This is a genomic window from Rhodococcus sp. WS3 (assembly GCF_003797085.1).
Lineage (GTDB): Bacteria > Actinomycetota > Actinomycetes > Mycobacteriales > Mycobacteriaceae > Rhodococcus_F > Rhodococcus_F globerula.
In genome coordinates this window covers 1440355-1535683 of the sequence record NZ_RKMA01000002.1, presented here as the reverse complement: position 1 = coordinate 1535683, position 95329 = coordinate 1440355, and the positions used below count along the sequence as shown (strand labels likewise).

The window sequence follows — 95329 nt, the reverse complement described above, 5'->3', positions numbered from 1 at the left end:
CGGCGGCATCGGCGCGGCCGCACTGTGCGGCGGCGGCGGGCAGGGCGACGCACTGATCGTCCGCGTACCCAAGGCCTGAGAGTCTAAATACACCTGAACACCTCAGTTCGCTCTACGACGCCTCGTGGTATTCCTCACACCACTACGGGGCGTCGTAGTTGTTCGGGCACAATGGGGTTCATGGCGAACGTCTTCGATCTCAGTACCACCGCAAAGCGGTTCCGTTTCATTGCCGTCCTCGAGGCCTTCACATGGCTCGGACTGTTGGTCGGAATGGCCTTCAAGTACATCCCCGAAGAGGGAATGGTGGCAGGCGTCAAGATCTTCGGTCCCTTCCACGGTGCTGTGTTCGTCATCTACATCCTGGTTGCGCTCTGGACTGCAAAGCAGTTGAAGTGGAACCTGGTCACCACGTTCTGGGCACTGTTTGCCAGCATCCCGCCGTTCGGCACGATTGTTTTCGAGGCGTGGGCCGCGCGCACAGGCAAGTTGGCGGAACTGTCCAAGGTGAACACAGCCGCTGCAGACCCCGCGCTCGCTTAAGTGAAGTAGGCCTCTTCGAAGGTTCCGGCAACTCGTGACAAACTGGGACTTGTGACTCGACCAGGATCCAGGCCCCCAGCGCGTTCGTCAGCAGTTGCAGCCGCTATGAGCGGCGCAGTCGACTTGTCCGCTCTCAAAGAGCGGGCCACGGCCCCACCTCCGCGTAATCCCAGCGGCGATGGGGCCGTTTCTGCTGCCAATGGTTTTGTCATCGAGGTGACGGAAGCGAACTTCGAGGCCGAAGTTCTGGTCAAGTCGAGCCAGGTGCCCGTGATCGTCAACCTCGGTGGGCGCGCGTACGAGCCGTCTGTCGTCTTCACCGAGGTGCTGGAGCGCTTGGCCGCGCAGGCAGGTGGTCAGTGGATTCTTGCGAACGTCGACGTCGATGTCAGCCCCCAGATCGCGCAGGCCTTCGGAATCCAGTCGGTGCCGACGGTTGTTGCCGTTGCCGCCGGTCAGCCGTTGGCAGATTTCCAGGGTGCACAGCCCGAAGAGCAGTTGACTCAGTGGTTTGCCGCCGTTCTGCAAGCTACCGCCGGAAAGCTCAGCGGTCCCGTTCCGACTGCTGAGCGCGACGAACCAGAAGTGGAAGATCCACGATTCGTTGCTGCCGAAACCGCCCTCGACGCCGGTGATCTCGACGGTGCCATTGCGGCATACCAGGTGATTCTCGACGCCGAGCCGACCAACGCCGAGGCCCTCAACGCTGTTCGCCAGGTCAAGTTCATGGCGCGTGCCCAGAACACCGAACCCGACGCCGTGGCGGCGGCCGACGCAGATCCGTCGAATGCCGAACTGCAGTTCGCGGCAGCGGACCTGGAGATGGCCGGCCAGCAACCGGAAGCAGCTTTTGCTCGCCTCATCGGCGTCGTGTCACGGAGTGCAGGAGACGACAAGGCCGCGGCGCGGACGCGTCTGCTCGAACTCTTCGAATTGTTCGATCCCGCCGAGCCCATGGTGATGGCCGCCCGCCGCAAACTGGCGGCAGCGCTCTACTAGGTCTCTCGAGACAGCCGCTACTCCGTATAGCGGCTGTCGCAGGACACCTGCCCACCCAACACACCGGTACGGAAGGCGTCGACCCGGGCGAAGCCGCTCGGGACGGTGTCGCCGTTGACGTCACTGGCAGCCAACCCGTCCGTCAACAAGCCGGAGACGGCCTCGTCGAGGTCGCCGGGCGACAGGGTGACCTGTGCTCCGGACTCGGCTGCATTGGAGGGGCTCAGTGCGGCTGTGATCACTCCGGCCAAGCACGCCGCCCGCAGCGCGGTCTGTGGTGTGTCGAGTGCCTGACCACGTTGCTGCTGCATCGCGAGGGTGTACCGCGACGCGAGCAGTACGTATGCGTTGTAGTCGCCGGTGATGTCGGTCTGCATCAATTCGCGTCGACCGACCCGTCCCGGTGTTCCGCGTTCCGCCAACTCGTCGACATTGATGCCGATGGTGTTGGTCGAGGGGCAGAACGAGACCGGTTCGGTAGCGACGGCGTCGGCGCATCCGGTGTCCGCGCCGGTGAATGTGACTGTCGGCGGATTCTCCAATTCGAAGACCGACTGGAATGTCGTGAGGAACTCCTGCAGCGTTTCCTCGGTGACGGGAAGTTCTCCTGAATCGCCTTCGGAGTCGAATTGCTGGGGCAGTTCAGCCCGCCGGGATTCGATTTCTTCCTGGTCGATACGCGTGCAGGCGGACGCGCCGTCGGTGAACCCGATCTGTGTTGCGGTGACGCGTTCGAACGCGGAACCGTGGTGTGAGTCGGGATCGTTGGGATCGTCGTCACGGATAGCGACCGCAGAGGCGAGCACCTTGTTCAGGCCGTCGGATGTGTTCATGGTGAAGTGTGCTGCCTTGTCCTCGGCAACGTGCCGCAGGAACGCGCCACCGAAGCAGTCGGCCTGCTGTTCACGCACCAGGGCCGATTCGGACCCACCTTTGACGATTCCGGCTTTGCGCTGGACGGCATGGCCGTACTCGTGCGCGAAGATGAACGCGACGGCGACGTCCCCGAACTTTTCCTGCACCTCGGGAAGGAGAAGTTCGCGATCCCACCCGATGGTGTGGTCGAGGCTGCAGTAGCCGGCGTTGATGAGGTCTTCTGTGGTCTCCTCGCAGAAGTCCGGGCCGTTCGATTCGGTGGGATCCCACGAGATCAGCGTGTCGACGGGTTGGAACGGTTCGTTGAACAGTGTCGGATACTGCGTGTTCCAAAAGGTTTCGATGTCGGTGATCGCGTTGGCGGCGAGTGCGTCGATGGAACCGCCGTCGGTGCCGACGATGTCGCGTTCGGCGTCGGGCGCACCGGGTCGCAGGCCACTAGGACCGGACGACGCGTCGAGGCCGGCAACGCGGAAGGGGTCGTGGTAGATCGAGACGGCCTGGCCACTGGAGGTCTGCGAACAGCCGGACAACACGGCAGCAGTTGCCAACAACGACGAAGTGACTAGTGCTGCTCGCCGGCCCACCATCAACGCTCCAGACTGATCCATATCGCACCGTTGGCGGGAAGTGCGACCTGAGCTGACGCCGGCCGACCGTGCCACGACTGCGACGTCGCTGTGACCGCACCGAGGTTGCCCACCCCCGAGCCGCCGTACGCCTGCGCATCGGTGTTGAGGATTTCGACCCATCGGCCGGGCTCCGGTAGCCCGACGCGGTAGCTCGAGTGTTCGCTGCCCGAGAAGTTGAAGAGGCAGGCGACAATCGAGCCGTCAGTACCGTAACGCAGAAAACTCAGGACGTTGTTCTCGGTGTCGTTGGCGTCGATCCACGAATACCCGCCAGGCGAGGTGTCCAGGGTCCACATTGCCGGATGCCGGCGGTATGCAGAGTTGAGATCGCTGACCAGCTGCATCGCGCCGCGGTGGAGATTGCCGGTGTTCGGGTCGTCGAGTTGCCACCAGTCGAGGCCTCGTTCTTCGGACCACTCGGCCGTCTGGCCGAACTCCTGGCCCATGAACAGAAGCTGCTTACCCGGGTGCGCCCACATGTAGGCGAGGAGAGCGCGAAGGCCCGCGGCTTTCGCGAAATCGTTGCCGGGCATACGTGTCCACAAGGTTCCCTTGCCGTGGACGACCTCGTCGTGGCTGATGGGCAGTAGGTAGTTCTCGCTCCACGCGTACATCAGCGAGAAGGTGATCTCGTGATGGTGGTACGTGCGGTGGACGGGGTCGCGGCCCAGGAATCCCAGGGTGTCGTGCATCCACCCCATGTTCCATTTCATGTTGAATCCGAGGCCGCCCACATTGGTCGCGCGGGTGACTCCAGGCCACGCGGTTGATTCCTCGGCAATGGTGACAACGCCGCGGTGTTTCTTGTGGACGGTGGCATTCATCTCCTGAAGGAACGCAACTGCTTCCAGGTTCTCGCGGCCGCCGTGAATGTTGGGGGTCCAGCCACCTTCCGGGCGGGAGTAATCCAGGTAGAGCATCGATGCGACAGCATCGACGCGTAGGCCGTCGATGTGGAATTCGTCGAGCCAGAACAGCGCGTTGGCGACGAGGAAGTTGCGGACCTCGCGTCGACCGAAGTCGAATACGTATGTACCCCAGTCCAACTGCTCGCCGCGCTGCGGATCGGCATGTTCGTAGAGCGGTGTGCCGTCGAAGCGGGCCAGTGCCCACTCGTCCTTGGGGAAGTGAGCGGGAACCCAGTCGACGAGGACACCGATGCCGGCGGCATGGAGGTGATCGACAAACCAGCGGAAATCGTCGGGTGTCCCGAATCGTGCCGTCGGAGCGTAGTACGACGTGACCTGATATCCCCAGGATCCGCCGAACGGGTGCTCGGCGACTGGGAGCAATTCGACGTGTGTGAACCCGGTTTCGGTGACGTACTGCGCGAGTTGCTCGGCCATCTGCCGGTAGTCGAGGCCAGGGCGCCAGGATCCGAGATGCACTTCGTACACACTCATCGGTGACTGCGCTGGGTCGACGTGCGCGCGGGCCTCGAGCCAGTCGGCGTCGTGCCAGATGTGGGAACTGGTACTCACGCGTGACGCCGTCGCCGGCGGTACCTCGGTGGCGAAGGCCATCGGGTCGGCCTTGTCCGCTACCGAACCGTCTCGCCCGTGGACGCGGAACTTGTACAGTTCACCTGCTGTGATTCCGGGCAGGAACAGTTCCCAGACTCCTGTCGAACCGAGGACGCGCATGGGCGCGAATTGCCCACCCCAGCCGTCGAAGTCGCCGATGACGGTGACTCCCCGGGCGGCGGGCGCCCACACCGCAAACGAGGTTCCCTCGACTACTCCGTCCGGCGTTTCGTAGCTGCGCGGGTGGGCGCCGAGAATATCCCACAGGCGTTCGTGCCGACCCTCACCGAAGAGATGGAGATCAAGTTCGCCGAGTGTGGGGAGGAATCGGTACGGATCGGCGACGACGACGGTATGCCCACCCGGGTAGGTGACCGAGTACCGGTAGTCCATGAGTTCCGGGTAGGGGACCAGTGCGGCGAAGACCCCACCCGAAATGTGGTGGAGGGGAAAGGCCTTTCCGCCGATGACGGCGTCGACCGACTCGGCGTGTGGCCGAAGGGTACGCAGCACTGTTCCGTCGGGGTGTGCGTGCGCGCCGAGGACGCTGTGCGGATCGTGGTGTTCGCCGCGGGCAAGCAATTCCAGATCGTGGGGTGCCGGAGCAACCCCGGCAGGCAGTTCGGCGACCATCATTTACCTCCGCGGTATGCCAGGGAAGTTCTGGCGGGGTAGGGAACTGGCGGTAGCGCAAGAATGTGGGCGACGGACCGCCATGGCTCTAGGCGAACGAAATTTGCTTGGCCCCACTGATATTGCTCGCCGCTCACTTCGTCGAGCACGCTCATGTGGTCGTGCCATTCGCGCCCGAGTGCCGGCATGTCCAGCCAGATCGTTCCCTCTTCCGCGGCAAACGGATTGAGGTTGATGACGGTGAGTACGGCGTCGCCGGTGATCGGATCGAACTTCGAGTAGGCGATGATCGCGTCATTGTCGATGTGGTGGAAATGCAGGTTGCGGAGTTGTTGCAGAGCGGGGTGCGCGCGGCGGATGCGGTTCAGCGTGGTGATCCAGGGTTCGAGGGATTCGCCGCGCGCAGCGGCTTCCGCGAACCGGCGCGGACGTAGTTCGTACTTCTCCGAGTCCAGATACTCTTCGCTACCGGGACGCACCGCCTGGTGCTCGTAGAGTTCGTACCCCGAGTAGACGCCCCACGTCGGTGCGAGTGTTGCGGCGAGAGCTGCCCGCAGCGCGAACATTCCGGGTCCGCCGTGCTGTAGCGACTCGTGCAGGATGTCCGGGGTGTTCACGAAGAGATTGGGGCGCGCCTCGTCGGCTTTGGCTGCGAGTTCGTTGCCGAATTCCGTCAGTTCCCACTTTGCGACGCGCCACGTGAAGTACGTGTACGACTGTGTGAAGCCGCGTCGGGCCAGGCCGTACATGCGGGCAGGCCGGGTGAACGCCTCGGCCAGGAAGAGAACGTCCGGATCGGATTTCTTGACTTCGGAGATCAGCTTTTCCCAGAAGTTGGGCGGCTTGGTGTGGGGGTTGTCGACGCGAAAGATCTTGACCCCCGCGTTGATCCAGTGGCGAACGACGCGCAGGATTTCCTTGTCCAACCCGTCCGGGTCGATGTCGAAGTTGATCGGATAGATGTCCTGGTACTTCTTCGGCGGGTTCTCCGCGTAGGCGATGGTGCCGTCGGGCAGAACAGTGAACCACTCGGGATGCTTTGCTGCCCAAGGATGATCGGGTGCACATTGCAGTGCGAGGTCGAGTGCCACTTCGAGGTCGAGTTTGCGTGCCCGCGACACGAACGCCTTGAAATCCTTGAGCGTTCCGAGTTCCGGATGGACTGCGTCGTGCCCACCTTCGGCGGAGCCGATGGCCCATGGCGATCCGACATCCCCGGGTTCGGGAGTGAGCGTGTTGTTGCGGCCCTTGCGATTGATCTCACCGATCGGGTGAATCGGCGGCAGGTAGACAACATCGAAACCCATTGCGGCAATGCGTGGTAGATCCTCGGACGCGGTCTTGAACGTGCCGTGCTTCGGCACCCCGTTCTCGTCCCAGCCACCGGTGGAGCGGGGGAAGAACTCGTACCACGAACCGAACAGTGCTCGGTTGCGGTCGACCAGCACGTTGTGCGGTTCGCCCTTGGTGACCAACTCGCGCAGGGGATGCGCGCGGAGCAACTCGGCGACGTCCGACGCAAATGCCGGGGCGACCCGGGCTGTCACCGGCGCGGTGCTGCGCAGCGACGCCGTCACCGCCTCCAACTTCGAGCGGTTGGCGCGGGGCTGTTCCTGGGCGGCGCGCTCGAAGAGTCGCGCGCCGATCTCGAGGTCGTTGGCTAGCTCTGCCGGGCCTTGCCCGACGGACAGTTTGGCTTCGACGGCGTGCTTCCAGGTTGCGACGGGATCACTCCACGCTTCGATCCGGAACGTCCAGAGTCCCTCGGTGGACGGAACGAATACAGCGTCGACGGTGTCCGGTTCGCTGCCCGGGTCCATCTGGATGCGTATCGGTTTGGTTCCGCGGGGTCCGCGCACGGTGAGGGTGGCTGCAACTGCGTCGTGGCCCTCTCGCCATACCGTGGCGTGTACGGGAAACACTTCACCCACTACGGCCTTGGCTGGATAGTTACCCGAGATCGCGGGTACCACGTCGTCGATACCGAGGCGTCCTGTCACGGGAAGCTCCATTTCTGATGGTGGAGTGTTACTGGTGTGGCCGAGTTCAACCGTAGTGGGTACAGCGCCTTGTCGTCGCTCCAGCGGACACGGTGGTTCAACTCGACTAGGGTTCGCGGGGTGAAAGCCTTGCGTCGGTTCACTGTCCGAGCCCACCTTCCGGAGCGCCTTGCAGCGCTCGGCCCCTTGTCCACCAACTTGCGTTGGTCCTGGCATCCCGAGACTCAGGATCTGTTCTCGCGCCTGGACCCTGAACTCTGGCAAGCAGTTCAGTTCGATCCGGTTCGAATGCTCGGAGAGGTCGATCCCGCCCGACTCGACGAGCTCAGCAGCGACGACGACTTCCTCGCTGACCTCGACACCGCAGCCGCCGATCTCGACAGCTACCTGAGCACTCCGCGCTGGTACCAGTCGCAGCAGGCAAAGGGGGTGTCGCTGGCTGGGGGAATTGCGTACTTCTCCATGGAATTCGGCGTCAGCGAAGTCCTGCCGAACTACTCGGGTGGCCTGGGAATTCTGGCCGGCGATCATCTCAAGGCCGCATCGGATCTGGGACTTCCGCTGATCGGTGTCGGACTGCTCTATCGATCCGGCTACTTCCGCCAGTCCCTGACAGCCGACGGGTGGCAGGCCGAGCACTACCCACCCCACGATCCGCAGGGGTTGCCCCTGCGTTTGCTGACGGATGCCGGCCCGTCGTCCGACGACGGATCGCCGGTAGTGATCCACGTTGCGATGCCCGGTGGGCGAGTTCTCCGGTCGCGGGTGTGGATCGCGCAGGTCGGCCGGGTGCCCCTGCTTCTCCTCGATTCGGACATCGCTGAGAACGATCCCGATCTCCGGGGCGTGACCGACCGTCTGTACGGCGGCGATCAGGATCACCGCATCAAGCAGGAAATCCTTGCGGGTATCGGTGGCGTACGTGCAGTTCGGGCGTACACCGCGGCATACGGATTGCCCGATCCCGAGGTGTTCCACATGAACGAGGGCCACGCCGGTTTCCTCGGTATCGAACGAATTCGTGAACTTGTCACCACCAGCGGGCTGGATTTCGATTCGGCGTTGGCGGCTGTACGCGCCGGTACCGTTTTCACGACCCACACTCCGGTGCCCGCCGGAATCGACCGCTTCCCGGCAGATCTGGTTCGCCACTACTTCGGCGGTTCCAACGGCGAGAACGAATCGACGCTTCTTCCCGGCCTGACGGTCGATCGCATCGTCGGGATGGGCCGCGAATCGGATCCGTCGATCTTCAACATGGCGCACATGGGCCTTCGACTCGGCCAGCGTGCCAACGGTGTGTCGAAGCTGCACGGCATCGTCAGTCGCGACATGTTCAACGGTCTCTGGCCGGGATTCGATGCTGACGAGGTTCCGATCGGCTCGGTGACCAACGGTGTCCATGCGCCCACCTGGGCGGCGCCGGAATGGATGAACGTCGCCCGCCGGATCGTCGGACAGGAGCAGCTCGAGGAATCGCGCGGCTGGGAGCGCTTGCACGAGCTGTCCGCCACCGAACTCTGGGAAACGCGCAACGACTTGCGCGGCAAACTCGTCAACGAAGTGCGTCGACGTGTGAAGGCGTCGTGGCTCGAGCGCGGCGCCACCGAAGCCGAACTGGGTTGGACCAGTGGAGTTTTCGACCCGAATGTGTTGACTGTCGGGTTTGCCAGGCGCGTGCCGACGTACAAGCGACTCACCCTGATGCTGCGCGACCCCGATCGACTGCGCGCGATGCTCCTCGACGAAAAGCGGCCAGTGCAGTTGGTGGTGGCCGGAAAGTCGCATCCCGCCGACGACGGTGGCAAGGCGCTCATTCAGCAGGTGGTGCGGTTCGCCGACGAGGCGGATGTCCGTCATCGCATCGTCTTCCTGCCGGATTACGACATGTCGATGGCCCGCTACCTGTACTGGGGTTGCGATGTGTGGCTGAACAATCCGCTGCGCCCGCTCGAGGCGTGTGGAACTTCCGGTATGAAGTCTGCACTGAACGGTGGACTCAACCTCTCCATCCGTGACGGATGGTGGGACGAGATGTACGACGGTGAGAACGGCTGGGCAATCCCGACCGCCGACGGCGTCCTCGACGACGTTCGCCGTGACGATCTCGAAGCGAGCGCGCTCTACGAATTGCTCGAACACGCGGTGCTGCCCACGTTCTACGACCGTGACGCTGCCGACCTGCCGACGCGGTGGGTCGAGAAGGTTCGCCACACACTCGAGAATCTGGGCCCGAAGGTGTTGGCGTCACGCATGGTTCGTGACTACGCAGTGCAGTACTACGCGCCGTCGGCAGAATCTGCTCGGGCTGTGGTGGCGGACAACTACGCCGGAGCGCGTGAGGTTGCCGAGTTCCGTCGGCGGATCGAATCGCAGTGGCCGTCCGTGAGCGTTGTGCAGGTTGACGGTTCCGGGTTGCCGGATACCCCGGAAATCGGTGCGACCCTCTCGCTGAAGGCGCAGGTTCGTCTCGGTGATTTGTCGGTGACAGACGTCGAGGTGCAGGCCGTCATCGGACGCGTCACTCCGGGTGAGGAACTGACCGATGTGGTCACCTTCCCGATGACACATTTCGGTTCGGAGGACGGCATCGAGATCTTCGAAGCCGAAGTAGCGCTTCCGGTTTCGGGATCGGTCGGCTACACGGTTCGGGTTCTTCCGCATCACCGTCTGCTGGTGAACGCATCAGAGCTGGGATTGGTCACGACCCCGGCTGTGTAAACCCACTTTCTGCCCCGGACCTTGTCGACAAGGTCCGGGGCAGAAGTGCGTCAGGGCCGCGAATCGCGGATCCGGGTCAGCGCTTTGCGGACGACCTCGGGCTTGGTCGTCTCCCAGAACGGTGGCAATGACGCCCGCAGGTATCCGGCATACCGGGCCGTTGCAAGACGCGGATCCAGTACGGCCACAACACCTTTGTCGTCGACGCTACGCAACAGTCTGCCCACTCCCTGGGCGAGGAGCAGCGCTGCATGGTTGGCCGAGACGCTGAGGAAGCCGTTTCCGCCGTGTGCCTCGATGGCCTGTTGACGAGCCATCAGCAGCGGATCGTCCGGCCGCGGAAATGGAATGCGGTCCAAGATCACCAGGGACAGCGACGGGCCGGGAACGTCGACGCCTTGCCATAGGGACAGTGTCCCGAACAGTGATGTGGGTTCATCTTTGGCGAAGGCCTTGACGAGGGTGCCGGTGGCGTCGTCGCCCTGGCACAGGATCGGTGTGTCGAGGCGATCACGCATGGCTTCGGATGCGGCTTTGGCGGCGCGCATCGACGAGAACAGTCCGAGGGTGCGCCCACCCGCAGCCTCGACGAGTTCGGCGATTTCGTCGAGGTAGACCGGGGACAAGCCGTCCCGGCCGGGTGTGGGCAGGTGGCGGGCAATGTAGATGATTCCGGCTTTCGCATGGTCGAACGGCGATCCGACGTCGACCGAGTTCCAACGAAATGCGTTGGCATCGGAAGGAGCTTCGCTTCCGATCGCAGTTCCGGAATCGGGGCGAACCGACGACTGCGCGGGTAGTCCCCAGTTGATCGCAAGACCGTCGAAGGAACCTCCGACGGTGAGTGTTGCGGACGTCAACACCACAGTGGATTCCGCGAACAGGCGTGAGCGCAGCAAACCGCCGACGGACAGTGGGGCCATCCGGACGGAGCGGCGGACCGATCCGCGGAACTCGTCGGACGAGAGCCAGACCACATCTTTGCGCTGGGCGGGATCTGGTTCGTCGAAAGCAGTGAGGACTCGTACGGCGCTGTCGTGAATGTCTTCCACCGAGGAGAGTGCCGCATTGCGGGCGGCCGCGGCTTCGGGATCGGCTGCCATCATGCCGGGCTTGGCCGGGCCGATGGCTGTGCGCAGGGCCCACGCGGCATCGCGGATGGCTGCGAGCGCGGGAGCAGCGCCGTCGGGAAGCCCGTCCCAGCGTCCGGGGCGAAGTTCTTCGAGGAGTCCGGCCCAGCCTTCGCCGGCGGCCTCGAGACGATCGGCGTCCTGTTCTTCGACGATCTTGCCGCAGCGACGAGCGGCTGCGCTGATGGCGGCCGCGGTGAGCTCGTCCGTCGCGACCCCGGTCACGCGGTCGACCAATTCGTGGGCTTCGTCGATGACAACGACGTCGTGCTCGGGCAGAATCTGGATGCCTGTAATGGCGTCGATCGCGAGTAGGGCGTGGTTGGTCACGACGACGTCCGCTTTCGACGCCTCGACGCGGGCGCGTTCGGCAAAGCAGTCCTCGCCGACCGGGCACTGGTTCTTTCCGATGCACTCGCGGGACGTCACGCTGACCTGCCGCCACGCCTGATCGGACACGCCTGGCACCAGTTCGTCGCGGTCGCCCGTGTCGGTGTCCGAGGACCACTCGGTCAAGCGCACCACTTCACGGCCCAGCCGGGAGACTGTGAACGGATCGAACAGTTCGTCCTCCGGTGGCTGCTCGGAGGCGCCGGTGTGGATCTTGTTCATGCACAGGTAGTTGTTGCGGCCCTTGAGGATTGCGAATTCCGCGCGACGCCCGAGAGGCTTCTTCAGTGCATCGGCCAGGCGGGGGAGATCACGATCGACCAGCTGCCGCTGCAGGGCGATGGTGGCCGTCGACACGACGACGGTGCGACCGGACTCGACGGCATGACGCAGGCTCGGCACCAGATAGGCCAGCGACTTACCCGTACCGGTGCCGGCCTGGACGGCAAGATGCTCACCGGTATCGATCGAATGCGCTACCGCCGACGCCATCGTGAGCTGGCTGGTCCGCTCGGCACCGCCCAGCGCCTGCACCGCCGTGCGAAGCAGTTCGGGGACATTCGGAAGTTCATCGGCCACTGAAGCAGGTTAGTGGATACCTACGTCAGAAATATCGACGCCACTCGAAGGCGCATGTTCGTCACGGCCGCTGAGCTGCACTCCGTGCTCGCGCATCTGCGTCAAAGCCGCTTCGATCGTGGCGGTTGCCACACCTGCAGTGAGTGGCAGGAGGACTGTGGTGGCAAAGCCGGCGCGGACCGCGTCGAGTGCCGTGGCCCTCACGCAGTGATCGGTGGCAATGCCGATGACGTCGACGTCGGTGATGTCGTGTGCCCGCAACCACTCCTCGAGGGTCGTGCCGTCCTCGGAAAACCCTTCGAACCCGGAGTACGCGGCGCTGTACGCACCCTTGGAGAACACGGCAGATCCGGCGATCGATGCATCGAAAGCCGGGTGGAAGTCGGCGCCTGAAGTTCCGACCACACAGTGCACCGGCCACGTGTCGACGTAATCGGGGTTTTCCGAGAAGTGAGCACCGGGATCGATGTGGAAATCGCGGGTCGCTGCGACGGCGTCGTACTCGTGAGAGTCGACGAAGGTGTTGATCGCCGCAGCTACGGCAGCGCCGCCGTCGACGGCTAGGGCGCCGCCCTCACAGAAGTCGTTCTGGACGTCCACCACGATCAATGCACGTGCAGTCATCAGTGACCTCCACCGACAAATCGGACCGGTACCGCGGAATCTCCGCGTGAGAGCTTGAGGCCCTCCCACGGGAGGCTGAGCAGCCCGGCTTTCACGACTGCTCGGCTCTCTTCCAATGTGGGGACGCCGTCGACGGTCTTGCCGCCGCGTACCAACGGAATCATCAGCTCGGTCGCGCCGTCCGCGGCGGCGATCGGCGAGGGCGCGTCGGCGGGATAGATCACTTCCTCGACCAGTGTTCCGGTCTGGCGAGCGATGCGCAGTGCTTTCTTCGCTCCGCCGCGCGACGCTTTGTTGGTACTGCGCTTCTCGACGGGAATTCCGTCCACCTCGACAAGTTTGTAGACCATGCCGGCCGTCGGAGCGCCGGAGCCGATGACGAGGGACGTGCCGACGCCGTAGGTGTCGACGGGTTCGGCGCGCAGCGCTGCGATGGCATATTCGTCGAGGTCGCCGGAGACCACGATGCGGGTCTTGGTGGCGCCGAGGTCGTCGAGTTGTCGACGCACCTGGCGGGTGACCACCCCGAGCTCTCCGGAGTCGATACGCACCCCGCCAAGCTCGGTTCCGGCTACGGCGATAGCGGTTTTCACGCCTTCGGTGATGTCGTAGGTGTCGACCAGCAATGTGGTCGAGACACCGAGTACGTCGACCTGCGCGCGGAAGGCCGCGGCCTCGTCGGTTCCGTTGTCGGTGGTGTGCAGGAGGGTGAAGGCGTGGGCGCTGGTACCCGCGCCGGGAACGTCGTGGCGGCGGACAGCTTCGAGATTGGACGTGGCGTCGAATCCGGCGAGGTACGCGGCGCGGGACGACGCGACTGCGGCTTGCTCATGGGTCCGGCGTGAGCCCATTTCGATGAGCCTTCGACCGTCTGCGGCACTGACCATGCGGGCCGCAGCCGACGCAATCGCGCTGTCGTGGTTGAGGATCGAGAGGGCCAGTGTCTCGAGCAACACGCATTCGGCAAACGATCCGCGGACGGAGAGGATCGGCGAGCCGGGAAAGTAGAAGTCGCCTTCGCGGTAACCGTCGATGTCGCCGGAGAACCGGTAATTGCGCAGCCACTCGACGGTGGTGTCGTCCAGGAACTTCGAGACGATCGCCAGTTCGGGTTCCCCGAAACGGAAGTGCTCGAGAGCGTCGAGCAATCGCTCCGTGCCGGCGACGATTCCGTAACGCCTCCCCTCGGGAAGTCTGCGCGCGAATACTTCGAAACTGCAGGTACGGAAAGCAGATCCGTCGGCAAGCGCGGCAGAGAGCATGGTGAGCTCGTACTGGTCGGTGAGCAGAGCGGTACTCGCGGCGGCGTCACGGGTGTCGGAGATTTGCGTAGGCACGCACATAACTCTAGGCGGGAGACCACGAGGGTGGGTGTTGTCACCTCGGATCGCGCCGTACCCTGGAGACATGGTTTTCGGCTCTGCGACTGTTTCCACAACTGCCTCTGCGCCGCGCGCGGTCCCGGAGCAGTCGGAGGCTGTTGCAATCATCGAAGCTGTTGACAGGCCTTGGGTGACGATCGTCTGGGACGATCCGGTCAATCTGATGCACTACGTGACCTACGTGTTCCAGAAACTGTTCGGGTACAGCAAGGCCAAGGCCACCGATTTGATGATGAAGGTGCATTCGGAGGGCAAGGCCGTCGTGTCCAGTGGTTCGCGCGACAAGATGGAAGCCGATGTTCGGCGTCTGCACGCGGCGGGACTGTGGGCCACGATGCAGCGCGACGACACCTAGGGCTCGCTCACCTTCGACAAGTTCGATCCGATCACAAGAGGGGAGTCCGACGCGTGCGGACGTGGATCAAGAAGAACTCGCTTTCCGGAGTGAAGTTCAAATCCGAGATGGACGCTCATGAGGTGACCGTCCTGAGTTCGCTCGTAGAGTCGGTGATCGGACTGCTGGAAGATCGTGAGTCCGGCGCACCGCAGGACGAGTTGGCGGCGCTCACCGGTCTTCGAACCGGTAATTCGGAATCGCCCGACAATCCGGTTCTGGCGCGGTTGCTCCCAGATTTTCAGCGAACCGACCCCAGTAAAGCGTCCCCGGATTCCGATGATCTCGACGACGCCGGCGCCAATGTCAACGGAGCGCTGCGGAGTTTGCACGAACCCGAGATCATCGACGCGAAGAAGGCTGCCGGCAGGGTTTTGCTGGCCTCGCTTCCCGCGGACGGCGGCAAGATCCTCCTGACCCAGGAGCAGGCCGACGCGTGGCTGTCCGCGCTCAACGACGTTCGTCTGGCTCTCGGCACCAATCTCGGTATCGACGCAGACACTCCGGAAAGTTTGGATCCGGATGATCCGCGAGCACCGCATCTTGATGTCTATCACTGGTTGACGTGGATGCAGGATTCGCTCGTTCAGGCGCTCATGCCGTGATCACCACGGCGCCCGGCCCCACGGATTCGTTGACCGACATCGCCGGTTTGACTGTCGGTCATCATCATCGGCTCGACGACGACGCTGCTCTGGGGGCGGGGGCCGCGACGGGATGCACCGTTGTGCTGGCCCCGGCGGGAGTGGTTGCGGGAGTTGATGTTCGGGGCGGCGGGCCGGGTACTCGCGAAACCGATCTCCTCGACCCGAGCCATTCGGTTCAGCAGGTCAATGCCGTGCTCCTGACCGGTGGAAGTGCGTACGGCCTCGCTGCCGCCGACGGTGTCATGCGCTGGCTCGAGGAACACGGCCACGGAATCGCGATGGGCCTGCCTGGCCAGGTGGTGCCGATCGTGCCGGGCGCCGTCATCTTCGATCTTCCGGTCGGGGACTGGAAGATTCGACCTGACGCCGATTTCGGATATCTGGCAGCAGAATCCGCGTCGCGTGAATGTGCGACCGGAACAGTGGGCGCCGGTGTCGGTGCCCGCGCCGGTGGGATCAAAGGCGGCGTCGGAACTGCCAGCGTCGTGATCACAGACGGACCGGCCAAGGGGACAACTGTGTCGGCCCTGATCGTGGCAAACCCGGTCGGCTCGGTCTTCGATCCGCGTACCGGTCTGCCGTGGGGCGTCGGGTCCGAGGGGGAGGCGTCCTTCGGGATCGGCATGCCGATCCCGTGCGAGCTCGACGCAGCCAACGCAATCGGCGCCAAAGGGACAGTGCTCAACACCACCATCGGCGTCGTCGCTACCGACGCGGCCCTGACCAAAGCCGGGTGCCGACGCGTTGCAGTTGCCGGTCACGACGGTTTGGCCCGGGCAATCCGTCCGGCCCATTCGCCGTTGGACGGCGACACGATCTTTGCGCTCGCTACCGGAACGCACACGCCGGAATCGGCGATCGACGTACCTGCAGCGTTCCCGGCGGATCTGCCGATCCTCGACGCTGTCTGTGCGGCTGCCGCCCAGGTCGTGGAACGCGCGATCGTCAAGGCGATTCTCGACGCGACATCGGTGGCGGGGATCCCGAGTTACCGAGACCTGTTCCCGTCGGCTTTCGTCTAGCCCGGCGAGCGCCGGTAACCTCGAAGTAGACACATCTACTGTGAGGACGCACGCGATGACGATGGATTTCAACAGTCCTGATTTCGGTTCACGGGCACCGGTTCCCGCGCCGAAACCGCCGTCGGTGTGGAAGCAGTCCGCGGTGCTGGTCGGCGGATTTGTACTAGCGCTGTACGTCATCGAGATCATCGACGTCATTTCCGGTCAGAACGTCCAGAACGCCGGAGTCTCACCGCGAACGCTCGACGGTTTGTGGGGAATCCTGTTTGCGCCCGTGTTGCACGACGACTGGGCACACTTGATCGCGAACACCATCCCCGTACTGATACTCGGCTATCTCGTTCTGGTGTCTGGCATATCGAGAGGGTTGGCTGCGACCGGAATCATCTGGGTGATCGGCGGGGTCGGAACGTGGCTCGTTGCCGGAGCGAATACCAATCACGTCGGGGCGTCGGTGCTGATCTTCGGGTGGGTGACCTACCTGTTGACGCGTGGATTCTTCACCCGGAGTTTCGGCCAGATTCTGATCGGCGTTGTTGTCTTCGTGATCTACGGCGGAGTCCTGTGGGGCGTGGTGCCCAGCACGCCGGGTGTCTCGTGGCAGGGGCATTTGTTCGGTGCGGTCGGCGGCGTCGTAGCGGCGTGGGCACTCTCCTCCGGCGATCGAGCGAACCGCGCCGGCGCTACAACACCAGCCCGACCAGCAACTTTCTGATCGGACGTGGGTCACACCCCACCGGCGGTGTGACTTCGACTCGCCAAAACGACCGGGAGCTTTTTTGTTAATGGGTCGACGTGGCAGCATGACCTTATGCGCATGACCGTCCTGGGGTGTTCCGGCAGCGTCTCGGGGCCGGATTCACCGGCTTCGGGTTACCTGCTCACAGCGCCGGGTACCCCGCCGCTCGTCATAGATTTCGGTCCCGGAGTGCTCGGGGCTCTGCAGCGGTACGCGGACCCAGGGGACGCGACGATTCTGCTCTCGCATCTGCACGCCGATCACTGCCTCGACATGCCGAGCCTGCTCGTGTGGCGTCGCTATCATCCGAACCGCCCCGAGGGGCGAGCGTTGGTGTACGGCCCGACAGACACGGCGTGCAGGATCGGAACGTCGTCCGCCGAGTGCGCGGGGGAGATGGACGATATTTCCGACACCATCGATCTGAAGTTGTGGGCGGAGAACGAACCCGTCACCTTCGGTGAACTGACCGTCGTGGCAAGCCGCATGAATCATCCGCCCGAGGCGTACGGATTCCGGATCACGGACGCCGACGGACGGATTCTCGTGTACACCGGCGATACCGGAATGTGTGACAACGTCGTCGAGCTTGCTCGTGGAGCCGACATCCTCCTTTCCGAGGCGTCGTGGACGGACAGTCCTGATCGGCCGGAAGGTATTCACTTGTCCGGCAAGGAAGCCGGCCGGATCGCGACGTTGGCCGGAGTGAAGGAACTACTCCTCACCCACATCCCGCCGTGGACGTCCAGGGAGGACGTCATCGCCGAAGCGAAATCCGAGTTCGCAGGGCCGGTTCACGCTGTGTCCGCGGGAAGCGTCTACGACATCTGACGTGTTGCCTGGGGTGGGACGCTAGGCTCACGAAGGTGACTACACGAGAAGACGGCAGGGCGGACGACGAACTTCGCCCGATCAAGATCACCCGCGGGTTCACCAGCCATCCGGCCGGCTCGGTTCTGGTCGAGTTCGGAAACACCCGAGTGATGTGCACGGCCAGCGTCGAAGAGGGTGTTCCGCGGTGGCGCAAGGGTTCCGGGCTCGGTTGGCTCACCGCCGAATATGCGATGCTGCCCGCAGCTACGCATACCCGCAGTGGACGTGAATCCGTCAAGGGCAAGGTCGGTGGCCGCACCCAGGAGATCAGCCGGCTCATCGGTCGATCCCTTCGGGCCTGCATCGACCTCGCGGCCATCGGCGAGAACACCATTGCTCTGGACTGCGATGTCCTGCAGGCAGATGGTGGCACCCGTACCGCCGCCGTGACGGGGGCGTACGTAGCTCTCGTCGACGCGGTGACGTATCTTCGCGCTGCCAATCTGCTGAGCGACCCTCAGCCCATCTCGTGTGGCATCGCGGCCGTCAGCGTCGGCGTCGTCGACGGACGAGTGCGCCTCGATCTGCCGTACGAAGAGGATTCGCGTGCCGAGGTCGACATGAACGTCGTCGCCACCGATACCGGCACCTTGGTGGAAATCCAGGGCACCGGCGAAGGTGCCACGTTCCCGCGCTCGACCCTGGACAAGCTTCTCGACTCCGCGCTGGCGGGCTGTGAGCAGCTGTTCGAGATCCAGCGTCAGGCATTGGCGGAGCCGTATCCGGGTGTGTTGCCCGAACCCAAGAACCCGGAACCCAAGAAGAAGTTCGGTGCCTGAGCTGTGAGCGTACGAGTACTGGTAGCAAGTAGAAATGCCAAGAAGCTGAAGGAACTCCATCGCGTTCTCGACGCGGCCGGTGTGAGCGGAATCGAACTGGTCGGGCTCGATGAGGTGCCGCCGTTTCCGGAAGCGCCCGAGACCGGTGCGACATTCGAAGAAAATGCGCTCGCGAAGGCTCGTGACGGAGCCGCTGCTACCGGAATGCCTTGTATCGCAGACGATTCCGGTGTCGAGATCGATGCGCTGAACGGGATGCCCGGCGTGTTGTCTGCCCGCTGGTCCGGTACCCACGGAAACGACGGCGCCAACACTGCGCTGGTGCTCGCTCAGTTGGGTGACGTGCCCGACGAACGGCGCGGCGCGGCCTTTGTCTCGGCCTGCGCGCTGGTGATCCCCGGCGGCGACGAGACCGTGGTCCGCGGTGAATGGCGCGGCGTCATCGGCCGGGAACCGGCAGGCGACGGCGGATTCGGTTACGACCCGATCTTCCGCCCAGACGGTGACACCCGCTCGGCGGCGGAACTGACTCCGGCCGAGAAGGACGCGGCCTCGCATCGCGGGAGAGCGCTGGTGCAGCTGGTGCCCGCACTGGCGGCACTGGCGGCACTGGCCGACTGATCGCACACACGAGAAAAGGCCCTGAACGTGAATGACGTTCAGGGCCTTTGCTTTACGGAGAATCAGAGGTTGTAGTCGCTCTTGACCTGGATGGTCCGCTTGTGTTCGAACACAAACGACAGGAACGGAATGGTGCCGGCCAGTGCCGTGGCAACCGTCGTGCCTGCCTTCCAGCGGGCCTTGATAGCCAGGTCGACTGTGAACACCAGGTACAGCATGTAGAACAGCCCGTGAATCTGGCCGATGTAGAACAGCCACGACGGAGCATCCGCGGAGTTTTCCAGGATGAGGTACTTGTAGACCATCTCACCGGTCAGGAACAGCAGCCACAGGCCGGTGATCCACGCCAGAACGCGGTAGCGAACAAGCGCAGAAGCAACCTTCTTCTGCTTCTCGGCCTGCGCCTTGGTGGCCTTGTCTGAGGGGGTAGCGGTGCTCGCTTCCGGGCCGGTACTCACGTAGTGCTCCTATCGGGCTCGCGAGCGGCGAGCTGCGCAAGGTAGTCGTTGTATTCGAGCATTTGGCGTGCTTCGGGGTCATCGGCATCGAGTTCCGCGTCGCCGAACTGTGCCCGGGGGCGTTGCGGCAGCAGATCGGCCGGAATCTCACGCGGCTCCGCTGCGGCTTCCTCGGCTTCGACCTCGTCCGGATCGGCATCCTCGAGCTGAACGAACTTGCGATATGCGTACACCACAAACGCGGCGAACAGTGGCCACTGCAACGCATAGCCGAGGTTCTGCCCGCTGCCGCCCACAGCTTCGAAGCGCTCCCACTGCCACCAGCCGAGCGACAAGCAGACCGCTGCTGACACAAGAACCAGCAGGATCAGCGCAGGTCGGCTTTTTGTAGGCTTCTTCGACACACTACGACGGTACCGCAGAGCTATAGTGCCGCGCCCTGCGATCTCCGACACGGTGTCGTAGATGCCGTGCCACGGCGTGTCGTAGATGCCGTGCCACGGCGTGTCGTAGATGCCGTGCCACGGCGTGTCGTAGATGCCAAAAAGCGCCAAAAAGCAGAGCCCCACCGAAACGATCTCGATGGGGCTCTGCGTTGTGCGCGAGGGGGGACTTGAACCCCCACGTCCTGAGACACTGGAACCTAAATCCAGCGCGTCTGCCAATTCCGCCACTCGCGCGCGGAATTCACAGGATACGCGATTGCCGACCCGACGGCGGACACGGCCCTCACATGCAGCGGACACGGCCCTCACATGGCTGGAACCGGGTCCGATTTTGCCGGTCGCCGTGGTTGTTCGGCGGTGCGTTGGTACCGCCACGCTGCGTGCGTGAGAGTTGTTGCGGGGACATCCAATTCTGCAGCCACTGCAGCGAGCAGTGACGTTGCCTCCACGCCGCCCAGCGGTTCGGCGCTACCGGCTGCCTCGGTGGCAAAACGAGTCAGTAGTTCCACCGAATCGGGTGTGAGTGTGCCGGACAGGAACAGCAGCATGTCGAATGTGCGCGCTCCGAACCCTGGAACCGACATGATTGCCGCTCGATGCGCGTCGGTGTTGCCGATATCTGCACTTCCGGTGCATCCGACGGCAACCAGTGATGCGGCGCCCAGTGCGGCAGCCTCCGCTTTGGTGGAGTAGTTGCCCGGCACCCGCTGACGGTTACCGAGAATGACGGCCAGTTCGTCGCCGCGCTCCGCAAAGGCTGCCAGAGCGGAGAGGTTGTCCAGTGGTGCGTCTGACTGGCGGTGGTGACGCCACCGCGTGATGACGGCCCGCACGCCCGTCGTGGGTGTTCCGTACGCGGCGCGGGCCGAGAAGGCCGCGTCGAGGATGGCTGCTTCGGCCTCGTGTGCCCACCCATCGGTCCAGTGCGGCCACGCGGACTGTGGCAGCTCGCGTGCGATGAAGTCGATGACGATTTTTGTGGTGTCGGTACCCATGATTTCTCCCCCCGAGAAAGTTGTCCGATCGGACGCGCTGAACCTAGCGCGGGAGTCCGACAGGTTTTGGGGTGAAAGGCACGCGATGGGCCAACCGTCAAGAGGGTAACGATTTGGTAACGATAAATATGAGGAGTTCCTCAGGTTTGTGGAAATCCGAGTAACAGTCCCTGGCAGCACGTTTGCGACCTACTCGCGAGTCACTTTCTCGACATCCCGTGAGGAAGATCACCGCGTGGAAAGTCCCGTATTTCGAGCCGTCAGCAAACGTGAGGAAATCCTCATGATCCTGTGTCAGCCTTAACGTGCACGGCAGGCGCAGACATGCCGATTCTTTCGGTCGAGTTGCAGAACGTGCGCCCCGGGCAGACCCACAATTCCCACCTCGCCGCAGAGGTGACCAGGAGAGGACGTACGCGTGACGATCGATGACACGACACCTACAGGAAACGGACGCGACTCGAAGGATGGACGCCGCGTCGGCGTCGACGGGGGAGCCTCCCGCACGAACAGTAAAGGTGCCCTCGTCGATTCACTGAACAACGGATTGCCGTACGCCCTTGCCTTCGGTGGACAGGGCGCCCCGTGGCTCAGCACGCTCGAAGAACTCAGCCGCGACAACGGCCTCGAGCCGATTCTCACCGACTTGGTCAACGACGCAGCAGCGCGCCTCGCTCCGCTCGCGCAGGATCTTGTGGTGGTGCGCCCGATCGGATTCGATCCGGTCGCGTGGATTCTCGAAGCCGAGATCGTTGACGAAGAAGAAGGTGAGAAGCCGGCAGGTCCCTCTGCTGCAGCACTCACCGCAGCACCCGTTTCGCTCCCCGGCGTCTTCCTCACGCAACTTGCGGCGTTGCGTGCGCTGACTGCGCAGGGTCTCGATATTGCAGCGCATCCGCCCGTGTCCGTCATCGGACATTCGCAGGGCGTGCTCGCGACTGCTGCAGTTGCAGCTGGTGGCAACGACGACGGCGAGCTTCTTGCTGTTGCTCAGCTCGTCGGCGCCGCAGCCAGCCTGGTCGGCCGTCGTCGCGGCATCATCGCGAGCGCGTCGGGCAAGCCGATGGTCGCCGTGTCCAACGTCGATCCCGAGCGCCTCGCCGCGATTGTCGCCGAACTTGCCGAGACCACGACGGACAATCGTGCAGCAGTCCTCGCTATTCGTAACGGACGCCGCCGTGTTGTCCTCGCCGGACCGCCCGCTCAGTTGGCCCGCGTGCAGGAACATTGCGAGCAGATCGAGGCGAACGAAGCCCGCGAGCGCGATGGAAAGAAGCGTGGCGGTTCGGTCTTCGCTCCCACCTTCGACGCCCTCGACACCGAAATCGGTTTCCACCACCCGGCGCTCGCCGACGCAGTCGACCTGGTCGGCAGCTGGGCAGCGCGCTGCGGCCTCGACGCAGATCGCGCCAGCGCACTTGCGCAGGCAATTCTGGTCGCCCCGGTCAACTGGGTGCAGGCCGTGAATGGCGCCATTGACGCCGGCGCGCAATGGATTCTCGATCTCGGACCCAGCGACCAGCTGACCCGTATGACGTCGTCCTCGCTGCGTGGGCAGGGTGTTGGCATCATCGCCGCGTCCACCCGCGGTGGACATCGCAACTTGCTCACCCCCGGTGCTGCGCCTGAGGTCTCACCTTCGTGGTCCGAATTCGCGCCCAAGCCTGTAGCGCTTCCCGGCGGCCGCATCGGCGTCGAGACGGCCTTCACGAAGCTCACGGGTCGCTCACCGATCCTGTTGGCCGGCATGACTCCGACCACCGTCGACGCCAAGATCGTCGCCGCCGCAGCCAATGCCGGTCACTGGGCCGAGCTTGCCGGTGGCGGACAGGTCACCGAAGAGATCTTCGAAGACCGTGTCGCAGAACTGAAGATGCTCCTCGAGCCGGGCCGCGCGGTCCAGTTCAACTCGCTGTTCCTCGATCCGTACCTGTGGAAGCTGCAGCTCGGTGGCAAGCGCCTCGTGCAGCGCGCTCGTACTGCCGGTGCACCCATCGACGGCGTCATCGTCACCGCCGGTATCCCGGAACTCGAAGAGGCCGTTGCGCTTATCGAAGAGCTGTCCGAGATCGGCATCACCAACATCGCATTCAAGCCGGGCACCGTGGCGCAGATCCGTTCGGTGATCCGCATCGCCAACGAGGTTCCGAACTTCCCCGTCATCGTTCACATCGAAGGTGGCCGCGCCGGCGGACACCACTCGTGGGAAGACCTCGACGACCTGCTCCTCGACACGTACGCCGAGCTGCGTACGCGTTCGAACCTGATCATCTGCGTCGGCGGCGGCATCGGAACACCCGAGCGCGCAGCCGATTACCTGACCGGCCGCTGGTCTGTCGGAGCCGGCTTCCCGGCAATGCCCGTCGACGGCATCCTCGTCGGCACGGCAGCCATGGCGACGCTGGAGGCCACCACGTCTCCCGAGGTCAAGCAGCTCCTCGTCGACACACCGGGTACTCCGGACTGGGTCGGTGCGGGCACTGCCGAAGGTGGAATGGCTTCGGGCCGTAGCCAGCTCGGTGCCGACATCCACGAGATCGACAACGCCGCATCGCGCACCGGACGCCTCCTCGACGAGGTTGCCGGCGACGCCGACGCCGTTGCCGAGCGCCGCGACGAGATCATCGCAGCACTCGACGTCACCGCCAAGCCGTACTTCGGTGACATCGAGACCATGACGTACGCGCAGTGGCTGCGTCGTTACCTCGAGCTGACCGTCGGTATCGACGCGGCCAAGGAATTCGACTGTGGCGCAGACCTTCAGGACGCTATCGCCGAGGCAACGACGAGCCCGTGGCTCGACATCACCTGGCGTGCTCGCTTCGGCGAGATGCTCCAGCGCACCGAGGCTCGTCTGCACCCCGTCGACCGCGGCCCCATCCCGACCCTGTTCGGCGATGCCGAGACCCTCGAGCGTCCCGAAGCTGCGATTTGCGCACTGCAGGCGTCGTACCCGGACTACACGAGCACGGTTCTGCATCCCGCAGACGTCTCGTTCTTCATCTCGCTGTGCAAGACGCCGGGCAAGCCGGTCAACTTCGTTCCCGTCGTCGACGGTGACGTGCGCCGCTGGTGGCGCAGTGACTCCCTGTGGCAGGCACACGATCCGCGGTACACCGCAGATCAGGTGTGCGTCATCCCCGGCACCGTTGCCGTTGCCGGCATCACGCGTGTCGACGAGCCCGTCGGTGACCTGCTCGATCGTTTCGAGAAGGCCACGTACGACGAATTGGTTGCTGCCGGAACCACTCCGGTTGTCCTCGCGAGCCGTCGCCACCAGGATTCCGCTCCCGGTCTGCTCGACGCCGTTCTGTCGGCACCGGATCTCCAGTGGGCCGGCCGGCTGACCCAGAACCCGGTCCGTCGTCTCGGCGACCTCGAAGAGTGGAGTGCCGAGTCCGTTGACAAGGCTGTTCACGCCTCGACCGGATCGAGCCTGACGGTTGTCGACGAGACTCACGTCCTGCTCTCGGTTCCGCTGGTGGCAGACAAGTCGGTCGACATCACGATCACCATTCCCAGCTCCGTTGTCGACGGCGGCGCCCCGGTCGTCACCGAGGCCGACGCTGAAGCCGCGATGTCCGCACTGTTGGCAGTTGCTGCAGGACAGGAACTGCCGACCGTCAAGAACGGCAAGGCCCGCCTCAACGTCGCGTGGGTTCCCGATCGCATCGCCGATCACGCCGGTGTCACCGGTTCGGGTCTGCCCGCCACGCTCAGTGTCAGCGGCAAGGCTGTTCCGGACGTCGTCGTCGGAGCATGCTGGCCTGCAGTGTTCGCAGTCCTCGGCGCAGCCAAGCTCGATAGTCTTTCCGTTATCGAAGGCATGCTCGACCTGGTCCACCTCGACCACACCGTCGACTTTGTCGGTGAGCTGCCCTCCGAGACAAGCATTCTCGTGGTCAATGCCGAGGTCGCCTCGGTTCTCGACACCGACCTCGGTCGCGTCGTCGAGGTCAAGGTCGAGGTCGGTGCCATGCTCGGCGAGGGCCTCGACGCCCCCGCAGTCGTCACCATGAGTGAGCGTTTCGCGATCCGCGGACGCACCGGCGCTGGCGAACTCGCCGACCCGGCTCGCGCCGGTGGATCGATCAGCGATGCGGCTGTCGACACCTCGCGTCGTCGTCGCCGTGACGCGAAGATCCTCGCGCCGGTCAGCATGGGTGCGTTCGCTCAGGTTTCCGGTGACCACAACCCGATTCACACCTCCGACAACGCCGCTTTGCTCGCGGGCCTCGGAACCCCGATCGTGCACGGTATGTGGCTCTCGGCTGCGGCGCAGCAGGTTGTCACCGCGGTTGATCCCAACGAGACCCGCACCCCTCCGCGTCGCCTGACCGCGTGGACCGCTCGTTTCCTCGGCATGGTCCGCCCCGGCGCCGAGATCGACGTCCGCGTCGATCGCATCGGTATCGATCAGGGTGCCGAGATCGTCGAGGTCGGTTGCCGCATCGACGGTGACCTGGTCATGGTCGCGACGGGACGCACTGCTGCACCGAAGACGATCTACGCCTTCCCCGGCCAGGGCATCCAGCGTCCGGGCATGGGCCTCGACGCCCGCGCTCGCTCGAAGGCTGCGCGCGACGTCTGGGAGCGTGCGGACAAGCACACCCGCAAGGCGCTCGGATTCTCGATTCTTGCTGTGGTGCGCGACAACCCGGTCACCGTCAAGGCCCGCGGCGTCGAGCACAAGCACCCGGACGGTGTTCTGCACCTGACGCAGTTCACCCAGGTCGCGATGGCTGTTCTCGGTGTAGCCCAGGTTGCCGAACTGCGCGAGTCCGGTACCTTCATCGAAGGCTCGTTCCTTGCCGGTCACTCGGTGGGTGAGTACAACGCACTCGCCGCTGTTGCCGAGGTCTTCCCGCTCGAAGCACTTCTCGAAGTTGTCTTCCAGCGCGGATCCGCGATGCACCAGCTGGTTCCCCGTGACGCAGCGGGCCGTTCCGACTACCGCATGGCTGCCATCCGCCCGTCGCAGATCGGTGTGTCCGACGACGACGTGCAGGACTTTGTCGCCGGTGTTGCCGAGTCGTCCGGTGAGTTCCTCGAAATCGTCAACCTGAACCTGCGTGGCAGCCAGTACGCCATCGCCGGATCCGTTGCCGGCCTCGACGCACTCGAGGTCGAGATCGATCGTCTCCGTGCGGAATTCGGTGGCAAGCGCGCCTACATCCAGGTTCCCGGCATCGACGTGCCGTTCCACTCCACCGTCCTTCGCGGCGGCGTGGCGGACTTCCGCGTATGCCTGCAGGACTTGCTCCCGCACGACATCGATCCGGACATCCTTATCGGCCGCTACATCCCGAACCTCGTTCCGAGGCTCTTCTCGCTGAGCCGCGACTTCGTTCAGGAAATCGCCGACCTGGTGCCGTCGGAGCAGCTGCAGGAAGTCCTTGCTGACTTCGACAGCTACGCAACGCGCAGCCACGAACTGTCCCGGATCATCCTGATCGAGCTGCTGGCGTGGCAGTTCGCCAGCCCGGTCCGCTGGATCGAAACCCAGGATCTGCTGTTCAGCGACGAGTCCGAAGGTGGACTCGGTGTCGAGCGCTTTGTCGAGGTCGGCCTCGGCGCTGCCCCGACCGTCGCGAACCTCGCATCGCAGACCCTCAAGCTGCCGGGCCGCTTCGGCTACCCGGTCGAGGTCCTGAACATCGAGCGTGAAGCTGCGATCGTCTACGGCACGGATGTCGATCCGGCTGCTGCCGACGATGACGACGAGGTGGAAGCACCCGCTGCCACTCCGGCGGCTGCCGCTGCCGCACCGGTCGCCGCTGCACCCGTCGCGACGTCCAGCGGACCGCGTCCGGACGACATCACCTTCAAGGCGCCAGACGCCACCAAGGTTCTGATCAGCCTGTGGACCAAGCTGCGTCCCGATCAGGTCGGCCCCGCCGACACGATCGAGGCACTGTGCGACGGTGTGTCCTCACGTCGTAACCAGCTTCTGGTCGACCTCGGATCCGAGTTGTCGCTCGGTGCCATCGACGGTGCGGCGGATGCCGACATGGGCTCGCTCGCAGCCACTGTCGACAAGCTGGCCCGTACGTACAAGCCGTTCGGACCGGTACTTTCCGATTCGATCAACGATCACCTGCGTAAGGTCTTCGGCCCCTCGGGCAAGCGTCCCGGCTACATCGCCGATCGTGTCAAGAAGGTCTGGGAACTCGGCGACGGTTGGGCGCACCACGTCACCGCAGCGGTAGCGCTCGGTACCCGTGACGGTGCCAGCATCCGCGGCGGCGACCTCGGCGGCCTGACCTCCGGCGCTCTGGCCGACGCAGCAGCAGTCGACGCAGTCATCGACAGCGCCGTTGCTTCGGTTGCCTCCGCTCGCGGCACCAGCGTTTCGCTGCCGGCAACCGGTGGTGGCGGCGGTGGAACCGTCGACGCAGCCGCTCTGGGTGAGTTCACCGAGAACATCACGGGCCGCAACGGCGTTCTGGCTTCGGCCGCCCGCCTCGTGCTCGAGCAGCTCGGACTCAGCGAAGAGGCTCCGGCCGCAACGGTCGAGGACACCGAACTGGTCGACCTGGTCTCGGCTGAACTCGGTTCCGACTGGCCGCGTCTGGTTGCTCCGGCATTCGACGCTCAGAAGGCGGTCCTGCTCGACGACCGTTGGGCAAGTGCGCGTGAGGATCTCGCTCGCATCTGGCTCGGCAGTGAGACTCTGTCGGTCGAGAACTTCATCGGTGCCGGTTCCACCGTTGCCGCACAGGCAAAGTGGTGGGCCACCCGCGCCACCGACGAAGGTCGCACGACGCTGGCCGAGGTCTACACCCGCATCGCTGATGCGGCCGTGACTGCAGAATCCGACGCACCTGAGTGGGCCGGCGAGGTCGCAGTCGTGACCGGAGCCAGCAAGGGTTCGATCGCAGCAGCGGTCACGGGCAAGCTCCTGGCCGGTGGCGCAACGGTATTCGTCACCACGTCGCGTCTCGACGGCTCGCGTCTCGGCTTCTACCGTGACCTGTATCGCGAGAACGCTCGTGCCGGTGCCGCTCTCTGGGTGGTTCCTGCCAACATGGCGTCGTACACCGACGTCGACGCACTGATCGACTGGATCGGCAACGAGGCCACCGAAAATGCCGGTGGCGCAAAGAAGCTGATCAAGCCGGCTATGACGCCGACGATGCTCTTCCCGTTCGCGGCTCCTCGCGTCGGCGGAGAACTCTCCGACGCCGGCGCTCGCGCCGAAATGGAAATGCGCGTGCTGCTGTGGTCGGTGGAGCGCCTGATCGGTGGTCTGTCGAAGATCGGTTACGACAGCGACGTCGACACGCATCTGCACGTGGTCCTGCCCGGTTCGCCGAACCGCGGAACGTTCGGTGGTGACGGTGCATACGGTGAGGCCAAGGCTTCGCTGATCGCCGTGGTCAACCGCTGGAAGGCCGAGCGCAACTGGGCCGAGCGAGTCACGTTGGCACACGCCGTCATCGGCTGGGTCCGCGGAACCGGCCTGATGGGTCACAACGATCCGATCGTCGACGCTGTCGAAGCTGCCGGTGTCCGTACCTGGTCCACCCAGGAAATGGCAACCGAACTGCTGAAGACGGCTACCGCGCAGTCGCGTCGTAGCGCAGCCAAGGCTCCGCTCGAGGTCGACCTGACCGGTGGACTTGCGGAGGCGAACCTCGACCTGGGCGCCCTCGCCAAGGAAGCCGCCGCGACCGCAGAGATCGCCGAGGCAGTCGACGAAGCAGTCGACGAGAACACCATCCTCGCGCTGTCCGCACCGGCACGCATCGATGCCTCGATCAAGGCTCCGAGCTGGCCCGAACTCGATGTCACTCCCGCGGACCTCGTGGTCATCGTGGGCGCCGGAGAGCTCGGCCCCTACGGTTCCTCGCGTACCCGCTTCGAGATGGAGGTCGACGAGCAGCTCTCTGCCGCAGGCGTTCTCGAATTGGCGTGGAACACCGGACTGATCGTCTGGGAGAACGACCCCAAGCCGGGTTGGTACGACGTCGAATCAGGCGATCTGGTGCCAGAGGCGGAAATCGCCGACAAGTACCATGACGCAGTTGTCGAGCGGTGCGGCATCCGTCGCTACGTCGACGAAGGCCAGATGATCGACAACACCGCACCGCTGCTCACCTCCGTGTTCCTGGACAAGGATCTGAGCTTCGTGGTCGGCAGCGAGGCAGAGGCTCAGGCCTTCGTCGAATCCGATCCCGAGAACACAGTGGCGTCGGTTTCGGCCGAGTCCGGTGACTGGACGGTCACGCGCCGCGCCGGCACCGAGATCCGTGTTCCGCGCAAGATGAAGCTGACCCGCAGTGTCGGCGGCCAGATTCCGACCAACTTCGACGTCACGAAGTGGGGCATCCCCGCCGACATGGCCGATTCGGTCGACCGCGTCGGACTGTGGAACATCGTTGCGACCGTGGACGCATTCCTCACGGGCGGCTTCACTCCGAGCGAACTGCTGCGTTGGGTTCACCCGAGCCTGGTGGCGAACACGCAGGGCACCGGCATGGGCGGCATGACGTCCATGAGGAGCCTGTACATCGACACGCTGCTCGGCGAGAACCGTCCCAACGACATCCTGCAGGAAGCTCTGCCGAATGTTATTGCGGCGCACGTCGTTCAGTCGTACGTCGGTGGCTACGGCGCGATGGTTCACCCCGTCGCGGCCTGCGCAACGGCAGCCGTGTCCGTCGAAGAGGGCGTCGACAAGATCCGCTTGGGCAAGGCCCAGTTGGTTGTTGCCGGTGGATTCGACGACCTGAGCGCGGAAGGCATCATCGGCTTCGGTGACATGTCGGCCACGGCCAAGACGTCGGACATGCACGCCAAGGGCATCGAAGATCGCCGCTTCTCGCGGGCAAACGATCGCCGGCGCGGCGGCTTCGTCGAGTCCGCCGGTGGTGGCACGATCCTGCTCGCTCGCGGTGACCTGGCACTGGAAATGGGCTTGCCCGTTCTCGGCGTTGTCGCCTGGGCCGGATCGTTCGCAGACGGTGTCCACACGTCGATCCCGGCTCCGGGAATCGGCGCACTGGGTGCCGGACGCGGCGGAGCGGATTCGCAGCTCGCACTCTCGCTCAACGCCCTCGGCGTCAGCGCGGACGACATCGCGGTCATCTCCAAGCACGACACGTCCACCGCGGCAAACGATCCCAACGAGGCAGAACTGCATGAGCGTCTCGCCGGGGCTTTGGGTCGCAGTGACGGTGCTCCGATGTTCGTGGTGTCGCAGAAGAGCCTGACCGGCCACGCCAAGGGCGGCGCAGCTGCCTTCCAGCTGATCGGTCTGTGCCAGGTGCTCAGCCAGGGCGTCATCCCGCCGAACCGCAGCCTCGACTGCGTCGACGACAAGATGGCCGAGTTCGAGCACCTCGTGTGGGCACGTCAGCCGCTCAAGTTCGGCGAGCAGCTCCCGCTGCGCGCCGGCCTGCTGACCAGCCTGGGCTTCGGTCACGTCTCCGGACTGATCGCGGTTGTCCACCCGCAGGCATTTGTCGAGTCGGTGCCCGCCGACAAGCGTGCGGACTATGTTGCAGCCGCGCAGCAGCGCACCATCGACGGTCAGCGTCGCCTCGCCAAGGCGATGTGCGGTGGCGACAGCCTGTACGAGCGTCCCGCCGATCGTCGTCTCGGCGCCGACGGAACGCCCGCAAAGGCTTCGCGTCAGCTCGAAGCGGATGTTCTCCTCAGCGAGAACGCACGCCTGGGTGAAGATCAGCGTTACCGCTCGAATCTGCCTGGCTGCAAGTAGATAATCGCAGGATGGGAGTTCTGGGTATCGGTTTCGACCTCGTCACGGTGTCGGAGTTCGCCGAGCAACTGAAACGGCCGGGAACGGCTATGCTCGACAACTTCACACCGGGTGAGCGTCGGGATTCCAATACTCGGAGTTCCGATCCGGCAAGACATTTCGCGGCCCGGTGGGCGGCGAAGGAAGCAGTGATCAAAGCGTGGTCCACTGCTCTCTTCGCCAGCCCGCCGGTGCTGGGGGAGATGATCCACAATCAAATCGAAGTCGTCTCCGACGCGTGGGGGCGGCCAAGCATCAGATTGCGGGGCGACGTCGCGAAACACCTCACCGACGTGAAGATTCACATTTCGCTGACGCACGACGGAGACATGGCCGGCGCATTTGCCGTGATCGAATCGACTTAGGGTCGAGCTGGCGTCAGCCCTCGTAGTCGGCTGTGCCGCGGCCCTTCAATCGAGATTCCTTCTCCGCCACCAGCAGGTACGCACCCATCAGACGCTTGAGTTCCACTACGGCGTCGGCGTGGCTCTGGCCGTCCTGCACGGAGAAATTCAGCATCGAATACACCACGTGCACAAGCACTTCCGCCATCATCATGCGGCGATCCCGCGGTGAGCGCGGTGTGAGTGGACCAAGCATCTTGGCGACGGTTTCCGCGAACTGCTTCTCGTGAATGACACCGGTTGCCCGCGTGGACGGCGTGGATTGCATTGCCAACCACACCTCGCGGCGGGACGGATCGGATGTCCAGAGTCCGGCCATGTGGTCGACAAAACTGTTGAGGAACCGCAGCCAATCGAGTGACGGCACCTCACCGCCGAACTGCGCCAGTTCGTGTTGCACCCCCACGAGGTCCTGACGGTTCAATTCGCACACGATGACGTACTTGTTGGCGAAGAACTGATACAGCGTCCCGATGGGAACGTCAGCGCGCGCCGCGACCTCTTCGCACGTGAACGATTCGAAACCGACGTCTGTGAGAAGTTCGCGAGAGGCGGCGAGAAGAGCATCGAACTTGCGCTGGCTTCGTTCCTGCGTCGGACGTTTGCGTGGAAGCAGTTCCTGAGGTGCGTCGCTCTGAGAATTTTCGAGTGCGGGGTCCGGCCGACGGCGTACGCGGTTGCGGGTAGAGGGCTGCACAGATTCGAGGCTATCGGCATCTGCAGCAGAATTTGGCGCTTGTGGAATATCCGGGCTCACCGAAAGATCACCCGACCGACTGCTGGAAATCCGACGACGTTGCCACTCTTCGATACTAGGTGACCGAAGGTGCGCTGCAGGAGAGGGTTGCTCATCGGTGATTCGGGCACACTGGAGTCGGCGAGAAAAGGAGACCAAAATGGCCGAACAGTTGCGAGCCGCAGTACGCGAGCTCATGCCCCGCGCGCACGAGGATCTGACGCGGTTGGTTGCGTTGCGGTCGGTCGCGGATGCGCGGCAATTCCCGCCGGAAGAATGTGCGGCAGCTGCCGCCTGGGTGGTTGGCGCGTTCCGCGAACAGGGATTTGCGGACGCCGAGGCGGTCGAGACGTCGGACGGTTCCGCTGCGGTAATCGGATTTCGGCCTGGCCCAGCGGATGCCCCGACCGTTCTCCTGTACTGCCACTACGACGTTCAACCGCCCGGAGACGAAGAGCTTTGGAATTCGCCACCTTTCACGCTGACCGAGCGCGACGGACGGTGGTACGGGCGAGGCGCGTCGGATTGCAAGGGCAACCTCGTCATGCACCTGACCGCACTCCGAGCGCTCGCAGCAGCCGGGCAGGCGCCGGCTGTCAACCTGCGAATCGTCGCCGAAGGCTCGGAGGAGATGGGCACCGGAGGCCTCGAAGACCTGCTGCGGCAGCGCCCCGAACTGTTCGACGCCGATGTCATGCTGATCGCCGATACCGGCAATACCGCAGTGGGGGAGCCCACGATCACGACGTCATTGCGCGGTATCGCCAATGTGGTCGTCCACGTCTCGGCGCTCGAAGGTGAGGTGCACTCCGGGGTGTTCGGCGGCCCGGCGCCCGACGCGATGACCGCGTTGGTGCAGATGCTGGCAACCCTGCACGACGAAGAAGGCAACACCACCGTCGACGGTCTTGTCAGCGATCGGCACTGGAATGGCGTCGAGTACGACGACACACAATTCCGCGGCGATGCGGGAGTCCTCGAAGGGGTCGATCTGGTCGGCTCGGGTTCTGTGGCCGACCAGGTGTGGGCGCGGCCGGCGCTCACGATCTTGGGGATCGACTGCCCGCCCGTGGTCGGCTCGGCTGCGGCAATTACGCCACGAGCTTCCGCACGGTTGAACCTGCGCGTTCCACCCGGCACGGATCCCGCCGAGGCCCAGGACTTGCTGATCGGGCATCTGCTGGCTGCGGCGCCGTGGGGCGTGCGGGTGAGCGTGGACCCGGAGGCGACGGGAATGCCGTTCGGTGCTTCCACGGGTGGGCCGGGATTCAAGCAGCTCACAGCGGCTCTGAGTGCGGCGTACGGCGCCGAAGTCGGATTTGCCGGACAGGGAGGCTCGATTCCCCTGTGTAGCGCGCTGGCGGAGCAGTTCCCCGACGCGGAGATCGCGTTGATCGGCGTCGAGGAACCGCAGTGCCGCATCCATGCCCCGAACGAGAGCGTCGACCCGTCGGAGATCGAGAATCTCGCGTACGCGGAAGCCCTGTTTTTGAGTCGGTTCGAGTCTCGAGCCGGTTCGAGTAGCTAGACGGACAGGTCGCGTCGCAACTTGGCGACGTGACCGGTGGCCCGGACGTTGTACTGGGCAACCTCGATCTTTCCCTCTTCGTCGACGAGGAAGGTGGATCGGATGACACCCTGGACGGTCTTGCCGTACATCTTCTTCTCGCCGAACGCGCCCCAGGCCTCCAGCGTCGCCTTGTCCGGATCGGAGAGCAGCGGAAAGGTCAGCTCCTCGTTGTCGCGGAACTTGGCGAGCTTGGCGGGCTTGTCCGGCGAGATACCGATGACGTCGAGGCCCGCCCCGTTCAATTCGGCGAGGTTGTCGCGGAAGTCGCAGGCCTGCTTGGTGCAGCCCGGCGTGCTGGCCGCCGGGTAGAAGTACACGATGACCTTGCGGCCTCGGTAGTCGTGCAACGAAACTTCGTTGCCTTCGGCGTCGGGGAGCGTGAAATCCGGCGCGATATCGCCGGCAGACAATCTACTGTTCTCGGTCACGGGAATCGAGGTTAGTCGAGAAATTGCGCGCCAGGTGGGCGCGCGGGCAATCTGCTCCTCTACGGTAGAACCAGGTGTCGACGCCTTGCGTCTGCACGGACGTAGCGGCAACGAACATCAAGCGACAGCACACAGACAAGTTGGAGGACACGTGCCCAGGGACACCGAGAGCATCGAGCGCGAGATCGAGAAGGCGCGTAACCAGCTCGCGAGCACACTCGACGAACTGACGGTACGGACCAACCCGAAGCGGCTGGTCGAGAACACCAAGAAGACGGTGCTCGCCAAGCTCAACGAGCCGAACGTGAAGTACGCGTTGATCGCCGTGGGATCCGTTGTCGGACTCCTGGTCATTCGCAAGATCATTCGCTGATCACCGAACGGCGTCGGACATGAAGAAGGCCCCCATCTCGATGAGATGGGGGCCTTCTTGCAAGTGCGCCCACAGGGACTCGAACCCCGGACCCAGTGATTAAGAGTCACTTGCTCTACCAACTGAGCTATAGGCGCTCGCTCTTGCGAGACAGAACATTAGCCGACGGGCTCCTCAGTTTGCAAAACGCGTCGTCGTAATCGTGACGGCAGTTACATCGCACGTGTCTTTCAGGCCTGCGGCGGACGGGAATTCGTCCACCCGATCCGACCCTCCAGCTGATGTGCGAGCGACAAAATTGTCAGCTCGCCGTTCGGTCGCGACACCAGTTGGACGCTGAGGGGGAGCCCGTCGGTCGAAAATCCCGCCGGAACGGCCGCCGCCGGATTGCCGCACACATTCCAGATCGAGCAGTACGCCGCGATCGGCAAAGCTTTGCGGACGGCGGACAGCAGTCCTGTGCCCTCGAGTTGACCGATCCGCCGCGGCAAGGCGGGTGTGGTCGGCATCAGCACTATGTCATACGTGTCGAAAACCTGGTTGACGGTGTGCGCGATCCGTTGGCCACGCCGGTACGCCGCCCGGCCGACGCGCCGGGGCGACGCGATTCTGCCGATCGAAGACAGTGCGCGAGTTCGCTTTTCGAGAAGATCGGGCCGATCGACGCGCAAAGCTTCGTCGCGTACGCCGCCGAGTACCTGGGGGAGGAACGACGCCGTTGCATCGGGGTATCGGGGATCATGTTCGTCGACGTGGTGCCCCAACGCGCTCAACATTTCTGCGACCGCACGAACCCCGGCAACCACTTCGGGGCCCGGCGTGACGCCGCGCACGGGGCAGCGGGTGGACACGGCAATACGGAGGGGGTGCGGCGGGGACACCGCACCTTCGGTGAAGCGGGCCCCGAGTGGCTCGGCTCGGTAGTCGTCCACCGGTGTGGTGCCGATAATGGCGTCGTAGACGAGTGCGCTGTCCTCGACCGAGCGGGTAAGCGGGCCGAGTGTCCCGAGGCTGCGCCACAGGTTGCCGTTCGGTGCGGTGCTTACTCGGCCGCGTTGCGCTTTCAGCCCGAACAATCCGCAGAATGCCGACGGAAGCCGGATGGAACCGCCGCCGTCGCCGCCGATTCCTGCGGCAACCATGCCCGACGCGACAGCTGCTGCCGTGCCGCCACTCGATCCTCCCGTGGATACTGTTGTGTTCCAGGGATTTCGGGTGTAGCCGTGCGCGGCGGTCTCGGTGAACGGCCAGATGCCGAACTCCGGCATCGTGGTTTTTCCGATGATGACTGCTCCGGCGTCGCGTAAGCGTCGTACCACCTCGGAGTCCGAATTCGCGATCCGAGTGACTGCAGCACCGCCGTAGGTGGTGGGTGTTCCGGCTACGTCGTTCTCGTCCTTGATCGCGATGGGCACGCCGTGCAGGAGACCGACAGGGTCGCCGGAGGCCTGGCGCTCGTCGAGTCGGGTGGCTTCGGCGATTGCTTCGTCGGCGAGGACGCGGGTGAAGGCGTTGAGTGTGGGATTGAGGCGTTCGATACGTCTGAGTGTATGTTCGGTCAATTCACGAGCCGACAGTTGGCCGCTGCGGATCAGTTCGGCTTGACCGACGACACCGGCAAATGCGACTTCCGAATCGGGCAGATCAGTCATGGCTCGCTCCATTTTGTCGGGTTCGCTGGAGTGTATTCGCCGCCCGGACACAAAAAAGATCCCCACCGTGTTTCCACGATGGGGATCTTTGCAAGTGCGCCCACAGGGACTCGAACCCCGGACCCAGTGATTAAGAGTCACTTGCTCTACCAACTGAGCTATAGGCGCTCGCTCTTGCGAGACAGAACATTAGCCGAACCGTTCCGTCGGGAGCAAATCGCCTGGTGGGCCGTCGTTGGACGGGTGGTTTCTGTGACATTGACCGAAATCGGTAACATTCCAATCGGTACGAAACGATTGATATTCGAACGTTACTCTTCGACGGGGTTTTCATGACCGTGAGTAACGACTGTGCCTGGCATCATTGACCTGGCGCAATTGCTGGTCGTTAACATGTGAAGCGGAGTCGAACAAATGAGTCGTCAGTGGTGGGGCATGTCCGTGCGTGGAGGGACAGGCCGAATCTCGAGGGGCGCCGCCATGGCCGCCGTGTCGTTGGGAGCGTTGGTTCTGGTGACCGCGTGCACGTCCAGTGGGGCTGCCGTGGACAACGAGGGCGCCGCGCCGATCGATTCCAACCCGTTGACCGAGCTCATCAAGCCGAAAGTCACCTCCACCGTCGCTGACGGCGCAATCGGATTCTCCCCCGGCGATCCGGTCCGCATCGACGTCGCCGACGGCAGCCTGTCCGACGTTCGGATGGTCAACGCCGACGGTAAGACCGTTGCCGGCACCCTCGCGGCCGACGGAGCGTCGTGGGTGACCGCTGAACCCCTCGGCTACAACCGCAAGTACAAGATCGAGGCCCAGGCCTACGGATTGGGCGGCGCCAGCACCACGGTGACGTCGTTCACGACCAGCGCGCCCGGCAACCTCACCAAGCCGTACGTTATGCCCGGCGAGGGTTCCGTGGTCGGTATCGGCCAGCCGATCGCCGTGCAGTTCGACGAGAACATTCCGGATCGCAAGGCTGCCGAAGAGTCGATCACCGTCACGACGACGCCGGCTGTCGAAGGTGCTTTCTACTGGGTCAACAACCGCGAGGTTCGGTGGCGTCCGGAGGCGTACTGGGCGCCGGGCACCAAGGTTGACGTCAAGGTCAGCGTCTACGGCCGCGATCTGGGCAAAGGCGTCTTCGGTCAGGAGGACGCCACGACATCCTTCGACATCGGTGATTCCGTGATTGCCGTTGCCGACGACAACACGAAACAGGTCACTTTCCAGGTTAACGGCGAGACTGTCATGACCATGCCCACGTCGATGGGTAAGGACAGCACCCCCACCGACAACGGTGTCTACATCATCGGTGACAGGTTCGCGAACTTGGTCATGGACTCCTCGACGTACGGAGTGCCTGTCACTTCCGCTGACGGATACAAGACTCCGGTCGACTGGGCGACGCGAATGTCCTACAGCGGCATCTTCTTCCATTCGGCGCCGTGGTCAGTCGGGCAGCAGGGTTATTCCAACACCAGTCACGGCTGCCTCAACCTGAGCCCCGCCAATGCCAAGTGGGTGTACGACAACACCAAACGCGGCGACATCGTCATCGTGAAGAACACCGTCGGTGGCACGCTTTCGGGCACCGACGGCCTGGGGGACTGGAACATCCCGTGGAACGTGTGGAAGGCCGGTAACGCGGACGTCTGAGTGCGTCCCTGAAGTACTGAAACGTCAGAATGCCCCCAGCCGATCGGTTGGGGGCATTTTCGTTCGCAGTGGTGTTTGCGGACCCAACCAAAAGAACCCCCGGAAATATCTTTCGACATTTCCGGGGGTTCCCTTTGGGTGAGCGACGGGACTCGAACCCGCGACAGCCAGGATCACAACCTGGTGCTCTACCAACTGAACTACGCCCACCATTGCCTCGGCGACCGGTTTGACCCGGTTGCTTTGACGTAGAAGATACTAGCCTGAAAGTTGGCCAGGATGCCAATCGGCAGGTCAGGCAGGCCCGAGGCCCTCTACGACGGCTGCGATCTCTGCGCTGGACGGTCCGGGAGCGGGGACAAATGCGGTACTGCGGTAGTACTTGAGTTCGCGGATGGATTCCTTGATGTCGGCCAGGGCGCGGTGCGCGAGGCCTTTTTCGGGCTGGCCGAAGTAGATTCGCGGGTACCAGCGACGCGAGAGCTCCTTGATGGAGCTGACGTCGATCATCCGGTAGTGCAGGTAGGTGTCCAGCGCGCTCATGTCCCGCGAGATGAATCCGCGGTCGGTGGCAATGGAATTGCCCGCCAGGGGAGCGGTGCCGGCGACGGGCACGTGCTCACGGATGTAGGCGAGCACCTCCTTTTCCGCCTCGGCAAGCGTGACCGGCGACTTGCGAACTTCTTCGGTCAGACCCGATTTGGCGTGCATCTTCTTCACGACGTCCGGCATTGCGGCCAGCGCGTCGTCGTCGGCGTGGATGACGATGTCCACGCCTTCGCCCAAGATGTTCAATTCGCTGTCGGTTACCAGAGCCGCAATCTCGATGAGTTTGTCCGACTCCAGCCGCAGCCCGGTCATTTCACAATCGATCCATACCAATTTGTCCTGCACCAGGAACACAGTAGTGGGCGCGGCCGGAAGGATAAGGTCTGCGGTGACATCTCGATGCGCGTAGATCTTCTTTTGTAGTGCAAATGAGGAGGGCCTTGTATGACCGTGGATCCCAAGGACGGCGCTGTTTCACTGACGCCGGCCGAGAAGGCGAAAGTGGCCAAGGCCGCTGCTGCCGAAGCTGCTCGTGTTGCTGCCGAGGCCGCACAGGCCGCCGAGGACGCTGAGCGTGAGGCTCTCGCCGCAGAGAGTGCTGCCGGCGAAGGCGCAGCCACGGCCCCGGCTCCATCGGGTGCTGCAGCCGAGATCGCCGCGGGCTATTCGTCGGAGGGGCGGGCGCTGGAGCTGGGGTCGATTGTTGTCGACGGAGTGGCAGATCCGGCAGCCCGGGTGCGTATTCCCTTGGCCACCGTCAACCGTCACGGCTTGATTGCCGGTGCAACCGGTACGGGCAAGACCAAGACGTTGCAGGGCATCGCGGAACAGCTCTCCGCCGCGGGTGTGCCCGTCGTGATGGCGGATGTGAAGGGTGATCTCTCGGGATTGTCCAAAGCGGGGGAGAGCAACGACAAGATCACGGCTCGGGCAATCGAGACGGGTGACGACTCCTGGACTCCGTCCGGTATGCCCGTCGAATTTCTGTCGCTGGGAACCGGCGGGATCGGGATTCCGGTCCGCGCCACCATCACGAGTTTCGGGCCGATCCTGCTCAGTAAGGTGCTGGGGCTCAACGAGACTCAGGAGTCCACGCTCGGATTGATTTTCCACTGGGCGGATGCTCAGGGCCTTGCGTTGTTGGATCTCAAGGACTTGCGTTCGGTCATCGCGCACCTCACCAGTGCCGAAGGCAAGGCAGATCTGAAGGGAATCGGCGGCGTGTCAACGGCCACGGCTGGGGTCATCCTGCGCTCGCTGGTCAATCTCGAGGCCGACGGTGGTGACACCTTCTTCGGTGAACCGGAACTCGAAACCGAGGACCTGCTGCGGGTCGTCGGTGGCGCCGGCGTCATCACACTCTTCGAACTCGGCGCGCAGGCCGCGCGTCCGGCGATGTTCTCCACGTTCCTGATGTGGGTTCTGGCAGACCTGTTCCAGACCCTGCCGGAAGAAGGGGACTTGGAGAAACCCAAGTTGGTCTTCATCTTCGACGAGGCCCATCTGTTGTTCGCCGACGCGTCGAAGGCTTTCCTTCAGCAAGTTGAGCAGACCGTGAAGTTGATTCGCTCCAAGGGCGTCGGTGTGTTCTTCTGCACGCAGTTGCCCACCGACATCCCCAATTCTGTTTTGTCGCAACTGGGTGCCAGGGTGCAGCATGCTCTGCGTGCGTTCACTCCGGACGATCAGAAGGCGCTCAACAAGACGGTCCGCACGTACCCGAAGACGGAGCATTACGACCTCGAGAAGGCACTCACGTCGTTGGGAACCGGCGAGGCCATCGTGACCGTCCTCTCGGAGAAGGGTGCGCCGACACCGGTGGCCTGGACCAAGATTCGTCCGCCTCGCTCCCTGATGGACACGATCGGCAACGACGCCATCACAGCCGCGGCGGCGTCGAGTCCGCTCCACCAGAAGTACGGTCAGACGATCGATCGCGAATCGGCGTACGAGAGGCTGACGGCCAAGGTGGCCGGGGCGCCAACGGCAGACCCGTCGCTGGATCTGCCGCCGTTACCGGATCTGTCGCAGTTTCCGCCGCCGCCACCGGTCGAGCCGGAGGGTCCCAACATCGCCGAGCAGATTCTCGGCAATTCTGCGGTCAAGAGCTTCCTCAAATCGGCGGCATCTGCTGCCGGTCGGGAAATCTCGCGCAGTATCTTCGGAACCGGTAGCCGCCGTAGGCGCTGACGATTCGACGCCCGCGAGTGTCAGATGCCGACCTCGCGGGCGAGTAGGTCGTTGATCGATTCGCGTCGGATCAATGGTCGTGCGACGCCACCGAGCACGGCAATCACCGGCGGACGGCACACACTGTTGTAGGTGGATGCCATGCTGTGGTGATAGGCGCCGGTACACGGCACTCCCAACAGATCGCCCTCGTGAAGGTCTGCGGGAAGTTGTATGCCGACGGAAATTTCGTCTCCCGATTCGCAATGCCGCCCCACGACGGTCACTTCCTCGAGCGGCGCATTCGAATGTCGGTTGACCAATTCGACGTCGTAGCGACTGTTGTACAACGACACTCGCGGATTGTCGCTCATGCCGCCGTCGACGGAGACAAATGTCCTGCCGCCGCTGATGGTCTTGATGTTCGCCACGCGGTACAGCGTGACACCGGCCCGAGCGGCGATGGCCCGGCCGGGTTCGAGGACGATTTCGGGGCGAGGAAAGCGATTTCGGGTGCAGGCGTCATCGAGTGATTCGTCGATGACAATTGCCAGTCGAGTCAGGTCGAGTTGCGCGTCACCGGGGACGTACGGGATTCCGTGCCCGCCCCCGAGATCGAGTTCGGTGAGGATGATCCCGTGAGAACGACGTATGTCGTCCATTTGCGCGATCATCGTATTGATCCCGGAGCGGAAATGTTCGGGATCGGTGATCTGCGAACCGAGATGGCAATGGAGGCCGATAAGTTGGAGGTGAGGCGCTGCGCTGACGGCGGCAACCGCACGATCCAATTCTTCGGAGAATGCCGGCAGGCCGAACTTCTGGTCGACGATGCCGGTGGCCACTGCCTTGTGTCCGTGAATGTCGATACCGGGCGTGACTCGGATCAGTACTTTCTGCGGCCGGGTGCAGACCGAGGCCAGTCGTAGTGCTTCGCTGTGGGAGTCGAGAACTATCCGCCCGACACCCGCGTTGACGGCTACTCTCAGCTCTGCGACAGATTTGGCGTTGCCGTGCAGGATGATTCGTGCCGGGTCCACACCGGCTGTCAGTGCGATGGTGAGTTCGCCGGCCGAGCAGACGTCTACCCCGAGCCCCTCGTCGGAGACCCATTTTGCCATCGCTCGAATCATGAGAGCCTTGCCCGCGTACACGATTTCCGCGTCGGGGAAGATCTCGCGATACATCCGGCAGCGGTGGCGCACGTCGGCCTCGTCGACGACATAGGTGGGGGTTCCGTACTGGTCGGCGATCTCTTCGAGGGAGACGTCGCCGATGCAGATGCGTCCGCTCTGATCGTGGCGAGTGCTGATGGGCCACAAAGCCGGATCCAAGCGCGGTGTCATCGCGCTGCGTAGGGACGGGAAGATGTCGAGAAGCGTCACGTCGATCTCCTGAGGGTGACCCGCTCGGTGCGGGGCTACCAACAGATCTACTCCGGAAAAGTGCCGGCGGACCTTGTCTTGACGGGTATTTGACGGGGATACGACTGAGTTTGACGGCGTCCTTTTATGTCGTTCGTCGTCGCTTCCAGCCGAACCAACCGAGCGCCGCCAGCAGCGCAACCGCCGCGACACCGCCAACGACCGCTGTTTTGTCGATATAGACGCCGATAGACGGAGTACCGCCGGCTTCCGGAACATAACCTGCGCCGTAGACGGATTCAACTGTTGCCTGGACGTCGAAATCGGTTCCGGTATAGGGGGCGCAGCTGTATCCCTCGTATTCGGCGTCGACGTCGTAGGGCGCCGACAGGAACATCAGTCGTTCGGTACCGAGTACGTAGCTTGTGCCGCAACCATTCCCGTTTGCGAGTGTTCCCACCGACGTCACGGACGCGACATCACCCTTGTAGACGCGACTGACGTCGAACAGATAGGTGTCCTCGAACCCGTCCGAGGATTTCTCGGTGGGCGTGCCGAGGAAGATTGTGCTGGAGACACTCACTGCCTCTTACGGCGACTCGAAGGAAACACACGAGCACGCGTTTGCCGTGGTGGGTAGCAGTAGGGGCAACCCTCCGGTCGTGAGAAGGATTGCCCCTACAGCCAACGAGCGAGAAGTTCGGATGACTCAGCCGCCGAGCTTCTTGTAGAACGTGCCAACGATTGGCGCGACAACTGCGCGCGGGGTGTAACCGCCGGCGACGGACATCGCCTTGCTCAGGATGCCCGGGACAACGCGCATCTTGTTCTCGGCCAGACCGTCGAGGGAGACCTTGGCCGTGTACTCGCTCGAGATCCAGAAGAAGTCCGGGACCAGCTTGTCGACGATCGAGGCCTCGGCGGGGTCCGGGGTCTCGGTGCGAACCGGTCCGGGGGCGAGGAGAGTGACGTTGACGCCGCTGCCTTTGAGTTCCCCGCGCAGGGATTCCGCGAACGTGTTCACGAAGGCCTTGGTGGCGGCGTAGGTCGCATTGTTGGGAATCGGCATGTTTCCCGCGGCCGATCCGACCATCAGGATGCCGCCGGACTTGCGCTCGACCATTCCGGGCAGAACGGCCAGGGTGAGGTCGTGCACCGCGACGGCGTTGAGTTCGACCTGTGCGCGCTCGTAGCTCGGGTCGAGCTCGGCTACCGGCCCGAAGGTGGCGATACCGGCGTTGTTGCACAGGATGCTGATCTCACGCGTGCCCAGTTCCTCGACCAGGACGGCACGGGCCGCGCTGTCCGAGAGATCGCAGGCACGAACCTCGACGTCGACGCCGTGCTTGGCGCGAAGTGTCTCGGCAAGACCCTCCATGACGTCGCCGCGTCGTGCGACCAGGATCAGGGAGTGTCCGCGGGAGGCCAGATCAGTGGCCAGTGCCTCTCCGATTCCGGAGGAGGCACCGGTCACGACGGCGCGGGCTGTGGTGGTGGGTGTCGGCAGGCTCACGATCAGTCAGCGTAGTCGGTCAGATCTTCGCGGCCAGTCGTGTGCCCTGTTCGATGGCACGTTTTGCATCGAGTTCGCCGGCTACGTCTGCCCCGCCGATGATGTGGGTCACCATGCCGGCAACGGTCAGCTCGTCGACGAGATCGCGCACGGATTCCTGTCCGGCGCAGATCACGATGGTGTCGACCTGGAGGAGGCGAGGCTTCTCGTGCTTCTCGCCGAAGGTGATGTGCAGGCCGGCGTCGTCGATCCGTTCGTAGTTCACGCCGGAGAGTTCGTGCACACCCTTGTTCTTCAACGCGGCGCGGTGGACCCAGCCGGTTGTCTTGCCGAGGCCGGCTCCGATGCGTCCGGGCTTGCGCTGCAGGAGGTAGACCTCACGCTCCGAAAGCTCCGGGATGGGTGTGGTGAGCGCTCCCGGTGCCATCTCGGGTTCCGTGACGCCCCACTCCTGCTTCCATTCCTTCAGGTGCAAGGTGGGTGATGTTGGGTGAGTGAGGAATTCGCTGACGTCGACGCCGATACCCCCGGCTCCGATCACAGCGACGGTCTTGCCGACGGGCTTGCCCTCGCGGACCACCTCGGCGTACGTCAGTACCTTCGGATTCTCGATGCCGGGGATGTTCGGGACTCGCGGCGTCACTCCGGTGGCGACCACTACCTCGTCGAAGGATCCGATGAGATCGGCTGGAGTCACGCGTGTTTCAAGCTTGACGTCGACGCCGGCAAGGTCGAGTTGCCTGGTGTAGTACCGGATGGTTTCGGTGAACTCTTCCTTGCCTGGGATCAACTGCGCGATCCCGAACTGGCCGCCGATCGTGTCCGACGCCTCGAACAGGGTGACTGTGTGGCCGCGTTGTGCGAGATTCAACGCTGCAGAGAGACCGGCAGGTCCGCCGCCGACAACAGCAAGATTCTTGCTGCGGCGGGTGGCGGAGAGAACGAGCGTCGTCTCGCGTCCCGCGCGTGGATTGAGCAGGCAGGACACATGTTTGCGCACAAAGGCGTGGTCGAGGCAGGCCTGGTTGCAGGCGATGCAGGTATTGATCTCGTCTGGTGCTCCGCGTTGTGCTTTGTTTGCCCAGTCGGGATCGGCCAGCATCGGGCGGGCCATGGAGATCAATTGCGCGTCGCCGCGGGTGAGAATTTCCTCAGCCGTCTCGGGCATGTTGATCCGGTTGGATGCGACCACCGGAATGCTGACGTGCTTTTCGAGTTTGCCGGTGATGTCGACAAAGGCGGCGCGGGGTACGGAGGTCACGATAGTCGGCACCCGTGACTCGTGCCAGCCGATGTCGGTGTTGATGATCGTGGCGCCTGCAGCTTCGATTTCCTGTGCCAGAGTGACGATTTCATCCCACGTCTGACCGCCTTCGACCAGATCGGCCATAGACAGGCGGAACACGACGATGAAGTTCGGACCGACGGCGCGGCGGGTGCGTCTGACGATCTCGACGGCCATGCGTCGACGGTTCTCGGAGCTACCACCCCATTGATCTTTACGCTTGTTCGTGCGCTCGCACAGGAACTGGTTGATGAAATAGCCTTCGCCACCCATGATTTCGACGCCGTCGTATCCGGCGGATTGGGCGAGCTTGGCGCAGCGGACGTAGTTACGGATCTGCCAGCGCACTCCACGATCAGTGAGCCGCCGTGGCCGGAACGGGTTGATCGGCGCTTTGATCGACGACGCCGACACACTGAACGGTTGGTAGCTGTACCGACCGGCGTGCAGGATCTGCAATGCGATCTTGCCACCTGCGTCGTGTACTGCCTTGGTGATCCGGCGATGGCGGCGCGCCTCGATCTTGTTGGTCAGCTTGGCTCCGAACGGAAGGAGCCAGCCGGTGCGGTTGGGGGCGTAGCCGCCGGTGACGATCAATCCGACGCCGCCGCGCGCGCGTTCGGCAAAGTACTCGGCAAGTTTGTCGATGTCTTTGGCCCGGTCTTCGAGACCGGTGTGGATCGAACCCATGACTACGCGGTTCTTCAGTGTGGTGAACCCGAGGTCGAGGGGTTCGAACAGGAGGGGGAACTGCGGAGTGGTCATGGCTGCGGGTGTCCTTCCGAGTTGCTGGCAGCGGAGTTGTTGTCGGCAGAGTTGTTGTCGGCAGGGGGTAGGGCGTCCAGAATTTCCTGGCACCAGTCGACAAAGCCCTCTTCGACGCGGATACCTCCGCGCAGAACGAGATACTGATGCAGGGGCGATCCGGATAGGGCTGCGGGATTGGGGAAGTCGCGTTTCTCGATAAGTCGGTAGACGTCGAGTCGGGAGGCGTGGCCGTCGCGGTGGCGAGCGACTTCGTCTCGAAGTGCGGGGATGTCTGCGCTACCGGCGGCGCGGATCTTCACGGCCAGTTCATTACGCAGATGGCTGGGTTCGGACGGTTCGGCTATCCAGCGCGTCAGCTCGGCGCGGCCGGCTCCGGAGACCCGATACACCTTCTTGTCCGGGCGCCCGTCCTGAGCGACGGTTTCCACCTCGAGCCACCCGGCTTCGTCCATCCGCTTGAGTACGCGGTAGATCTGCTGGTGCGTCGCGCTGTGGAAGAACCCGATCGACTTGTCGAATCGACGGGTCAGGTCGTAGCCCGACGCCTCCTGCTCGGTCAGCGAGGTGAGGAGCGCGTGTTCGAGTGCCATGAGTGAAGTATGTATGCACCTCGTTCCATATGCAACCAAGTGCATACCCTGAAAAGTTTGCCCTGTTTTGTCCCTCTCGCTCGAATAGGCTCGCGATCATGAGCGCAGAGTCGACAAGTAAGCAGGCGGAACCGCCCGCAGGGATAGGCGCCGCGGCGACCAAGAGTCAGGTGGTTGCGTGGGGGCTGTGGGACTGGGGATCGGCCGCATTCAACGCGGTGATCTTGACTTTTGTCTTCTCCGTTTACCTCACCGACGCCGTGGGCGACGATCTGCCCGGCTCGGTGTCGGCCACAACATGGCTCAGTTGGGCACTCGGAATCGCCGGATTCTTCATCGCGATTCTTGCTCCCGTCACCGGACAGCGGTTCGACGCGTCAGGCAAGCGCAAGTGGTCGTTGGCGATCCTCACCGGCATCACCGTTCTGTCGATGGCTGGGTTGTACTTCGTCGAGGACAACTATCGGTATCTGTGGCTGGGGCTTGTGCTCCTCGCCATCGGTTCGGTGATCTTCGAACTGGCCGGAGTTCCGTACAACGCCATGATGCGGCAGGTGTCGACACCGGAGAACTTGGGCCGCGTGTCCGGGTTCGGCTGGGCCATGGGTTATTTCGGTGGAATTGTTCTGTTGTTGCTCTGCTACTTCGGGTTCATCGTCGGTGACGGCGACACGCGAGGTTTTCTGGGATTGACCACCGACGGCGGCCTGAACATCCGGATGGTGGCACTGCTTGCGGCGGTGTGGTTTGCCGTCTTCGCGATCCCGGTGTTCTTCAAGGTGCCCGAGTTGCCTACGCCCGACGCAGATCCGGGTGCGGCAAAGGCGGGGTTCCTCGATTCCTACCGCGTGCTGTGGCGCGACTTGCGCGAACTGTGGATCGTCGACCGTCGCACTATCTGGTACTTGATCGCGAGCGCCTTGTTCCGCGACGGACTCGCCGGGGTGTTCACTTTCGGTGCTGTCCTTGCCGTGAATGTGTACGGCATCAGTGCTGCGGACGTACTGTTGTTCGGCGTTGCGGCCAACGTTATTTCGGCCATCGGCGCCTTGGTGGCAGGGCGATTCGACGACCGGATCGGGCCCAAGCAGGTCATCACCGTATCGCTCGCGTCGATGATCGTGGTCGGTGCAATCTTGATCGCGGTGTCCGGGCCGGTGATGTTCTGGATCTTCGGACTCGCGCTGTGCTTGTTTGTCGGGCCGGCACAATCGTCCGCTCGAACGTTCCTGGCGCGCATCACTCCGCCCGGTCGTGAAGGTCAGCTTTTTGGTCTGTATGCGACCACAGGCCGAGCAGTATCGTTTCTTGCGCCGACACTGTTCGGCCTGTTTGCGTGGATGTTCGGTGCGGATCGCGCTGGCATCGTCGGACTGTTGGTGGTTCTTGCTGTGGGTCTGGCTGCCTTGTCGCTGGTCAAGGCGCCCGAAGGCGACAGTGCGGAGGCTGTCAGTCCTTGAAGTAGACCAATTGGTGGGTGGTGGCCAGCAGTTCGCCGTCACTGCCCCATAATTCGGCGCTCTGATCGAAGTAACCGTTACCGAAACGCTGGGTGCGTGCGGTTCCGAGGACGGAGCGATCGGACTGCCGGGCCAGCGCTGCGGCGTCGGCATGGAAGTAGATCGTCAGCGATACGGTTCCGGCGGGAGCCATCTTGCCGCGGCGCAGGAACACTCGCGGAAAGAACACATCGCACAACGAGGTCAGCGAGAAGAAATCAAGCGCGCGCGGCGGGCTGTCGCGAACCCAGAGAGTCGAGACGGAGTCGGGATGCTCGCCGGATTCCAGATCGGGGATTGCGCCCTCGATAAACCGCATTTCGTAATTCTGAGCCCAAGCGATGAACTCGGGGAACGGTTGCGCAGGAACATCTTCTGCAGCCGGCACCGCGGGCATCTCGATTTCCGTGGAGTCCCAGGTATCGCGGCGGAGGCCGAACACAGCTGTTGCGGTAGTCGCCACGGTGCCGTTCTGAGCGAGTTCGATCCACCAATGCTGTGTCGTTCGGTTGGTGCGCACCGGACGCGCAGTGATCTCGAACTGGCCTTCGGCGATCGGGCCCGCAAAATTGACCGTCAGCGACAGTGGTTCACCTAGGCACTCGGGGTGCCGCTGAACCGAGGCCAGCAACGTGGCCGAGGTGATTCCGCCGAACGGGCCGACCATGTTGTTGTATGCGGTACTGGTGTGCCCGGTAGAGAGACCCGGCGTAATGGATTCCAGGTCGACTGCGGCATCAAACGGATGCGGGGGTGCAACGGTTGTGGTCACGACAAGCTCCTGACGGTGAAATCGGTGTAGTAGGCAGTCAGTATATGTATGACAACCTACATAGAAGCTCAGGTGTAGGTCGGATCAGGCTCCCGCTCGCCGGATTATCGCGTCCGCCAGTTCCTCGGCGCGTTCCTCGGGTACCCAGTGACTGCCGCCCTCCAGAACCACAAATTCGTACGGCGCATCCACGAATTCACCGCATCGTTCTGCTGCGGCGCGGCCGAGTGCGGTGTCGGCCGTACTCCAGACGTACGTCGTCGGAACAGTGGTGGGGGCTATGTCTCCGAAATCGCGAGTCATGGCGCGATACCAGTTCAATGCGCCGGTCAATGCTCCATCGCCACTGAGGATGCGAATATGTTCGTCGGCGAACTCGGGATCGATCTGGCCGTCGAACATCGCCCGCAATCGTCGGAAGTTGTCCTCCGACAACACCTTTTCGGCCTTCCCTTCCTGGCGGAGCAGTCGGATGTACGTCGAGCGTTCCTTTTGATCCTGGTCTTCGCGCAGCGCCCAACCGAAAGCGGTGGGGTGGGGAACAGAGATTGCGGTCAGGCTGCGAATTCGCTGTGGATGCCGTCCCGCAACCTGCCAGGCCACGGCGGATCCCCAGTCGTGGCCGACAAGATGAGCGTCGGGCAACCCCAGGGCGTCGAGCAGGCCGACGGTATCGGCAACAAGGTGCTCGATGCGATAGGCGTCGACGCCGGAGGGGCGGGCATCGGGTGAATATCCGCGCTGATGCGGCGCTATGACGCGAAATCCGGCGGCCGTCAGTAGGGGAGTCACTTTGCCCCAGGACGCGGCGCTTTCGGGGAATCCATGCAAGGCGAGAAGTGGGACGCCGTCGTCCGGACCGGAAATCAGGACGTCGAAGGTCAGGTCGCCGACAGGAATCCGAAACGTATTCGTGGAGGACATGGTGCCACCGTACGAGGCAACTCCGGATCCACACCACACTTCGGGCTGAATTGATGACCGCCGGTCGCCTCAGCAGGCGATACGCTTGGGGAAGGTGTGCGAAAGGCGGACTACTGGTGTCCGCGGGCCGGCCGTGTCTGTAGTTCTGGGGCGGCGGCGGTCAGTAGGGCGGCCCGATCGCGGGTCAACGGCGGATAGATGCGTTGGGTATTGATGGTGTTCTTGGTGGCCTTTGCCTGTGCGCCGGTCGCTACAACTTGCCGATCCCAGCCTTCGGTGTAGACCGCACCTGCCGGGCCTAGGTCCAAAACCGTGACATACCACGGGATGCGGAGGGCCAGCATCGGATTGCCGAGCAGATCGCCGATCACGTTGTACCCGGCGTAGCGGCCCATCGGCCGGCTGTGCTGGCAGGACATCACCGACTGATGCTGATTATCCATCTTCGCGGTGGCGACGTCGCCGGCAGCGAATACGCCTGGTACGCCGATCACCTGGAGATAGTCGTCGACCGGGAGCCGTCCGAGCCGATCACGTTCGACCGGGAATTGCGCGGTCAACGGGTTTGCCTTCATGCCGGCACACCAGATGACCGTCGCGGCAGGCACCATCTCATCCGAAGACAGCGTGACCCCGCCCTGGTCCACCGTGGTCACACTCATCCCGGTCAGTGTCTCGACTCCGGTGTTGGACAATGCCGCTTCGATGACCGGCCTCGCCGACGCACCCATATCCGATCCGACGTTGGGGTTGTGGTCCACCAGCACCACGCGCGAGGTCACGTCGGTGCCGAACAGGGCAGTGAGCCGGCCTGGCAGCTCGCAGGCGGTTTCGATGCCCGTCAGGCCGGCCCCGACCACCACCACGGTCGCCGCGGCGGGTGTGACGGGTCCTTCGGCCAGCAGGGTCAAATGAGCGTCGAGTTTCATTGCGCCGTCGTAGGTATCGACGTCGAACCCGAACTCCGTCAGACCCGGGATATCGGGTCGGGCTACACGGCTACCTGCCGCCAGAACGAGGCGGTCGTAGCCGTACGTCTGTGACTGACCACCGACGTTTGCGGAGACGGTCCGCGCACCGGTGTCGATTGCGGTCACCTCCGCGGTGACATAGGCGATCCCGGCCGGGTTGAGGACATCGGCCAGCGGGATGCGGCAGGCGCTGAGATCGGCCTCGTAGTTGCGCACCCGGATGTCGTGGAAGGGCTGGGCGCTGAGCACCGTGATCGACACCTGCCCGGCCGGTATCCCGAGTTCGTCGAGCCGCCGAGCAGCGCCGAGCGCGGCCCATAATCCGGCGAATCCGGAACCGATGATGATGACATCGCTCATGCGTCGAGGGTCTCACGGATCGCGGCAGAACAGGTGTGTGCTGCGTTGGAATGTTCGCGAACGCTGCGATAAGAGAAGCAATTCGCCGATGAGTTAGCCCGGTCTGCCAGGTCAGTATCTGAGTACGAGCGCCATTGTTTACGTCGAGAGGTACAACCTTATGTCGATCGATCATGTTCTTGCTGTCGTCCCCGTTCGAGACCTCGCAGAGGCAGTGCAGTGGTACTCGAGTCTGTTCGGCCGCGGGCCTGACAATCGCCCGATGGTGAACTTGGCAGAATGGCGTGTGACTGACACCGGATGGGTGCAGGTCACGGTGGACACTCGCCGCGCGGGTCTGGCGCTGCTCAACTTTGCCGTGGACGACCTCACGACGCACCGTGAGGCGGTCGGTGTGCGAGGGCTGACGCTGGATGCGGTGGTGGATGCAAACAAAGGTGTGCAGTTGTCGAGTATCAGCGATCCTGACGGCAACACCCTGACATTCATCGGCGGGTTCCGGATCCACTACTGACCGGAACTACGCCTCGTGTGCGAGTTCGTAGTGTTCGACTCTGTTTCTAGGTTCGAGAGGGATCCCAGGTAGCCATACCCAGAATGATCAGCCGCAACTGCTTCTCGGCCCGCGCGATTACAGCATCTTCGCTGGGATATCCCGGCGAGCCTGCGTCGAGGAGTGCCACGACGGCGGTGAACATCACGCCGACGATCAGGTCGGCCGCAATTTCAAGATCGTCGTTTCGCCAGTTTTCCAGCCCAGCCATTCGGGAGAGGTCGACGGTGAGTTCGCTGACGAACAATCGCATCTCGGTGTTGATGGCGCGTCGTATCTCGCTGATGCCGCCGTAGCGTTCGCGGCAGAGGAAGCGAAACTCGCGCTCGTGTGAATGAACCTGGCGGACAAGGATATCGAGTGAGGTTCCGGCGTTCTTGGGGCTGGGGTCGCGCCTGGCGTCGCGCAACATTTGCCGAAGCATGCGCATGCTCTCCTCGACCAGGACGACTCCGAGGTCTTCCATCGAGGCGAAGTGCCGATAGAAGGCCGTGGGGACGATGCCCGCCTCGCGGGCCACTTCGCGGAGGCTGATGCCGGCAAAACTCCGGTCGGCGAGGAGATCCATCGCGGTATCGAGCAGCGCTTGGCGTGTGCGCTCCTTCTTGGCTGCGCGATTTTCCGGCTCAGCCTTGGTCACGATGTACGAGTGTAGATATCGGCACGGTGGACTCTTTCTGTGGATCGCGTAACTCACGTCACATTCATCTTGACATATACCTGTGTGCACCTGTCACACTATTATCAGTGAACATTTGTACACTGAAATTATGCAACCTGGAAGGAGTGGCTGACAATGGCATCAACCTCCAAGACTCTGGCCAGACGCGGGCTGGCCCTGATCGAAGCCATGGCTGCTCCGCATCAGATCGATCGTTACCTCGAACTCGTCAATCCCATGGCGACGGTGCGCGACATTCGCGCGCAGGTCGTAGCGGTCGACCATCCGACCGCTGATTCAGTGACATTGACCCTGCGTCCGACGCGCCAGTGGCGCGGATTCTCTGCCGGACAGTTCGTCCAGGTAGGCGTCGTGATCGACGGGGTGCGTCATACCCGCTGCTACTCGCCGGCTGGTTCTGCGTCCAGCCGTGATGGCCTTATCGAACTCACAGTGAAAGCCCATCCCGGTGGGCTGGTGTCGCAGTATTTGAACGCGCATGCCGAACCGGGACTTGTAGTCAGCCTGTCCCAGGCCGACGGTGTTTTTACGCTCCCCATCGAACGGCCCTCCCACATCCTCCTGATCAGCGGTGGCAGTGGAATCACCCCGGTGATGTCGATGCTGCGCACCCTCGTCGACGCAGAACATCGCGGCGAGATCGTGTTCCTGCATTACGTGAACACCAAGAAGGATGTGTCGTATCTCCACGCGTTGAAGGCCATCGCTGAGCGGCATCGGAATGTGAAACTGGTACTCGTGTACACCGAATCCGGTGGGGGAGACCTGGACGGTTTCTTCGACAACACGCACCTGAGCGCGGTCGCGCCCTGGATTGCCGATCCGGAAACGGCAGATGCGCAGGCATATCTTTGTGGACCACCCGGACTGATGCACGGAGTGCGCGAGGTCTTTCGTGAACTCGACATCGAGCACCGGCTCCATACCGAGGAGTTTGCACCCGCCGCAGCTGAACCCGGCGACGCAGGCGGCGAAGTAGCGTTCACGAAAAGTGGAGTGGCGGCCGAAAACTCAGGCAAAACCCTCCTCGAACAGGCGGAAGCCGCGGGGCTGAGTCCGGAATACGGCTGCCGGATGGGCATCTGCTTCTCGTGTACCTCCGTCAAGAAGCTCGGCCGAACACGCAACATTCGCACCGGTGAGACCGACGACGAACCCGACAAGAAGATCCAACTCTGTGTCAGCGCACCCGTCGGCGATGTCGCCGTGGATATCTGAGCGAAGACACCTACACTTTTTGGAGACTGTCATGTTTGGACTTTCCCTTTCTACACTCCCTTTCCTGGGCAACGGACCTGATAAGGACCCCGACGCTCCGGTAGTACTCACCTACGACCAGGTCGAGGAAATCGGCCGTGAGTTGGATGCGATCCGGGATCGCACGGTCGCATCGCTCGGCGCCGAGGACCGCGAATACATTTATCGGATCATCAAGGCGCAGCGTGGTTTCGAGGTTGCCGGTCGAGGTCTGATGTATCTGGGCTTCTTGCCGCCGGTGTGGCTCGCAGCGGTGGGCGCGCTGAGTATCTCGAAGATCCTGGACAACATGGAGATCGGGCACAACGTCATGCACGGTCAGTACGACTGGATGCGTGAACCAGGCCTCAATTCCGAAGTGTTCGAATGGGATACGGTGTGTCCGTCGGACCAGTGGCGTCACTCGCACAACTACATGCATCACACCTACACAAATATTCTGGGCAAAGACCGGGATATCGGATACGGCATTCTGCGTATCGACCCAGCCCAAAAATGGAACCCCTATTACCTCGGTAATCCGGTGTGGGCGTTTGCCCTGATGATGCTCTTCGAGTGGGGCGTCATGATGCATGATCTGGAGATCGAGAATGTCCTCGCCGGCAAGCGGAAATGGTACGACGTCAAACCGCTGATCAAGGGTTGGTGGAAGAAGGCAGGCAAGCAGGTCCTCAAGGACTACGTTATCTTCCCGGCTCTCACCGGACCGCTGTTCGTCACCACTCTGGCAGGAAATGTCACCGCAAATCTGGTCCGGAACGTATGGACCTACTCGATCATCTTCTGCGGCCATTTCCCCACCGGCGTACAGAGTTTCACGGAGGACGAGACGGCCGAGGAGACTCGGGGGCAGTGGTATGTCCGTCAGATGCTCGGCAGTGCCAACATCCAAGGCAGTCCGTTGTTCCACATCATGTCCGGCAACTTGTCCCACCAGATCGAACATCATCTGTTCCCGGACCTGCCCGCACATCGGTACCCGCAGATTGCGCCTGAGGTCGAGGCGCTGTGCGCGCAGTACGGTTTGCCGTACAACACGGGTGGCTTCTGGAAGCAGATCGGATCGGTATGGGGCAAGATCTTCAAGTTTGCCTTGCCGCCTGGAATGATCAAGTCACAGAGTCTTACCGGTGTTATTGTCGAACGCCAGAGAACCGTAGCCTGAGAGGCCCACATGTGATGGTCGGGAAATTTGAACGTCGCAAAGACACCGTCCAGGAATTGACGGAATCGGCGGCTACGCACGTCGGATCCATCGCGATGATCATCGCCGGTGCAGTCCGCGACGTGACCCGGGAAATCGGGGACTGGGTATCCGACGGTATCGAAATGCGTGAGGCGGCAAAGAAAGCCGCCGCCGACGACACAACCGAACCACCGACTTAACTGATCCGGCAACATTAATCCAGCAACGCAAAGGACGCCCCCACTCAGTGGAGGCGTCCTTTGCCGGTTAGACGGTACTTCTTAGATAACGCCCAGCGAGATCATGGCGTCGGCGACCTTGACGAAGCCGGCGATGTTCGCGCCGTGCACGTAGTCGCCAGGCTTGCCGTACTCGGCAGCCGTGTTGATGGTGCGGCTGTGGATGCCACGCATGATGCGGGCGAGACGCTCGTCGGTGTACTCGAAGCTCCAGGAATCGCGTGACGCGTTCTGCTGCATTTCGAGAGCCGAGGTGGCGACGCCACCGGCGTTTGCGGCCTTACCCGGAGCAAACGCGACGTTGGAGTCGCGGAAGAGTGCGATGCCACCGGGGGTGGTGGGCATGTTCGCGCCTTCGGCAACCGCCTGAACGCCGTTGGCGATCAAGGTCTTTGCGGCGTCTTCATCGAGCTCGTTCTGGGTTGCGCAGGGGAGTGCAACGTCGCACGGCACGTCCCAGATGGAACCGCCGGCGATGAACTGCGCGTGTGGAACGGCGTCGGCGTACTCGCTGATGCGGCCGCGGCGAACTTCCTTGATCTCCTTGAGGAGGTCGAGGTCGATGCCCTTCTTGTCCACGATGTACCCCGAGGAGTCGGAGCAGGCGATCGCGACGCCGCCGAGCTTGTGGATCTTCTGGATCGCGTAGATGGCGACGTTGCCGGATCCGGAGATCACGACGTTCTTGCCTTCGAGGTCTTCGCCCTTGGCCTTGAGCATTTCGGCGACGAAGTACGCAACGCCGTAGCCGGTGGCCTCGGTGCGGACCTGAGACCCGCCCCAGGTGATGCCCTTGCCGGTGAGAACGCCGGACTCGTAGGTGTTGGTCAGTCGCTTGTACTGGCCGAACAGGTAACCGATCTCGCGGCCACCGACGCCGATGTCGCCGGCCGGAACGTCGGTGTATTCACCGATGTGGCGCTGCAGTTCCGTCATGAAGGACTGACAGAAACGCATGACCTCTGCGTCGGTGCGACCCTTGGGATCGAAGTCCGATCCACCCTTGCCGCCGCCGATGGGCAGGCCGGTGAGGGAGTTCTTGAAGATCTGCTCGAAGCCGAGGAACTTCACGATGCCCAGGTTGACACTGGGGTGGAACCGCAGGCCGCCCTTGTACGGGCCGAGTGCGCTGTTGTACTGGACGCGGAAGCCACGGTTGACGTGAACATTGCCGTTGTCGTCGGTCCACGGCACGCGGAAGATGATCTGGCGTTCCGGCTCGCACAGGCGCTCGATCAGCCCGGCGTCGGCGTAGCGCGGGTGGCGCTCGAGTACGACGTGGAGAGATTCGAAAACTTCGGCTGCAGCCTGGTGGAACTCCGGCTCACCTGCATTGCGAACCAACACCTGATCATAAATCTGCGCTACGCGGTCACGTACGGACACCGCTCACCTACCTGACATTGTGAGTACTTTTTTACATTTCCGTTACATAGTAGGCGCCTTTGTTGCCCAATCCGGCATCCGTTGGGCGAAGGTGAAATCCGCCACACCGGGTTTTTCCTGGAAATCAAGTGACCGTTTTATAACGATTTGCTCTTCTTTCACTCTATTAACACTGCGCTGGTGGTTTGCTGGCGGAGCGAACAAATAGACAGAGGGGATGCGTGTGCGCTCGAAACGGTCTGTGTCAGCGTTGTTGTCCATAGGTGTAATCACGATTGCGGCAACCATCGCGTCAGCCCCAGCGGCATCGGCGATAGGTGGACCGTGTGGGGCAGGCGGTACCGGTTCGCTTGGCTCGCTGACGGGTTCGATGCCGGGTTCCCTCTCTGGCTCTGCCGGCACGGGATCGCTGGTCAATTCTTTGCCCTGGATCACGGGCGCACCGAACGGCGCATTGCCCGTATTGACCGGCCGGACCAAGGCAATCGAAATGGTGACCGGCCCTGGCAGCCCGAACGACACGATCAACCGGTTCAACGTCTCGGGTACAGACCTTGGAATCATGTGGGACAACGGGCTTTCCGGAGCTGACCACAACGTGTTGATGGCATTCGGTGACACTGTCGGCGACTGCGAGGTCGACGGCGACGACTGGCGCAGCAATGTGCTCTTCCGCAGTAGTAACACCGATTTCCAGGACCGGCTTCGGATCGACAGTTCACCCAAAGACCTTCCGAATCACTCCAAGGAGATCATCCCCGGATTCGGCATCCCGTTCGAGTTCACCACGATCCCGACGGCCGGCATCTCCTACGGCGGTGTGCAATACATCCGGTTCATGTCGGTTCGTACGTGGGACGAGCCGGGCGCCTGGACAACCAACTACTCGGCGCTGGCCTACTCGACGGATAACGGCGAGAACTGGGACATCGATCCCGTGACGGTACGCGCCAACACTCCTGGCCTCGACATTCCGGGAATTCCGGCTGTGTCCTCGATCAACGAGAACTTTCAGCAGAGCGCGTTCGTCGACGGTGGCGACGGCTATATCTACGAGTACGGCACCCCGTCGGGACGCTTCGGGAAGGCAGTTTTGGCGCGTGTCCCCGGTGCAGAACTGCGAAACCCCCTTGCCTACACGTATTGGGACGGTTCGGGTTGGAGCGTGAACTCCGACGATGCGGTGCAGGTCATCAAGGCCCCGGTCAGTGAACTCGCGGTGCAATGGAACGACTATCTCGACAAGTACGTCGCGATGTACACCAGCGCGGACGGCAGTCTGGTGATTCGGCAGGCCGATCATCCCGAGGGGCCGTGGAGTGGCACGCAGACCCTTCTGAGCGGATATACCCTGCCGAGCCTGTACGGCGGGTTCATGCACCCGTGGACCTCCCGAACCGGCAACACGCTCGAGTTTGTCGCGACAACGTGGGATCGCTACAACGTGATCTATATGCAGACAGACCTGACTGGCATGAAGATGTCGTCGTCGGATTCGCGCGACCGGCCGGACCCCGCGACAACCGGTGAGGCTCAGCTCCTGGAGATGAGAATGCCCGGAGAATAGCAATATGGAATAGCAATATGGAATAGAAATATGGCATAACAATATGGCCTGCAACCGGAATTCGGTTGCAGGCCATATTCTTTGGTGTCAGAGGATGTAGAGCATTTCCTGATAGGTGGGAAGCGGCCAGTGGTCGTCCGCAACCATGGTTTCCAGGAGATCCGCAGCGGTGCGAACATCCGCCATGGCCGGCATCAAAGCCTCCTGCGCATGCGTGGCAGCTTCGAGCGGCGAGTCGTGGGGAATCACCTTGATCGCTGCACGCAAAGCGGCTAGCGCTGCCCGAAGAGCTGTTACGGGTTCGGAAACCTCGGTCAGCGGCGCTGAATCCGGTTCGAGGCCGGCAGCCTTCAATGCAACGAAGTTCTGCGCGATCTCGGTCTGATGGCGGACCGCTGCGGGGAGAATAAGCGTCGTGCCGATCTCAACCGCCAGGCGTGCCTCGACGCCGATGCTCAGCGCGTACTGCTCGAGGCCGACCTCGTAGCGGCTGTGCATCTCTCGATGGTTGAAGACGTTGTACTTGTCGAAGAGCTCCAAAGCGGATTCGGAGATGAGTTCGGGCAAAGCGTCCAACGTGGTCCGTAGGTTGGGCAGTCCGCGTGCTTCCGCTTCGATCTGCCAGTTTTCCGAGTAGCCGTCACCGTTGAAGACGACGGCACCGTGGTTGGTGATGATGTCGGTCAGCAGGTTCTGAACCGCGGTGTCGAAATCGGCACCGTCGGCAACTGCCGTTTCGAGTTCGGTTGCCATGTAGTCGAGAGCTTCGGCCATGATCGTGTTGATGGTCACCATCGGACCGTTGACCGTCTGCATGGAACCCGGAGCGCGGAACTCGAACCTGTTGCCGGTGAAGGCAAATGGGCTGGTCCGGTTGCGGTCGCCGGGATCAGTGGGGAGAACGGGGAGCGTGTCGGCACCGATCATCATGGTGCCCTTGTCCTTCGACGACGTCGCAGCACCCTTGGCGATCTGCTCGAACACGTCGGCCAGTTGGTCGCCGAGGAAGATCGAGATGATCGCGGGCGGAGCCTCGTTGGCGCCGAGGCGGTGATCGTTGGTAGCCGACGCCACGGAGGCGCGCAGGAGTCCCGCGTACTTGTGGACGGCGCGGATCACAGCTGCACAGAACACCAGGAACTGAGCATTGTCGTGCGGATTATCGCCGGGGACAAGCAAACTGCCGAGTTCCGAGTTACCCAACGAGAAGTTGACGTGCTTGCCCGAGCCGTTGACACCGTCGAACGGCTTCTCGTGGAACAGGCACTCCATGCCGTGCTTCTTGGCGACGGTCTTGAACGTGGTCATCAACAGCTGCTGATGGTCGGCGGCGATGTTGCCGCGCTCGAACATCGGCGCGATCTCGAACTGGCCGGGAGCAACCTCGTTGTGACGGGTCTTCGCGGGAATGCCGAGTTTGAACAGTTCACGTTCGGTATCCATCATGAAACCGAGGACTCGCTCGGGGATGGCGCCGAAGTAGTGGTCGTCGAACTCCTGGCCCTTGGGTGGCTTGGTGCCGAAGAGCGTGCGGCCCGCATTGAGCAGGTCGGGGCGGGCGAGGAAGAAGTGCCGATCGATCAGGAAGTACTCCTGCTCGGGACCGCAGAAGGACACAATCTGCTCGGGTTCGGTGTGGCCGAACAGCTTCAGGATGCGTTCGGCGTGCACGCCCATCACCTGCTGCGAACGGAGCAGCGGAGTCTTGTGGTCGAGCGCTTCGCCGGTCATCGATACGAAAACCGTAGGGATGCAGAGGGTATTGCCGTTGGGGTTCTCGAGAACGTATGCCGGGCTGGTCACGTCCCAGCCGGTGTATCCGCGAGCCTCGAACGTATTGCGCAGGCCGCCGTTGGGGAAGCTCGAGGCATCCGGCTCACCCTGGATGAGTGTCTTGCCCGCAAATTCGGCGAGCGCAGACCCGTCGCCGACCGGCTCGAAGAAGCTGTCGTGCTTCTCGGCCGTCAGTCCGGTCAGTGGGTAGAAGACATGCGCGTAGTGGGTGGCGCCCTTCTCGAGTGCCCAGTCCTTCATGGCCGATGCAACGGCGTCTGCAACCGCCGGGTCGAGGGGCTTGCCCTGTTCGATCGTGGCGATCACGGACTTGTAGATCTGCTTGGGCAGGCGCTTCTGCATCACCACTTTGTTGAACACGTTGGCGCCGAACACCTCGCCGGGAGCTTCGTCGCCTGAGAAACTCACGACGGGAGGTGTGTAGGCCTCGACGTCCTTGATCGCTTGCAGACGAACTGCATTTCCACTCATCTACGTACCCCTCGCGCGGCCCAGGGCAGCTTGTTGCGACCCGATTGCCGATCACTTTACGAACCTTCTGTATCGGGAATGTTTCACAGACATTGCGCCTGCCCTCGACTTGTCGGTGGGTTCGGGCAGGATTGCCGAATGTCAGCGATCAGGGTGTTGGTGGGCAGTGCGGTCGAACCGGAAAATCTCGCGGAGGTCATAGGTATCTATCGCGAACTTGTTCGCGAGACCCGCAAGGAGAGCGGCTGCATCAGCTACGAATTGCTGCAGCAAAGCGACAATCCCGGTGAGCTGATGTTGGTGGAGGAATGGGAATCCCAAGCACACCTGGACGCTCACACGCACACCGATCATTTTGTGCGGTTGGTTGCGGCCCTGGACAGGTTGGAGAAGGCCGCGCCGGCGCTGATTTATTCAAAAGTGTTGTGACGCAGATATTCCCATAGGTATTGATTGCTGCTAGAATCGAATATACGTTCGAACTGGGGGGTGTTGATGAGCGGCATTGTGGATGCATTGGTCGAAGGACATGCGTCCATTGCGCGCGCCCAGTTCCTCGAAGTTGATGCCGTCACGTCGCTGTACTTCGAGCGGTGTTCCGAGGATGAGAACGCCGGTCGCAATGCCGCGGTGCAGGGTGAATTCGTTCATGTCGAAGTTGCGTTCGTTCTGAGTATCACCGAGTATGCGGCGACGCGGATGATCTCGTTGGGGTGCGATCTGCGCTTGCGGTTGCATCGGGTGTCTGCGGCATTTGCGTCGGGAGAGATTGATCTCGGTAAGGCGACAGCGCTTTCGGATGCGCTGGCCAATGTGTCCGATGATGCACTTGATCTCATTGAACAGTTACTTCTGGACGGCGCCGACAAATGCAGCAGCAGCAGGCTCAAGGCCCGAGCGCGCAGCCTGATCGCACGCCATGATCCGGAAGGTGTGCGCGCTCGGCGGCGGCGCGCGCAGGAAGACCGCGATGTGCGGATCAGTGCAGGCGTTGACGGTATGTCGACGCTCGACGGTGTGCTGCCGGCGGTTGGTGCGCACATCGTGGCGGCAAAGCTGCAGACGATGTCGCGGCAGGTATGTGCGCGCGATCCTCGTACTTTGGCGCAACGTCGCGCCGACGCCTTGGTAGCGCTGTCGGAGGGGCGAGCAGTTCTCGCCTGTGCATGTGGCACTGATTGCGGGCGGGATGTGGAGCCGGTATCAGCCCCGTCGCAAGCGACAATTCTGGTGGGCGTCAATGTTTCCACGTTGCTCGGCTTTGATGATCTGCCGGCTTTTCTGCATGGGTACGGTGCTATCGATGCGGAGTTGGCGCGGGAAATTGCGGCCGATGCTGTGTGGCGGCAAGTGCTGACGCTCTCGGAGAAGGATCGTCAGATTCTCTGCCAAAACCTCACGGGAACACATGGTTTCAAGGCTGGTGGACCTGTACTCGGAGTGGGTAGGCGGTCGAGCGCACCGTTAGTGTCGCCTGCCGCAGTTGCAGCGCGGAAGCGGTACCGGGAGGCGCGGACGTATCGACCTTCGGCTGCGCTTGCGCGGACGGTCCGGACCCGCGACGGTACGTGCCGGTTCCCGAATTGTGTTGTACGGGCCGAGAATTGCGATCTCGATCACACGGTGGCGTTCAATCACGAGAATCCTGACCGCGGTGGGCTCACCACGGAGCAGAATCTGGCATCCGTGTGCCGCAAGCATCATCGGCTCAAGACCTGGGGGTACTGGCCCGTGCGGCAGATCGGAGGTGGCCAACTCGAATGGGTCGCACCGACTGGTTCTCTTGTCGTGACGAAGCCGCGGGGTGCGTTTTGTGATCCCGATGTGCAGTCCGATGAAGTCGAGCGGTTCCGGCTTACGGAAAGTCATGTGGTCGAGCGATTGTTCCGATGCCATGGCCGGGGTGTCGAGGCAGATCTCGAGTTCATGCTCGATTCCACGGTGGCGGGATGGCGGCTACGGCGACCACTTGCTCGCGCTGCGATTCCATCTCACGTGGTGAACGAGCCACCACCGTTCTGACCAGAAAGTATGGTGCCCCCGGCAGGATTCGAACCTGCGACCAAGAGATTAGAAGGCTCTTGCTCTATCCCCTGAGCTACGGAGGCGCGGAGACGATATTACCTTCCCGCGTGACAGCGCTCGATCACCCCCGTCTGGAATACGCTCGATAGGAGAAGACACCGAATGGGAGCTGCAGATGCGGGATGTTCTGTCCGAACTGATGAAGGTGTGGCGAGCCGACGGTACGGCAGGTGTCGGGACAGTGGTGCGGACGTTCCGGTCAGCTCCTCGGATGCCGGGCGCGTCGATGTTGGTGGCCCCGGACGGTTCGGTGACTGGCTCGGTGTCGGGTGGGTGCGTCGAAGGTGCCGTGTACGAAACGGCCACGGAGGTAATCGAATCCGGTGTACCGACCCTCGAAAGGTACGGCGTTGCCGATGACGACGCCTTTGCGGTGGGGCTGACATGCGGCGGCACGATCGAGGTCTTTGTCGAGGCTGTGTCGAGGCAGACGTTCGACAGTCTCGAGAGTGTGGCCACCGACGTCGAGGAGCATCGCCCGGTAGCGGTAGCAACAGTCATTGCTCACCCGGATCCGTTCTGGGTGGGCCGACGCTTGGTGATACGACCGGACATCACGGACGGTTCGATCGGATCGGCGCGCGCGGATTCCGCGGTAACCGACGACGCTCGTGGCCTGTTGGCGGCAGGACGTACGGAAGTGCAGACGTACGGACCGGACGGTGAGCGTCGAGGTGAGGGGATGCGGGTTTTTGTCGCGAGCTACGCTCCCCGCGCCCGGATGCTGGTATTCGGGGCCATCGATTTTGCGGCCGCGGTTGCCAAGCAAGGTTCATTTCTCGGGTACCGGGTGACGGTGTGCGACGCCCGCGAGGTTTTTGCGACTCCGTCACGGTTTCCGACAGCCGACGAAGTGGTGATCGACTGGCCGCATCGATACCTGGCAGCACAGGCGGAGGCCGGCGCAATCGACTCACGCACGGTCATCTGCGTGTTGACGCACGATCCGAAATTCGACGTGCCCCTGCTCGAGGTTGCGCTCCGACTACCGGAAGTCGGGTTTGTCGGCGCGATGGGTTCGCGTCGCACACATCAAGACAGGCTCGAACGATTGCGGGCGGCAGGTGTCACCGACCTCGAGTTGGCGAGGCTGGCGAGTCCGATCGGTCTGGACCTCGGCGCGCGAACGCCGGAGGAAACCGCAGTGTCGATCGCGGCGGAGATCATCGCGCTTCGGTGGGGTGGTGAGGGCAAGCCGTTGAGCGGGTTGGAGGGCCCCATTCACCGCAGTTCAGGGGAATCCGAGAGCCGCTGACCTGGGGAATTGTGAGGCAGCTGATGGGCCCCTTGACTCGCTGTGACGCTCGGCAGAAGCTGAGATGACAGTCGAATGTGGGGTGCATCACATGCAGGTTCCTGGGCCGTTCGAGTACGAGCGGGCAACCGGTATCGACCACGCCATCGGATTGCTGGAGCGACTGGGCGATCAGGCGCGCGTTGTTGCGGGCGGACACAGCCTGCTTCCGATGATGAAGCTGCGACTGGCAAACCCCGAGTATCTGATCGACATCAACGACTTGGCCGAGGAACTTGGCTACATCACGTTCGGGGACGGACACGTTCGGATCGGCGCGATGGCGCGTCACCGTCAGTTACTCGAATCCGACGACCTTGCCAGCGCCTTCCCGATCTTTCGGGACGCGGAAAAAGTGATCGCCGATCCGGTGGTGCGAAACCGCGGAACCATCGGCGGTTCGTTGTGTCAGGCTGACCCCGCGGAAGACCTCAGCACCGTGTGCTCGGTGTTGGAGGCGACGTGCGTCGTACGTGGTCCCTCGGGAACCCGCGACATTCCGATGGCGGAATTTCATGTCGGCCCCTATGAGACGGCCCTCAGCACAAACGAGATTCTGGTCGAGGTTCGGATTGCGAGCAGGGCCAACAGTTCGAACGCGTACGCAAAGGTGGAACGGCGCGTGGGGGATTGGGCGATCACGGCTGCGGGTGCATCGGTGTGGATGGAAGGCGGCGCGATTAGGAGAGGACGGCTCGGCCTTACTGCGGTCAATTCCGATCCGCAGGCGCTGGCCGCGATTTCCGAGTATCTGGGTGGCAAGGCGCCGTCCGAGGAGGTCTACCGACGCGCTGGTGAGATGGCCGAGCAGGCCTGCGATCCCGTGACCGATCAGCGCGGAAGTGCCGACTACAAACGCCACCTCGCCGGCGTACTGACCGTCCGCACTCTGCGAACTGCTGTGGCCAGGATTGGGGAAGACTGATATGCGGGTATCGATGACGGTCAACGGTGAGCCGGTGTCGGAAGACGTGGAACCGCGCATGTTGTTGGTGCATTTCCTGCGAGACCAACTGCAGCTCACAGGAACTCACTGGGGATGCGACACCAGCAATTGTGGGACCTGCGTGGTGACGGTGGACGGGGAACCGGTGAAGTCGTGCACCATGCTCGCGGTTATGGCCGACGGTCACGAGATCGGAACCGTCGAAGGTCTTGAACGAGATGGTGTGCTCGACCCCATTCAAGAGGGATTCATGCACTGCCACGGATTGCAGTGCGGTTTTTGCACTCCCGGGATGATGATCACCGCGCGAGCGCTCCTTGATCGCGATCCTGACCCTGACGAACTAACAATCAGGGAAGCGATTTCCGGTCAGATCTGCCGCTGCACGGGATACACGACGATCGTGCGCTCGGTGCAATGGGCAGCGGCGCATCCGGTAGGAGGTGCGTCATGACCAGCGTGGACTCGGCGCCTGAGTTGGAGGTCAACGACGGAAAGCCGTGCGGGCATGGGCGAATGCTCCGCAAGGAAGATCCCCGCTTCATTCGAGGTCAGGGTCACTACGTCGACGACGTGCAACTGCCTGGCATGCTGCATCTCGCAATTCTGCGTGCGCCGGTGGCACATGCTCGGCTGGTGAGCATCGATACCACTGCGGCGCAGGAACATCCGAAGGTGAAAGCGGTGGTGACAGGAGCGGATCTGGCCGCGCAAGGTCTTGCATGGATGCCGACGCTGTCCAGCGACGTGCAGGCGGTACTGGTTACCGACAAAGTACGCTTTCAAGGGCAGGAGGTCGCATTTGTGGTGGCCGAGGATCGGTACTCGGCGCGGGACGCCTTGGAGCTGATCGAAGTCGAATACGACATCCTCGATCCGGTGATCGACGCGCGTACTGCATTGTCGCCGGACGCACCGGTGATCCGCACCGATCTCGACGGCAAGACGGACAATCACTGCTTCGACTGGGAGACCGGTGACAAAGCTGCCACCGACGCGGTGTTCGCTGCAGCCGACGTTGTGACAAAACAGGAAATCGTCTACCCGCGTGTACACCCGGCTCCGATGGAAACCTGTGGGGCAGTTGCCGATTACGATCGTGTCTCCGGGAAGCTGACCCTGTGGTCCACCAGTCAGGCGCCGCACGCGCATCGCACTCTCTACGCTCTGGTGGCAGGTTTACCCGAGCACAAGATCCGGGTGATTTCCCCGGATATCGGGGGCGGGTTCGGAAACAAGGTGCCGATCTATCCGGGGTATGTGTGCGCGATAGTCGCTTCACTCGTGACCGGGAAACCAGTCAAGTGGATGGAAGATCGCAGCGAAAACCTCACCAGCACAGGATTTGCCCGCGACTACATCATGCTCGGGGAGATCGCGGCAACCAAGGAAGGCAAGATCCAGGCCATCCGTACTCATGTGCTGGCCGACCACGGGGCATTCAACGGAACGGCGGCGCCCACCAAATACCCGGCCGGTTTCTTCGGCGTCTTCACCGGCAGCTACGACCTCGAGGCTGCATACTGCGCAATGACGGCGGTGTACACGAACAAGGCTCCGGGCGGAGTTGCCTACGCGTGCTCCTTCCGGATCACCGAGGCGGTCTACTTGGTGGAACGGTTGGTCGACTGCCTGGCGTTCGACCTGGACATGGACCCCGCGGAACTGCGATTGAAGAACCTGTTGACGCCAGACCAGTTTCCGTACACGAGTAAGACCGGCTGGAAATATGATTCGGGCGACTATGCGACAACCATGCGCAAAGCGATGGACATGATCGGCTATGACGCCCTACGACGCGAGCAAGCCGAGAAGCACTCGCGCGGCGAATTGATGGGCATCGGCATGTCATTCTTCACCGAGGCCGTCGGAGCGGGTCCACGCAAGAACATGGACATCCTCGGGCTGGGAATGGCCGACGGTTGCGAATTGCGAATACACCCCACCGGTAAAGCGGTAGTGAGGATTTCGGTTCAGACACAAGGGCAAGGGCACGAAACGACGTTTGCTCAGATCGTGGCTGAAGAGCTTGGGATTCCGCCGGACGATATCGACGTCGTGCACGGCGATACCGACAACACTCCATTCGGGCTAGGTACCTACGGCAGTCGATCAACGCCGGTTTCCGGTGCCGCCGCTGCGCTGGTTGCACGCAAAGTGCGCGACAAGGCCAAGATCATCGCGTCGGGGATGCTCGAGGTGTCCGTCGCGGACCTCGAATGGGAGAAGGGGTCCTTTCATGTGAAAGGCGATCCGTCGGCAGCGGTCACCATCGCGGACATTGCGATGCGGGCACACGGTGCCGCCGATCTGCCCGAGGGGATCGAAGGCGGTCTCGAAGCTCAAATCTGTTACAACCCGGAGAATCTCACCTATCCCTATGGTGCCTACTTCTGTGTGGTCGACATCGACCCGGGTACCGCGCAGGTGACTGTTCGCAGATTCCTCGCGGTGGACGACTGCGGAACCCGGATCAATCCGATGATCATCGAGGGCCAGGTGCACGGCGGTATCGTCGACGGTATCGGCATGGCGTTGATGGAGATCATCAGCTTCGACGAGGACGGCAACTGCCTCGGCGGCTCCCTCATGGACTACCTCATCCCGACAGCGATGGAAGTACCCAACCTCGAAACCGGGTTCACCGTGACCCCGTCGCCCCACCATCCCATCGGTGCCAAGGGAATTGGGGAAAGCGCAACCGTCGGCTCGCCGCCGGCCATCGTGAATGCGGTGGTCGACGCGTTGAAGCCCTTCGGGATTCGGCACGCGGACATGCCGTTGACACCGTCGCGGGTGTGGGAAGCGATGAATGGTCGAGGTAGGCCACCTATCTGAGAAAGGCTGGATCTGAGAAAGGGTTGGGCAATGAACGGCACCACTCACGACGTGCGATTGCGCGCCGAGCAATTGATCGGTGAGCGGCGCCCCTTTGTGACCGCAACCGTCGTCCGGGCCCAGCAACCCACGTCGGCGCATCCCGGAGATACGGCAATAGTGTTCTCGGACGGAACAATCGAAGGATTTGTCGGCGGGCAATGTGCTCAGAATTCGGTACGCGAAGCAGCCAGAGGTGCTTTGGACAGCGGTGAAAGTGTGCTGCTGCGAGTACTTCCCGATGGAGCGCCGCCATTTCCGAAAACCAGCGGTGCCGACGTGGTGGTCAACCCGTGTCTGTCCGGGGGCGCGATGGAAATATTCTTGGAACCCACGCTGCCGGCACATGTGCTGTCTCTGTACGGCGATACCCCGATCGCGGATGCGGTGGTCGAGTTTGCCCGTGTGCTTGACCTCGACGTTGTGCGGAGTTCTGCGGCGGAAGCCGTGACTGAGGATGCAACAGCCGTGATTATCGCAAGCCTCGGCGGCGAAGAGGCACTGACGATCCGCGCTGCGCTCGATGCCGGAGTGCAGTACATCGGCCTGGTCGCAAGCCGAGTGCGGGGCGCCGCGGTGCTCGAACAACTGGAGTTGACGGATTCGGAGCGAGCGCGAGTTCACACCCCGGTCGGGATGTACATCGGCGCCAAAACGCCAGCAGAGATCGCACTTTCCATCGTTGTCGACGTGGTCCGCGCTATCCGTCTCGATGGTGTGAGTGTTGCGCGGAATGACCCGGTGGCGAAGACGGCCCTCGATCCGATCTGTGGAATGACTGTCACCATCAATGCTGACACACCACATCTCGAGGATGACGGCGTCGACGTGTGGTTCTGTTCACCGGGTTGTCGGCATAAGTACGAGAAGACATGAGCGGCGAATTCTCCGATGTCGCGGAGTTGATCCGCCGCTTCGACGCATATGACTATCTCTTGGATGTGGGCACGGCAACGGCGTTGTATCTTGCTCTGGAACTGGGGCGGCCACTGCTGCTGGAAGGTGAGCCGGGTGTGGGGAAGACCACTGCGGCAAAGGCTTTGGCGCTCTCGCTCGATGCGCCGTTGATCAGGTTGCAGTGCTACGAAGGGCTCAGCGCCAACGAAGCTCTCTACGACTGGAACTACCAACGTCAGCTGCTGGCGATCAAACTGTCCGAAGCGCGTGGGGATGCGCTCGACGAAGCCGATCTGTTTACCGAGGAGTTCCTGCAGGAACGCCCGATTCTGCGATGTGTGCGGCACCGCGGGCCGGCAGCTCCTGTGCTGCTCGTCGACGAAATCGACCGTGCGGACGACGAATTCGAGGCGTTGCTCCTCGAGTTTCTGGGTGAATCGGCCGTCACGGTTCCCGAACTGGGCACGTTCACAGCCATGCGCCCTCCGGTAGTGGTCTTGACGTCGAACCGCAGCCGCGATCTCCATGACGCGCTCCGGCGGCGTTGCCTCTACCACTGGATCGACTATCCCGAACCGGAGCGTGCGGTTGCGATCGTACGACGCATGGTGCCGTCGGCGAATCTGGCATTGATCGAGCACGCCACCGCGTTTGTCGGACAGATTCGAGGTGCCGATCTCGACAAGGCGCCGGGCGTCGCCGAAACCATCGACTGGGTATCGGCTCTTGTGACTTTGGGGGTGGCTGATCTGGTTCGGGAGGACGTCGTTGTCAGCTTGGGTGCATTGGCAAAAACTCCGGACGATCGCGCGGTACTGCGCGGCGAGTTGATGAAAGGGCCACCATGAAGATCGCACACGAATTCACCGTCACCGCACCCGTCGAGGAGGCATGGAGAACCCTCACCGACCTCGAAGGAATCGCGCCGCTCTTGCCAGGCGCGCAGATGACCGGACGCGAGGGAGACGATTTCCTGGGCACCGTGACAGTCAAAGTAGGCCCGGTGCTCAGCGAATTTGCCGGCCGCGCAACATTCGTGGAGAGGGACGAAAAAACACACAAGGCTGTGATCAATGCCCGCGGCCGTGACAAGCGCGGATCCGGAAATGCGAGCGCCACCATCACCGCGCAGCTACATCCCGAAGGAGCGCAGACACGAGTGAGTGTGGACACCGATGTGAAGATCGTCGGAAAACTGGCGCAGTTCGGCAGTTCCGTGATCACGCAGGTATCGGAGAAGTTGATGGGGGAGTTCGCGGAATCGTTGGAAGAGAAACTTGCCGGACCGGCACAAGCTGTGGAAACGCCGAATGCCGAACCTCTCGACTTAGTCGAACTTGCCGGCGGGTCCGTCGCGAAACGTGTTCTGCCACTTCTTGTTGCGGTGGCTGCGGCGATCGTCGTATTTGTGTTGCTGCGTCGCCGAAGCAGATGATTCCTGACGCGGGCGCGACTTTATTGCGCGGTGTGGATGTTGCTGCCTTCGCGACCGCCTTGGTCGACCTGTTGCGTCGGCACGGAGTTGGAGTGTCGGCCGTCGGGGCCGCCAACTTCAGTGAAGCCGTGCATGTCCACTCGCCACGCACCCGGACACAGTTGTACTGGACCGCGCGGATAACTCTGATCAACCGTCAGGAAGATCTCGAGATTTTCGACGCGCAGTTCGAGCGAGTTTTTGTCGGTGCGACTCTGGGCCTGGACCCGATTGCGCGGCGGGTAGGCAGTGACCGCACGGTCGGCGACGCGACTCTTCCTGTTGCTGGTGTTTCTAGTGGGGGCGCGGACATCATCGACGTGCCGTGGATCGGGCGTGCGACGTCGAGTGGGCGAGAAGCCGTGCCGGACCAGGTTCGGCCGGGTCTACTACTCCCGAGCGCCCTTGCCGGGAAATCCGAGGAGCCTTTTGCTCAGTTGAGCCCGAGCGATCTTGCACTCCTCGGGCAGTGGATCGAACAAGCGGAGTCGGACTGGCCACGGCGCCGCCGGAGAAGACGCAGACTCGGCCGGCGCGGAACCGTCGACCTGCGCGCAAGTATGAGTATCGCGAGGCGCACCGGATTCGAATTTGTTCGCCTCGCCCGTGCCCGCCCACAGCAGCGGCCCCGCACGATTGTGGTGCTGTGCGACGTCAGTCGCTCGATGCACGGATACGCGGACATGTACTTGCATTTGATGCGAGTCGCCGCCCGGCGCGGCGACGCCGAAGTTTTTGCATTCTCGACCACGTTGACCCGGCTCACTCCGATCCTGGCGCATCGCAGCGCCGACGCGGCCATCGCCGAAGCCAATAATCGAGTTGTCGATCGGTACGGCGGCACCCACATCGGAACATCTGTTGCGTCACTGCTCGCCTCACATCACGGACACACCTTGAGAGGGGCCGTAGTCGTCATCGCCTCCGACGGTTGGGATAGTGACGATCCCGACATTCTCGTGCGCGCTATGGCCCGAGTCCGGCGCCGCGCCCACCGGGTCGTGTGGCTCAATCCGCGTGCAGGTGCGACCGGGTTCGAACCCCTGACCGGTTCCATGGCAGCGGCCTTGCCCTACTGCGACACCGTGCTCCCGGCTGATCGATTGACCGCTCTGCGGGCCTTGTTCACGACCATCTCCGACGCACAGTAGTAGGTGGATTGTCGTCGACGATCCCATAGGTCCTACCCTGGTAGCTATGGCTACACCCGACCTTGCGCAGACGCAGTCCCCTCCACAAACGAGCGTCCGCGCTTCTTCGACCGCAATCTTTGTGGTCTGTGGACTGATTGCCGGGATGGTCGCAGCTCTCGTCGTCGGGTTTTCCGCATCTCAGGCGTTGACCCTGCTCGGCATTCCCGACCCCGGCGCGATCACGACATATGGGCTGCCCGCAGTTCGCGCTGTTGCCGAGGTTGCCGCTGTCATCGCGATCGGCTCCCTTCTGTTAGCGGCGTTTTTCGTGCCACCACAAAAGTCCGGTGTGCTCGACGTCGACGGCTATCGAGCGGTCCGGACGGCATCGCACGCCGCGATCGTGTGGGCGGCATGTTCGCTGGTGCTGATTCCGCTGACGCTCTCCGATACGTCGGGTCAGCCGTTCTCCGAAGCGATCAAACCGGCAAATCTGTGGTCCGGACTCGATCAGGTGGAAATCGCCGGTGCCTGGCGCTGGACGGCCGTCATAGCTGTGGTCCTGGCAATTCTGGCTCGGCTGACACTGCGCTGGTGGTGGACGCCGTTGCTGCTGGTGGTCGGCTTGCTCGGCCTTATGCCCCTCGCTCTCACCGGGCACTCGTCGTCGGGTGGCTCGCACGACATTGCTACCAACAGCCTGATCTTGCACCTCGTTGCGGCGTCGCTGTGGGCTGGTGGATTGTTTGCGCTCCTGGCTCACGCTCGCCGCGGCGGTGACCACACGGATGTCGCTGCTCAGCGCTTTTCGACGGTCGCCACCATTTGTTTTGTCGTCATGGGTTTCAGTGGTGTCATCAACGCGATTGTGCGTCTCCCACTCGACGACCTGTTCACGACGACGTACGGTCGCCTGATCGTCGCGAAGATCGTTGCGCTGATCGTCCTCGGTTTCTTCGGGTGGTTGCAGCGCAGTCGCGCGTTGCCTGCGCTCGCCGAGAACCCGAACTCCCGCTCGGCGCTGATCCGTTTTGCCGGCGGCGAAGGCATCATCTTTGCTGCCACCATCGGGCTGGCAATCGGCCTAGGCCGCACACCGCCGCCTCCGCCGACGAGCATCCCGACCATTCCCGAGGTCGAACTCGGCTACAACCTGCCGGACCCGCCATCGTTCATGGCATTCGTGACCGAGTGGCGTTTCGATTTGATGTTCGGCACAGCCGCGATCGTCGCTGCGGTTCTGTATTTCCTCGGCCTGCGCAAGCTGTCGAAGCGTGGCGATTCCTGGCCCGTCGGCCGCACCATCTCCTGGATGATCGGATGCGCGGTACTGCTGATCGCGACCTCGTCGGGCGTGGGCAAATACGCGACCGCGGTGTTCAGCGTTCACATGGCCGGACACATGGCGCTGTCGATGCTGGCGCCCGTTCTGCTGGTTTTGGGCGCGCCCATCACGTTGGCGTTGCGCGCTCTCGAACCCGCGGGCAAGGACGGTGTACCCGGCATTCGTGAGTGGATTCTCGTTGCCCTGCACAGTCCGTTCTCGCGATTCATCACTCACCCGATTGTCGCTGCGGTTCTCTTTGTCGGCGGCTTCTACGTGCTCTACCTCGGCGGTATCTACGGAGCCACGGTCGATTCCCACAGCGCGCACCTGCTGATGAACCTGCACTTCATTCTCAGCGGCTATCTCTTCTACTGGGTGGCGATCGGTGTCGACCCGTCGCCGCGCCAACTCCAACCCGTGACCAAACTGGCCATGGTCTTCGGCTCGCTCCCGTTCCACGCGTTCTTCGGTATCGCCTTGATGAGTACCACCACGATCATGGGCGGCGAGTTCTTCCGCTCACTTGGCTTGGGATGGAACGACGATCTTCTGGGTGATCAGAAGTTGGGCGGCAGTATCGCCTGGGCTACGGGTGAGATCCCGCTGATGGTGGTCATGCTCGCCCTGCTGGTGCAGTGGTCACGCTCCGACCGGAAAACGGCCGTGCGAACGGACCGCGCAGCCGAACGCGATCACGACGCAGACCTGGCCGCGCACAATGCGATGTTTGCCGAACTTGCCAGGCGCGACCGTGAGGGCTGGGACCCGCGCTGATCCCTCAGGATTGCGCGACCACGGCTGCGACGAGGCCGTGAACCGAAGCGGCGAGGCGCTCGGTTTGTCGCGTTCGGATGTGGTGAAGGACGACGTCGGGGTTGAGAACGCTCAGTAGCACTCTGGACATCACCACGGCGTCGACATCAGGTGTGGCCACTTTGAGCAACTCGGTGATGTGACGATGCCAGAAGGCATTGATTTCTTCGGCTTGTGAATCGGTGGTGGCGTTGTCGTACGCAATCATCAGTTCGACGTTGTCGACGATCAGCCGGAACATCGCGTCGAAAAAAGCAAGCAATCTGTCGGACGCGGGTGCGCCTGGTCCCAGTGGCGGGTCGCCTTCGTTGACCGCGTCGCGCAGAGTCTGAGCGCGCTCGAGAACCAGCGCTCGCATCAATCCCGCACGACTTCCGAATCGATGGAAGATCGTGCCCTTGCCGACCCCTGCCGCTGTGGCTATCTGGTCGATGGAGACGTGTTCGGCCCCGAACTGCGCGAGTAGTGACTCTGTCACGTCGAGAATCGCTCGACGATTTCGAGCTGCATCGCTGCGCTCCCGTTTCAATTCCTGACCCATGAGCACGCCTTTGATTGACAAGTTGACCGGCGGTCCATATGTTACAGGAACCCGTAAGTTGACCGTCGGTCATGTTGTTGGGATTGGAAAGGGACGCACAGATGCCGCATTTTCCGAAGCCGCCCGAGGGAAGTTGGACTGAGCATTTCGGCTTGGATACCGGGCCGATTACGTTCGAGGATTCGATCAGCCCCGAGTATTTCGAAGTCGAGCGCGAAGCCGTCTTCGGCCACACCTGGCTCAACGTAGGTCGAGTCGAGCAGGTGCCTGTTCCCGGAAGTTACTTCATCCGGGTGATCGACGCAGTCCGCGCGTCAGTAGTCGTTACTCGCGGCGCCGACGAGTCCGTGACTGCCTGGTCGAGTGCCGGGAACGGCTTGGTTCCGCTGCAGGTCGATGTGTGGGAAGGGTTCGTATTCGTCAATTTCGATGATACAAACACGATTTCGCTGGATGACTACCTCGGAAAGTTCGCTGCCGGCATGACGGGCTATCCGTTCGGCCGGATGACTCAGGTCTACAAGTATCAGGCGCACGTGCGCAGCAACTGGAAGCTCTATATCGACGCATTCGCCGAGTTCTATCACGCGCCGATCCTTCATTCGAAGCAGTACGTGTCCGACGAGTCGAACAAGCTCAAGAGCTACGGTTTCGAGGCGCTCGCGTACGACATCGACGGCCCACACGGAATGGTGTCTTCGTGGGGAGGCATGGCTCCGCCGAAGGATCCGATGATGGTGAAACCGACGGAGCGACTGTTGCGTAGTGGCAACTTCGGTCCATGGGACAAACCCGATTTCCCCGAACTTGCCACGCTGCCAAGCGGACTCAATCCGACGAAGCATAAATCCTGGGGTCTCGACTCCTACGTCCTGTTCCCGAATTTCATGATCGTGGTGTGGGAACCCGGGTGGTACCTCACCTACCACTACTGGCCAACCGCCTACAACGAGCACACCTTTGAAGGCACGCTGTACATGCCGCCACCGAAGAACGCCACCGAGCGTATGCGGCAGGAAATGGCTGCGGTCACCTTCAAGGAGTTCGGTCTCCAGGACTGCAACACGCTCGAAGCTACGCAGACAATGCTCGAGTCGAGAGCTGTATCGCATTTTCTACTGTGCGATCAGGAAGTGCTGGTCCGTCACCTGCACACCGCCTCGCAGCGGTTTGTCGACGAGATTTTGCTACGTACGTAACTCGCCACGGAGTAAAAGGAATCAGGAGAAAACAGATGCCCAACACTTTGCCCGTTGCCTTCGCGGATCTCGAACCCTTCGCGGAGTGGGCACTGCCCACCGAAGCTGAGCGCTATGCAAAGCGCTTGTCCAGCAATATGACCGAACTGCAGACGTTCTACGACGCAGCCTTGCCTCGATTGTTGGACGCGGGGAGTTATCTCGACGAGTTCCCGCTCGATGCATTGCCTGACGACGCCTATCGGCTACTGCAACTGTGTTATTCGCTGATCAACGTGTCGTTTCCCATCGAGGCCTGGTCGCAACCGAGGGTGCCGGATACCGGCGCATCAACCATGGATGCGATCTCCGAGCCGGTGCCCTGATGACAAAGACTGCTGTCATTACCGGAGGGGCTTCGGGAATAGGTCAGGCCATCGCTCGGCGTCTGGACTCCGACGGCTATCAGGTTGCCACCATCGATTGGACGCCAAGTGACTCCGAGAATGCCCACACCGCAGACGTCACCAGTCGCGAGCAGGTCGATGCGGCAATGGCCGCGATTCGCGAACGGCTCGGTCCGATCACTGTTCTCGTCAATGCGGCAGGCATCGTCGGAAACGGCCGCTTTGTCGACATCGACTTCGACGAATGGCAGAAGGTCATCGGAGTCAGCTTGAACGGGACCTATCACTGCACCCAGGCGGCGCTGCCCGACATGATCGCGGGAAAGTGGGGCCGGATCGTCAATATCTCTTCTTCCAGTGCACATTCGGGTCAGCCATACATGGCGCACTACGTTGCGGCGAAGTCCGCGGTCAATGGGCTGACAAAATCTTTGGCCCTCGAATTCGGTCCATTGGGTATCACGGTGAACGCAGTGCCACCCGGATTCGTCGACACTCCGTTGCTGCGACGCGACGAGGAACTCAATCGACTCGGTGGAAGCGTCGATGACCATATCTTGACGACGCCGGTCCGTCGGGTCGGCAAGCCCGAAGACATCGCGGCGGCCTGTGCCTTCCTGATCTCGGACGACGCCAGCTACATCACCGGGCAGATCCTCGGGGTCAATGGCGGCCGTAACACCTAGCACCACACACCGACACTGCCCGGACCAACTGGTTCGGGCAGTGCTGTTTTTCCACAGGCACTGTGTTCATCCCCAGGTTCATTTTGATTGTGACGGCAATCCTGGTTTCGATTCAGAATCTTTTAGGTGGGATTCAGTGGGCAAAGAGATTCAAGGGGGATCAAACATGTACGAGACATCTGCAACGGTTGTCGGCACCGTCATCACCAATCCGGTGAAGCGGCAAACCACCAATGGCGAAGAGGTGCTGAGCTTTCGGATGGCCAGCAACGCACGACGCAAGGATGCGGTGACCGGGGAATGGACCGATGGCGCGACGCTCTACCTCACGGTCACGTGTTGGCGACGGCTTGTCACCGGCGTCGGAGCATCCATCATGAAGGGTGATCCGGTGATGGCGACGGGGGAGTTGCGCACCAACGAATACACCACGAAGGAGGGGATTGCTCGTTCCGATCTGGAGATGAGAGCAACTGCAGTGGGGCCCGATCTTGCCCGGTGCATCGCAAAAATCGAGCGGCACAGCAAACCTGTGTCAGGGGACGAACCGACAGAGACAGAGACTGCGGCGGCGTAGGTTTAGGCGCGAGTTTTCGGGCAGTCGCGGGGGCGGCCGTGGTCGTGCCCCGCGTCTACTCGCTCGAGCAGTTCGGTGAGAACGACCCGTTCTGTGTCGTCGAGGTCGTCGAAGATATCCGAGGATTCTCGCCGTTGCGCCTGTGCGACCTCGGCTGCCAGGGCATCGCCGGCAGTGGTGAGCTCGAGGAGCACTGCTCGTCGGTCGTGGGGGTCGGGAGTGCGTTTGACCCATCCCGCCGCTTCGAGGGAATCCACGACATCCGTGGCGGAGCGGGGAACGATGCGCAGCTTTTCCGCGAGAAAGCCCAATCGGACCGGTTCGCCTACTCGGGTGAGCACTCTCAAAGCACGACTCTGTGACGGGGAGAGTCCGAATGGCTCGAGGGCCGCGACCTGGCGTCGTCGAATGGTTCGCGCCACGGACAACACGACATCGGTGAGTTCGCGCTCTCGGGAATGCATGGCGTCAGTCTAGCGTTGTGGGTGTCAGCCTCATAGTGAGGTAACCTCATCAATATGAAATTAAGGTGAGAAAGCCTCCAGGAGGTAAACGTGAAACCAGATCACATCAGAGATTTCGAAAATTCCGCTGTCGAGACCACTCCGGCGGACCCCGTATCACCACGACGTGTCCTCGAGCTGTTCACGCCGTATCGGACACAGATCGCCATCGTCACGGCGGTCATCACGCTCAGCGCCATTGTGGCCTTGGGTAGCCCACTGCTCCTGCGCGAAATGCTCGACAAGGCAATCCCGGACAAGGACCTCGGACTGGTCAGCATCCTGGCAATCGGCATGATCGCGATTGCCGTGATCACTAGTTGTCTCGGTGTTGTGCAGACGTGGATGTCCAACAGCATCGGCCAGAAACTGATGCACCAACTGCGTGTCCGGGTGTACACACACCTGCAGAATCAGTCGCTGGGGTTCTTCGCGAGAACCAGGACCGGTGAGGTGCAGTCACGTATCGCCAACGATATCGGCGGAATGCAATCGGTTGTCACCAACACAGCCACGTCGATTGCGCAGAACGCGACCACCGTTGCAGCGACGATAGTTGCGCTCTTCCTGCTCGACTGGCGACTGGCGATCTTCTCGCTGGCGATCCTGCCGGTGTTCATCCGGATCGCCCGCAAGATCGGTAACGAGCGCCGCAAGATCTCAGGCAAGCGGCAGAAGTTGCTCAGCGATCTGTCCGTTCAAGTTGAGGAATCACTCTCGGTCAGTGGCATTCTGCTGGGAAAGACAACCGGTGCGAAGTCCGCGTTGACCGACCGCTTCGCCGAACGCTCGGCCGAGGTCGCCGACGTCGAACTTCGAGCGATGATGGCCGGTAAGTGGCGCATGGCGTCGATGTCGATCACGTTTGCGGCCATGCCGGCACTGGTCTACTGGTTTGCGGGATTCACGCTCGACCACGGCAACACCATCACCGTCGGCACGCTGGTCGCGTTCACGACCTTGCAGACTCAGTTGTTCCGGCCCACCATGATGCTGCTCAACACGGGCGTCGAGGTGCAGAGTTCCATGGCATTGTTCAGTCGCGTGTTCGAGTACCTGGACCTGCCGATCGACATCGCTGATCCGGAAGAGTCGAAGGAGTTCGACGTATCGGCACTGTCGGGCGAACTGCGATTCGATCGTGTCGACTTCTCATATCCGGGAACAGAGCGCAAGACTCTCGACAACATCGACCTCACAGTCCCGGCCGGCGGAACACTGGCGCTTGTCGGCTCCACCGGTTCTGGCAAGACCACCCTTGGTTACCTGGCCGCGCGGCTGTACGACCCGACGGCAGGATCGGTCAGGATCGACGACGTCGATCTGCGGGACCTCGATCTGGCGACGGTGTCCGACCTGGTGGGTGTGGTGTCTCAGGAGACATACTTGTTCCACACGACGATTCGCGAGAATCTGCGGTTCGCAAAGCCGGATGCAACCGATGAGGAGATCGAGCAAGCTGCGCGGATCGCCCAGATTCACGAGTTCATCTCCGGCCTGGATGACGGTTACGACACCATGGTGGGTGAGCGCGGTTACCGCTTCTCCGGAGGTGAGAAGCAACGCATCGCCATCGCACGGACAGTCCTGCGGAATCCGCCGATTCTCGTTCTCGACGAAGCGACGAGTGCGTTGGACAACCGCACCGAGCGCGCGCTGCAGGACGCACTCGACGAACTGATGGTCGGACGCACCACTTTGGTTGTGGCGCACAGGCTTTCCACGGTCCGTGACGCGGATCTGATCGCTGTTCTGGATCAGGGTGTTGTCGTCGAGAAGGGCACACACGACCAACTGGTGCAACAAGGCGGACGGTACGCGCAGCTTCTCGCAGCTTCTTCCAGCGAAGCCTTGGAACTGCCGACCGAACTGCAGAGCGTGTGAACCCGTCGACGCAATGTGGGTAATGCGACAAACACCGATAGGCTGGCGGTCATGGCTGAGTTCATTTACACGATGAAGAAGGTGCGCAAGGCGCACGGTGACAAGGTCATCCTCGATGACGTCACGATGAGCTTTTACCCCGGCGCGAAGATCGGTGTCGTCGGACCCAATGGCGCTGGTAAGTCCAGCATCCTCAAGATCATGGCCGGGCTGGATCAGCCGGGCAACGGCGAGGCCTTCCTTGCCCCCGGCGCATCCGTCGGCATCCTCATGCAGGAGCCGCAGCTCGACGAGACCAAGACCGTTCGCGAGAACGTCGAAGAAGGCCTCGGCGAGACCATGGTTCAGCTCAAGCGATACAACGAGATCGCCGAGCTCATGGCTACGGACTACTCCGACGAGCTCATGGAAGAGATGGGTGAGCTTCAGGAGAAGCTCGACCATGCTGACGCCTGGGAGATCGACTCCCAGCTCGAGCAGGCCATGGACGCGCTTCGTTGCCCGCCGCCGGAAGATATGGTCACCCACCTCTCCGGTGGTGAGAAGCGTCGCGTCGCGCTGTGCAAGCTGTTGCTGAGCAAGCCCGACCTCCTGCTCCTCGATGAGCCCACCAACCACCTCGACGCCGAGTCGGTTCTGTGGTTGGAGCAGCACCTCGCTGCATACCCCGGCGCTATCCTCGCCGTCACCCACGATCGCTACTTCCTCGATCACGTGGCGCAGTGGATCTGTGAGGTCGACCGCGGTCGCCTCTACCCGTACGAGGGCAACTACTCCACCTACCTGGAGCAGAAGGCCGCACGCCTCGAGGTTGCCGGCAAGAAGGACCAAAAGCTGCAGAAGCGCCTCAAGGACGAACTCGCGTGGGTTCGTTCCGGTGCCAAGGCTCGTCAGGCCAAGAACAAGGCTCGTCTCGATCGCTACGAGGAAATGGCGAACGAGGCCGAGAAGACCCGCAAGCTCGACTTCGACGAGATCCAGATCCCGGCACCGCCGCGTCTCGGTGACGTCGTCGTCGAGGTCAAGAACCTCGACAAGGGCTTCGACGGCCGTGTCCTGATCAAGGACCTTTCGTTCACCCTGCCGCGCAACGGCATCGTCGGCGTCATCGGCCCCAACGGTGTCGGTAAGACGACGCTGTTCAAGACCATCGTCGGCCTCGAAGAGCCAGACGCCGGTGAGGTCAAGATCGGTCAGACGGTCAAGCTGAGCTACGTCGACCAGAACCGATCCGGCATCGACCCGAAGAAGACGGTCTGGGAGACCGTGTCCGACGGGCTCGATTTCATCGTTGTCGGTCAGACCGAATTCCCGTCGCGTGCGTACATCAGCTCGTTCGGATTCAAGGGCCACGATCAGCAGAAGCCGGCCGGAGTTCTCTCCGGTGGTGAGCGCAACCGCCTCAACCTGGCGATGACGCTCAAGCAGGGCGGAAACCTGATCCTGCTCGATGAGCCCACCAACGACCTCGACGTCGAAACCCTCGGTTCGCTGGAGAACGCTCTCGAAGAGTTCCCCGGCTGCGCCGTCGTGATCTCGCACGATCGCTGGTTCCTGGACCGCACGTGTACTCACATCCTCGCGTGGGAAGGCGGCTTCGGCGACAACGAAGCTGCGTGGTACTGGTACGAAGGCAACTTCGAAGGCTACGAGGCGAACAAGGTCGAGCGTCTCGGCCCCGACGCCGCGCGTCCGCACCGCGTCACGCACCGCAAGCTCACGAGGGACTGATCGGTGTCGGACGTATTCACGTGTGAGGTTCAGGTTCGGTGGGGTGATTCCGACCGGTTGGGTCACGTCAACAACACGAGGTATGCCGAGTACATGCAGGAAGCTCGCATTCAGTTCCTGACGTCGAAGCTTGCCGCCCATGGTGGCCGTCCGGGATACGTCGTTGTCCGGAAGATGTCCATCGAGTTCCTCAAGCCGGTGACGGATCGTTCGGGTCCTTTGAATGTCGAGATCTTCACGACTCATGTCGGGACTTCCTCGTTCACGGTCCGGCACGTCGTCCGCGACAACACCGGTGCGGAGTGCGCATCCGGTGACGCATTGATGGTCGGATTCGACACTGTGTCCGAAAAGTCCAGACCCCTCGCTGACAGCGAGCGTTTGGTGCTGGAAGCAGCGCTTGTTCCGGCGTAGTTCACCCTAGGTAGCGGTCACCGCGGCTAGTCTCGAGCATGAGATTGGCCGCGGTGATCAGAACCCACAGGATGTGAGCCAGGAATGACCGACCGAGCACCACACAATTCCGAAAGCCTCGACGAAGCGACGTTACTCACGCGCCTTCGCGAGGCTTTTTTCACACATATCGACGAGGGTGACAGCGGCGATGTGATCAACGGCCGATCCAATCGCGTACTGAAAGCGCATCTCGAACTCGGGCGCACTCGGGTGCCGGGCACGGCGGTGTGGCGGGTCTATCGTCCCTGGGATCCGGCGAAGTTGGGTGCGGCGATCCAGATCGTCAACGACGACATGTCGCTGTTGGTCGAATCCATCACCGCGCTGCTCAATCGCCTAGGTGTGGGTATCAGTCAGTACGCCCATCCGATCCTTCGAGCGGATCGGGACAATTCGGGCAATTTGAAGTCTTTGGGAGACACCGGTATCCAGGAATCCTGGATGCACGTGCAGTTGGACGCGGCAGCGCAGGATTTCGAACTCGACGCCATCGAAGAACACCTGGGCAAGGTGTTGGCCGATGTCCGCGTCGTCGCCGACGACACCCCGTCCATGACTGCCCTGCAATTGAGTATCGCCGACGAACTCGAGGCGTCGGCAGCCTCGGCTACCGGCCGCGTCTCGTCGGAAGAATTCTCCGACACGGCAGGCCTCCTGCGGTGGATGGCTGCCGGCAACTATGCCGTGCTCGGCTATCGACGGTTCGTCGGCACTGCAGACGGCTCCCGCACGGTGGACGGCAGTGGACTCGGTGTGCTCCGATCCGACGCCGTCACCGACGGTCCGATGAGCCTGCCGCCGGTTGCCGATCTCCCGGATCGGCCGCTGCTCGTCCTGACCCAGGGGTCGTTCCCCGCCACCGTTCACCGCGCCGTGTATCCGTACTTCGTCGGGGTGTCGATACTCGACGACGACGGAAACATCGTGGGGGAGCACAGGTTCCTCGGCGTCTTCACCGTGGTGGCCCTCCACGAAAACGTTCTTGCCATTCCGCTGATCGAGCGCCGGGTGCGCGAGGTGATCAGCCGCGCCGGTGTCGACCTCGATTCGTATTCCGGCCAGGCGATGCTCGAGGTCATTCAGTCCTTCCCCCGCACGGAGTTGTTTTCCAGCGACACCGACACCTTGTTCGAGACTGTTCACGCGGTGCACAGCATCGGCCTGCGTCGTCAGGTGCGGCTGTTCGTTCGCGAAGACACGTTCGGTCGGTTTGTCTCCTGCCTGGTGTACCTGCCACGCGACCGCTACACAACGCGTGTCCGGTTGGCGATGCAGCACACGCTCTGGAGTGAATTCGGTCCAGGCACAGTGGATTACACAGCCAGGGTGAGTGAGAACGACCTTGCTTTGCTGCATGTGACGATCCGGCGTGAGCCTGGCAGCGCAGCGATTCGACTCGATGTGTCCGAAGAAAACCGTGAACGCGTTCAGGCGCTGCTGACCGAAGTCAGTCGTAGTTGGGACGACCGCATCACCGATCTCGTCCGTGAGCGCTCCGACCTCGATCTGGAATTGGTGCAGCGGTACATCCGGGTTCTTCCCGACGGATACAAGGAGGACTTCGAGCCCTCTCGCGCGTTGTCCGATATCTCTCGGCTCGAAGCGTTGGCTCCCGGTTCGATCGACGTGTTGCTCTATCGCGGTGAGGATTCCGAACCAGGTCAGTGGCGGTTCACGCTGTTTGTCGGCGGCGACGCCATTTCGCTGAGCCAGGTTCTCCCGGTACTGCAGTCGCTCGGTGTCGAGGTGCTCGACGAACGGCCACACGTGGTCCAGCGACTCGACGGGGTGAAGTGCTGGATCTACGATTTCGGGTTGTCTGTACCGGCGGAATTGCGGGCATCCGTGCAGCCGGATCTCGACACCCAAGTGCCACTCGAAACCAGCACGGTAGCGCTGACCGAGGTGCAGAAGCGGTTCACCGCGGCGTTCGGTGCCGTGTGGTTCGGGCGCGCCGAGGCTGACCGGTTCAACGAACTTGTACTGCGGGCAGGATTGACGTGGCGGCAGGCAGTCATCCTGCGGGCTTACGCAAAATACTTGCGGCAGGCTACTTTTCCGTACAGTCAGTTTCATATCGAGGGGATCGCACTGTCGCACCCGCGGACTGCGGCGGCGCTGGTGGAACTTTTCGAAGCGAAGTTCGATCCGAACTTGACTGGTGGGAAGCGTATCGAGGAGTTGGAGGCGCAACTGCGGGCCTCGATCGACGAAGTTCTCAGCCTCGATGCCGACCGCATCCTGCGGGGAATGTTCTCGCTGGTGAAGGCAACGCTGCGCACCAACTTCTATGTCCTGGATACGGATGGGCGCTCGCGCGGGTATCTGTCGATCAAGCTTGATCCTTCTCGGATCAGTGAATTGCCGAAGCCCAGGCCGGCTTTCGAGATCTTTGTGTACTCGCCGGAGGTTGAGGGAGTGCACCTGCGGTTCGGCGCGGTGGCCCGTGGTGGTCTGCGGTGGTCGGACCGTCGGGAAGATTTCCGGACCGAAGTGCTTGGCCTCGTGAAGGCGCAGGCGGTCAAGAACGCGGTCATCGTCCCCGTTGGTGCCAAGGGCGGATTTGTCGTGAAGAACCCGCCGGTCCCGACCGGAGATCCGGCAACCGATCGCAGTGCCACACTCGAATCCGGCAAAGCCTGCTACCGGACTTTCATCTCGGGTCTGCTCGACATCACGGACAACGTTCATCCTGAGACCGGGGAAGTGGTGACGCCGGATCGGGTCGTGCGACTCGACGACGAGGATCGATACCTGGTCGTCGCCGCGGACAAGGGGACGGCATCATTCTCGGACCTGGCGAATTCCGTTGCTGCGCAGTACAACTTCTGGCTCGGCGACGCATTTGCCTCGGGTGGTTCGGTGGGATACGACCACAAGGGAATGGGGATCACCGCTCGCGGCGCGTGGGAAAGCGTCAAGCGGCACTTCCGGGAAATCGGTGTCGACACGCAGTCCGAGGACTTCACCGTAGTCGGAGTCGGGGACATGAGCGGCGACGTATTCGGCAACGGTATGTTGCTGAGCCGTCACATCCGACTGGTCGGGGCATTCGATCACCGGCACATCTTCCTCGACCCCAACCCGGATGCCGCGCGATCATTTGTCGAGCGTGGCCGACTCTTCGAACTTCCGCGATCGTCGTGGGCGGATTACGACGCCAGCCTGATCAGCGACGGCGGCGGTGTGTGGGACCGTACCGTCAAGTCCGTCCCCATCGCCGAAAGTGTGCGCGTTGCCCTGGGGTTGGACGAGGGAGTCACCAAACTCTCGCCGCCCGAATTGATGCGCGCGATCCTGTCCGCACCGGTGGATCTGCTGTGGAACGGCGGCATCGGTACCTATATCAAGGCGTCGGCCGAAACCAACGCGCAGGTCGGCGACAAGAGCAACGATGCGGTCCGTGTCGACGGCGCTGACCTACGGGTCAAGGTGGTCGGCGAGGGCGGCAATCTCGGTGTGACGGCGCTGGGGCGAATCGAGTTCAGTGCCAACGGTGGACACATCAATACCGACGCGATCGACAACTCGGCGGGGGTGGACTGCTCCGACCACGAGGTCAATATCAAGATCCTGCTCGACACGTTGGTTCGGTCGGGTGCGTTACCCGCAGATGAGCGGAACCCGTTGTTGGCCTTGATGACCGACGATGTTGCGCGCCTCGTTCTGGCGGACAACATCGCCCAGAATGCTCTGCTGGGCATTTCGCGGGTCACCGCCCCTCAAATGCTTGCCGTCCACCGGCGGCAGATCAGCGATCTGAGCTCCTCGCGCGGACTCGATCGCGCACTGGAGGCACTACCGTCCAACAAGGAAATCGATCGGCGCCTGTCTATCGGATCCGGTTTGACGTCACCGGAATTGGCGACTCTCACCGCGCATGTGAAGCTCGCGCTCAAGGACGATCTGCTCGCCACGGAGTTGCCGGACAACGAGTACTTCGCGCAACAGATTCCCGGATATTTCCCGAGTGCGGTGCGCGATCGGTTTGCCGCACAGATCAAGGACCACCCACTGCGCCGACAGATCGTGGCGACCATGCTGGTCAACGAGGTCATCGACAACGGCGGAATCACCTACGCGTACCGGCTTGCGGAGGAAACCGGCGCCAGCAGTACGGATTCGATTCGGGCGTACGCAGCCGTCCGTGAGGTGTTTGCGCTCGACGACGTGTGGGGGCGGATTCGTTCGGCCGGACTCGCAGCTGATCTCGAGAACGATCTGATCGTGGAAACGTGCAGACTCCTCGACCGAGCCTCGCGGTGGTTTCTCGCCAATCGGCCACAGCCCATCGCGGTGGGGGCAGAAGTGTCTCGCTACTCCGCGGCCTACCGTTCGACGGCGCCCCTTGTTCCCGATTTGCTTGCCGGCCATCAATTGACGGATCTGCTTTCCCGGGCCCAATCAGTCATCGACCGTGGGGCCCCCGAAGCTCTGGCGCTCGAAGTCTTCCGGCTCCTGGACGTGTACTGCCTCCTCGACATCGCGGATATCGCCGACATCGCCGAGCACGACATCGCGGAAGTCGCGCAGCTCTACTACGCGCTTGACGCGCATCTCGGAATCGACTGGCTGCTCACGGCCGTGTCCGGACTCGAGCGCGGGGATCGCTGGCATTCACTGGCCCGGCTGGCGTTGCGTGACGATCTGTACAGCTCGTTGCGGCAGCTCACGATGGAAGTGCTCGTCGGCGGTGAGCCGGGAGAATCGCCGCAGGAAAAGATCGACGAATGGGAAGCGACCAACGCGTCGAGGCTGAGCCGGGCGAGGGCCGCTCTCGGCGAGATCTTCGAGTCTGGGACGCTTGACCTCGCGACGCTCTCGGTAGCGGCGCGGCAGGTTCGCAGCATGGTGCGCAGCATGGGCACCCGATCGGAGGTAGGGCGTTGAGCGAAGGATTTCATGCCGACGTGGCGGTTCGATGGTCCGACATGGACGTCTTCCAACACGTCAACCATGCGCGCATGGTGACACTGCTCGAAGAAGCTCGGATTCCGTGGCTGTTCCACGACGGATGTCCGACGGTGTCATTGCGTGACGGTGCGGTTGTCGCGGATCTGCATGTGCGGTATCGGGGGCAGCTGCGGCACGACGATTCACCGCTCGACGTGTTGATGTGGGTGGAAAAGATTCGAGCCGTGGACTTTACGATCGGATACGAGGTGCGCCCCAAGTCCGCGGGACTCTCGGTCGCGCCGTCCATCGTCGCGTCGACGCAGATCGCGGCGTTCGATATCGATACGCAACGACTGCGGCGGCTCAGTGGTCCCGAGCGTGGGTACCTGGAGCGTTGGCAGCGTGCATGAGCGAATGCTGACCGTGCCCGATGAAGCCGAGCGCAAGAACTTGGCCGGCTTCATCGGGCACGCGTTGCGGTTGGACGAATCGGCCGTCATCAGGATGCGTCGACGCGGCCCGGATCACGTGAGTGTGTGGGCAGCAACAGGGTTCGACGCCCTGGCGACGCGCACTATCGTCGGTACCGTCAATCCCGACGACACCTCGGCGGCCGGGGATACCTTGTTGGCTGCACTGTCCCACGCATCCGGTGAACTGATCGATCCGGGATTCTCGATGGACTCGGCGTGGCGTGGAGCGCTGCCGCCGGCCGAAGGATTCGAGCACCTCGACGATGTCCCGGCGCACGTCTTGATCGAATTGGCCCAGCGCGGAAATGCTTTGGCGCAGGAGCACGGCAGCAGTTCGGGACCGCCCGTCTCGTTGCTCGATCAAGAGGTGCTCGAGGTCAGTGGGCCGAGCATCACGGCCGGGATCTCGATGCGGGCGATATTTGCGCTGACCGCAATGGGATTCGTCGATGTGAACCGAATCAATGAGACGGAGTTGGTGCGGGTTCGGGCCAGTAGATCGTGGATTCGTCTCGACGCGCGCTTCGGTTCGATCTATCGCCACCGCGGCGGGTCGATTCCGCTGATGGTGGCTCGCTAGCTAGCTGTTACGCAGTGTCCCTGCCGTCAACAAGCCGAGGGCCGCGACGACGGTGGCCATGCCGAGCATGGCCACGGTGGTGATGGTCTCGCCGAGAACCACTGCGCCGAGAATAGCTGCGACTACCGGCTCGAGCAGCGTCAGCGTTGCGACGGTTGCCGGGTTGAGGTGTCGCAGTGCCGCCGCGAAGAGCAGGTAGGCCAGCACGGTCGGAACCACAACGAGGTACACCACCGCTGTTGCCCCGGCGCCGGTATCGAGCCCACCTGGCCACTGCCAGATCAGGATCGGCAGTAGGAGGATCCCACCGATGCCGAACATCTGACCCATCGCGCCCTGCGTGGACACTCCCGCCGTGATCATGTGTGCGCCGGCAACGGTGTAGATCGCGTAGCCCAGTCCGGCGATGAGTGCCGGCACCGCGCCGGCGAGTACGTTCGACGATCCGTCGCCGGGTTGGCCGGCGACGATGAGCGTCATACCGGCGACGGCGACCAGCGTCGAGAGGAACCACAGCGGGCCGGGCATGCGGCGGTCCACCAGGTACTGCAGTACGCCGGTGAACGCCGGACCTGATCCCAGTGCGATCATCGTGCCTGCCGCAACTCCCGCCGCCTGCACTCCGGTGAAGAACCCCAATTGATATGCGGCGACACCGAATCCGCCCAGGATGGCGGGTCGGCTGGTCGAGCGAGCGAACCCGAGGCCGCCGCGCGCATACGCAAACGCTGCGAGGATCAGGCCTGCGAGAACCACCCGCGCGGAACCGACGGCCAGGGGATCGAGATCGTATCCGAGGCTTTCCGAGGCCAAGGCCTGTGCGGTTCCGGTGGTTCCGAACAGCACGGCCGCGGCAACAACCGCCAGGACCGATCCCCGGTGAGTTGAGGTCCGACTCAGATCAGCCACGCAGCGGTGTTGACGGGCAACAGACCGTCGACCAGGGGAGCGCTGCTGAGGATGACGTCGCCGGCGGGCAGGGAAATAGGCACATCCGACGTGTTGAGGGCACAGATCAGACCGCCCCGTCGACGAAACGCCAGGCACCCGGGAGGGCTCCCGTACCAGTCGATATCGGCACCCGAGATCTCCGGCCGGGACGAACGCAATTCGAGGGCGCTGCGGTACAGCGAGAGCATCGAATCGACGTCCTCGAGTTGAGCCTCGACGGTCAGCGTCGACCACTCGGGCGGCATCGGTAACCACGTGCTCGAGGCGGTGGTGAAGCCGAAGGGCGGAGCGGCTCCTTCCCACGGCAACGGCACTCGGCATCCGTCGCGACCACGCTCGGCGTGACCGGAGCGTTCCCACACCGGATCCTGCAGGGCATCGTCGGGAAGATCGACGTTTGGCAGTCCGAGTTCGGCGCCGTTGTAGATGAAGGCGGCACCGGGCAGTGCAAGCTCGACCAAGGCCATTGCCCGTGCGCGCAGAGTTCCGATCTGGCCTCCGCCGTAGCGGGTGACCTCACGTTCGACATCGTGATTGGAGAGCGTCCACGTGGGAACACCGCCGACCTCGGCTACGGCGGCGAGGGAGTTCTCCACCGCTGCCCGCACGGATTCCGCCGCAAACTCGGTTTCTGCCAGCCGGAAGTTGAATCCGAGGTGAAGCTCGTCCGGACGGATGTACTCACCGAAGCGCTCGTTGTCGCGAACCCAGATCTCTCCCACGGTCATCGCCTCGGGGAATTCGTTCATGACCTTGCGGATTCCGCGGTGGATCTGGTGGACCTCCGGATTGTTGAATCGCGGGTCGTCGTCGTCGTTGCGCATGAGCTCGTTGAGGTCCCAGTCATGGTCCGGCAAACCCTCCGGCTTGGCCATTCCGTGGGCGACATCGATCCGAAATCCGTCGATACCCCGGCTGAGCCAGAAGCGCAGAGTCTTGGCCAGATCCTCGAAAACCTCCGGGTTGTCCCAGTTCAGATCGGGCTGTTCCTTCGCGAAGATGTGGAGGTACCACTGCTCCGGTTTTCCGTCGGCATCGGTGATGCGGGTCCACGCCGGACCGCCGAAGATGCTTGGCCAGTTGTTGGGTGGTTCGGTGCCGTTCTCGCCCTTGCCGTCGCGGAAGATGTAGCGGGATCGTTCCGGGCTACCTGGTGCGGAGTCCAGCGCAGCTTGGAACCATTCGTGCTGGTCGCTGGTGTGGTTGGGGACCAGGTCCATCGTGATCTTGATATCGCGCTCATGTGCGGCGCTGATCAGTGAATCCATCGCGGCAATGTCGCCGAACAGGGGATCGATGTCACGCGGGTCTGAGACGTCGTACCCGTGATCGGCCATCGGCGAGCGCATGACCGGACTCAACCAGAGGGCGTCGACGCCCAGCAGTTCCAGGTACCCGAGTTTGTCCTCGATTCCGCCGAGGTCACCGATGCCGTCGCCGTTGGAATCGGCAAAAGATCGCGGATAGATCTGGTAGAAAACTGCCTCGTTCCACCAAGGCGGAGTGGACGGGTTGGTAACGGTCGAATCCGCGGGGCTACTCACAAGTTCTCATAGTGCCAAACCTCGAGCACTCGCACGACTTGGACACGGCTGTTTGGTGGTTCTTTACCTCACCTTGGTGTACTTTCCAGGAGCGAAGACTCTGCCGTCGGCAATCTTTGCGCTACCGATTTCTCGAGGGGGGAAAATCATGAGTTTGTCGGCAATCGAAGCAGTGAGTCTGGACCAACTTCCGTTGAACGACGATCCGATCAACGCGGACTGGATCATTTCCGGGGATCCGGTCGCCCGCGCCGCGCAATGGTCTGCCAGCAAGGACGGCACCACGACAACGCACGTGTGGGACTGCACCAAAGGGCGGTTCCGGTGGTACTTCAGCGCCGACGAGATCGTTCAGATCCTCGAAGGATCGGTGACGGTCGAGTCCGCGGGGGTCGAGAAGCGCACTCTGTCTGTCGGTGACGCCGCGCTCTTCCGCGCCGGCAGTTGGTCGGAATGGCACGTCGAGGATTACGTCCGCAAACACGCGATTCTGAGCGTGCCGCTGCACCCGAGCGTGTCGTTCGGTGTTCGGGCTGTCCGCAAGCTCGGACGAATGGTCAGACGCTAGTGGTTCAGATGGCGGAATTGACCATGGACGCTGCAGCCATCTCCATGTAATCGATCAACTGTTGGCGATGTGCGGCGTCCAAGGTCTTCTCGTCGATGGACGCGATCGCAACGTGCATGCAGCGTAGCCACGCGTCCCGCTCGATCGGGCCGATCACGAACGGATTGTGCCGCATCCGCAAGCGAGGGTGTCCGCGCTCGTCGGAGTAGGTGTGCGGGCCGCCCCAGTACTGCTCGAGAAACATCCGCATGCGGCGCTCGGCTGGACCGAGATCCTCTTCCGGATACAGCGGGCGAACAACCTCGTCCTTCGCGACTTCCTCGTAAAACCGCGCGGTGAGCTTGTGAAACGTCTCGGCTCCGCCGACGGCGTCGTAGAAGGTCTGCTGTACGTCATTCATGGCGTGTTCCATTGTGCCTGATGGCGGACGTGGTCGGTTTCCGGGTCGACCGGAGGTCCGTTCACCCGAAATTCACCGGCAATCCGAGCAATTTTGTGCGAAATGGGAGTGCGTAACCGGAATATCCGTGGTCAACTTGGGGGCAGTCTCCCGGAGGTCGTATGAAGAACCGACACGCTGCACGAAATCACCGACAACTTCAGCCCGCTGGCGGCCGTGGTGCCATCGCTCGCGCAGACGCGCGGCATGAGCACGCGTCAGGGGCTGTTCTGGAAGTTGTTCCTGACGGATTCGGTCAGACCACCGAGTTCGCCACGGATCACGTGGTCCCCGAGTGGATCAAACGCCGAGTGCTACTACTCAATGTCACCTACGAACCGCTGACGGCCCTGCCGGCACGACGGGCCGTGGTCTTGATGGCCTGCGGTAAAGCCGACACGGTTCACGAAGACGAATTCGGACCCATAGTCCACTCTGCGGACTGGTCGGTGCAGGTGCCATCGGTCATTCGCCTACGAACTTATGTGCGCGTCCCGTACCGCGCCCGTATTCCCATGACCCGCGCGGCACTGATGCATCGTGACCATTTCCGATGTGCGTACTGCGGCGCAAAGGCCGAGACCATCGATCACGTGGTACCGCGCAGTCGCGGCGGCGGGCATTCATGGGAGAACTGTGTGGCGTGCTGCGCGCCGTGCAACCACCGCAAAGCCGACAAGATGCTCAGCGAACTGGGGTGGACACTGCGCGCGGAATTGGTTCCGCCCTCCGGTCCGCACTGGCGATTGTTGGCCGCAACCAAGGAACTGCACCCGTCGTGGGTGCCGTATCTCGGTGTCGGTGCCGCCTGACTCGAACTGCCCGGAACAAATTGCTCGATAATTTGTGGCCCTGACGCTGTCCTTCCTGGCGTTCTGGGCTACGTTATCTGGTGTGAGCATTCTCGAGGTAGTACTGATATACGTTGGGATCCCGGCCCTGATCACCGCCTTCTTCGCGGGTGCGTCCTTCCTCGGGAAGAAGACGCCGGGTCCGGTTCCGCCGGCGTTCCATCTGGGTGAGTCGTGGGATCACGCCCCCATCCTGTGGAGTGCTGTCGACGAAGTGACCGTTCGCGGCGGTCACCACGGCAGCGCACACGCGATCGAAGCCGGCTCGGCTGATCTGATTGGAGGAACCGCAAGTGGCAAGTGGTGATCATTCGACAGCGGTCGCAGTAGCGCCCGAAAACCTGCCCGTTGGCAGCGTCATCACGACCAGTGGCCGTATCTCCGGCGTGCATCGTGTGGGAGAGCCGTTCGTTGACGACCTTCCGTTCACGACCAAGGACCTGGTAGCCCTCGACGTCGCGCTGACCGAGGCCACCCGTTCCACCAAGGTGCGTTTCAATGCGTACGTCGGCGACCTGGGCGCAGACCCGGCAGCCGGTGCCGACGCACTGTTCCCGACCACACCTGAGGCGGAGCGTTCGGTTCTCATCGCCGTATCGCCCAACCAGCGTGTCGTCGAGGTCCGCAGTGGCCGCGTCGTTGCCGATCGGGTCACCGACCGCGTTGCGCAGCTCGGCGCAACCGCAGCGGTGAGCTCCATCAGTGAAGGAAACCTGATCGACGGACTGATCAGCGGAATCCGTGTCATGGCAGCAGCAATCTCTGCGCCGTAGTTCCTCTGCGCCGTAGTTCGCAGTCCTTGCAGTAAGGCCGGTGCCCGCCTCGATTTCCTCGAGGCGGGCACCGGCCTTTTGTATCAGCTTGCGTCGAACTTTCGGGCGGTGAGCGATCGAACTACACCGGCCTGGCCCTCTACGACAAGGCGACGCAGCGCGGGAGCAATGTCGCCCTCGAGGAAACGATCAGCCGCTGCGACGGACTCTTCACTGACCGACCACGACGGGTACAGACCGACGACGACGGTCTGCGCCACCTCACTCGAGCGGCGTTCCCACACGCCGGCGATGTCGTCGAAATAGCGCGAGACAAACGGTTCGAGGAGATCGTCCTGTCCTTCGCGGGCGAAACCACCGATGATGGACCGCGCCGTGATGTTGGGCACCGAATCGTCGCCGACCACCTTTGCCCACACCTGCTCCTTCACCGCAGCTTGCGGTCGACCGGCAGCTGCGGCAGCGGCCTGCCTGGCACCTGCAGCAGTCGGGTCGCGCAAGGCCTCGGCGTCGATGAACGGGGTCTCCAGCCCCTCGGCATCCACCTCGCCTGCCGCGGCTAGAGCTCCGACAATGCGCCACCGCAGATCGGTGTCGACAACCAGACCGTCGAGACCGACGGTCGCGGGGTCGGCGTCGAGCAATTCGTTCAGGACCTCGGTGTGCCACGGGGAGAGTGCAACTCCGGTGAGCGCGTTGACAAATGCGAGTTGGTGATCGGAACCGGCCTCGGCTTCGCGGGCAAGTTCGAGAAGCCGGTTGGCGAAGTCCGCCCAACCTTCGGCCGAGGCCCAGACCGGATCGGCGTAGCTTCCGATGGCGGTCTGTGCTTGGAGCAGGAGGCGTTGAACCACACCGACCTCGGTTTCGGCGCTGATGCCGCGCTGAACCAGAGCGACAAAATCGCGGGCCTTGAGTTCGGCCTGACGAGTCATCTCCCACGCTGCGGACCAGACCAGAGTGCGGGGGAGTGATTCGGCGATGTCGCCTACGCGGTCGATTGCCGTCGAGAGGGACTGCGGATCGAGTCGCACCGAGCAGTACGTCAGGTCGTCGTCGTTGAGCAGAATCAATTGACCGCGATGAACTCCGAGAAGCTCAGGAACATCGGTGGTTTCGGCGGCGTCGAGATCGAGTTCGACGCGGCGGCTCCGCACGAGCTTGCCGTCGACGTCGTCGTAGATGCCGACCGCGATGCGATGAACGCGTCGCTCACCGGCACCGGGGGCAGCGCCGTCCTGCAACACGGCAAAACGGGTGAACTTTCCGTCTGCGTCGACGTCGAAGTCGGGGCGCAGGATGTTGAGGCCGGTGGTCTTGAGCCACTGGGTTCCCCAGTCGGAAAGGTCGCGGCCGGAGGACTTTTCGAGAGCGCCGAGGAGGTCGTCGAAGGTGGCGTTGCCAAATGCGTGCTCACGGAAGTACTCCCGCAGTCCCGCGAGGAAGGGGTCGAGGCCGACGTAGGCCACCAATTGCTTGAGAACGCTGGCGCCCTTGGCATACGTGATGCCGTCGAAGTTGACCTCGACTGCTGCCAGGTCCGGGATGTCGGCGGCGATGGGGTGGGTGGACGGCAACTGGTCCTGACGGTAAGCCCACGACTTCTCGACGTTGGCAAAGGTTGTCCAGGCGTTCTTGTACTCGGTGGCCTCGGTCTGGCAGAGCACAGACGCGAAAGTCGCAAAGGATTCGTTGAGCCACAGGTCGTCCCACCACGTCATGGTGACGAGGTCGCCGAACCACATGTGGGCCATTTCGTGAAGCACGGTTTCGGAACGACGCTCGTACGAGTAGCGAGTGACCTTGGACCGGAAGACGTAGTCCTCCAGGAACGTCACCGCTCCCGCGTTCTCCATCGCGCCTGCGTTGAACTCCGGGACGAACAACTGGTCGTACTTCCCGAAGGCATACGGCACACCGAAGTTGCGGTGGTAGAAATCGAAGCCCTGCTTGGTTTCGGTGAACAGGCGCTCTTCGTCCATGAACTCGGCAAGTGAGGCGCGGCAGAAGATTCCGAGGGGGATGTTGCCGTGCTCGTCGGAGTAGTTGTCGGTCCACACGGCGTACGGGCCGGCGATGAGCGCAACGAGGTACGTGCTCATCTTCGGTGTTGTGCGGAAGACATGCTTGCCGGGATCGGCGGCCAGGGACTCTACGACGGCGGAGTTGGAGATGACCTTCCACGAGGTCGGCGCAGTGACACGGACATCGAACGTCGCCTTGAGATTCGGCTGATCGAAACACGCGAACATGCGCTTGGCGTCGGCGGTCTCGAACTGCGAGTACAGGTACACGGCGCTGTCCGTCGGGTCGACGAAGCGGTGCAGACCCTCTCCGGTGTGCGAGTACACACAGTCGGCCTCGACCACCAGTTCGTTGCTCGCGGCGAGGTCCGTCAAGGCTATTCCGGTGGCCTCGTCGTAGTCGGAAATATCGATCGGGGTGCCGTTGAGCACTGCGGAATGAACTCGGGCAGCGATGATGTCGATGAAACTGCTCGAGCCGGCGGTGGCCGAGAAGGTCACGGTGGTCTTGGAGAAGAACGTCTCCTCACCAGGGGCATCACTGCCGTCGGTGAGATCGAGTTCGATCAGGTAGTTGTCGACGGTCAGCAGCGCTGACCGTTCGGCTGCCGTCTCGCGTGTCAGGTTCGGTGCGGCCACGAAGATCTCCTCGTCGATGGTGTGGATCTTTATGAGTCCATCCCATCACGGCGGGGACTACTTCGTGATCGCGGACGCCTCCGTCAATGGAACCGAGGGATCTGCCAGGCGCTTCGGATCCACCGGTGCACTCGACGCCACCAACTCCTTGATTGCGTCACCGGCATCCCAGATGTTGACGTTCATTCCCGCCAGAACCTTGTTGTCGCCGTCGAGCCAGAAGGCCAGGAACTCGCGGTTGTCGACGTCACCGCGGGTGACCACGGAGACGTAGCTGCCATGCGGAGCGTGCCCGACGTACTCCATTCCGAGGTCGTACTGGTCGGTGAAGAAATACGGCATCCGCACGTACTCGGCCGGTTTGCCGAGCATGGTGTCCGCGGCTGTCGCCGGTTGGTTGAGAGCATTTGCCCAGTGCTCCACCCGGATTCGCGCGTTCAGGATCGGGTGCGTCGCCGCCGCGATATCGCCGATCGCCACGACGTCTGGGTCGCTGCTCTGCAGACCCGCGTCGACGAGGACTCCGCCGTCGACCTCGATACCGGCGGCCGTGGCCAACTCGGTGTTGGGGAGAGCGCCCACAGCGATCAGGACGGCGTCGGCGGGAACTACGCTGCCGTCGGCCAGGGTGACGCCGGAAGCAACTCCGTCTGTCACCGCGATGGACTTCACGTCGGTGCTCGTTCGTAGGTCAACGCCGTTCGCGCGGTGCAGTGCCGCAAACACTTCGCCCATCTCCGGCCCCAGCGTTGCTTCGAGGGGAAGGCTCGCATGCTCGAGGATCGTCACCTCGACACCGAATCCGCGCGCGGACGCGGCGATTTCCAGGCCGATCCAGCCGGCGCCCACCACAACCAGTTTCTTGTCCGCGGACAGAGCCTTCAGCAGCGCCGACGCCTGGTCGATGGTGCGGATGTAGTGCACGCCGTCGGCGTCCGCCCCTGGAATGTCGAGTCGCCGAGAACGCGAACCGGTGGCGAGCGCCAGTTTGTCGTACGAGAGCGTGGAACCGTCGGGGAGAGTCACGGTGTGCGCAACGGGGTCGAAAGCGGTTGCGGTTGTTCCGGGCCGCAGGTCCACGCGCTGATCGCGGAACCATTCACCGTCGTGGACCGTGAATTCCGGGAGGGTCTTCTTGCCCGCAAAGAACTCCTTGGACAGCGGTGGACGCTCGTACGGCAGATGGTCCTCTTCGCTCAGAAGGACGATGTCTCCGTCGAAATCCCGCTCTCGCAGGGCCTCCGCAGTTTTTGCTCCGGCCAAGCCGCCGCCGATGATGACGAATCTCCGATTTGCGCTCA

The 95329-nt window shown here is 62.7% G+C and carries 78 protein-coding genes and 5 tRNA genes (1 of these 83 cut by a window edge); 47 read left to right on the top strand and 36 right to left on the bottom strand.

Annotated elements, in window-relative coordinates; genetic code table 11:
* Positions 1–180 precede the first annotated feature (180 nt).
* Positions 181–543 carry a DUF3817 domain-containing protein gene (locus tag EEB13_RS21115; RefSeq protein ID WP_033233155.1) on the top strand — a complete coding sequence of 121 codons (363 nt, stop codon included), beginning with the start codon at positions 181–183 and terminating at the stop codon, positions 541–543.
* Positions 544–648: 105 nt separating this feature from the next.
* The gene (locus EEB13_RS21110) at positions 649–1542 is read left to right on the top strand and encodes a tetratricopeptide repeat protein (protein WP_033232713.1); all 894 of its coding nucleotides are present in this window, start codon (positions 649–651) and stop codon (positions 1540–1542) included.
* A gap of 17 nt (positions 1543–1559) precedes the next feature.
* On the opposite strand, the gene EEB13_RS21105 is transcribed toward EEB13_RS21110, so the two are convergent.
* Genes EEB13_RS21105 through EEB13_RS21095 form a run of 3 tightly spaced genes read right to left on the bottom strand, consistent with a single transcriptional unit; the run spans position 1560 to position 7206 of the window.
* Positions 1560–3008 carry a neutral zinc metallopeptidase gene (locus EEB13_RS21105; RefSeq protein WP_045066887.1) on the bottom strand — a complete coding sequence of 483 codons (1449 nt, stop codon included), beginning with the start codon at positions 3006–3008 and terminating at the stop codon, positions 1560–1562.
* Positions 3008–5206 (bottom strand): 1,4-alpha-glucan branching protein GlgB, encoded by a 2199-nt coding sequence (gene glgB, locus EEB13_RS21100; protein WP_410055774.1) that lies wholly within the window; start codon positions 5204–5206, stop codon positions 3008–3010. Before glgB ends, EEB13_RS21105 begins: the two co-directional genes overlap by 1 nt.
* A complete protein-coding gene (locus tag EEB13_RS21095) occupies positions 5206–7206 on the bottom strand; it encodes a maltotransferase domain-containing protein (protein ID WP_095887764.1) in 2001 nt (666 codons plus the stop codon). The genes glgB and EEB13_RS21095 overlap by 1 nt, the downstream gene beginning before the upstream one ends.
* Positions 7207–7326: 120 nt before the next feature.
* Here EEB13_RS21095 and glgP point away from each other — a divergent pair, with 120 nt between their 5' ends.
* The gene (gene glgP, locus EEB13_RS21090) at positions 7327–9927 is read left to right on the top strand and encodes an alpha-glucan family phosphorylase (RefSeq protein ID WP_033232719.1); all 2601 of its coding nucleotides are present in this window, start codon (positions 7327–7329) and stop codon (positions 9925–9927) included.
* A 50-nt stretch (positions 9928–9977) separates the two neighbouring features.
* Here the strand turns inward: glgP and EEB13_RS21085 are convergent, their stop codons facing one another.
* The 3 genes from EEB13_RS21085 to EEB13_RS21075 are packed head-to-tail and all read right to left on the bottom strand — an operon-like array spanning position 9978 to position 13993.
* The gene (locus tag EEB13_RS21085) at positions 9978–12026 is read right to left on the bottom strand and encodes an ATP-dependent DNA helicase (RefSeq protein WP_033232721.1); all 2049 of its coding nucleotides are present in this window, start codon (positions 12024–12026) and stop codon (positions 9978–9980) included.
* A 9-nt stretch (positions 12027–12035) separates the two neighbouring features.
* Positions 12036–12650, bottom strand: a complete 615-nt coding sequence (locus EEB13_RS21080; RefSeq protein ID WP_045066890.1) for an isochorismatase family protein — start codon at positions 12648–12650, stop codon at positions 12036–12038.
* Positions 12650–13993, bottom strand: a complete 1344-nt coding sequence (locus tag EEB13_RS21075) for a nicotinate phosphoribosyltransferase (protein WP_141486168.1) — start codon at positions 13991–13993, stop codon at positions 12650–12652. Before EEB13_RS21075 ends, EEB13_RS21080 begins: the two co-directional genes overlap by 1 nt.
* A gap of 64 nt (positions 13994–14057) precedes the next feature.
* On the opposite strand from EEB13_RS21075, the gene clpS reads away from it, so the two are divergent.
* The 7 genes from clpS to rdgB all read left to right on the top strand — a co-directional run bounded on the left by clpS (position 14058) and on the right by rdgB (position 19107).
* Positions 14058–14387, top strand: a complete 330-nt coding sequence (gene clpS / locus EEB13_RS21070; protein WP_033232727.1) for an ATP-dependent Clp protease adapter ClpS — start codon at positions 14058–14060, stop codon at positions 14385–14387.
* Positions 14388–14440: 53 nt separating this feature from the next.
* Positions 14441–15031, top strand: coding sequence for a DUF2017 domain-containing protein (locus tag EEB13_RS21065; protein WP_033232729.1), 591 nt, complete (start codon positions 14441–14443; stop codon positions 15029–15031).
* On the top strand, positions 15028–16095 hold the full coding sequence (locus EEB13_RS21060; RefSeq protein WP_095885871.1) for a P1 family peptidase: 1068 nt from the start codon (positions 15028–15030) through the stop codon (positions 16093–16095). The genes EEB13_RS21065 and EEB13_RS21060 overlap by 4 nt, the downstream gene beginning before the upstream one ends.
* Positions 16096–16150: 55 nt before the next feature.
* Positions 16151–16810, top strand: a complete 660-nt coding sequence (locus EEB13_RS21055; RefSeq protein ID WP_033232731.1) for a rhomboid family intramembrane serine protease — start codon at positions 16151–16153, stop codon at positions 16808–16810.
* Between the two features lie 96 nt (positions 16811–16906).
* A complete protein-coding gene (locus EEB13_RS21050) occupies positions 16907–17665 on the top strand; it encodes a cyclic nucleotide-degrading phosphodiesterase (RefSeq protein ID WP_045066892.1) in 759 nt (252 codons plus the stop codon).
* A gap of 35 nt (positions 17666–17700) precedes the next feature.
* Entirely contained in the window at positions 17701–18486 is a 786-nt protein-coding gene (gene rph / locus EEB13_RS21045) for a ribonuclease PH (RefSeq protein WP_033232735.1), read from the top strand.
* Positions 18487–18489: 3 nt separating this feature from the next.
* A complete protein-coding gene (gene rdgB, locus EEB13_RS21040) occupies positions 18490–19107 on the top strand; it encodes an RdgB/HAM1 family non-canonical purine NTP pyrophosphatase (RefSeq protein WP_141486167.1) in 618 nt (205 codons plus the stop codon).
* Between the two features lie 62 nt (positions 19108–19169).
* On the opposite strand, the gene EEB13_RS21035 is transcribed toward rdgB, so the two are convergent.
* The 4 genes from EEB13_RS21035 to EEB13_RS21020 all read right to left on the bottom strand — a co-directional run bounded on the left by EEB13_RS21035 (position 19170) and on the right by EEB13_RS21020 (position 21006).
* The gene (locus EEB13_RS21035) at positions 19170–19565 is read right to left on the bottom strand and encodes a DUF3817 domain-containing protein (RefSeq protein ID WP_033232737.1); all 396 of its coding nucleotides are present in this window, start codon (positions 19563–19565) and stop codon (positions 19170–19172) included.
* On the bottom strand, positions 19562–19969 hold the full coding sequence (locus EEB13_RS21030) for a glucitol operon activator (protein WP_033233158.1): 408 nt from the start codon (positions 19967–19969) through the stop codon (positions 19562–19564). The genes EEB13_RS21035 and EEB13_RS21030 overlap by 4 nt, the downstream gene beginning before the upstream one ends.
* Positions 19970–20163: 194 nt before the next feature.
* Positions 20164–20245: transfer RNA gene (locus EEB13_RS21025), tRNA-Leu, on the bottom strand.
* A 71-nt stretch (positions 20246–20316) separates the two neighbouring features.
* The gene (locus EEB13_RS21020) at positions 20317–21006 is read right to left on the bottom strand and encodes a hypothetical protein (RefSeq protein WP_045066895.1); all 690 of its coding nucleotides are present in this window, start codon (positions 21004–21006) and stop codon (positions 20317–20319) included.
* Between the two features lie 418 nt (positions 21007–21424).
* Between EEB13_RS21020 and EEB13_RS21015 the strand changes: the two genes are divergently transcribed.
* Complete coding sequence (locus EEB13_RS21015) at positions 21425–30730, top strand: type I polyketide synthase (protein WP_141486166.1); 9306 nt, start codon at positions 21425–21427, stop codon at positions 30728–30730.
* Positions 30731–30741: 11 nt separating this feature from the next.
* The gene (locus EEB13_RS21010) at positions 30742–31134 is read left to right on the top strand and encodes a holo-ACP synthase (protein WP_033232742.1); all 393 of its coding nucleotides are present in this window, start codon (positions 30742–30744) and stop codon (positions 31132–31134) included.
* A 13-nt stretch (positions 31135–31147) separates the two neighbouring features.
* On the opposite strand, the gene EEB13_RS21005 is transcribed toward EEB13_RS21010, so the two are convergent.
* Positions 31148–31870 carry a TetR family transcriptional regulator gene (locus tag EEB13_RS21005; RefSeq protein WP_033232744.1) on the bottom strand — a complete coding sequence of 241 codons (723 nt, stop codon included), beginning with the start codon at positions 31868–31870 and terminating at the stop codon, positions 31148–31150.
* Positions 31871–32069: 199 nt separating this feature from the next.
* Here EEB13_RS21005 and EEB13_RS21000 point away from each other — a divergent pair, with 199 nt between their 5' ends.
* Positions 32070–33437 carry a dipeptidase gene (locus EEB13_RS21000; protein WP_141486165.1) on the top strand — a complete coding sequence of 456 codons (1368 nt, stop codon included), beginning with the start codon at positions 32070–32072 and terminating at the stop codon, positions 33435–33437.
* Here EEB13_RS21000 and bcp read toward each other — a convergent pair.
* A complete protein-coding gene (gene bcp, locus EEB13_RS20995; RefSeq protein WP_045066898.1) occupies positions 33434–33907 on the bottom strand; it encodes a thioredoxin-dependent thiol peroxidase in 474 nt (157 codons plus the stop codon). The genes EEB13_RS21000 and bcp overlap by 4 nt on opposite strands.
* Positions 33908–34058: 151 nt before the next feature.
* Between bcp and EEB13_RS20990 the strand changes: the two genes are divergently transcribed.
* Positions 34059–34280: a DUF3618 domain-containing protein gene (locus tag EEB13_RS20990; RefSeq protein ID WP_033232750.1), complete on the top strand. Its 222-nt coding sequence runs from the start codon at positions 34059–34061 to the stop codon at positions 34278–34280.
* Between the two features lie 64 nt (positions 34281–34344).
* Here EEB13_RS20990 and EEB13_RS20985 read toward each other — a convergent pair.
* The 3 genes from EEB13_RS20985 to EEB13_RS20975 all read right to left on the bottom strand — a co-directional run bounded on the left by EEB13_RS20985 (position 34345) and on the right by EEB13_RS20975 (position 36100).
* A tRNA-Lys gene (locus EEB13_RS20985) sits at positions 34345–34417 on the bottom strand.
* A gap of 93 nt (positions 34418–34510) precedes the next feature.
* Positions 34511–35932 (bottom strand): amidase, encoded by a 1422-nt coding sequence (locus tag EEB13_RS20980; protein ID WP_187328593.1) that lies wholly within the window; start codon positions 35930–35932, stop codon positions 34511–34513.
* Between the two features lie 95 nt (positions 35933–36027).
* Positions 36028–36100: transfer RNA gene (locus tag EEB13_RS20975), tRNA-Lys, on the bottom strand.
* Between the two features lie 267 nt (positions 36101–36367).
* On the opposite strand from EEB13_RS20975, the gene EEB13_RS20970 reads away from it, so the two are divergent.
* Positions 36368–37582: an Ig-like domain-containing protein gene (locus tag EEB13_RS20970; protein WP_187328599.1), complete on the top strand. Its 1215-nt coding sequence runs from the start codon at positions 36368–36370 to the stop codon at positions 37580–37582.
* Positions 37583–37719: 137 nt separating this feature from the next.
* On the opposite strand, the gene EEB13_RS20965 is transcribed toward EEB13_RS20970, so the two are convergent.
* A tRNA-His gene (locus EEB13_RS20965) sits at positions 37720–37792 on the bottom strand.
* An 84-nt stretch (positions 37793–37876) separates the two neighbouring features.
* Entirely contained in the window at positions 37877–38476 is a 600-nt protein-coding gene (orn, locus tag EEB13_RS20960) for an oligoribonuclease (RefSeq protein WP_141486163.1), read from the bottom strand.
* A 99-nt stretch (positions 38477–38575) separates the two neighbouring features.
* On the opposite strand from orn, the gene EEB13_RS20955 reads away from it, so the two are divergent.
* Complete coding sequence (locus tag EEB13_RS20955; RefSeq protein ID WP_141486162.1) at positions 38576–40321, top strand: helicase HerA-like domain-containing protein; 1746 nt, start codon at positions 38576–38578, stop codon at positions 40319–40321.
* Positions 40322–40341: 20 nt separating this feature from the next.
* On the opposite strand, the gene lysA is transcribed toward EEB13_RS20955, so the two are convergent.
* From lysA to EEB13_RS20930, 5 genes are all read right to left on the bottom strand, one after another.
* The gene (gene lysA / locus EEB13_RS20950; protein WP_033232758.1) at positions 40342–41685 is read right to left on the bottom strand and encodes a diaminopimelate decarboxylase; all 1344 of its coding nucleotides are present in this window, start codon (positions 41683–41685) and stop codon (positions 40342–40344) included.
* 124 nt (positions 41686–41809) lie between these two features.
* Positions 41810–42247 carry a hypothetical protein gene (locus EEB13_RS20945; protein ID WP_033232760.1) on the bottom strand — a complete coding sequence of 146 codons (438 nt, stop codon included), beginning with the start codon at positions 42245–42247 and terminating at the stop codon, positions 41810–41812.
* A gap of 126 nt (positions 42248–42373) precedes the next feature.
* The gene (cmrA, locus tag EEB13_RS20940; protein ID WP_033232762.1) at positions 42374–43177 is read right to left on the bottom strand and encodes a mycolate reductase; all 804 of its coding nucleotides are present in this window, start codon (positions 43175–43177) and stop codon (positions 42374–42376) included.
* A gap of 19 nt (positions 43178–43196) precedes the next feature.
* Positions 43197–45227 (bottom strand): NADPH-dependent 2,4-dienoyl-CoA reductase, encoded by a 2031-nt coding sequence (locus EEB13_RS20935; protein WP_116102810.1) that lies wholly within the window; start codon positions 45225–45227, stop codon positions 43197–43199.
* Entirely contained in the window at positions 45224–45820 is a 597-nt protein-coding gene (locus EEB13_RS20930) for a PadR family transcriptional regulator (protein WP_092808734.1), read from the bottom strand. Before EEB13_RS20930 ends, EEB13_RS20935 begins: the two co-directional genes overlap by 4 nt.
* A 98-nt stretch (positions 45821–45918) precedes the next feature.
* On the opposite strand from EEB13_RS20930, the gene EEB13_RS20925 reads away from it, so the two are divergent.
* On the top strand, positions 45919–47280 hold the full coding sequence (locus EEB13_RS20925) for an MFS transporter (RefSeq protein WP_141486161.1): 1362 nt from the start codon (positions 45919–45921) through the stop codon (positions 47278–47280).
* Here EEB13_RS20925 and EEB13_RS20920 read toward each other — a convergent pair.
* From EEB13_RS20920 to EEB13_RS20910, 3 genes are all read right to left on the bottom strand, one after another.
* Positions 47270–48091 (bottom strand): acyl-CoA thioesterase, encoded by an 822-nt coding sequence (locus EEB13_RS20920; protein WP_045066907.1) that lies wholly within the window; start codon positions 48089–48091, stop codon positions 47270–47272. The genes EEB13_RS20925 and EEB13_RS20920 overlap by 11 nt on opposite strands.
* 84 nt (positions 48092–48175) lie before the next feature.
* Positions 48176–49015, bottom strand: coding sequence for an alpha/beta fold hydrolase (locus EEB13_RS20915; protein ID WP_033232769.1), 840 nt, complete (start codon positions 49013–49015; stop codon positions 48176–48178).
* 110 nt (positions 49016–49125) lie between these two features.
* Complete coding sequence (locus EEB13_RS20910) at positions 49126–50346, bottom strand: NAD(P)/FAD-dependent oxidoreductase (protein WP_141486160.1); 1221 nt, start codon at positions 50344–50346, stop codon at positions 49126–49128.
* 160 nt (positions 50347–50506) lie between these two features.
* Between EEB13_RS20910 and EEB13_RS20905 the strand changes: the two genes are divergently transcribed.
* The gene (locus EEB13_RS20905; protein ID WP_033232775.1) at positions 50507–50860 is read left to right on the top strand and encodes a VOC family protein; all 354 of its coding nucleotides are present in this window, start codon (positions 50507–50509) and stop codon (positions 50858–50860) included.
* Positions 50861–50906: 46 nt separating this feature from the next.
* On the opposite strand, the gene EEB13_RS20900 is transcribed toward EEB13_RS20905, so the two are convergent.
* On the bottom strand, positions 50907–51539 hold the full coding sequence (locus EEB13_RS20900; protein WP_033232777.1) for a TetR family transcriptional regulator: 633 nt from the start codon (positions 51537–51539) through the stop codon (positions 50907–50909).
* Positions 51540–51689: 150 nt separating this feature from the next.
* Between EEB13_RS20900 and EEB13_RS20895 the strand changes: the two genes are divergently transcribed.
* Genes EEB13_RS20895 through EEB13_RS20885 form a run of 3 tightly spaced genes read left to right on the top strand, consistent with a single transcriptional unit; the run spans position 51690 to position 54224 of the window.
* Complete coding sequence (locus tag EEB13_RS20895; protein WP_373557466.1) at positions 51690–52799, top strand: ferredoxin reductase; 1110 nt, start codon at positions 51690–51692, stop codon at positions 52797–52799.
* A 31-nt stretch (positions 52800–52830) separates the two neighbouring features.
* Positions 52831–54003 carry a fatty acid desaturase family protein gene (locus EEB13_RS20890; protein ID WP_095885882.1) on the top strand — a complete coding sequence of 391 codons (1173 nt, stop codon included), beginning with the start codon at positions 52831–52833 and terminating at the stop codon, positions 54001–54003.
* A 14-nt stretch (positions 54004–54017) separates the two neighbouring features.
* Positions 54018–54224 (top strand): hypothetical protein, encoded by a 207-nt coding sequence (locus EEB13_RS20885; RefSeq protein ID WP_033232783.1) that lies wholly within the window; start codon positions 54018–54020, stop codon positions 54222–54224.
* Positions 54225–54305: 81 nt separating this feature from the next.
* Here EEB13_RS20885 and gdhA read toward each other — a convergent pair whose 3' ends face one another.
* On the bottom strand, positions 54306–55649 hold the full coding sequence (gene gdhA / locus EEB13_RS20880; RefSeq protein WP_033232785.1) for an NADP-specific glutamate dehydrogenase: 1344 nt from the start codon (positions 55647–55649) through the stop codon (positions 54306–54308).
* A 217-nt stretch (positions 55650–55866) separates the two neighbouring features.
* Here gdhA and EEB13_RS20875 point away from each other — a divergent pair, with 217 nt between their 5' ends.
* Positions 55867–57216, top strand: coding sequence for a DUF4185 domain-containing protein (locus EEB13_RS20875; protein WP_187328592.1), 1350 nt, complete (start codon positions 55867–55869; stop codon positions 57214–57216).
* A gap of 87 nt (positions 57217–57303) precedes the next feature.
* Here EEB13_RS20875 and EEB13_RS20870 read toward each other — a convergent pair whose 3' ends face one another.
* Positions 57304–59481, bottom strand: a complete 2178-nt coding sequence (locus tag EEB13_RS20870) for a glutamine synthetase III (RefSeq protein ID WP_092808728.1) — start codon at positions 59479–59481, stop codon at positions 57304–57306.
* 138 nt (positions 59482–59619) lie between these two features.
* On the opposite strand from EEB13_RS20870, the gene EEB13_RS20865 reads away from it, so the two are divergent.
* Together EEB13_RS20865 and EEB13_RS20860 are read left to right on the top strand one after the other, a co-directional pair.
* Positions 59620–59910 carry a putative quinol monooxygenase gene (locus EEB13_RS20865; protein WP_141486159.1) on the top strand — a complete coding sequence of 97 codons (291 nt, stop codon included), beginning with the start codon at positions 59620–59622 and terminating at the stop codon, positions 59908–59910.
* Positions 59911–59976: 66 nt separating this feature from the next.
* Entirely contained in the window at positions 59977–61503 is a 1527-nt protein-coding gene (locus EEB13_RS20860; protein WP_141486158.1) for an HNH endonuclease signature motif containing protein, read from the top strand.
* 10 nt (positions 61504–61513) lie between these two features.
* Here the strand turns inward: EEB13_RS20860 and EEB13_RS20855 are convergent.
* A tRNA-Arg gene (locus EEB13_RS20855) sits at positions 61514–61589 on the bottom strand.
* Between the two features lie 92 nt (positions 61590–61681).
* Between EEB13_RS20855 and EEB13_RS20850 the strand changes: the two genes are divergently transcribed.
* The 9 genes from EEB13_RS20850 to EEB13_RS20810 all read left to right on the top strand — a co-directional run bounded on the left by EEB13_RS20850 (position 61682) and on the right by EEB13_RS20810 (position 72288).
* Positions 61682–62821 (top strand): XdhC family protein, encoded by a 1140-nt coding sequence (locus EEB13_RS20850; RefSeq protein WP_141486157.1) that lies wholly within the window; start codon positions 61682–61684, stop codon positions 62819–62821.
* A gap of 91 nt (positions 62822–62912) precedes the next feature.
* Positions 62913–63785 carry an FAD binding domain-containing protein gene (locus tag EEB13_RS20845; RefSeq protein WP_141486156.1) on the top strand — a complete coding sequence of 291 codons (873 nt, stop codon included), beginning with the start codon at positions 62913–62915 and terminating at the stop codon, positions 63783–63785.
* 1 nt (position 63786) lies between these two features.
* Positions 63787–64260, top strand: coding sequence for a (2Fe-2S)-binding protein (locus tag EEB13_RS20840; protein ID WP_092808723.1), 474 nt, complete (start codon positions 63787–63789; stop codon positions 64258–64260).
* The gene (locus tag EEB13_RS20835; protein ID WP_033232800.1) at positions 64257–66644 is read left to right on the top strand and encodes an aerobic carbon-monoxide dehydrogenase large subunit; all 2388 of its coding nucleotides are present in this window, start codon (positions 64257–64259) and stop codon (positions 66642–66644) included. The genes EEB13_RS20840 and EEB13_RS20835 overlap by 4 nt, the downstream gene beginning before the upstream one ends.
* A 30-nt stretch (positions 66645–66674) precedes the next feature.
* Positions 66675–67559: an XdhC family protein gene (locus EEB13_RS20830; protein ID WP_141486155.1), complete on the top strand. Its 885-nt coding sequence runs from the start codon at positions 66675–66677 to the stop codon at positions 67557–67559.
* Positions 67556–68428: an AAA family ATPase gene (locus EEB13_RS20825; protein ID WP_033232804.1), complete on the top strand. Its 873-nt coding sequence runs from the start codon at positions 67556–67558 to the stop codon at positions 68426–68428. Before EEB13_RS20830 ends, EEB13_RS20825 begins: the two co-directional genes overlap by 4 nt.
* Complete coding sequence (locus tag EEB13_RS20820; protein WP_141486154.1) at positions 68425–69015, top strand: SRPBCC family protein; 591 nt, start codon at positions 68425–68427, stop codon at positions 69013–69015. Before EEB13_RS20825 ends, EEB13_RS20820 begins: the two co-directional genes overlap by 4 nt.
* Positions 69012–70205 carry a vWA domain-containing protein gene (locus EEB13_RS20815; protein ID WP_141486153.1) on the top strand — a complete coding sequence of 398 codons (1194 nt, stop codon included), beginning with the start codon at positions 69012–69014 and terminating at the stop codon, positions 70203–70205. The genes EEB13_RS20820 and EEB13_RS20815 overlap by 4 nt, the downstream gene beginning before the upstream one ends.
* 46 nt (positions 70206–70251) lie before the next feature.
* On the top strand, positions 70252–72288 hold the full coding sequence (locus tag EEB13_RS20810; RefSeq protein ID WP_045066920.1) for a cytochrome c oxidase assembly protein: 2037 nt from the start codon (positions 70252–70254) through the stop codon (positions 72286–72288).
* Between the two features lie 4 nt (positions 72289–72292).
* Here EEB13_RS20810 and EEB13_RS20805 read toward each other — a convergent pair whose 3' ends face one another.
* Positions 72293–72868 (bottom strand): TetR/AcrR family transcriptional regulator, encoded by a 576-nt coding sequence (locus EEB13_RS20805; RefSeq protein ID WP_033232812.1) that lies wholly within the window; start codon positions 72866–72868, stop codon positions 72293–72295.
* Positions 72869–72969: 101 nt separating this feature from the next.
* Here EEB13_RS20805 and EEB13_RS20800 point away from each other — a divergent pair, with 101 nt between their 5' ends.
* From EEB13_RS20800 to EEB13_RS20785, 4 genes are all read left to right on the top strand, one after another.
* Positions 72970–74067 (top strand): SRPBCC family protein, encoded by a 1098-nt coding sequence (locus EEB13_RS20800; protein WP_141486152.1) that lies wholly within the window; start codon positions 72970–72972, stop codon positions 74065–74067.
* Between the two features lie 35 nt (positions 74068–74102).
* Positions 74103–74432, top strand: a complete 330-nt coding sequence (locus EEB13_RS20795; protein WP_141486151.1) for a hypothetical protein — start codon at positions 74103–74105, stop codon at positions 74430–74432.
* Positions 74432–75139 carry an SDR family NAD(P)-dependent oxidoreductase gene (locus EEB13_RS20790; RefSeq protein ID WP_033232818.1) on the top strand — a complete coding sequence of 236 codons (708 nt, stop codon included), beginning with the start codon at positions 74432–74434 and terminating at the stop codon, positions 75137–75139. The genes EEB13_RS20795 and EEB13_RS20790 overlap by 1 nt, the downstream gene beginning before the upstream one ends.
* 166 nt (positions 75140–75305) lie before the next feature.
* Positions 75306–75716 carry a single-stranded DNA-binding protein gene (locus tag EEB13_RS20785; RefSeq protein ID WP_033232820.1) on the top strand — a complete coding sequence of 137 codons (411 nt, stop codon included), beginning with the start codon at positions 75306–75308 and terminating at the stop codon, positions 75714–75716.
* Positions 75717–75718: 2 nt separating this feature from the next.
* Here the strand turns inward: EEB13_RS20785 and EEB13_RS20780 are convergent, their stop codons facing one another.
* The gene (locus tag EEB13_RS20780) at positions 75719–76180 is read right to left on the bottom strand and encodes a MarR family winged helix-turn-helix transcriptional regulator (RefSeq protein ID WP_141486150.1); all 462 of its coding nucleotides are present in this window, start codon (positions 76178–76180) and stop codon (positions 75719–75721) included.
* A 90-nt stretch (positions 76181–76270) separates the two neighbouring features.
* Between EEB13_RS20780 and EEB13_RS20775 the strand changes: the two genes are divergently transcribed.
* The 6 genes from EEB13_RS20775 (at position 76271) to EEB13_RS20750 (ending at position 86239) form a co-directional block, all read left to right on the top strand.
* Positions 76271–78103, top strand: coding sequence for an ABC transporter ATP-binding protein (locus EEB13_RS20775; RefSeq protein ID WP_172936719.1), 1833 nt, complete (start codon positions 76271–76273; stop codon positions 78101–78103).
* A 51-nt stretch (positions 78104–78154) separates the two neighbouring features.
* Positions 78155–79834: an energy-dependent translational throttle protein EttA gene (gene ettA / locus EEB13_RS20770; RefSeq protein ID WP_033232826.1), complete on the top strand. Its 1680-nt coding sequence runs from the start codon at positions 78155–78157 to the stop codon at positions 79832–79834.
* Between the two features lie 3 nt (positions 79835–79837).
* Positions 79838–80248 (top strand): acyl-CoA thioesterase, encoded by a 411-nt coding sequence (locus EEB13_RS20765; protein ID WP_033232828.1) that lies wholly within the window; start codon positions 79838–79840, stop codon positions 80246–80248.
* A gap of 84 nt (positions 80249–80332) precedes the next feature.
* On the top strand, positions 80333–85180 hold the full coding sequence (locus EEB13_RS20760; RefSeq protein WP_141486149.1) for an NAD-glutamate dehydrogenase: 4848 nt from the start codon (positions 80333–80335) through the stop codon (positions 85178–85180).
* Positions 85177–85596, top strand: coding sequence for an acyl-CoA thioesterase (locus tag EEB13_RS20755; protein WP_033232832.1), 420 nt, complete (start codon positions 85177–85179; stop codon positions 85594–85596). Before EEB13_RS20760 ends, EEB13_RS20755 begins: the two co-directional genes overlap by 4 nt.
* Positions 85589–86239 (top strand): hypothetical protein, encoded by a 651-nt coding sequence (locus EEB13_RS20750; RefSeq protein WP_033232834.1) that lies wholly within the window; start codon positions 85589–85591, stop codon positions 86237–86239. Before EEB13_RS20755 ends, EEB13_RS20750 begins: the two co-directional genes overlap by 8 nt.
* Here EEB13_RS20750 and EEB13_RS20745 read toward each other — a convergent pair whose 3' ends face one another.
* A complete protein-coding gene (locus EEB13_RS20745; protein WP_141486148.1) occupies positions 86240–87148 on the bottom strand; it encodes a DMT family transporter in 909 nt (302 codons plus the stop codon).
* Positions 87136–88734, bottom strand: coding sequence for a glycoside hydrolase family 13 protein (locus EEB13_RS20740; RefSeq protein WP_141486147.1), 1599 nt, complete (start codon positions 88732–88734; stop codon positions 87136–87138). The genes EEB13_RS20745 and EEB13_RS20740 overlap by 13 nt, the downstream gene beginning before the upstream one ends.
* Before the next feature lie 148 nt (positions 88735–88882).
* Between EEB13_RS20740 and EEB13_RS20735 the strand changes: the two genes are divergently transcribed.
* Positions 88883–89302 carry a cupin domain-containing protein gene (locus EEB13_RS20735; protein ID WP_033232838.1) on the top strand — a complete coding sequence of 140 codons (420 nt, stop codon included), beginning with the start codon at positions 88883–88885 and terminating at the stop codon, positions 89300–89302.
* Between the two features lie 4 nt (positions 89303–89306).
* Here EEB13_RS20735 and EEB13_RS20730 read toward each other — a convergent pair whose 3' ends face one another.
* The gene (locus EEB13_RS20730; protein WP_033233162.1) at positions 89307–89702 is read right to left on the bottom strand and encodes a globin; all 396 of its coding nucleotides are present in this window, start codon (positions 89700–89702) and stop codon (positions 89307–89309) included.
* 161 nt (positions 89703–89863) lie between these two features.
* On the opposite strand from EEB13_RS20730, the gene EEB13_RS20725 reads away from it, so the two are divergent.
* From EEB13_RS20725 to EEB13_RS20715, 3 genes are all read left to right on the top strand, one after another.
* Positions 89864–90553, top strand: coding sequence for an HNH endonuclease (locus EEB13_RS20725; protein WP_172936716.1), 690 nt, complete (start codon positions 89864–89866; stop codon positions 90551–90553).
* Between the two features lie 82 nt (positions 90554–90635).
* Positions 90636–90899: a hypothetical protein gene (locus EEB13_RS20720; RefSeq protein ID WP_033233164.1), complete on the top strand. Its 264-nt coding sequence runs from the start codon at positions 90636–90638 to the stop codon at positions 90897–90899.
* A complete protein-coding gene (locus tag EEB13_RS20715; RefSeq protein WP_033232840.1) occupies positions 90886–91365 on the top strand; it encodes a DUF5130 family protein in 480 nt (159 codons plus the stop codon). The genes EEB13_RS20720 and EEB13_RS20715 overlap by 14 nt, the downstream gene beginning before the upstream one ends.
* Positions 91366–91448: 83 nt before the next feature.
* Here the strand turns inward: EEB13_RS20715 and pepN are convergent, their stop codons facing one another.
* Both pepN and EEB13_RS20705 read right to left on the bottom strand, forming a co-directional pair.
* Entirely contained in the window at positions 91449–94028 is a 2580-nt protein-coding gene (gene pepN / locus EEB13_RS20710; protein ID WP_141486146.1) for an aminopeptidase N, read from the bottom strand.
* 57 nt (positions 94029–94085) lie between these two features.
* Positions 94086–95329 carry the 3' portion of an NAD(P)/FAD-dependent oxidoreductase gene (locus EEB13_RS20705; protein WP_141486145.1) on the bottom strand. 1 nt of this gene lie beyond the right edge of the window, so the window shows 1244 of its 1245 coding nt (coding positions 2–1245); only part of the start codon is in view: it crosses the right edge, with 2 bases visible at positions 95328–95329; it ends in the stop codon at positions 94086–94088.

What these genes read in the sequence shown, in the direction of transcription:
- EEB13_RS21115 (WP_033233155.1), top strand. Translation starts at nt 181, where the DNA reads ATGGCGAACGTCTTCGATCTCAGTACCACCGCAAAGCGGTTCCGTTTC.
- EEB13_RS21110 (WP_033232713.1), top strand. Translation starts at nt 649, where the DNA reads ATGAGCGGCGCAGTCGACTTGTCCGCTCTCAAAGAGCGGGCCACGGCC.
- EEB13_RS21105 (WP_045066887.1), bottom strand. Translation starts at nt 3,008, where the DNA reads ATGGTGGGCCGGCGAGCAGCACTAGTCACTTCGTCGTTGTTGGCAACT.
- glgB (WP_410055774.1), bottom strand. Translation starts at nt 5,206, where the DNA reads ATGGTCGCCGAACTGCCTGCCGGGGTTGCTCCGGCACCCCACGATCTG.
- EEB13_RS21080 (WP_045066890.1), bottom strand. Translation starts at nt 12,650, where the DNA reads ATGACTGCACGTGCATTGATCGTGGTGGACGTCCAGAACGACTTCTGT.
- EEB13_RS21075 (WP_141486168.1), bottom strand. Translation starts at nt 13,993, where the DNA reads ATGTGCGTGCCTACGCAAATCTCCGACACCCGTGACGCCGCCGCGAGT.
- clpS (WP_033232727.1), top strand. Translation starts at nt 14,058, where the DNA reads ATGGTTTTCGGCTCTGCGACTGTTTCCACAACTGCCTCTGCGCCGCGC.
- EEB13_RS21055 (WP_033232731.1), top strand. Translation starts at nt 16,151, where the DNA reads ATGACGATGGATTTCAACAGTCCTGATTTCGGTTCACGGGCACCGGTT.
- EEB13_RS21050 (WP_045066892.1), top strand. Translation starts at nt 16,907, where the DNA reads ATGCGCATGACCGTCCTGGGGTGTTCCGGCAGCGTCTCGGGGCCGGAT.
- EEB13_RS21020 (WP_045066895.1), bottom strand. Translation starts at nt 21,006, where the DNA reads ATGGGTACCGACACCACAAAAATCGTCATCGACTTCATCGCACGCGAG.
- EEB13_RS21010 (WP_033232742.1), top strand. Translation starts at nt 30,742, where the DNA reads ATGGGAGTTCTGGGTATCGGTTTCGACCTCGTCACGGTGTCGGAGTTC.
- EEB13_RS21000 (WP_141486165.1), top strand. Translation starts at nt 32,070, where the DNA reads ATGGCCGAACAGTTGCGAGCCGCAGTACGCGAGCTCATGCCCCGCGCG.
- EEB13_RS20980 (WP_187328593.1), bottom strand. Translation starts at nt 35,932, where the DNA reads ATGACTGATCTGCCCGATTCGGAAGTCGCATTTGCCGGTGTCGTCGGT.
- EEB13_RS20970 (WP_187328599.1), top strand. Translation starts at nt 36,368, where the DNA reads ATGTCCGTGCGTGGAGGGACAGGCCGAATCTCGAGGGGCGCCGCCATG.
- EEB13_RS20955 (WP_141486162.1), top strand. Translation starts at nt 38,576, where the DNA reads ATGACCGTGGATCCCAAGGACGGCGCTGTTTCACTGACGCCGGCCGAG.
- EEB13_RS20935 (WP_116102810.1), bottom strand. Translation starts at nt 45,227, where the DNA reads ATGACCACTCCGCAGTTCCCCCTCCTGTTCGAACCCCTCGACCTCGGG.
- EEB13_RS20930 (WP_092808734.1), bottom strand. Translation starts at nt 45,820, where the DNA reads ATGGCACTCGAACACGCGCTCCTCACCTCGCTGACCGAGCAGGAGGCG.
- EEB13_RS20925 (WP_141486161.1), top strand. Translation starts at nt 45,919, where the DNA reads ATGAGCGCAGAGTCGACAAGTAAGCAGGCGGAACCGCCCGCAGGGATA.
- EEB13_RS20915 (WP_033232769.1), bottom strand. Translation starts at nt 49,015, where the DNA reads ATGTCCTCCACGAATACGTTTCGGATTCCTGTCGGCGACCTGACCTTC.
- EEB13_RS20910 (WP_141486160.1), bottom strand. Translation starts at nt 50,346, where the DNA reads ATGAGCGATGTCATCATCATCGGTTCCGGATTCGCCGGATTATGGGCC.
- EEB13_RS20905 (WP_033232775.1), top strand. Translation starts at nt 50,507, where the DNA reads ATGTCGATCGATCATGTTCTTGCTGTCGTCCCCGTTCGAGACCTCGCA.
- EEB13_RS20890 (WP_095885882.1), top strand. Translation starts at nt 52,831, where the DNA reads ATGTTTGGACTTTCCCTTTCTACACTCCCTTTCCTGGGCAACGGACCT.
- EEB13_RS20885 (WP_033232783.1), top strand. Translation starts at nt 54,018, where the DNA reads ATGGTCGGGAAATTTGAACGTCGCAAAGACACCGTCCAGGAATTGACG.
- EEB13_RS20875 (WP_187328592.1), top strand. Translation starts at nt 55,867, where the DNA reads ATGCGTGTGCGCTCGAAACGGTCTGTGTCAGCGTTGTTGTCCATAGGT.
- EEB13_RS20870 (WP_092808728.1), bottom strand. Translation starts at nt 59,481, where the DNA reads ATGAGTGGAAATGCAGTTCGTCTGCAAGCGATCAAGGACGTCGAGGCC.
- EEB13_RS20865 (WP_141486159.1), top strand. Translation starts at nt 59,620, where the DNA reads ATGTCAGCGATCAGGGTGTTGGTGGGCAGTGCGGTCGAACCGGAAAAT.
- EEB13_RS20860 (WP_141486158.1), top strand. Translation starts at nt 59,977, where the DNA reads ATGAGCGGCATTGTGGATGCATTGGTCGAAGGACATGCGTCCATTGCG.
- EEB13_RS20850 (WP_141486157.1), top strand. Translation starts at nt 61,682, where the DNA reads ATGCGGGATGTTCTGTCCGAACTGATGAAGGTGTGGCGAGCCGACGGT.
- EEB13_RS20845 (WP_141486156.1), top strand. Translation starts at nt 62,913, where the DNA reads ATGCAGGTTCCTGGGCCGTTCGAGTACGAGCGGGCAACCGGTATCGAC.
- EEB13_RS20840 (WP_092808723.1), top strand. Translation starts at nt 63,787, where the DNA reads ATGCGGGTATCGATGACGGTCAACGGTGAGCCGGTGTCGGAAGACGTG.
- EEB13_RS20835 (WP_033232800.1), top strand. Translation starts at nt 64,257, where the DNA reads ATGACCAGCGTGGACTCGGCGCCTGAGTTGGAGGTCAACGACGGAAAG.
- EEB13_RS20830 (WP_141486155.1), top strand. Translation starts at nt 66,675, where the DNA reads ATGAACGGCACCACTCACGACGTGCGATTGCGCGCCGAGCAATTGATC.
- EEB13_RS20825 (WP_033232804.1), top strand. Translation starts at nt 67,556, where the DNA reads ATGAGCGGCGAATTCTCCGATGTCGCGGAGTTGATCCGCCGCTTCGAC.
- EEB13_RS20820 (WP_141486154.1), top strand. Translation starts at nt 68,425, where the DNA reads ATGAAGATCGCACACGAATTCACCGTCACCGCACCCGTCGAGGAGGCA.
- EEB13_RS20815 (WP_141486153.1), top strand. Translation starts at nt 69,012, where the DNA reads ATGATTCCTGACGCGGGCGCGACTTTATTGCGCGGTGTGGATGTTGCT.
- EEB13_RS20810 (WP_045066920.1), top strand. Translation starts at nt 70,252, where the DNA reads ATGGCTACACCCGACCTTGCGCAGACGCAGTCCCCTCCACAAACGAGC.
- EEB13_RS20805 (WP_033232812.1), bottom strand. Translation starts at nt 72,868, where the DNA reads ATGGGTCAGGAATTGAAACGGGAGCGCAGCGATGCAGCTCGAAATCGT.
- EEB13_RS20800 (WP_141486152.1), top strand. Translation starts at nt 72,970, where the DNA reads ATGCCGCATTTTCCGAAGCCGCCCGAGGGAAGTTGGACTGAGCATTTC.
- EEB13_RS20795 (WP_141486151.1), top strand. Translation starts at nt 74,103, where the DNA reads ATGCCCAACACTTTGCCCGTTGCCTTCGCGGATCTCGAACCCTTCGCG.
- EEB13_RS20790 (WP_033232818.1), top strand. Translation starts at nt 74,432, where the DNA reads ATGACAAAGACTGCTGTCATTACCGGAGGGGCTTCGGGAATAGGTCAG.
- EEB13_RS20785 (WP_033232820.1), top strand. Translation starts at nt 75,306, where the DNA reads ATGTACGAGACATCTGCAACGGTTGTCGGCACCGTCATCACCAATCCG.
- EEB13_RS20780 (WP_141486150.1), bottom strand. Translation starts at nt 76,180, where the DNA reads ATGCATTCCCGAGAGCGCGAACTCACCGATGTCGTGTTGTCCGTGGCG.
- ettA (WP_033232826.1), top strand. Translation starts at nt 78,155, where the DNA reads ATGGCTGAGTTCATTTACACGATGAAGAAGGTGCGCAAGGCGCACGGT.
- EEB13_RS20760 (WP_141486149.1), top strand. Translation starts at nt 80,333, where the DNA reads ATGACCGACCGAGCACCACACAATTCCGAAAGCCTCGACGAAGCGACG.
- EEB13_RS20735 (WP_033232838.1), top strand. Translation starts at nt 88,883, where the DNA reads ATGAGTTTGTCGGCAATCGAAGCAGTGAGTCTGGACCAACTTCCGTTG.
- EEB13_RS20730 (WP_033233162.1), bottom strand. Translation starts at nt 89,702, where the DNA reads ATGAATGACGTACAGCAGACCTTCTACGACGCCGTCGGCGGAGCCGAG.
- EEB13_RS20725 (WP_172936716.1), top strand. Translation starts at nt 89,864, where the DNA reads ATGAAGAACCGACACGCTGCACGAAATCACCGACAACTTCAGCCCGCT.